Source organism: Variovorax paradoxus, from assembly GCA_016806145.1.
Taxonomy (GTDB): Bacteria; Pseudomonadota; Gammaproteobacteria; order Burkholderiales; family Burkholderiaceae_C; genus Variovorax.
The window spans coordinates 4,006,139-4,119,639 of the sequence record CP063166.1; the positions used below are offsets into that span (position 1 = coordinate 4,006,139).

Sequence of the window (113,501 nt, forward strand, 5' to 3'; positions counted from 1 at the left end):
GCCGCTTCGAAAAAATTTCTTCGGATGCGTGTCGATCCGTCCGGCGCTCGTCCGTCGTGTCAGTGGAGGGCCGTCCTCCGCACCACTTCACCAGGAGAACACACCATGGCTACCCAGACCGTCCGCCTGCACCGCGTACTGCGCGCCCCGCCCGAGCGCCTCTACCGCGCCTTCACCGAACCCGGCGCCTTCGAGCGCTGGCTGCCGCCCTTCGGCTTCACCGGCAAGGTCCACCAGATGGAGCCGGTGGTCGGCGGCAGCTGGCGCATGTCCTTCAGCAATTTCAGCTCGGGGCACGGCCATTCGTTCGGCGGCAAGTACCTCGAGCTGGTGCCGGGCCAGCGCATCGCCTACGACGCGACTTTCGACGACCCCAACCTGCCGGGCACGATGAAGACCACCGTCACGCTGACCGCCGTGTCCTGCGGCACCGACGTGGCGATCGTGCAGGAGGGCATTCCCGAGATGATTCCGGTCGAGATGTGCTACCTGGGCTGGCAGGAGTCGCTGGTGGCGCTGGCGCAGCTGGTGGAGCCCGACATTCCGGGTTGAGGCGACCGGGCTCAGTGCCCCTCCACCGCCTTCCTCGCCACCGCCAGGAACGACTGCACCACCGGGTTGTCGTTGCCGCTCGCATGCGCGAACACCAGGCTGTAGGTCGGCGGCGGCCGCGAGCCGGCGATCTCGAGGAAGGCGACGTCGGCCATCGCGAGCACGCGCATGGCAGCCGGCACCAGCGCGATGCCCAGGCCGCCCGCGACCAGCGTGAGGATCGACTGCATCTGCGCGGCCTCCTGCACCACCTTCGGCAGGAAGCCCGCCGCCTGGCAGGCACCGAGCAGCGCGGCGACGAAGCCCGCGCCTTCCGCGGCCGGGAACGAGATGAAGGATTCGGCCGCCAGCGCCTCGATCTTGACCGAGCGCTGCGCCGCCAGCGCATGGCTGCGCGGCACGGCGATCACGAACTTCTGTGCCTGCAGGTCCACCAGCACCAGCCCGCGCGATTCGTAGACCGGGCCCACCACCAGCGCGAGCTCGACCTCGCCCTTGCGCAGGTCCTCGAGCTGGCGCGCGGTGGTTTCGGCCGTGAGCCGCAGCTGCACGGTCGGATAGTCGTGCTGGAAACGCTTGAAGATCGCGGGCAGCACGTCGAGCGCGGCGCTCGGCACGAACGAGAGCCGCAGCGAACCCTCCAGCCCCTGCGCCGCGCGGCGCGCGCGCTCGCCCGCCGCCTGGGCCTGCTGCAGCAGGCGCTGCGCGTCCTTGTGGAAGACCTGGCCCGCGGGCGTGAGCCGCACGTGATGCCGGCTGCGGTCGAAGAGCACCGCGCCGAGCTGCTCCTCGAGGTTGCGCATCGCCACGCTCAGCGGCGGCTGCGACATGTGGAGCCGGATCGCGGCGCGGCCGAAGTTCAGTTCCTCGGCCAGCACCACGAACTGGCGCAGTTGTCTGAATTCGAACATGGGCGTGGAGATAGCTGCGGCGAATGACGAACCACTTTAAACAGTATTGGATGTATGAGCGCGGGCTTCCTAGCATGGCCTTTCCCCCACCCACGACGGACACCGCCCATGCAAGCCTCGCTGCTCGAAGAGATCCCTTCCGTGCCGAACCCCTATCCCGTGGTCTCGAAGGTCAAATACCCCGAGGTCTGGCGCCTGTGCACCCAGGCGCGCGAACTGGCCTGGGACCCGGTGGCCGACATCGACTACAGCGACCTGCGCGAGGCCGAGCTGCCGCCCGAGGTGCGCCAGGCCGGCGCCGAATGGTGGAGCCTGCGCGCCTGGATGGAGCACGGCGCCACGCCCTATGGCGCCGAGCGGCTGCGCGAGGCGATCTTTGGCCACCAGCCCTTCGAGATCAAGCAGCACATCACGAACTTCATCGCCGAGGAGTTCCGCCACCACGAGGCCAGCTTCCGCATCGCCGAGCACCTCGCGGCCTACGAGCCCACGCCGCGGGCCGACTACTTCCGCGACATCATCCCGCGCTTCCACGACGAAAAGGACGAGAAGGCGATGAGCTTCTTCGCGGGCCTCTCGGTCAACACGCTGTTCGAGCAGCTCTCGGGCGAGCTGCTGCAGGCGCGCTACGAGAACGCGCGCTTCGGCTCGATACGCGAGGCCTGCCGGCTGATCCTGCGCGACGAGGCGCGCCACATCCAGTTCGGCCGCATCATCATGCGGCGCTTCTTCAGCGAGCTGCCGGCCGACGAGAAGCGCACCATCGGCGAGAAGGTCGCGAAGAAGCTGCGCGGCAGCCTGCTCAACGGCGTCTACGCGGTGGTCAACCTGCCCGAGGACGAACGCCGGCGCTCGGGCCGCAACCGCGCGCTGGCGGCCGACCACGGCCTGGGCGCCACCCATCCCGACGAGGAGATGGGCATCATCAAGCGCGGGGTCGACAAGATCCGCGAGGACATCGGTGCCTATGGCGTCGAGATCCCGTTCATTCCCGAACTCGACGGCGCGGTGCATCGATGACGAGCGCCGGCTTCCTCGGCGAGGCGCGTCCGGCCTCGACCTTGCTCGTGGTGCAGGCGCTCGCGCAGCCGGCCTGGCGCATCGAGGTCGAGGCCACGGCCTTCCGTGCCGACTGAAGACGGCATGCGCCCCGACGGACGCTCCGAGGCCATCGACCGGATGCTGCGCGAGACCGGCCCGGCCTGGCAGGCCGACATCCGCGCGGCCGGCGACCGCGTGAAGGCCGCCTACCTGCCACTGCTGCTGGCCGCGCCCGCCGACGGCTGCGAGGTCGTGCGCGACCTGCCCTACGGCGCGCATCCGCGGCAGGTGCTCGATGTCTACCGGCCGCGCGGCGCGCGGGCCGCGCCGGTGATCGTGTTCGTGCATGGCGGCGCCTTCGTGCGCGGCGGCAAGGACATCAACGCCGCGATGTACGGCAACGTGCTGCGCTGGTTCGCGCGCCGGGGCTGCGTGGGCATCAACGTCGAATACCGGCTCGCGCCCGAGGCCATGCATCCGCAGGGCGCGCTCGACGTGGCCGCGGCCTGCGACTGGGTTGCGCGCCATGCGGCCGAGCACGGCGGCGACCCCGGCGCGATCTGCCTGATCGGGCATTCGGCCGGCGGCACGCATGCGGCCAGCTATGCCTGCGATCCTTCGCTCGGCTTCATGGGGCGGCATCTGCGCGCGCTGGTGCTGGTGTCGGCGCGGCTGCGCGCCGACACGCGGCCCGAGAACCCGAACGCGGCCGGCGTGCGCGCCTATTTCGGCGACGACGCCGCGGCCTACGACACGCTGTCGCCGATGGCGCATGCCCACCGGCTGGCGCTGCCCACCTTCGTCGTGCATGCCGAACACGAGAACCCGCTGCTCGACGTCTACGCGACGGAGTTCGCCTGGCGCATGGCAGAGGCCCGGGGCCGCGCGCCGCGCCACCTGAGCGTGCCCGGGCACAACCACGTCTCGGTCATGGCCCACTTCGACAGCGGCGAGCAATGGCTGGGCGAACAGATCCTGGCCTTCCTCGAAGCGGCGCGCGGCTGACTATCTCTTTCGTGGAATCGTTCGACGCGCGCCGGTGCGGTACGCTGCCGGCCTTCGCCGCGCGGGCGCGCGGCTCCCCTCCACCGCATCGACCACGGAAAGACCTCCAGCCATGACCGCGTTCACCCTCGAAGAAGCCAGGGACGTCCTCGCCACCGCCTTGCCGGGCTGCGTGCGCAGCCTCGGCGTCAGCGTCGAATCGCTGGGCGAAGGCAAGGCCACGCTGCGCATGCCGGCCGGCGAGCAGGCCACGCGCGAGGGCAACATCTTCGGCGGCCAGGCGCTCTCGGTGCTGGCCGACAGCGCGATGTGCTTCGCGATCTGGACCGACGGCCGCGGGCGTCGCCCGATCGCCACGGTCGACCTGCACATGACCTTCATGCGCGCGGGCGGCGGCGAGGACGTGCTCGCGCATGCCGAGCTGGTGCGCTCGGGCCGCTCGCTGGCCTTCGCGCGCGTGACCATGGACCTGGCCTCCACCGGCCAGACCCTCGCGACCGCGGTCGCGACATTCGCCCTACCGGCCTGAGCCGGCGCCCACGCGGGCGTCGCGCTCAGAGCTTGTAGGCCTCGACCGGTCCGTGCGAATAGAACAGGAAGTAGCCGGTCGAGGTCCGGAAGCCGTTCTTCTCCCAGCCCGGCGGCACCTTGAACAGCGCGAGCTGCTCGCTCTTCATGCCGACGAAGGCGGTCTGCGCGCCATCGGTGGTGATGCGTTGCCAGTCGTCGCGCGTGGCCGGCGCGAGCTGCATCTTGGGCTCGCTCCATTCGGGCGTGCGCACCTTGTCGCGCAGCACGTAGCGGCCGTCCTTGCGCTCGATCTTGATCAGTTCCTTGAGCGCCCCGCCCTGCTTCACGGCATAGACGCCGACCAGCTCGGCCTCGGGGCCGCCGCGCGCGCCGCAGGCGGCCAGCAGCAGCGCGCAGGCGATGCACGCGAGCGCGCGCAGTGCGTTGTTCCATGTCCTCATCGATGGTCTCCGGTGAAAGATGGGTGGCCCGCCGGGCGCGTCGCCCGGTGGGTTCGGACCGTCAGCGCTTCAGGTTCTCGCGCAGCTTCAGGCTGCCCTGGAAGCGCAGCGCATGCGGGTACTCCTCCTTGGCGCCCGCGTCCACCGCCGCCATCTTCTGCTGGCTCTCCTGCGTCTTGGCCAGCAGCGCGGTCGGCAGGTTCAGCACGCCCTTGATCTGGTCGTACTGCGCCTGCGTGATGCGGCCCACGCCGAGCAGCCGGAAGGCATCGCGCTCGATGTTCAGCAGCAGCGGCTTGTTGTCGGCGAAGTTCTGCGCCTGCGCCAGCAGCGCGCTCCACGAGGCCGCGCTGTAGTTGCTCACGTAGTAGTCCTGCCCGGTCGGCCCGGCCAGCACCGCGGTGCAGCCCGGCAGCTCGAGGTTGGTGCGGTTGTTGTCCATCACGATGGTCTTGCGCTGCGCCATCGCGTCGCCATAGGCCAGCGTGACGGGCACGGTCCAGGTCGAGGCCGGGTACTGGTTCTGGTTCGGGAACGACTCCTGCGTGATCGACACGTAGGTGCGGTCGCCCGCGCACTGCGCATCGACCGTGAGCAGCGGCACGCCGGTCTGGCGGATCAGGCTGTCGCCGATCGCACTCACCTTCTTGTCGGTCGCCTTCTCGAGCGAGCTCCACAGGCGCGAGGGCGTGACGTTGCCATAGGCATAGTCCTTCAGGTAGATCTGCAGGCCCTTCTGCATCGCCTCCTCGCCGATGTAGTTCTGGATCGTCTCGAGCACGTGGCTGCCCTTGTTGTAGACGAAGATCGACGGGCTGATGAAGCCGAACGAACCCGCGTCGTTGAGGTTGCGCTGCACCGGCACCGCCGTGTTCTTGAGGTCGGCCACGATCACGCTGTGCTTGTCGAGCACGTAGTCCGAGAAGCTGTAGTACTCGGGGTGGAACTTGATCGTGGTGCGCCTTTCGAACCAGCGCGCGAACGATTCGTTGAGCCACACGTTGTCCCACCAGTCGAGCGTGACCAGGTCGCCGAACCACTGGTGCGCGACCTCGTGCGTGACCACCGTCACCGAGTAGAGCGTGGGCGTGTCGCCGGGCTTGGTCAGCACCGAGTCGGCGAACTCGAAGATCGAGCCCCAGTTCTCCATGCCGCCGAAGCCGGTGTTGGGCTTGTTGTCGTAGCTGTCGTTGGCGGCCACGGTGTCGAACTTGTCGAAGGGCAGCGGGATGCCGGTGTACTTGTAGTAGTAGTCCATCGCGACCTTGGTCCACTCCATCGCGAAGGTGGCCCAGCTCGAGCGGCCCGGCGGCGTGAACCAGCGCAGCGGCATGGTCTTGCCGTCGAGCGGGCTCTTGAAGGTGTCCTCGAGGATGTCGAACTTGCCGCCGCCGAAGAAGGTCAGGTACATCGGCATCGAGGGCGTCTTCTCGAACGACACCAGCTGGTAGCCGTCGGGCAATCTGGTCTGCGATTTCTGCGCGCCGTTCGACACCGTCTTCCAGTCGCCCGGCACCTCGGCCGAGATCTCGAAGGTGTGGCGGAACGCGGGCTCGTCCCAGCCCGGGAACCACTGTCGCGCGAAGTTGGTTTCGCCCTGGGTCACGATGGCATCGCTGCTCACGCCCTCGGGCGTGGAGAGGCCGACCTTGAACACGCCGGTGGCGGCCGAGCACAGCGGGTTCTTGATCATCTCGGCCGGCGGGCAGTACTCGGCGTCGGAGAACTGGATCTTGCCGTCCCACTCCATGTGCAGCAGGTACTTGCCCTTGGCGATCTGGCCGTCGTTGAGCCGCAGCTGCACGAAGTCGCCGCGCGTCTGCGGCGTGGGGATCAGCGCGATCGCCTCGCCCGGGCTCGAGAGCTTGCGCAGCGTGGTGCGGCCGTTGGCGAACTTGAGGTCGTGCGCGGCGACCACGATCGCATCGACCGGCTTCAGCACCTCGATCTCGACATCGCCGCGGCCCATGAAGGTCTTGAGCGCCGCATCGGGCCGGAACCAGAGCTTGTAGTTCTTCGGCCAGACCGTGTCGGGTAGCTCCATCGGCGGGGCCGAGCGATCGATGTTGTTGCTCGCGGCCGAATCGGGCGCGGCCTGGGGACTGCCATCGTCGGGCGCGTCGGCATTGCCGTTCTGCGCCACCACGTTGTTGGTATCGGGCGCGGCGCCGGTGCCGCCGAACGACGGCGTGCCGCCACCGCCGCCACCGCATGCCACGAGCGCGGCAAGGGTCACTGCACCGATGGCAAAGTACGGGACTGCGGGCTTGAGAAAGTTCTTCATGATCGCCTCTTGTAGGGACATGCGCCGTCCTGCACCTGCCGGCGTGTGGCCGGCTCCTGCATGGAACGCGCGCGGGTTAAGGGGGTGAAAGGCTCGCGCGTCGGCAAGACACCGCCCTCCCGTCGAACCGATCGTTCGACAGGCAAGCAGTGCCAGCCATGAGCAGCGGTTTCAGCGGACGCGGCGAGCGCGTGCCGCGTGCGACCGCACCGGCGATCGGCGCGGCGGCCCGAGGATCCGCGGCATCGGCGGATTCGGTGTGCGCAACAGGATGTGCATACCCGACGATGCGCGGGGCAGCCAGAGGATGAATCGCACCGGGAGCCGGAGCGTTCGATTCAGCGAGGGGCGCGCATGCGATGCACGCGGCGTGCGATGGCCGAGGCCGTGATCGGCACGGACCCATCGGCCGCCTTGCGTCTTCCGGCACCGACCATGAAGCGGTCGGCAGCGAGGACGCAACGGCGGGAGTGTGTGCGCTTGGTGTTCGAGATCTTCACGCGTTCTCCCTCCATCGAGTGCGCACAGTTCTAACTGCCGCTCCCCCTGCGCGTCAACGAAGCGCGGAACTTTTCCCTCTCAAATTGTTCGCGCGTCGTACGACGAATGGAGTCAAGACCGCGCGATGCTTCGTGGGGTACGAAGATGGACTCACGCGATGCGCGGTGCCGCGCTGTCGATGCGATGCATCGAGACAACACGACAACGCTTTTTCGTTGATGCAGCGCAGTTGCATTGATCGCGGCGCACGCGTTCTTTGGTTCGCGTCGCCACCGCTGCTGCGGACTTTGGACCGCGCTACAGCACGTAGCCGCGACCGCGAAAGTGATCGAGCAAGATCTGCCCCACGCGCTGCGCCTGGTCCAGCTCGATCGCATGCCCCGCGTCGGGCACCACCATCAGCTCGACACGCGGCGCATGGACGCGCAGCCTTCGGCTCGCGACATCGATGGCATGCCGCGCATCGTCCTCGCCGAGCAGCACGCGGGTGCCGGCCGGCAGCAGCCGCAGCTCGGCGTCGCCGAGGCCTGCGGCGCGCGGCGGTCCGGCGCCCTGGCTGCGCCAGCGCACGAGCAGGTCCTCGAGCGCCCACTCGGGCAGCGGACAGGCACGCGGCGACGAGCTCAGCGCATGCAGGCGGCGCAGGTTGCCGTCGGTGGGAAACATCCGCGCCAGCAGCGCGAAGACCGCGGGCAGCACGCGCCGCGGGCCGATGCGCGGCGGCGCCAGCAGCGCGAGCTTCGAGACGCGGCGCAGCGAGCGCTGCATGTAGGCGGCGGCGAGCCAGGCACCGAAGGAGACGCCGCACAGCCCCACCTTGGGCCGGCCGATGCCGATCAACACGTCCTCGAGCCAGTCGCAGTAGTCGTCCTCGCTGGCCGGCCGGCGGCCCTCGCTGCGGCCGGCATCGCCCACGATGTCGACCGCGTACACGCGCAGCGCGCCCGCGAGCACGCCGGCCATGTGGACCCAGGTGGTGGCATTGCCGCCCTCGCCATGCAGCAGCAGCACCGGCACGCCATAGGCCGGGCCGCACACCAGCAGGTGGGCGCGGCCGCGCCGCGTGTCGACATGGCGCGACTCCACCGGCACCGGCCAGTGCGCGAGCACGCGGTCGTACGACTGCGAGAGCGCCGCATGGGCCTGGGCCGAGCGGAAATGCGGCAGGAAGGAAGTGGCGTCGAGGGACATCGTCGAAGGGCGAGGAAGGACCAGGGGATGCGATGCCGGCGCACAGGCCGGCCGGTGGAGCAACGCGCGAGCCTGCTGGATCGTGGGCAACGCAGATGAAGATCTGCTGAAGATTCAGCGGCTCGTACGGCCTTGCACCTTTCGGGCCTGGTCGAGAAGCATTAGGAATTTCTTCAGCTTCGACGGTTAGATTGCATTCATGAAGATTCTTGTGGTGGAAGACGATTTCGACCTCGCGACCGGCATCCGCGTGGCGCTGCAGACGCAGGGCATGGAGGTGGTGTGGGTGCGCCGCATCGAGGATGCGCGGCGCATCCTCGATGGCGAGGGCTGCGACCTGCTGCTGCTCGACCTGGGCCTGCCCGACGGCGACGGCCTGGGCCTGCTGCAGCACGTGCGGCGCGCCGAATCGCGGCTGCCGGTGCTGATCCTCAGCGCGCGCGATGCGCTCGACGACCGCCTGCTCGGGCTCGACAACGGTGCCGACGACTACCTGGTGAAGCCTTTCGTTCTCGCCGAGATGCTGTCGCGCGTGCGCGCGCTCGCACGCCGCAGCTACGGCAGCGACGGCGTGACCTTCGAGGTGCGCGGCCTGTGGCTGCACGAACCCACGCAGCGCGTGCAGGTCAACGGCCAGCCGGTCGACCTGTCGCGCAGCGAGTTCAAGCTGCTGAGCCTGCTGATCAAGCGCACCGACCGCGTGATCACGCGGCGCATGCTCGAGCAGCAGGTGCTGCCGGCGTGGCAGACCCATGGCAGCAACGTGCTCGAGGTCCACATCTCGAACCTGCGCCGCAAGATCGGCGACGGCTACATCCGCACCGTGCGCGGCATCGGCTACGTGATCGACCAGGCCGCGCTGAGGCTGCCGGGAACGTCGTCTTGACGGCCTTGGCGGCGGCCTCCGACGCCCCGCGCGGCTGGCGCCGGCTGCTGCGGCCGACGCTGGTGCGCCGGCTGATGCTGGCGCAGGTGGCGATGCTCACGCTGCTGTGGAGCATCGCGGTGGGGCTGGTGCTCGGCACCTCGCTGACCGAGGACATGGGCATGGTCGACACCTCGCACCGCAGCGTGCTGTCGGTGGCGCACAACCTGGCCGACCGGCCCGCCGCGCTGGCCGAGAGCCTCCAGCGCATGGACACCGCGCTGCGCGAGACCATGGGCAGCGACAACGATCCCTCGCTCTCGCCGAGCCTGCTGGTGTGGCAGCACGGCCGGCTGGTCTACCACTCGGACGGCGTGCCCGTCGACATCGCCAACCGCCGCCTCGGCGTGCCCGAGGACGTGACCGCGCAGGGCAAGCAGTGGCGCACGCGCTCGCTCGAGAGCGAGGACGGCGCCACGCGCGTCGCGCTGGTGCTGCCGGCCGGCCCGCAGATGTGGCTGACCTTCCATTCGCGCGGCTACTACATCCTGCCGCTGGTCATCAGCGTGCCCTTCCTGCTGCTGCCGGCCTGGCTGTCGATCCGGCTCGCGCTGCGGCCCTGGCGCAAGGTGGCGCGCGAGATCGCGTCGCGCGACGTGCGCGAGCTCGCGCCGCTCGCCACGCAGACGCGCCACGACGAGCTGCGCCCGCTGGTCGACAACTTCAACGCGCTGATGCAGCGGCTGCGCGCGAGCATGGAACGCGAGCAGAGCTTCATCGCCGATGCCGCGCACGAGCTGCGCACGCCGATCGCGGCGCTGCGCGTGAACGTGGAGGCGCTGCAGGGCCTGCAGGCGCAGCCCGAGGCGGTGCCGCCCGCGCGCCAGCAGGAGCTGATGGCGCGCATGGTCAGCGCCAGCGCGCGCGCCGAACGGCTGGTGAACCAGCTGCTGCACCTGATGCGCAGCGCGGCCCAGGTGTCGGCGCCGCGCCCCGCGCTGCTGCGCCTCGACGACCTGGTGCAGGAACGGCTGGCCGCGCTGTCGGTGCTCGCGCGCACGCGCGGCGTGGAGGTCGAGCTGCTGAGCGACGACCCGGCGCCGGTGGCCGGCGACCGCGACAGCCTGGTGTCGATGATCGACAACCTGATCGACAACGCCACCAAGTACGCGCCGCCGGGATCGACCGTGACCGTGGGCCTGCGGCGCGACGGCGCGCAGGCCGAGCTGAGCGTGGCCGACCAGGGCCCGGGCATTCCGCCCGCGCTGCGCGAGCGCGTGTTCGACCGCTTCTTCCGCGATCCCGACCAGACCCAGACCGGCAGCGGCCTGGGCCTCGCGATCGTGCGCTCGGCCATCGAGGCGCACGGCGGCAGCATCGTGCTCGGCGAGACCCGGCCCGGTCCGGGCCTGCTGGTGACGGTGCGGCTGCCGCTCGCGCGCGAAGGCATCGAGCCGGGCGCCGCCGCCTCGGTGAAGACCCGCGCTGCGCTGACGGCGGATTGACAGCCAAGGCTCCAACGATGGCGGACGCGACATCGACACAGGAGATCCCCCATGACCATCCAGCCCCCTCGCCTCGCGGCCTTCACGCGCCGTGCCCTGCTCGGCGCGGCCCTCGGGCTCGCGCTCGCCGGCTGCGGCAGCCCCGGCGGCACGCCGCCGGCACCGAAGCCCGAGCTCCACGTGATGACCTCGGGCGGCTTCACCGCCGCCTACAACGAACTGCGCCCCGGCTTCGAGCGCGCCAGCGGCCGCGCGGTGAAGACCGCCTACGGCGCCTCGATGGGCAATGCCAGCGACTCCATCCCGAGCCGCCTCGCGCGCAAGGAGCCGGTCGATGTCGTGATCCTGGCCCGGCCCGCGCTCGATGCGCTGGTCGCGCAGGGCCAGGTGCGACCCGGCAGCCAGGTCGACCTGGTGCGTTCGTCGATCGGCTTCGCGGTGCGCAAGGGCGCGCCCAGGCCCGACATCTCGAGCGTCGAGGCGCTCAAGCGCACCCTGCTCGCGGCGCCATCGATCGCTTATTCGGCCAGCGCCAGCGGCACCTACTACGAGACCGAGCTGCTCAGGAAGCTCGGCCTCGAGGCCCAGGTCAAGCCCAAGAGCCGCCGCATCCTCAGCGAGCGCGTGGGCAGCGTGGTGGCGCGCGGCGACGCGGCGCTCGGCCTGCAGCAGGTCAGCGAACTGCTGCCGATCGAGGGCATCGACTACGTCGGCCCGCTGCCGGCCGAGGTGCAGCAGGTGACGGTGTTCTCGGCCGGCATCGCCACCGCGTCGACGCAGCCCGAGGCCGCGCGCGAACTGATCCGCTACCTGAACTCGCCGGCCAGCGCGCCGACGATCGCGAAGACGGGTCTGGAGCCGCTGGCCTCGCGTTGAGGCGCGCGCCGCTTCATGAGCCGCCCGGCACGGCGAGCGGCGCATGCTGGGCCATCAGTTCGTCGACCCAGTCGATGAACACGCGCAGCTTCGCGCTCAGGTGACGGTTCGGCGGGAACACCAGGTACAGCGGCATCGAAGCCACCTCCCAGTCCTCGAACAGCGGCACCAGCTCGCCGCTGGCGAGGTGCGCCGTCGCCATGTAGCGCGGGAGCCAGAGCACGCCCATGCCCGCGACGCCGGCCGCGGCATAGGCGTTGCCGTCGTCGAGCGCGACCACGTGGCGGCCCCGCGGCACGAACTGCTCGCCCGCGCGCGACAGCGCGATCGGCGCCAGCGTGCCGCTGCGCGAGCGCAGGAAGCCGACGATGCGATGGTGCGAGTCCTCGAGCTCGCGCGGATGCACGGGCGTGCCGGCGCGCGCGAGGTAGCCGGGCGACGCATAGACGCCGAGCCGCAGGTCGCCCACGCGGCGCGCCACCAGAGAGGAGTCGGTGAGCTCGCCGCCGCGCAGCACGCAGTCGACGTTGTCGCCGATCACGTCGACCACGCGGTCGCTCACGCCGAGGTCGAGCTGGATCTCGGGATGGCGCGCATGGAAGGCCGGCAGCGCCGGCACCAGGATCAGCCGCGCCAGCGGGGCCGGCACGTCGATGCGCAGCCGCCCCTTGGGCGAAGCCGTGGCGCTGGCCAGGCTGGTGTCGGCGTCCTCGAGGTCGGCCAACAGGCGCACCACGCGCTCGTAGTAGAGCGTGCCCTCGGCCGTGACCTTGACCTGCCGCGTGGTGCGGTGCAGCAGCTTCACGCGCAGCCGCGCCTCGAGCTGCTGGACCAGCTGGGTCACGGTGGTCTTGCTCATGTGCAGGGTCTGCGCCGCCTTGGTGAAGCTGCCGGCTTCCACCACGCGCGCGAAGGCCTGCATCGCATCGAAACGGTCCATCTCGTCGCCTGATTGTTTGGGGTTACCAAACAGTCATTGTGCGTCTTGCCCGTTTATCCGCAAAGGGCGAACACCTAGATTCACTGCATCCGCAACCATCGAAGAAAGTGAATCCCATGTCCTCCGCACGCGATGTCGTCTTCCCCGCCGGCCGCCAGGCGCTCTACGAGCGCCACCGCTATTCGCCGGCCGTGCGCGCCAACGGCCTGCTGTTCGTCTCGGGCCAGGTCGGCAGCCGGCCCGACGGTTCGCCCGAACCCGAGCTCGAGGCCCAGGTCCGGCTGGCCTTTGAGAACCTGAATGCCGTGCTCGCGGCGGCCGGCGCCAGCTTCGCCGACGTGATCGACGTGACCGTCTTCATCGTCGATCCGGCCTCGAAGTTCGAGCGCATCTGGAACCTGGTGCTCGCCGAGTTCTGGGGCGATGCGCCGCATCCCACAGCCACCGCCATCGGCGTGACCTGGCTCTACGGCTTCGACTTCGAGATCAAGGTGGTCGCGAAGCTGCCCGAAGCCGCCGCGGCCTGAGCGCCTATCGGGCCACGATCCGCTGCAGCCCCAGCATGACCAGCATGCCGCCGGCCACGCCATCGACCCAGCGCTCCACGCGCAGGTAGCGTGCGCGGATCGCCTCGGCGCCGAACACCACGGTGATGCCGAAGTGCCACAGCAGCGAGAGCACGGCCACCATCACGATGGTGGCGGGATAGAACCAGCCCGCGGCCTGCGCGGGCACCAGGGTCGCGAACACACTGGTCCAGAAGGCCGCGCCCTTGGGGTTGGTGATGCCGGTCAGCAGGCCCGCGCGGTAGGCGCCGCGCGCATCGCTGCGCGGGCTCGCCGGCACGCGGCGGGCGCTGCCGGTCGCGGTCTTCGCGGGCGGCGACACGGCGCGCCATAGCAGGCTGCCGCCATACCAGACAAGGTAGCTCGCGCCGAGGAAGCGCACGGCCGAGGCCAGCCACGGGTGGTGCGCCATCAGGGTGGACATGCCCGCGAGCGAGAGCACGACCCAGAAGATCGAGCCGGTCGTGAGCCCCAGCACCACGTAGCGCGATTCGCGCTGCCGGCCGTCGAGCGCCATCTGGCTCAGGATGAAGAAGTTGGGGCCCGGGCTCGCGAGCACGGCGAGGTAGACGCCGGCGATGAGCAGCAGGGGCGAGAGTTGGGTCATGGCGCCGAGGAGGATGCGAAGGACCCGCCGATCCTAGCGGCGGGCGAACATCCCTGCCCTCAACGCGACTCGATCAGCGTCTTGACCCGCTTGGCCAGCGCATCCATCTCGAAGGGCTTGGTCATCACGTGCATGCCGGGCGCCAGGTGGCCATGGCTCAGCACCGCGTTCTCGGCATAGCCGGTGATGAACAGCACCTTGAGGCCGGCGCGCAGGGTGCGCGCGGCATCGGCCACCTGGCGGCCGTTCATGCCGCCGGGCAGGCCGACGTCGGTCAGCAGCAGGTCGATGCGCTGGTTCGACTCGAGGATGCGCAGCGCGTCGGCGCCGTCGCCGGCCTCGAGCGTGGCATAGCCCAGCCCCTGCATCACCTCGACGATCAGCATGCGCAGCGAGGCCTCGTCGTCGACCACCAGCACGGTGTCGCCGCGATCGGCGCGCGGCGCGGTCTCGACCTGCTCGGCCTCGTCGGCGCGCTCCTCCTTGCGGTCGTGGCGCGGCAGGTAGATGCTGACCGAGGTGCCCTTGCCGACCTCGGAATAGATGCGCACCTGCCCGCCCGACTGCTTGGCGAAGCCGTAGATCATCGACAGCCCGAGCCCGGTGCCCATGCCGATCGGCTTGGTGGTGAAGAAGGGATCGAAGGCGCGCGCCACCACCTCGGGGCTCATGCCCACGCCGTTGTCGCTGACCGTGAGCGAGACGTACTGGCCCGCCGGCAGGTCGCGGCCCGGCGCGCTGCGCGCATCGACCCAGCGGTTGGCGGTCTCGACCACCAGCGTGCCGCCCTCGGGCATGGCGTCGCGCGCGTTGATGCACAGGTTGAGCAGCGCGTTCTCGAGCTGGCTCGGATCGGCATGCACGTTCCACAGCCCGACCGCGGCCACGGTCTCGAGCGCGATGGCGGGCCCCATGGTCCGGCGCAGCAGGTCCTCCATGCCGCTCACCAGGCGGTTGAGGTTGACCGACTTGGGCTCCAACGTCTGCCGGCGCGAGAAGGCCAGCAGCCGGTGCGTGAGCGCGGCCGCGCGCTTGACGGCGCCGTGCGCCACGCCGATGTAGCGCTCGAGGTCGGCCTGCCGGCCCTCGAGCCCGCGCCGGCGCATCAGTTCCAGGCTGCCGCCGATGGCCGCCAGCAGGTTGTTGAAGTCGTGCGCGAGGCCGCCCGTGAGCTGGCCCACGGCCTCGAGCTTCTGGCTCTGGCGCAGCTGCTCGCGCGCCGTCTCGAGTTCGGCGGCGCGTTCCTTCTGCTCGGTGATGTCGCGCGCGGCCGAGTAGTTGAGGCCGCCGTCGGGCACCGCGGTCCACGACAGCCAGCGGTAGCTGCCGTCCTTGGCGCGATAGCGGTTCTCGAAGCCGCGCGTGCGCTCGCCGCGGGCCAGCCGCGCGAGTTCGGCCTCGGTGGCCTCGAGGTCGTCCGGATGCACCAGCTCGCGGAACGGCATCGCCATCAGCTCCTGGCGGCTCCAGCCGAGCACCGCCTCCCAGGCCGGATTGGCGCTCTCGAAACGGCCCTGGTCATTGGCCACGGCCAGCAGGTCCTGGCTCAGTTCCCAGGTGCGGTCGCGCTCGCGCGTGCGCACCTCGACCTCGCGCGCCAGCGATTCGGCGAAGGCCTGCAGCTCGAGCTGCGCCTCGCGCCGCGCGATCGCCGAGCGGATGCGCTCGCCGACCTCGCCGATGAAATCGAGCTCGTCGCGCGACCAGGGGCGCGCGCTGCCGTGGTTGAGATAGAGCAGCCCCACCAGCCCGCCGCGTTCGGTCAGCGGCATGTTGACCACGGCGCGCGCGCCGATGCCGTCGAGCGCGGCGGCATTGGCGCGCGTGCGCGGGTCCTCGTGGGCATCGGCGAAGACCACGGTCGTGCCGCGGCGCAGGTCGTCGATGTAGCTGCCGTAGTCGCGAAAGCGCAGCGTGCCGGCCAGGCTGCTCACGCCCGGCGCGGTCCAGTCGCGCTCGATCTCGATGGTCTCGGCCGCCGTGTTCACCAGGCCGTAGCCCGCGCGGTCCACCCCCAGTTGCGTGCCGAGCATCTGCGAGGCGGTGTAGGCGATCTCGCAGATGCCGTCCATGTCGCGGATGCGGTCGCTGAGTTCGATCAGCGCCAGCCGGCGCGCCTCGGCGGCGCCGAAGATCTCGTGCGCCACGCGCAGCTTGGCCTCGGCCGCCTGCTTGGCCTCGCGGTCGGCCGCCTCCTTGAGCGCGCGCTCCATCACCACCGGCAGCCGCGCCAGGCGGCCCTTGCTCACGTAGTCGGTGGCGCCGCGCTTGAGCAGCTCGACCGCGTTGTCCTCGCCGATCACGCCCGAGACGAAGATGAAGGGCGTGAGCGGCGCCACCGCGCGCGCGATCTCGAGCGCATGCGCGCCCGAGAAGCCCGGCAGCTCGTAGTCCGACAGGATCAGCTGGTAGCGCGCGCTTTCCAGCGCGCCCGTGAAGCCCTCCTCGTCGCACACCACGGTCACGCGTGCCTCGGGCAGCGCGGCGATCAGGGCTTCGGTCAGCAGCTCGACGTCGAAGCGCGAATCCTCGAGGACGAGGATGTCGGGGGCCGTCGTGGAAGCCGTGCCGCTACTCATGGCGCCGGGTGGCCTTGAGCGACCCCGGCGGCGGTTCGTTGAGCACGGCCCAGAACACCCCGAGGTCGGCGATCGCCGAGACGAACCGGTCGAAAGCCACCGGCTTGACCACATAGGCGTTGACGCCGAGCTCGTAGCTGCGCAGCACGTCCGACTCCTCCTGCGACGAGGTCAGCATCACCACCGGGATGCTGCGCAGCGCGGCGGAGGCGCGCACCTCCTGCAGCACCTCGAGCCCGGTCACCTTCGGCAGCTTGAGGTCGAGCAGGATCACGGCCGGATTGCCCTCGGCGCGGTCCGCATGCTCGCCCTCGCGCTTGAGGTAGTCGAGCGCCTGCGCGCCGTCGCGCAGCACGACCACGTCGTTCGCGAGCTGGCTGCGCTCGAGCGCCACCAGGGTGAGTTCCAGGTCGCGCTTGTCGTCTTCGACCAGCAGGATCGGCTTAAGCATCCTCTTCTCCGTCAGTTCCGTTGATTGTCTTGCCGGCTTCCGTGTCCGGGCCCGGCAGCACGAAGCCGAAGCAGGCGCCCGCGCCGAGTTCGCCGCGCGCCCACACCGTGCCGCCATGCCGCTCCACGATCCGCTTCACGTTGGCCAGGCCGATGCCCGTGCCCTCGAATTCCTCGGCCTGATGCAGCCGCTGGAACACGCCGAACAGCTTGTCGACGTACTTCATCTGGAAGCCCACGCCGTTGTCCTCGACCTCGAGGCCGGTGCCGGCGGCGTTGCGCACCGCGCGCACCGTGATCACGGCGGGCTCGCGGGTGCGCGAGTACTTGACCGCGTTGGCCAGCAGGTTGCGCACCGTGACCTGCAGCAGCAGCGGGTCGGCATGCAGCGGCGGCAGGTCGGGCTCGACGTGCCATTCGATGTGGCGCCCCGGCTCGATGCGCACCAGCTCGCGCACCAGGCCCTCGACCAGCGAGGGCGTGTCGACCGCGCGCTTCTGCAGCGCGGCGCGGCCCATGCGCGAGAAGTCGAGCAGCGCGTCGACCATCTGGCCCGCGAAGGCGGCCGCGTCCTTCACATGCCCCAGGTAGCGGCGCGCGCGGTCGGTCAGCTGCTGGCCCTCGGTCTGCGTCACCAGGTCGACATAGCCCGCGATGTGGCGCATGGGCGCGCGCAGGTCGTGCGACACGGTGTACGAGAAGGCCTCGAGCTCGCGGTTGACGCGGCCCAGCTCGGTCGCCACGGCCGCGAGTTCCTCGGCGCGCCGCAGCACGATGCCGATCAGCGCCTGGCGCAGCTCGACGGCCGCGCCCACCTCGGCCGCCGACCAGGGATTGGAGCGACCGCGGATGTGCTCGACCCAGCTCTGGAAGCTCAGCCGCGGATGCATGCGCTGGCCGCTCGGCACCATCGGCTTGCGCGGATCGCCGGCCCATTGCACCGTCTGCACGATCTCGGGCCGAAACCACAGGATCAGGTGGCGGTGCACCTGCGAGATCGAGATGGCCAGCACGCCGGCCGCGACCGCCTGGCAGTCGGCGAAAGGCTTGAAGTGGGTGGCCAGCGAGTCGCTGTCGTAGACCTCGACGCCGAGCCCGGCGATCCAGTGCGCGAGCTCCTGGATCCGCGCCTCGTCGGGCACGTCGCCCACGGTCCAGACCGCGTCGTCGAGCACCACGGCCGCGCCGGTGGCGCGCGCCACGCGCAGCAGCAGCGAGCCCTCCTCGACCAGCCGGCGCAGGGTGGCATCGCTGTCGGCGAGCTGCGACACGGTCTGCAGCGTGAGCTGGCGCAGCTCGAGCCGCTCGGCCACCTCGCCGTGGGTCTCCTTGGCGTCGATCTGCATCGACAGCAGCTGGCCCATGTGCTCGCAGGCCAGCCGGGTCGCGGTGTCGAGGAAGCGCGGGTCGTGGTCGTGGCAGGAGATCAGGCCCCAGAGCCGGCCGCGCACCACGATCGACACCGACATCGAGGCCAGGGTGCCCATGTTGCGCATGTACTCGAGGTGGATCGGCGACACGCTGCGCAGTTGCGCCTGCGAGAGGTCGATGTCGGCCGGCGCCAGCGCCGCGTCGTTCGAGACCAGCGGCACCGGGCGGTAGTTGGCGTCGGCGATCAGCCGGAAGTGGTTGACCAGGTAGAGCGCGCGCGCCTGCTGCGGGATGTCGGAGGCCGGGAAGTGGTGGCCGACGTAGCTGTCGTAGCCCGCGTCGGCCGCCTCGGCCAGCACCTCGCCGTGGCCCGCGGCATCGAAGCGGTAGACCAGGCAGCGGCCGAAGCCCGTGAGCTGCTTCATCGCGCGCGCCACCAGGCCGGCGAGCTCGTCCACGTCGCGCGCCTGTTGCAGCGCGGGCAGCAGGATACGGCTCAGCGCATAGATCGGCGCCTCGTTGCCCGCGGCCGGCTTCGCGGCCTCGAACTCGGCGATCAGGTGCTGCTCGGTGCGGTGCACCGCCACGTCGAGCGCGCGGCCGGCGATCTCGAGCGCGCCCAGCGACACCGGCGAGGCGCCGGGCTGCAGCGGCGGCAGCACCACGGCGCGCAGGGCCTGCGCCGCGGCGGCGGCTTCGCCCTCGGGCCAGTTGTCGCTCCAGGCCAGCCGATGCAGCCCTTCGGCCGCCAGCACCAGCATCCGGCCATGCGGCTGGATCGAACCGGGCACGCGGATCGGCTCGAGATCGCAGCTCGTCAGGTCGACCGCATCGACGCCGCCGCGAGCAGCGCCTGGGTGGGGGTTCGATGACGTGGGGGGAGCTGGCACTTTCGGGGCGGAAAACGAGGCCGGACGGGCCGGCGCGGTATTGGAGGAAGAACGAATCGAGGTCGAATCGATCATGCCAGCGGCCCCAGGGGGGGTCGCGTCAGCGGATTCCTACGTGGCGTGAAGGCTGGGGTCGCGGCTTGGAGACGGCGCGGTTCCGCCGTCGCGCGCGAGACCGAAGCACGGCATCAGCGCCTCGAAGCCCGCCACCGCGCCGCGCTGCGCCGACCGGACGGCGGCCGCATCGCGCAGTGCCTCGCCGAGCTGGGCGACGAAATGGCGCCAGTGCGCGGGCGTGCCGTCCTCGGCGCCGACCGGCGCGAAGTAGCGCATCGGATGCGGCGCGAGCCGCGGCGCCAGCCGGCGGTGCATGACGCTGCCGCCCAGGCGTGAGCCTTCGACCACATAGGCCAGGCCCCAGGCGAAGCCGGGGTCGGTGGCCTGCGCGGCGAGCGCGCCCGTGTCGGGCGGTGCGGGCAGCGTGGCCGGCCCGGCGGCCTGCGCGTCGCGCAGGTCGAGTTCGAGCGCCTCGAGCCGCAACCCGAGCTGCCGCGCCACCGCCTCGAGCGCCGCCACGCCCGAGCCCGCGAGCGCGGTACGCACCGCGCCCAGCCAGGGCCGCAGCGCGCGCAGGTGCGCGGCATAGTCGGCCAGCGTGGCCTCGTCGCCGCCGATGCGCAGCTGGCTGTCGAGCGCATGGTGCAGGTCGCGCGTGGCCTCGCGCAGCGGCTGCAGCGCGACCGAGGCGGCCGGCCGGGGCGCCGCCATCAGCGGGCGCCCGGGGCCTCGACCCCGAGTCCGGCGCAGAACGAGAAGAAGTCGTCGAGCCCGGCCGACTTGTCGAACACCGCGTCGGCGCCGAGCTCGCGCGCCCAGCCCGCGATGTCGTCGGTGCCGTAGTTGGTCAGCACCACCACGCGCTGGCCGGCGCGGCGCTCGCGGTAGCGCTTGACGATGCCCAGGCCCGAACCCTCCTCGAGGAACAGGTCGACCACCAGCAGCTCCCACGGCGGGTCGCAGGCGTCGAGCCGCTCGATGGCCTCGGCCTCGGTGGCGGCCGTGCCGACCAGCAGGATGTCGGCTTCATCCTCCATGGCGGCGATGAGGTTGTGGCGGATGAGGGGGTTGTCTTCGACGAGAAAGGTGGAGATCGGCACGATGGGCGACAGCCTGGCAGCTATTTTTCTTGGGATACCCGAAGCCTACGCGATGAGGCTGAAAGTCCGGTGAGTGAGAACCTGTAGGCGCAGTAGGAATTTCGGCCGCGCCCGTAAACTCCGGGGGCCACGCCCCGGCGCCCGCGCGCCCTCCCCGACGCACTGCCATGACCCAGATCTCCCCCGCCCTCGTCACCGCCTTCGCGCCCAGCGGCACGCTGCGCGCCTCGATCAACCTCGGCAATCCGATCCTGGCCAACAAGCACCCGGTGAGCTACCAGCCCGTGGGCGTGTCGATCGACCTGGCCCACGAATTCGCGCGCCGCCTCGGCGTGGGCGTGGAGCTGGTGGTGTTCGACAAGGCCGCGGCCTCGGTCGACGCGGTGAAGGCCGAGCGCGCCGACATCGGCTTCTTCGCGATCGATCCGGCGCGCAGCGAGGGCCTGCGCTTCACCGCGCCCTATGTGCTGATCGAGGGCAGCTACCTGGTGCGCGACGGCTCCGAGCTGCAGGACAACGCGCAGGTCGACGAGGCCGGCCACCGCATCGCGGTCGGCGCGGGCAGCGCCTACGACCTGTTCCTCACGCGCGAGATCCACCAGGCCGAACTCGTGCGCGTGCAGGGCGCGCAGGCCGTGCTCTCGGCGCTGCGCGCGGGCCAGGTCGACGTGGCCGCCGGCATCCGCCAGCTGCTCGAGACCGAGGTGCGGCGCTCCTCGGGCGTGCGCCTGCTGCCGGGCCGCTTCATGGTGATCCAGCAGGCCATGGGCACGCCGGCCAGCCGCGGCGCCGAGGCCCAGGCGCTGCTCGCGGCCTTCGTGGAAGAGATGAAGTCCAGCGGCTTCGTGGCCGAGGCGCTGCAGCGCCATGGCATCGAGGGCGCGAGCGTCGCGCCCTGAAGCTGCCGCGCGCTCGATCGACGAGAAACCGTTCGGGCTGAGCCCGTCGAAGCCTTGCGCGGCGCTTCGACAAGCTCGGCGTGAACGGTTCTCTGCGGCTCAGGACACCCGGGAAGAAACCCCGTCCAGTCCTTCCACCGCCCGCGGCATCCGGTCGCGCCGCCACAGCGCCAGCCCGCAGCCGAACACCACCACCTGCGTGCCGATCAAGAGCGCGAAGCCCGCGAAGAAGCCCGCGGCCGATCCGCCGCCCGCGCCATGGCCCGCCGCGCCGGCCGACGAGAGCGCGCCGATCACCCCGCCCATCAGCACCGGCATGAAGCCGGCCACCAGGCTGCCCACGCCGTTGGTCACGCCGAAGGCGCTGGCCGTGTGCTCGGGCCGCGCGCAGTGCTGCACCGTGCTCGGGATCGCCGGGCTCTGCAGGCCCCAGAAGAAGTTCGCCGCCACCAGGCAGCAGGCCGCCACGTAGGGATCGTGCGCGCTGATCGCCAGCAGCACCGACAGCGCCACGCCCGCGCTGGCGCCCATGAAGATGAAGGGCACGCGCGCGCGCCCCAGCCGGTCGACCAGCACGCCGCCGACGAAGACCGCGAGCACGGTCGCGTACTGCGGCAGCGAGGCCAGCCAGCCCATCTCGCGCAGCGAGAAGCCGCGCGCCTCGCGCAGGTAGGTCGGCAGCCAGTTGCTGCTGCCCCAGAGGTAGGCCAGCGCGGCCGAGGTCAGCAGCGTGATCAGGAACAGGTGGCGCGTGTGCAGCGCGCCCTTCACGATGCCGCCCACGCGCGCCATCGCGTCGCCGAAGGACTTCGGCGCTATCGCATCGCCCTGCCCGGCCGGCATGCGCACGAAGGCCAGCACCAGCGGAATGCCCAGCACGATGTTGAGCACGCCCAGCACGTGGAACGAGCTGTCCCAGGCGTACTGCGCGAGCAGCCAGCCCACGAGCGGGAAACCCAGCGCCAGCCCGAGCCCGGTGCCCATGTTGACGATGGCGTTGGGCTTGCCGTTCTCGTCGCCGCGGAAATGCGCCTTGATGTAGGACGAGGCCAGCGAGAACAGCGGCCCTTCCGACACGCCCAGCAGCGCGCGCGAGGCCAGCAGCAGCCCGTAGCTGTGGAACAGCGGCGAGGCCCAGGTCACCACGCCCCATAACACGAGGCCATAGATCAGGCTGCGCCGCACGCCGAACAGCGCCGAGCAGAATGGCGTGAGCACGAAGGCCGAGATGCCGTAGCCCAGCATGAAGGCCGTCGCGAGGAAGCCCTGGCGCACCCGGTCGTCCGGCGCGATGCCCACATGGCGCAGGAAGTCGGCGTCGGTGATCAGCACCGCGATGTTGATGCGGTCCACGTAGGAGATCGCGACGATCAGGAACAGCGTGATCACGCCGTACCAGCGGAGGTTCTTGCTCTGGCTTCGCATGGGATTTCCGGGCGCGCTCGCCCTCTCAGAACATGTGGCGCATGCCGAACTCGGTGCCGCTCGAGGACCGGTTCGGCGCCGTGATCGCGCCCGTGAGGGCCGCGGCCGCGCCGTTGCTGTTGCTGATGCGCGCCACGGTCGCGTAGAGCGCGGTGCGCTTCGACAGGTTGTGCACGTAGCCCAGCGCGAGCTTCGACGAGGTGGGATTGCGCAGCGCACCGAAGGGCTCGAGCCGGTAGCGCGCATACGAGCCCTTGATCTCGCCCGGCCCGATCGGCAGGTGGAAGCCGATCAGCGCGCCCTTGGCATCGGCGGAGCCCTTCGACTCGCTGTAGAGCTCGCCCGTGAGCTTGAAATTCATCAGCGACGGGCCGAAGGTGTAGGAGGCGCCGAGATTGGTCACGCGCAGGTCGCCGCTCGCGTAGCGCGTCTTGCCTGTGGCCAGCGCGATGTTGAAGCCGCCGTCGGCATAGCCCAGGCGCAGGCCCGCATGGTTGCCGTCGCGCTTGTTCGACACCAGCGTCCCCGGCAGCACCGAGGTCGACTCGTTCTCGCCCATCGCGTACATCACCTGGCCATAGAAGCCGCCGAGGCCGCCCGGCAGCAGGTAGCCCACGCTGTTGGAAGCACGCGTGCCGGTCGGCGCGGTGAGGCCGCCCAGCCCCGAGAAGTACAGCTGGTTGGCGCCGATGCCGCCGCCGGTGCCGAAGGGGTCGTAGATCGCGGTGTTCCAGAACGCCGGCACGTAGTCGCGGCCCAGGCGGATCTCGCCGAACGGCCCCGCGAGGCTCACGGTGGCGCGGCGGTTGAAGCTCAGCACGCCCGGCGTGCCGTTGCCGCTGGCCTGGTTGTTCGAGTTCGACGGAAAGCCCAGCGCGCTGTCGTTCTGCAGCCCCATCTCGAGCCAGAAGCTCGCCGACAGCCCGCCGCCGAGGTCCTCGGTGCCGCGAAAGCCGAGCCGGCTGAACATGTTGCCGCTGTTCGTGAGCTGCGTCTTGCTGCCCGCGCCGGGCCCGCTGCCGCGCGTGTAGGTGACGGCGGCGTCGACCACGCCGAAGATCGTGAGGGAGGATTGGGCCAGCGCTCCGCCAGCCGCGCTGATCGAAACCAGCGTGAGCAAGTACTTTTTCATGGAATGTCTCGGGTGGTTCTTCTTTCGGCCGGGGCCTTCGGGGGATCAGATGTCCAGGACCAGACGCGCGCCCTTGCAGCGCGACACGCAGATCATCATGGTCTTGTTGGCCGCGCGTTCGGCCTTGGTGAGGATGCCGTCGTGGTGCTCGACCTCGCCCTCGAGCACGGCCGTCTCGCAGGCGCCGCACACGCCTTCCTTGCAGCTGTGGTCGGGGTCGAGACCGGCATCGATCAGGCTGTCGAGGATCGACTTGCCCGCGGGCACCTCGATCTCGCGCTGGCTCTTCGCGCAGGCCACCACGCAACTCTGCGTGGCGGCCGGTGCCTCCACCTGCACGGCGGCGAAGCGCTCGATGTGCACGTTGGCATAGGCCAGTTGCTCGCAGCTGCGTTCGAAGGCATCGAGCATCGGCGTGGGCCCGCAGCAGTAGTAGTGGCTGTCGTCGCCGCGCCCGGCCAGCAGCTTCGCGAGATCGGGCGGCGCGCCCTGCTCGTCGTCGAAGTGCCAGCTCAGTTCGATGGCCTTCTCGCGCGCCAGCGCCTCGATGGCCTCGACGAAGGCCGCTTCCTTGCGGCTGCGCGCGCAATAGACCAGTTCGACCGGCCGCCCGAGCGACGCGAGCCGCTGCAGCATGCACCAGATGGGCGTGACGCCGATGCCGCCGGCCACCAGCACCGAGCGCCGAGCGTCCTCCTCGAGCGCGAAGTTGTTGCGCGGCGCCGAGATCGGCAGGGTCATGCCCACGCGCAATTGCTGGTGCACGTAGCGCGAGCCACCGCGGCTCTTGCGGTCGTTGAGCACGCCCACCACGTAGCGCTGGCGCTCGCTGGCCGGGTTGCACAGCGAATAGCTGCGCACCAGGCCGTTGGGCAGGTGCAGGTCGATGTGCGAGCCGGCCTCGAAGGCGGGAAACTCCACCGCGGGCGTGGCCGGCCGGAACTCGACGCTCACGATGCCGTCGGCCTCGTAGCGCATCGTGTGCACGAGGGCGTTCAGCGTGGGGGAAGACATGGCGATCGCTTCCTCGCTCAGGCGGCGACCGGCTCTGCCGCTTCCGCGAGCTGCGCCACCGCCAGGTTGCGCATGTGGCGGCGCAGCCGCACGATGCCCAGGTCGTGCTGGTAGAGGTTCTCGTGCTGGTTGGCGTCGGCCTCCATCTCCTCGAGCATCACGCGGTCCTGCTCGAGCACGTGCCAGTGGCGCGCCTCGAGCCGGTTGCGGTAGAGGAAGCGCCAGGTGTCGCGCTGCCAGCCCGGTGCCAGCTTGCGCACGCGCCAGAAGAAGGTGGCGGTCATGCCCTTCACGATCGGCGCGAAGGCGCCGACGATGATGAAGTTGCCGCCCGGGCCGCCGGTCTTCGGATACGGGATTTCCAGCCGCATCCAGTGGATGCCGGTGTCGGCCCACTCGGTCCAGTCGAAGTTGACGTTGCGCTGGCCTTCCTTCTCGAACACGAAACCGATGTCGGTCGGCCGGATGCCGAACTTGGCGCTCGAGTCGCCCTCGGCCATCGAGTGCGACTGCTTGTGCAGGTAGGTGCCGTGCATCGGGTCCATCACGTTGTCGAGCACGTAGCGGTAGTCGCCCTTCCACTCGGTGTAGCAGAGGAAGCTCGAATACTCGGCGTCGTCGGTCAGCTGCTCGGGCAGCACCAGCGGCGGCGGCGTGTCGACCGGCTCCTTCGCGTTGTAGAGGAACACCGCACCGGCTCGCTCCTGCACGTGGAAGTGGCGCGTGGCCTTCGAGCCCTCGAGCTTGCAGCCCGGGCTGCCGGGCACGCGCGTGACCACGCCGTCGTGCCGCACCTCCACGCCGTGGTAGGGGCACGAGAGCCGGTCGCCGAGCACCACGCCCTGCGACAGCGGCGCGCCTCGGTGCGGGCAGCGGTCCTCGAGCGCATGCAGCACGCCCCCGCCGTCGCGCCACAGCGCGAGCTTGCGGCCCAGGCGGCGCAGCGAGACGGGGTTCTCCTGGATGAAGTGCGAGGGGCAGATCGGATACCAGAGGTCCTTGAGGCCGATCTCGAGCAGGTGGTCGACCGGGTCGGCCGGAGCGGGTTGGATGGCGATGCTCATGGGTGTCTCCTCAGCTGGCCAGCGTGGCCATTTCCTTGCGGTACAGCGCCTCGGTCCAGGCCAGGCCGCCGGGCGTGGCCAGGCCGCTGTCGTTGAGCCGCTGCACCAGCCCGGGCAGGTCGTGGATGCCGTCGGCGAAGGCGCGCTCGATCACGTCGCCCAGCAGGTCTTCGTAGGTGGTGGCCGGGCGCTGGCGCGCCTGGTGCGGTTGCAGGTAGCGGTCTTGTGGCATGGGGTCCTCCGTGGGTGAGGTGGAATTCTTCAAACGGTCGCGGCCATCGCGGCCAGCGCTGGCGTGGCCAGCGGCGCGGTCCAGGCGTCGTAGCCGTAGACCCAGTCGGCGTTGCCGCCCTCGCGCAGCCAGTTGTTGCCGCGCGAGCCGAGCTGCACCTGGCTCGCGCGCTCGATGCGGGCGGTCTCGAAGTCGGCCAGCGCGGCGGCGATGCCGTCCATCGCCACGCCCTCGAGATGGCGCGCGAGCACCACCGCATCCTCGATCGCCATGCCCGCGCCCTGCGCCATGAAGGGCAGCATCGGATGCGCGGCATCGCCGATCAGCGCCATGCGCCCCTGCGCCCAGGCGGGCATCGGGTCGCGTTCGTAGAGCGCGGTCTTGAGCACCGTGTCGCAGGCGTCGAGCAGCGCGCGCGCCTCGGGGTGGTAGGCCGTGTACTGCGCGCGCAGCTCGTCCACGTCGCCGGGCGCGGTCCAGGATTCGAGCTGCCAGCTGTCCTGCGGCGTGGTCGCGAAGATGAAGATGTCGCGGCCGCGGTTGAGCGGGAAGGTGACGATCTGGCTCTGCGGATTCGGCCCCCACCACTTGGTGAAGGCGCCGAGGTTCGGCAGGCCGGCCACGCGTTCGGACGGCACCACGGCGCGGTAGGCCACGATGCCGGTGAAGCGCGGGCTCTCGGCGCCGAACATGGCGTTGCGCACGCAGGAGTGGATGCCGTCGGCGCCGATCAGCGCGCCCACGCGGGCCTCGCTGCCGTCGGTGAAGGAGATCGTCACGCCGCCCTCGTCGGCCGCGATGCGCTCGGCGCGTCGGGCCAACGCCACGCGCTCGGCCGGGAACATCTGGGCCAGCGCGGCCAGCAGGTCGGCGCGATGGATCGTGAGCTGCGGTGCGCCGTAGCGTGCCTCGGCCGATTCGGCCATCTCGAGGCGCGAGGTCTCCGCGCCGCTGTCGTAGGTACGGCTGATGCGGTGCGAGGGTCGCGCGGCGGTCACGCGGGCCGCCTCGCCGGCGCCGAGGCCGTCGAGCGCGCGCACCGCGTTGGGCGTGAGGTTGATGTCGGCGCCGACGCGCGCGAACTGCTTCGCCTGCTCGAACACGACCACGTCGTGGCCGGCGCGGCGCAGCGCGATGGCGGCGGCCAGGCCGCCGATGCCGGCGCCGACGATGCCGAGGGTGGATTCGCTGGTGTTCATGGGTGTGTGTCTCTTCTCTCTTGTTCGCGGCTCATTCGGCCACGATGTTTCGCGCCTTGACGATGCGGGCCCAGACGGCCGTCTCGTCGCGGATGTGGGTGGCGAACTCGGCCGGCTTCATCGCGGCGGCGGTCATGCCCTGCGCCTTCAGGCGCTCGCGCACCTCGGGCTGGGCCAGGATCTCGGCCGCGTCCTTCGCGAGCTGGTCGACCACCGCCGCCGGCGTGCCGCGCGGCGCCATCAGGCCGTACCACGAGGTCACGGCCACGCCCTGGATGCCCTGCTCCGCCAAGGTGGGGATGTCGGGCGCGGCGGGGCTGCGCACGGCCTCGGTCACGCCGAGCGCGATCAGCTTGCCGTTGCCGATGAAAGGCAGCGTCGCGGGCAGGTTGCTGAACATCAGCGGCACCGAGCCGCCGAGCACGTCGTTGAGCGCGGGTGGCGTGCCCTTGTAGGGCACGTGCAGCAGGTCGATGCCGGCCTGCTGCTTGAACAGCTCGCCCGCCAGGTGCAGCCCGCTGCCCACGCCGGGCGAGGCATAAGACAGCGTGCCGGGCCTGGCCTTGGCCTGCGCCACCAGCTCCTTCACGCTCTTGATGCCCGAGGCCGGCGATGCCACGAGCACGTTGGGCGCCTTGGCCAGCATGGTGATCGGCACGAAGTCCTTCTGCATGTCGAACGGGAAGTTCGGCATCAGCGCGGGATTGATCGTGACGTTGCCGGCCGGGATCACCATCAGCGTGTGGCCGTCGCCCTTGGCGCGCTTGACCTTCTCCATGCCGATGTTGCCGGCCGCGCCGACCTGGTTGTCGACCACGGCCGCTTGCCCATAGCGCTTGGCGAGGCTGTCGGACAGCATGCGCGCCAGCGTGTCGACCGGCCCGCCCGGCGGGAACGGCGAGACGATGGTGAAGCGCTCGGTGGCCAGTTGCTTGTGCACATCGCTTTGCGCGGCCGCGGGCAAGGCGACGGCGGCGAGCGCCGCGAACAGCAGGGAGAGGGAGAAGCGTCGTTGCATGGTGATCGGACCCCTCATTTCTTCTCGGTGAGGAAGGCGCCCTTCGGCCCTTCCGCGTTCTTCTGCCGCCGCGTGTGGCCGTCGAGGCCGCCATCGACCGCCCATTCGGCGAACACCGTCGGCCCCGGCTCGAACTCGCGCGGCTGCCAGTCGGCCGTGAGCTGGTCCTCGTCGGCGTAGTACTCGATCAGGCCGCCGGCCGGGTTCTTGAAGTACCAGAAGTAGGCCGAGGAGACCGGGTGCCGGCCCGGGCCGAGCTGCGTGTCCCAGCCCTGGCGCGAGAAGTGCAGGCCGCCGCCGAACACCTCGTGGATGTCGCGCACGGTGAAGGCCACGTGGTTGAGCCCGCGCTTGCCCGAGGGGATCTGCAGCAGGAACAGGTCGTGGTGGCCGCCTTCGGGCGCGCAGCGCATGAAGGCGCCGCGGTTCGGATAGCTGTCGGAGCCGACGAAGCCGAAGCGCTCGGCATAGAAGGCGCTCGTGGCCTTCACGTCGCTGACGAAGAACACCACGTGGCCGACCTCGATCGGCGTCGCGCGCTCGTAGATCGGCGCCGGCCGGTTGAGGCGCGGCTTGGCGTTCCAGGTGTTCATCGCGCCGCAGTCGACCTCGACGGCATGCTTGCGGCTGACCTGCAGGCGCACGGCCAGGCCGTTGGGATCGATGCAGCCGATGCGGCGCGCGCCGTCGATGCTGGCGTCGAAGAAGCCCGGATCGTTCGCGATGGCCGCGGCATAGCGCTCGAGGTCGGCCTCGCTCTCCACGCCCCACACCACCTCGCGCAGCGTCGGGCCCTCCTCCATCGCGGGCGGCAGGTTCGCGTCGTCCAACGCCGCAACGACGACCCGGCAGCCGTTGAGGCACTCGAAGACGAGTTCGCCGGGCGCCTCGGACTTCAGCGCGAGGCCCCAGTCCTCGAAGAAGCGGCGGCAGGTGGGCAGGTCGTCCGCCCCGTAAGTGATCTGGTCGATGCCTAGAACGCTCATGGTGTGGCCCTGTTCAGTTCGCCCACGCGAGCGGTTGTTCGTTGGTGCCCCAGTACATGCTCTTCTGCTCCATGTACTGGAAGATGCCTTCGCGGCCCTTCTCGCGGCCCAGGCCGCTGTCGCGCCAGCCGCCGAAGGGCGTGGAGACCGAGAACTGCTTGTAGGTGTTGACCCAGACCGTGCCGGCCTGCACCGCGCGGCCGAGCTTCCAGGCGCGCTTGAAGTCGCGGCTCCACACGCCCGCCGCCAGCGCATAGACGCTGTCGTTGGCCTGCGCGATCAGCGAGGCCTCGTCGTCGAAGGGCATCGCGACCAGCACCGGGCCGAAGATCTCCTCCTGGCTGGTGCGCGCGCGGTTGTCCAGGCCTTCGATGATGGTCGGGCGGTAGAAGTAGCCGCTGTCGCAGCCGGCGCCCTGCGGGCGCACGCCGCCGGTGCGGATGCGGCCGCCCTCGGACACGCCGAGCTCGACGTAGCGCTCGATGCCCTCGCGGTGCTTCGCCGTGATCAGCGGGCCCATCTGCGTGCGCTCCGAGGCCGGGTCGCCCACGCGCAGCGCGTTCGCGCCCTCGGCCAGCCGCGTGAGGAACTCGTCGTAGATGCCGCGCGCCACGAACAGGCGCGAGCCCGCGATGCACGATTCGCCCGACGAGCTGAAGATGCCGTAGAGCACGCCGTTGACCGCATGGTCGAGGTCCGCGTCCTCGAGCACCATGGTCGGCGACTTGCCGCCGAGCTCGAGCGACACCGGCATCATCTTGTCGGCCGCGATGTGGGCGATGTGCTTGCCGGTGATGGTGCCGCCGGTGAAGGACACGCGCTTGACCAGCGGATGCTTCGTGATCGCATCGCCGATCACCGAGCCCCGGCCCGGCAGCACGCTGACGATGCCCCTGGGCACGCCGGCCTGTTCGCAGATGCGCGCGAGCTCGAGCGCCATCAGCGGCGTGACCTCGGCGGGCTTCACCACCACCGCGTTGCCGGCCGCCAGCGCGGGCGCGAGCTTCTGCGCCTCGCTCGCGATCGGCGAGTTCCACGGCGTGATCGCCGCAACCACGCCCATGGGCTCGTGCACGCTCATCGTGACGAAGGCGCCGCGCGACGGGGTGATGCTTTCCTCCAGCGTCTCGAGCGCGGCCGCGAAGAACTGGAAGGTGCCCGCGGCGCTCGCCACGAGGTTGCGCGTCTCGTTGATCGGCTTGCCGTTGTCGAGGCGCTGCTTCTGCGCCAGCGACTCGGCCTCGTCGCGGATCAGCTGCGCCACGCGGTGCAGCACGCTGGCGCGCTCGTGCGGCAGGCGCTGGGCCCAGCCGCTGGTGCGGAAGGCCCGGTCGGCGCCCGCGATGGCCTCCTCGACGTCGGCCAGGCTCGCGGCGCGCAGGCGCGCGATCGGTTCGCCGGTGGCCGGGTACAGGCTCTCGTAGATGTCGCCGCCGCCCAGGCGCCATTCGCCGGCGATGCAGATCGGAAGAAGTTCGGAAGAAATCATGGGATGGCTCAGATGGCGAGCGCCGCGACGCGGTTGCGCAGCGCGCGCACGGCGCTGTAGACGGTCAGCGCGGAGGTCTTGGGATTGGCCGCGAGCGGCTTGTTGCGCATGGTCAGCTCGAAGCTGCCGAAGGCGCCCTCGGCTTCGACGGTGTGCACGTTCTCGGCGGTGGCCGGATCGGCGATCAGCCGCACCTGCGTGCGGTCGAGCCCCAGCCCCGCGAGCGAGACGGTGGCCGCCACGTTGGCGTTCTTCGGATAGAGCAAGGCCGCCTCGCGCGCGCTGCCCTCGAAGATGACGGTGGCCTGCGCCAGCGCATCGAGATCGCGGCCCTGCTCGGCCGGCGTGCCCTTCCAGGCCTTCGGCGGCTTGCGGCCGGTGTAGCGCACGCTGGCCAGGCCGCCGATGCGGGCGGCGGCGAGCGCGTCGATCGCGCCGATGGCGCCCGGAATCAGTTGCACCTGGGTGCGGCCCGCGACGGCCGCGGCCTCGAGCCGTTCGGCGAAGCCTGCCGCCGACAGCGCGCCCACCGAGGCGACCACGCAGGGCGTGCCGCGTTCCAGCGCCGGCAGCACGTGCTGCTCGATGGCCGCATGGCCCGCGGTCTCGACCACGAGGTCGATGCCTTCTGCCGGCACCGCGGCGAGCACCCGCGCGCCGGGCGCGGCCTGGCGCGCGGCCTCGGCGCCGTCGGCCGGCACGACGACGGTCGTCACCTTCAGGGCCGGGTCGTCGCGCAGCAGTTCGAGCACCGCGGTGCCGATGGCGCCGCAGCCGACCAGGGCGATGCGCGTGGGGGCGGTCATGGATCGGGCCTCGCTCGCTGTCACTTTGACTGTCACTTGGCCGTGCCGAGCGCGGGAATCTGCGTGACCGTGTTGGTCGGCGGGCCCGCGAAGCTGGTCTTGAAGCCGCCGATCGACAGCATGTCGATCTCGAGCAGGAAGGGACCGTCGGTGGACAGCGCCTCGTCCAGGCGCGCGGGCAGCTCGGCCAGGTCCTTCACGCGCGCATGCGGCAGCGCGATCGACCGGCACAGCAGTTCGTAGTCGGGCGTGTGCAGCTCGGCATAGCACTGGCGGCCGCCGTACTGCGCGTCCTGGATGTTCTTGATCACGCCGTAGCTCTGGTCGTTCATCAGCACGATGGCCATCGGCGCCTTCTCCTGCACCATGCAGGCCAGCTCGCCGAGGTTGAGGATGAAGCCGCCGTCGCCGGCCAGGCAGAAGGTCTTGCGGCCCGAACCGGTGACCGCGGCACCGATGGCCGCGCCGATCGCCATCGGCATGCCCTGCCCGATACCGCCGCCCGTGGCATGCACGCCGGCGCTCGGTTCGAAGATGCGCAGCTCGCGGTTGCCCCAGGTGCTGTTGGAAACCGTCACGTCGCGCACCCAGTTGAACTCGCGGCCGGCCGCCGACTGCAGGCGGCGCACGAGTTCGGCATAGGGCCCGAGGCCGTCGCGCAGCGTCGCCACCGCCTGGTCGTGCGCGGCGCGCAGGTCGACCAGCAGCTGCGGATCGGCGCGATAGCCGGCCGCCTCGAGGCGATCGGCCAGGCCCTCGAGCGCGAGCGCCGAGTCGCCGCAGACGAAGGCCTCGGAGGCATAGCAGCGGCCTTCGGCGGCCGCGTCGGCATCGATGCGGTAGAGCGGGCGCGGCAGCTTGAGTTCGTACTTGAGCGTCTCGTTGCCGCGCAGCCGCGAGCCGACGACCAGCAGCGCATCGCAGCTCTGGTAGAAGGCCTCGACCGGCTTCTGGATGTTGTAGGCGCCGAGCGAGCCGGCATCGTCCTCGGGCACGGTGCCGCGGCCCTGCGTGGTCGTGACCACGCCGAAGCCCAGCTTCTGCAGCCGCTGGATCGCGGCGCGGGCATGGCGCGCGCCGCCGCCGATCCACAGCAGCGGGCGCTTCGCGGCGGCGAGCCGCGCGGCCAGCGCATCGAGCCCGGCTGCCGAGGGCACGGCGCGCTCGATCGGCAGCGGCGACAGGTCGGCCGGCATGGTGGTCAGCGCCGACTGGATGTCGATCGGGATCTCCACGCTGACCGGGCCGGTGGGCGCCGTCAGCGCGAGCTGCACCGCGCGCTTGAGCGTGCCGAGCACGGTCTCGACGCTGCGCACGCGCAGCGCCGCCTTCGACACCGCCTTGAGCATGGTGAGCTGGTCGGGCGCTTCGTGGATGTACGACATGCCCTTGTCGATGTAGGGCGTCTCGATCTGCCCCGTGATGTGCAGGAGCGGCGCGCCGGCGGTCAGCGCCTCGACCAGGCTGCCCGCGATGTTGCCCGCGGCCGGGCCGGTGCTGGTGATGCACACGCCCAGGCTCGCGGTGGAGCGTGCATAGGCGTCGGCCATGTTGCCCGCGCCGGCCTCGCCGCGCGCCGAGACGAAGCGGATCGTGCCGCGCTGCGCGAAGGCGTCGAGGATCGGCATGTTGTGGATCGAGATCACGCCGAAGGCGGCCTTGACGCCACACTGCTCGAGGAAGGCGGCGACGACCGCGCCCACGGTCACGGGGCTGTTGTTGTTCTGGGGGTTATGCATGGCGGGAGTGGCCTCCGGAGATGTCGATATGGCTGCCCGTCGTGTAGGAAGCGAGGGGGGAAGCGAGGAACAAGATCGCGCGCGCGGCTTCGGTCGGAAGCCCCAGGCGACCCAGCGGGATGTGTTTGGTCTTGGCGAGCTGGCCGCTCCAGGCGCCCCAGTCCTGCGACTTGTCTTCGCGCGCCTCGAAGCGGCGGCGCCACTGGCCCGACTCGACCAGGCCGATCAGGATGCCGTTGACGCGCACGCCCTGCGGCGCGAACTCGGTCGCCATCGAGCGCACCAGGTTCAAGAGGCCCGCGCGCGCGGCCGAGGTCGCGACCATGTGCGGCTCGGGCTGGCGCGCCAGCAGCGAGTTGGCGCAGACGATGGCGGCATCGCCGAGCACGGCGCGCTGCGCCGCGAGCTGCGGCAGGAAGGCGCGCGTGGGATGGATCACGGAGAAGAACTTCAGGTGCAGCTCCTGCGTCCACGCCTCGTCGTCGGTGTCGGCGAAGGTCGAGACCCGGCCCTGCCCCGCGTTGTTGACGAGCATCGAGGCCGGGCCGAGCGCGGCCTCGCTGGCGGCCGCGAAGGCGCGCACCGCGGCGGCATCGAGCACGTCGCAGGGCTGCGCGAACAGCCGCGCCGCGGGAAAGCGCGCGCGCAGGCCGGCCACGGCGCCATCGAGTCGCTCGGCATTGCGGCCGCACAGCGCGACCGCGGCGCCGCAGGCCAGCAGCAGCTCGACCGTGGCCAGGCCGATGCCCGACGACCCGCCCGTGACCACGGCCACGCGGCCGGCCAGCGCATCGGTGGCGAAGAAGAAGGAGGAGGAAGAAGAAGCGGCCATGGATCTCAGGCGCTGCGCAGCGGCACCACCTTGGCGGCGCGCGCGGGCGAATAGTTGAGCAGGCCCGAGATCTCGTCGGCCGTGCCGCGCACGCGCTGCACCATCTCGTCCATGCGGTTCTCGTCGATGTGGCCCGAGGTGATGGTGGCGCCCAGCGCCGCCACGATGTGGCCGCCGTGGTCGCGCACCGGCGCGGCGATGGTCGAGATGTTCGATTCGAAGAAGCCCTCGCCGAGCACGTAGCCGCGCTGGCGGTCGGCCTGCACCATGTCGAACAGCTCGTTGACGGTCTTCGGCGTGCTCGGCGAGAAGGTCTCGAGCTTGTCCTCGGGATAGAGGGCGCGCAGCTGCGGCAGAGTCAGGTCCTCCAGCAGGATGCGGCCCAGCACCGTGGCATGGGCCGGCAGCCGCGTGCCCACGGTGACCGAGCTCGCGAAGGGCGTGGGCGGCGCGACCTTGGCGACGTAGACGATCGAGCGGCCATCGCGCACCACCAGGTTGCAGGGCGTGCGCAGCTCCTCGCAGAGGCGGTTGAGCAGCGGCGTGCCGAGCTGCGTGAGCTCGAGCGAGGCCAGGTATTCGAAGCCCAGGCGCAGCACGGCCAGGCCCAGGCGGTAGTCGCGCCCACCCTCGGCGCGCTCGAGAAAGCCCATGTTCTCGAGCGTGGTGAGCAGGCGGAACACGGTCGAGCGCGGCAGGTCGAAGCGGCGCGCCAGCTCGGGCGCCGAGAGCGTGCGGCTCTCGCGGCTGAACTCGCACAGCACGCGCAGTCCGCGCTCGAGCGCGGGCACGTTGTAGCGGTCCGCGCCCTCTTCCATCGCGTCGTTGTCGTTGGTGGCCATGTCTCTGGGTTCCTTCCTTGGGTATCGGGGTGGTGGGCGCTCAGCGGGCGAGCGATTCGCGCAGCAGCGCGGCGACGGCCCGCGGTTGCTCCACGTAGCCGGCGTGGCCCGCATCGTCCACCAATTCGAGCGCCACGCCGCAGCGCCGCGCCACGTCCTCGCAGGCCGCGGGCGGCGTGACGGCATCGAGCGCGCCGCAGGCCACGCGCACCGGCATCGGCGGCGGCAGCTCGGCCAGCAGGTCGGCGTTGCAGAGCAGCTCGACGGCCTGGCGGTAGCCGCGGTCGTTGAGGCGCGCCATGTTCCAGCGCACCCATTGGCGCGCGGGCTCGCTAGCGTTGTCGGACAGCAACCGGCCCGCGCGCTGCGCGGCCATGCCGGCGATGCCGAGCTGGTCTAGCGTGGCGAGCCGTTCGGCACGCACCTTGGCGCGCGCCTCCGCGCGCTGCGCGGCGCCGTAGCCGATCGCGGGGCTGACCAGCAGCAGCCGGCGGATGCGCGCATCGCGGCGCGCGGCCGCGGCGGCGACGATCGCGCCGAGCGAATGGCCGAGCAGCAGGCAGCTGTCGATCGCCAGCGCATCGAGCAAGGCACTCAGGCGCGCCGCGTAGTCGGCGGCCGTCGGTGCATCGGCCTCGAGCGGCGTCGATGCGCCGTAGCCCGGGGCGTCCCAGGCGATCAGGCGCGCCTCGGGCGCGAGCAGCTCGGCGACCTCGAGCCACGAGGCCGCGCCCGAGCCGATGCCATGCAGGCAGACGATCGCCGGGCCCTGCCCGCGTTCGCGCACCGACACCACGGCACCGCCCGCGACCGCGACCTCGCGGGCCGCGAAGCGCGCGTCGAGCCGCGCCAGCTCGGAAGCGGGCGGCATCGAGGCCTGGATGTCGGTGGTCTGCATGGCCGTCGCGCTCAACGCTTGATCCTGGCCAGCGGGTGGTCGGCCGGATAGGTCGGCGTCACCGGCTTCTTGGCGCCGAGCATCACGCACATCAGCGCGTCCTCGTCGCCGATGTTGATCTCCTCGCGGTAGACGCCGGGCGGCACCGAGATCAGGTCGCGGTCGGTCATGATGGTCTCGAAGCGCTCGCCGTCCTTCTCGATCACCACCTTGAGCTTGCCGCGGATCAGGAAGAACACTTCCTCCACGTCGGTGTGCAGGTGCGGCGGGCCTTCGTGGCCGGCCGGGATCACCATGGTCGAGAAGGTGAAGTGCTCGGCCGGCACGGTGTTGACGTCCTTGGCGACGCCGGTGCCGCCCGTGCCCACGTAGCGCATCTGGGCGCGGCGGTACTTGGGATCGAAGTCGGCCTGGAACTTCAGCGCGTCCCAGTCGTACTTGCGGGTCGAATAGCGCGCGATGCGGCTGTCCATCCATTCGGCGAGGCTGCTGCCTTCGGGCTGCGCCAGGCTGCTGGTGCCGGCATCGTTGATCTTTTGCTGTTCGGACAGATCGCTCATGGTGTGGGACTCCTGGGTCGAAAAGGAAGGGTTTCAGTGCATCGCGAAGCCGCCGTTGACGGCCAGCAGCTGGCCGGTCACGAAGCGCGCGAGGCCGGAGAGCAGGAACACGGTGGCGCCGCAGACGTCGGCCGCCTGCTGTTCGCGCGGGATGGCGCGGCCCTCGAGGTATTTCTGGTGGCGCGCCATCGGCACGTACTCGGTGGCCTCGACCAGCGTGAGGCCGGGCGCCACGGCGTTGACGGTGATGCCGTCGCCGCCCCATTCGCGCGCCAGCGAGCGCGTCATGGAGATCACCGCGCCCTTGCTCGAGGCATAGGCCAGCAGGTTGGGCGCGCCCCACAGCGCGGTGTCGGAGGCGAGGTTGACGACGGCGCCGCGGCCGCTGTCGGCCAGCGCCGCTCGGCAGGCGCGGCCCATGAGCCAGCTGCCGCGCACGTTGACGGCCATCACGCGGTCCCACATGTCGATCTCGAGCTGGTGCGCGTCGCGGCCGCCCGAGTTGGTGATGGCGGCGTTGTTGACCAGGCCGTCGAGCCCGCCGAGCAGCCGGATCGCCTCGGCGGCGCCCGCCTCGATCGAGGCGGGGTTCGCGAGGTCGATGGCCAGCGCATGCGCCTGGCGGCCGGCGTCGCGCAGCGCCTTCGCTTCGCTTTCGGCCTGCTCGCCGAGGATGTCGGCCAGCACCACGCCGGCACCGGCCGCGGCGATGCACTGCGCGAACGCGAGGCCGAGGCCGCGCGCGCCGCCGGTGACGAGCACGCGGCGGCCGGCCAGCAGGTTGGCCGGCAGTTCGGCCAGCAGCGCCTGCAGGCTGGCGGGATCGGCGGTGGTCTTGAGTTCGGTCATGGGGTGTTCAGTCGGCCTGGATGCCGAGCTCCTTGATGACCTTGCCGAAGCGCGCGTAGTCGGCGGCGTTGGTCTTGCCGAGCACCTCGGCCTCGCCGCCCACCGGCGTGGTGCCGAGCACGGCCATGCGCGAGACGATCTCGGGCATGCGAAGGATCTCGTTGAAGTGGCCGTTGAGCGTCTTCACGATCTCGGGCGGCAGGTTGCGCGGGCCCCAGAGGCCGTTCCAGGCCGTCACCTCGACGTCCTTGTAGCCCTGCTCGGCCAGCGTGGGCACGTTGGGCGCGAGCGGCGTGCGCTGGGCCGAGGCCACGGCCAGCGCGCGCAGCTTGCCGTTGGCGAAGTACGGCGCCACCGGGCCCAGCGTGATGAAGGTGACGGGCACGTGGCCGCCGAGCACGTCGTTGACCGCCGGCGCCACGCCCTTGTAGGGCACGTGCGCGAGGCTGGCGCCCGAGGCGCGCGCGAACATCTCGCCGAGGATGTGCATCGGAGAGCCGCTGCCCGGGCTCGCGTAGCCGAGCGGTTTGCCGGGCTTGGCCGCGGCCACCGCGTCCTTCAGGCTCGCGAAGCCGCTGCCGGCGCCGGCCACCAGGAACAGCGGCTGGCTGCCGGTCTGCACGATCGGCGTGAAGCCCGCGAGCACGTCGTAGCCCGAGGTGCCGCCGGTCTTGAGCACCAGTTGCGCGATCGAGAAGGTGCTGGGCGCGAGCAGCAGCGTGTAGCCGTCGGGCGCGGCCTTCGACACGAAGGCGCTGCCGATGATGCCGCTGGCGCCGGGCCGGTTGTCGACCAGCACCGGCTGGCCGACGCGCGTGGCGAGCTTCTCGGCGAACAGCCGCGCGAGCGCGTCGGTGTCGCCGCCGGCCGGGTAGGCGACCACCAGCGTGATCGGCTTGGCCGGATAGGCGTCGGCCCAGGCGAGGCCGGTGGCGCTGGCGGCGGCCGCGCAGACGGCGACGGCGAGAGCAAGGCGGCGAGTGAGGGACATGGGTTCGTGGAGTTCGGTGGATCGCTGTTTGTTTTACTAATGAAACAACGATTTATTAATGGAACGCCACGAAGGATAACGAACGAGACAGCTTGATGACTAGGTAGAAACCCTAGTCGGCTTTGCCCATGCAAAAACAGGGCGGCTCCTTCCGGAACCGCCCTGCCCGTGCGTGGCACCGGTGCCGCTCAGCCGCCGTAGCGCGCGACCGTCAGCCCGTCCATGTCGATCTCGGGTGCGCGGGCGCCGACCAGGTCGGCCATCAGGCGGCCGGTGCCGGCCGCCATGGTCCAGCCCAGCGTGCCGTGGCCCGTGCTCAGCAGCAGGTTCGGCAGGCGGCAGGCGCCGATCATGGGCGTGCCGTCGGGTGTCATCGGGCGCAGGCCGGTCCAGAAGCTGGCCGTGCCCACGTCGCCGCCGCGCGGGAACAGATCGGTCACCACGTGCTCGAGCGTGTCGCGCCGGCCGGCATCGAGGCGCAGGTCGAAGCCCGAGAGCTGGGCCGTGCCGCCGACGCGGATGCGCTCGCCGAGCCGGGTCACGGCGACCTTGAAGGTCTCGTCCATCACGGTGGATTCGGGCGCGCCCGCCGGGTCGGCGATCGGCACCGTGATCGAGAAGCCCTTGACCGGGTACACCGGCAGGTCGATGCCCAGCGGCCTGGCGAGCGCGGGCGAGTAGCTGCCGAGCGCGAGCACGTAGCGGTCGGCCATGAAGCGCCCGGCGTCGGTGCGCACCGCGGTCACGCCGCCGCCGTCGTGCTCGATGGCGTCGATGTTCACGCCGAAGCGGAAGCTGGCGCCATGGCCCTCGGCCAGCACCGCAAGCGCCTGCGTGAACTTGAAGCAATCGCCGGTCTCGTCGCCCGGCAGCCGCAGGCCGCCGACGAACTTCTCGCGCACCGCGGCCAGCGCGGGTTCGTACGCCACGCAGCCGTCGCGGTCGAGCAACTGGTAGGGCACACCCGAGGCCTTGAGCACCTCGACGTCCTTGGCGCTGCCGTCGAGCTGCTGCTGGCTGCGAAACAGCTGCAGCGTGCCCTGCATGCGCTCGTCGTAGGCGATGCCGGTATCGGCGCGCAGCGCCTTCAGGCAGTCGCGGCTGTATTCGGCCAGCCGCACCATGCGCGCCTTGTTGACCTCGTAGCGCGCCTGCGTGCAGTTGCGCAGCATCGCGAGCCCCCAGCGCCACATGGCGGGGTCGAGCATCGGCTTGATGACCAGCGGGCTGTGCTGCATCAGCATCCACTTGACGGCCTTCCGCGGCACGCCGGGCCCGGCCCAGGGCGCCGAATAGCCGGGCGAGACCTCGCCCGCGTTGGCGAAGCTGGTTTCGAGCGCGGGCGCCGGCTGGCGCTCGAGCACCGTCACCTCGTGGCCGTCGCGCGCCAGGTAATAAGCCACCGAGGTGCCGATGACACCGCTGCCCAGGACCAGAACCCGCATCGAAGACCTCCCGCTGCCGAAGCCGGCATGTCGCGAGGGTACAGCGGCCGACTTAGAGCTTCAAAGCGTCCTGCAACTGCCGTGCCGAGAAGCGCTGGCGCGCCTCGGGCCAGGCCTCGAGCAGTTCGACCATGCGCGCATTGCGCGGTGCCTCGAGCCCGCAGGCCTCGGCCAGCCGCACGATCTCGCCGCTGAGCGCATCGATCTCGGTGCGCCGGCCGAGCGCGAGATCGTCGGCCATGCTCGAGCGCGCGTTGGCATCGATGCGCAGCATGCGCGCGGCGACGATGCGAAACAGCCAGTCGGGCAGCCGCAGCAGCCCCGGCAGCCGGCGCGGCGGCACGGCCGTGACCTGGGCTGGCGCGATGCCGGCCTGGCGCAGCACGCGCAGGCCCTCGTCCATCAGCGCCGCGAAGCAGCGCCGGTAGCCGCGCTGCATCAGCTGCTCGCGCAGCGGCAGGCCCGACAGCGCATTGACCGGGTTGTTGAGGTTGATCAGCAGCTTGCCCCACTGGATCGGCCGCAGGTCGGCATGCAGGTCGAGCGGCACGCCCGCGCGCTCGAACACCGGCAGCCAGGGCCGCAGCGCCGCGTCGTCGCGCGCCGCGAGCCGGCCCGGCGTGCCGCGATGGAAGGCGCCGGGGCCGAGCTCGGCGACGTTGTAGGGCACCATCGCCGGCACCACGTTGAGCGTGGGACCGGCCTCGGACGCGACCGCGGCATTCGACACGCCGTTCTGCAGCGAGACCACCAGCGTGCCCGCGGGCAGCGAGAAGGCCAGTTCGGCCGCGGCCTCGGCGGTGGCGCCGCTCTTGACGCAAAGCAGCACCAGCGCGGGCTTGATGCCGCTCGGGACCCGGTCGACCAGGTGCAGGCCGGCGGCCGGCAGATGGTGCTTGCGGCCTTCGAGATCGGTCAGCGCCAGGCCCTGCGCGGCCAGCGCCTGCAGCACGCGCGCACGCCCGACGAAGGTGACCGGCGCGCCGGCCGCCGCGAGGCTGCCGCCGACGAAGCAGCCGATGGTGCCCGCGCCCATCACGAGGACTTCGCCGGGCACCGTGTCGGTCATCGCGACGGTTTCCGCGGGGTCAGAGGCGTTCGGTCACCCAGGCCTGCACCGATTGCAGCGCCGCGGGCAGCGCCGCGGCATCGGTGCCGCCGGCCATCGCCAGGTCGGGCTTGCCGCCGCCCTTGCCACCCACCTGCTGGGCCACGAAGTTGACGAGCTCGCCGGCCTTGACCTTGCCCATCGCGTCGGCCGTGACGCCGGCCGCGAGCTGCACCTTGGCGCCGTCGACCGCGGCCAGCACGATGGCGGCGCTCTTGAGCTTGTCCTTGAGCTTGTCCATGGTGTCGCGCAGCGTCTTGGCATCGGCGCCGTCGAGCTTGGCGGCCAGCACCTTCACGCCCTTGACCTCGATGGCCTGCGCCAGCAGCTCGTCGCCCTTGGACGAGGCGAGCTTGCCCTTGAGCGAACCGACCTCGCGCTCGAGCGCCTTGACCTGCTCGAGCACCTGGGCCAGGCGGCCCTGCAGCTCGGCGGCCGGCGCCTTGAGCGTGGCGGCCGCGCTGTGCACGGTGGATTCGAGGTCCTGCAGATAGGCCAGCGCATTGGCGCCGGTGATGGCTTCCACGCGGCGCACGCCGGCGGCCACGCCGCCTTCGCCCACGATCTTGAACAGGCCGATGTCGCCGGTGCGCGCCACGTGCGTACCGCCGCAAAGCTCGCGGCTCGAGCCGATGTCGAGCACGCGCACGGTCTCGCCGTACTTCTCGCCGAACAGCATCGTCGCGCCGGTCTTCTGGGCCGATTCCATGTCCATCACGCGCGCCTGCGTGGCCGCGTTGGCGAGGATCTCGGCATTCACGCGCTGCTCGATCTCGAGGATCTGCTCGCGCGTGACCGGTGCGTTGTGCGCGAAGTCGAAGCGCGTCTTGTCGGCATCGACCAGCGAGCCCTTCTGCTGCACATGGCCGCCGAGCACCTCGCGCAGCGCCTTGTGCATCAGGTGGGTGACCGAGTGGTTGCGCATGGTGGCGGCACGGCGCGCGCCGTCGACCGCGGCCTTGACGCTGTCGCCGACCTTGAGCGTGCCCTGGGTCTGCGTGCCGTGGTGGCCGTAGACGTCGGCCTTGATCTTGAGCGTGTCCTCGACGCCGAACTGCACGCCTTCGGCCGAGATGAAGCCCTGGTCGCCGACCTGGCCGCCGCTCTCGGCATAGAACGGGGTGGTGTCGAGCACCACGATGCCGCTCTGGCCTTCCTTGAGCTCCTGCACGGCCGAGCCTTCGAGGTACAGGGCCAGCACCTTGGCCGCTTCCTCGAGGTGTTCGTAGCCGGTGAAGACGTTGCCCGCGCCGCTGTATTCGACCGCGCGCTCCATCTTGAACTTGCCGCCCGCGCGGCCGGCTTCCTTCTGGCGCCGCATCGCGTCGTTGAAGCCGGCCTCGTCGACCTGCACGTCGCGCTCGCGGCAGACGTCCTGCGTCAGGTCGAGCGGGAAGCCGTAGGTGTCGTGCAGCTTGAAGGCCACGTCGCCCGGCAGCGTCTTCACGCCGCCGGCCAGCGCCGTGTCGAGGATTTCCATGCCGATCGCCAGCGTCTCGAAGAAGCGCTCTTCCTCGGCCTTGAGCGTGTCGGTGATCTGCTTCTCGTCGGCCACCAGCTTCGGATAGGCCTCGCCCATCAGGCGCGCGAGGTCGGGCACCAGCTTGTGGAAGAAGGGCTTCTTCTGGCCCAGCTTGTAGCCGTGGCGGATCGCGCGGCGGATGATGCGCCGCTGCACGTAGCCGCGGCCCTCGTTCGAGGGGATCACGCCGTCGGCCACCAGGAAGGCGGTGGCGCGGATGTGGTCGGCGATCACCTTGAGCGAGTTGTTGAGCAGGTCCTTCTCGCCGGTCTCGCGCGCGGCGGCCTTGATCAGCGCGTCGAAGATGTCGATCTCGTAGTTGCTGTGCACGTGCTGCAGGATCGCCGCCAGGCGTTCGAGGCCCATGCCGGTGTCGACGCACGGCGCGGGCAGCTTGACGACGCTGCCGTCGGGCTGCATGTCGAACTGCATGAACACGTGGTTCCAGATCTCGATGAAGCGGTCGCCGTCTTCCTCGGGGCTGCCCGGGGGGCCGCCGGGGATGTGCGGGCCGTGGTCGTAGAAGATCTCGGAGCACGGGCCGCAGGGGCCGGTGTCGGCCATCATCCAGAAGTTGTCGGACTTGTACTTGCCGCCCTTGTTGTCGCCGATGCGGATCACGCGCTCGGGCGGCAGACCGATTTCCTTGGTCCAGATGTCGAAGGCCTCGTCGTCCTCGTGGTAGACGGTGGCCAGCAGGCGCTCGGGCGGCAGCTTGAAGACCTGCGTGAGCAGCTCCCAGCCCCAGTGCAGCGATTCGCGCTTGAAGTAGTCGCCGAAGCTCCAGTTGCCCAGCATCTCGAAGAAGGTGTGGTGGCGCGCGGTGTAGCCCACGTTCTCGAGGTCGTTGTGCTTGCCGCCGGCGCGCAGGCAGGCCTGGACCGAGGCGGCACGCACGTAGGGACGCTTGTCTTCGCCGAGGAACACGTCCTTGAACTGCACCATGCCCGAGTTGGTGAACATCAGCGTCGGGTCGTTGCCCGGCACCAGCGGGCTCGAGGCCACCACCGTGTGGCCCTTGGAGGCGAAGAAATCGAGAAAGGTCTTGCGGATGTCCGCGACAGTGAATGTGGGCTGGCTCATCTTTGGATTCGTCTTCTGTCGAGGGCGGCGCGGCGATGGCGACCCTCATGTCGAACCCACTGCGGCGAACCGGCCTAACTGCTTGATTTGCTTGAACAATCGATTATAGGTTTGGCGCCCGCCGGGCGGTCCGCCCCGATGCAATCCCCCGCCCCGGCCCGGGCGCCCCCCGGCGCGGCCCGCGCTGCACGGCCACGGCCACGGGGCTAATATGTGCGCTGACGCGAATCCGGGGACCGACGAGAACCAAAAGCGGCCGGCCTCCTCCTATTCATCTGGACATGAATCAAGGAACACGCATGGCAAGCCACGAGGCGGAAGCGCACTGGACGATCGAAGACCTCGACTTCTCCCGCATCGCACTCGACCGGGTGCGTTCGGACGAAAACCTCTTCTACCTGGTGGCCGCCGCCTCCTTCATCGAAAGCGGATCGGACCTCTACACCCACAACCTGGTCGATTTCTTTCGTGGCGATGAGGAAGTCACCGCCTGGCTCACCACCCAGTGGGAACAGGAAGAACTGCAGCACGGCAAGGCGCTGCGCGCCTACGTCGAGTACGTCTGGCCCGAGTTCCCCTGGGAGCAGGCCTACCGCGGCTTCCTCGAGGAGTACGCCACCTACTGCAAGGTCGAGCTGCTGGCGCCCACGCGCGGCCTCGAGATGAGCGCGCGCTGCGTGGTCGAGACCGGCACCGCCACCTACTACAAGGCCATGGCGCGCAGCACCGACGAGCCCGTGCTGCACGACCTCGCAACCCGCATCGCGACCGACGAGGTCAACCACTACAAGCACTTCTACCGCTTCTTCCGCCGCTACCGCGAGCAGGAGGGGCTGAGCCGTTTCCGCGTGCTCGGCACCATCGGCCGGCGCACGCTGGAACTCAAGAGCGAGGACGCCGACTGCGCGATCCGCCACGTGGTGCGCGCGCGCTCGCCCGAGCGCGCCGACGATGCCGTCTACGTGCGCGGCCTCGGCGCCACCATGAACCGCACCATCCGCACCCACCTGAGCCCGGGCGCCACGCTCAAGATGCTGATGCGTCCGCTCGAGCTGCCCGCGCGCGTGCAGACGGTGGTGCAGTACCCGATCCAGCAGTTCATGCAGCACGTGTTCCTGCGCTGAGGCGCGGTGCATGCGGGCCCGCGCGGCCATCCATTCACGACAGCGAATAAGGGAGAACGAGCATGCCGCCGTCGGCATGAAATTGACGCACGTCAAGAGTTTTTGAGGCGAACGCTCCGACAGTGGAAACCGTTTCGGAAGCCCTCCACGCGAAGGCTCCGAGCACCTTCCATAACTACAGACTCGCCCAGAGACAAAGGACAGGTTCGTCATGACCACACCCTCGCCCGTCGCCGTGGAGAGCAGCAGCACGCTGCGCCCCACCACCACCTCCTCCTCTTCCTCCTCCCCCACCGCCACCACCCGCAATCCCTCCACGCGCTGGATCCAGCTCGCGCTGGGCATCGTCTGCATGGCGATGATCGCCAACGTCCAGTACGGCTGGACCCTGTTCGTCGCGCCGATGGAGGCCAAGCACCACTGGGGCCTGGCCGCGATCCAGATCGCGTTCTCGGTCTTCGTCGTGGTCGAGACCTGGCTGGTGCCGATCGAAGGCTGGCTGGTCGACCGCTTCGGCCCGCGGCCGGTGATCGCCGGCGGCGCGATCCTCGCGGCCAGCGGCTGGATCATCAACGCCTATGCCGACAGCCTGCCGATGCTCTACGTCGCGGCCGTGATCTCGGGCATCGGCGCCGGTTGCGTCTACGGCACCTGCGTGGGCAATGCGCTCAAGTGGTTCCCCGACCGCCGCGGCCTGGCCGCGGGCCTCACGGCCGCGGGCTTCGGCGCCGGCGCGGCGATCACCGTGATCCCGATCGCCAACATGATCCAGTCCTCGGGCTACGAGCACACCTTCCTGTACTTCGGCATCCTGCAAGGCGCCTGCATCTTCGTGATGTCGATGTTCATGGTGAAGCCCTTCGTGCCCAGCGGCGTGATCGCGCAGACCCGCCTGGTGATGACCAAGGTCGACTACACGCCGGCCGGCATGGTGAAGACGCCGGTCTTCTGGCTCACCTACCTGCTGTTCGTGCTGGTGGCCGCGGGCGGCCTGATGGCCACCGCCGAGATCGGCCCGATCGCCAAGGACTACCACATCGACAAGCTGCCGATGCACTTCCTCGGCCTGTCGATGCCGCTCCTCACCATGACCCTGGCCATCGACAACCTCGCCAACGGCTTCACGCGGCCGCTGTGCGGTTTCGTGTCGGACAAGATCGGCCGCGAGAACACCATGCTGATCGTCTTCATCGGCGAGGGCCTGGCCCTGCTGGGCCTGCGCCAGTACGGCCACGAGCCGGTGGCCTTCATGACCTTCGCGGCGCTGGTGTTCCTGTTCTGGGGCGAGATCTACTCGATCTTCCCGGCGCTGGTGGCCGACACCTTCGGCATCAAGAACGCCGCCGGCAACGCCGGCACCATGTACACCGCCAAGGGCACCGCCTCGCTGTTCGTGCCGCTGGGCACCGTGCTGGCCGCGGGCGGCAACTGGGACCGCGTGTTCCTGCTGGTCGCGGTGGTGTCGATCGGCTCGGGCATCGCGGCCAAGCTGGTGCTGGCGCCGATGCGCCGACGCACCATCGAGGCCGCGAACGCGGCGGCGGCCGCGCGCCACTGAAGGCGCTCCCCCCTCCAAAGAAAAACGGCCGCATCAGCGGCCGTTTTGTCATCAACGCGCGGTGTCAGCTCGCCGAGGTCACGCCGGCACGCCGGCCGGCATCGAGCGAGTAGAGCTGCGGCTGCGGACGCTCCTCGGACACCTTCGGTGTCTCTGCGCCACCGGCTTGCTGCGGCCGGTACAGCTCGCTCTCGAGGCGCCGCACCCGCTCGGCGTACATGCGCGCCAGCGCGCTGTGGTGCTCGGCCGCGGCCTGGTGCTCGATGCGCGCCATCTGCGCCTCCTCGAGCAGCGTCGCTGCGCGTTTCAGGTAGGCGGTCGGGCTCGAACGAAGGAAGTCGAACATCATGGGAAGCTCCTTTCGGATGTGATGCGATGGAGCCATCCTTGGCCGCCGGGCGGCGGCGGTCTGTAGTCTCATGCGCCACGCGGGCGTAGACACGAGGGAATCGGTCACGGAATCGTGCCCCGATCCGGGCGCCGCCGCCCGCTGTCGCCCAGGCGGCATGAAGGCAGGGAAAGTACCGACGTTGAACTTTTGTTTTCATCGGAAACTTCACTCGAATCCTCCCTCCCCCTGAGCTACATGCTCACCTCACCCGCTTCGGCGGGTGTTTTTTTTGGGGCCTGCGATCCGTGTCCCAGCGTCCCGCACGCCTCAGGCGCGCCGCAGCCGGCTCGCGACGAACGCGGCGACGGCCGCGCCGATCAGCAGCCCGATCGCGTCCGCCAGCAGGTCCTCGAACTCCGCCGAGCGATCGGGCGTGAAGGACTGCAGCACCTCGATCAAACCGCCATAGGCCAGCAGCGCCGGCAGCACGAAGCGCAGCCGCCCGGGCCACGACCAGCAGCCGAGCCCGCCCAGCGTCGCGAAGGCCAGCAGATGGTTGGACTTGTCCCAGCCGGTGCTCGGCATCGGCACGTTCTGGGGCAGCAGGCTCAGCACGAGCACGACGACCATCGTGAGGGCCAGCAGCCAGCGCCACTTGCGCGGACCGATCAGCGCCGGATGCGAAAAGAACTCGGGTCGGCGCACGCCATCTCCTGGAGCAAAGCCTTCGATTGTGCCGCCCGCGACCGTTGCGGCTTGCCGCCGCGCGCAACGCCCTTGCAGAATGGCGCGTGCCCGCGCCAGCGTGCATTCGCCCCCATAAGAAAACGAGGAGACAACCGATGCTGAAACGGCTTCTGGCCCTGGCCATGCTTGCCACCGCGCTCGTGGGCTGCACCACGGCGCCGCCCATTCCACCCAATGCCGGCAAGCTGCCCAGGGGCGCGAAGGTGGGCCTGCTCGTCAACATGCCGGCGCCCGCGCAGCACATGCACGTGGGCACCACCGTCTTCACCAACTTCGCGACGAACCACCAGTTTCCGTGGAACCCCACCTCGCGCACCTACGAGGTCTTCACGGCCGACCTCGAGCGCGCCGGCTTCCAGGTCGTGCGCCTCACGAGCTACGCTACCACCACCGTCAATGCGCTCGCGGTCTCGCAGAACGACGGCTGGCGCGCCAATCCGGCCCAGGCCTGGGCGACGCAGAAGCTCAAGGACGAGCAGATCGCCGCGGTCGTCGTGATCGAAGGCAAGCGCACCCTGACGCGGATGGAGTGCAGCGGCGGCCCCTGCGCCGAGAGCTACATGGCCAATTCGGGACTCTTCACGCGCAGCATGTTCGGCTCGACGCGCTATTCCGCCGTGCCCGCGATGGAAGCCAAGGTCTTCGCCCTCGCCCCGCCGATCGAGCTCTCGGCCTACGAGCCCTTGAAGACGCTGCAGGCGGGCCGCGTGCGGCAGCTCAAGGACTTCGCGGAACCGAAGGACTTCAACCAGTTGAGCAAGGCCGAGTTCCAGCCGGTGGTGACGGCGATCGATGCGCACATCGCCGCGATCTCGCGCGCGACGGTGCAGACGCTGGTCAGCGGGGCGAAGTAGCGCGGGCTCATGCACGTCCAACCGCTGTTCGCCATGACGGAGCGGCAGGCGCTGCATCGGCTCATGCGCGACTATCCGCTCGCCACCGTCGTCGTCGCCCGGTCGGGAAAGATGGACGCGAACCTGCTGCCCCTGCATCTCGCGGACCGCGGCGCGCATGGCCTGCTGTCGGGCCATGTGGCGCGAAGCCATTCGCTGTGGGCGCAGGACCCGACAGAGACCGAGGTCACCGCCGTCTTCCAGAGCCCCAGCGCCTACATTTCCCCGCGCTGGTACGTCAATGGACAGCGCGGTGGCCGCAATGCGCCGAGCTGGAACTACGTGGCGGTGCAGGCGCAGGGACGGCTGCGATTCATCGACGACGCCGACTGGATGCGCGCCCACCTTGCCGCGCTGACCGCGGCGCAGGAGGCGGGCCGGCCGCATCCCTGGTCGGTGGACGACGCATCGCCCGAATTCCTCGGCGAGACGGCACGGCGGCTCGTGGGTTTCGAGATCGAGATCCAGGCCCTGACCGGCAAGCGCTTTCTTTCCCAGCAGCGGACCGAGGCGGATCGGGAGAGCCTGGTGCGGAACCTCGAGGGGGAGGTGTCGCTGGCGGCGCGGGAGGTGGGTGGGCTCATCGGGGCGGCGACCTCGAGCACGAACGCAACGAAGCCTCCGTCGGACTGACGTTAGAATCCGCCCCCGACGCGGGTGTAGTTCAATGGTAGAACGGCAGCTTCCCAAGCTTCATACGAGGGTTCGATTCCCTTCACCCGCTCCACACACCTGACCCCGGGCCGCGCAATGCGGCCCGTCGTGCTCCTGGCAAGCACTCTTGCGCGCCCTCTCCTCCCCGCCCGACACTGTCGGCCAGCCGCCATCCGAGCGGCACGGCACGAAGAGATGGATGGAGACGAATCCCGCATGGAAAACCCGCCCACGCCCGAGCGCATGAGCCTGCCCGCGATGGAACCGCTGTCGCCCGGGCTGCGCGGACTGGTCCGCGAACTGCGCCGCGACAGCCCGAACCTCTCGACGCACATGCTCGACACGCTGCGCGGCAGCATTCCCGAGTACGGCGCGCTGGGCCAGGCGCTCGCGCACGACGTCTACCGCGTGGGGCTGCGCAACGCGGAGCTCTGGTACGACGCGCTGCTGATCCGCGACAAGCCGCACGAGGACGACCTGCAATGGATCGGCCGCTTCAGCCAGCGCCGCCACGCGCAGGCGCTCTCGCTGTCGGCGCTGCTGCAGGCCTACCGCACCGGCACGCGCGTGTACATGGACGCGCTGCTCGCGCACGTGCGGCCGCATCCCGCGCTGTGCGACGAGGTGCTGTTCCGCGTCTCGCCCTTCCTGCTGTACTACAGCGACCTGCTGAGCCGCACGGTGAGCGATGCTTACCTGGCCGAGCACACGCGCGAGATGCGCTGGAAGGCGCAGATGCAGGCGCGGCTCGCGGCGGCGGTGTTCGATCCGACCTGGGTCGGCGCCTTCGACGACGCGGCGCAGGCGCTGGGCATCCAGGCCGACCAGCCGCACGTGGCGCTGGCGCTGCGGCCGATGCCGCTGGAGCCGACCACGCCCGAGGCCGGCGAGCGGGTGCTCGAGGCGGTGGCGGCGGCGGTGCGCGAAGACCTGGGACCGGTCGCGCTGGCGCTGCATCGCGGCCACTGGGTGGCCTGGCTGCCGGCGCCTCCCGGTGAAGCGGCCGACGCGCGCGAGCGCCGGCTGCTCGCGAGCATCGAGCAGGCCATGCGGCTGCGCCCGAGCATCGAGGCGGCGGGCCTGGGATTGCCTTCGCAGGGCGCCGCGGGCTGGCGCGGCAGTGCCGAGCAGGCGCTGGCCGCAATCGAGATGGGACAGCGCCTGCGCCGCAACGACGCCAGCTTCTGCTATTCCGAATTCGCGCTCGACACGCTGATGCGCCAGTCGACCGAGGTCTCGGCGCTGTGCAACGAGATGATCGCGGCCCTCGCGGCCGAGCCGCCGCTGCTGGAGACGCTCGAGAGCTATTTCGACCACCGGCAGAACCACAAGGCGACCGCGGCCGCGCTCGGCATCCACCGCAACACGCTGCTGCACCGGCTCGCGCACATCGAGTCGCTGCTCGGCGCGCGGCTGGACGACATGGCCTGGCTCTCGCGCATGTACCTCGCGCTGCGCCAGCGCCGCCTGGGCCGCGGCACCCACCCGTCGCTGCACTGAGGACCGGGCACCGCCGCCGCCTTGTGCAGATGCACAGCCCGGCAGGGCACCTTGCCAATGGCGCACGGCGCAACGCCTCCGTAGAGTGCGCGAGCCGCATTCCAACAACACGACGGAGACGAACACCCATGCCGATGCCCGATCGAGCGCAGGCCCCTGCGCGCCCACCCTTCATCCACCCGACGCGCTGGCGCCTGCTCGCCGGCACGGCGCTGCTGGCCACGATGGCGGCGCTGTCCGGCTGCGGCGGCGGCGGTGGAGGCTCCAGCTTCGGCTTCGCCGGCTTCCCGCCCCCGTCGGGCCCCGGCACCGGCAACCCGCCGCCTACCGACCCGCCGATGCTCGCGAGCATCGACAGCCAGTTGCCCGCCGACACGGCCACCACGGCGCAGCGCTGCGACTTCCTCGATCCCGCGCACTGCATGCTGCCGTTTCCCAACGACTACTACACGGTGGCCGATGCCAGCACCGACACCGGCCGCCGGCTGAACCTGCAGACGGCCTCGATGCCGCGCAGCGAGGTGGTGCGCAACAAGCCGATCGACACCACCGAATGGAACCGCAACGACGGCTTCTCGCCGGGCGCGATGATCGTGACGCGCGTGCCGGGCGTGGACCTCGCGCGCACCGGCGCGCCGGGCATCGGCGACCTTTCGGCCTCGCTGAAGGCCGACGCGCCCGTGGTGCTGATCGATGCCGACACGCTCGAGCAGAAGCTGATCTGGGTCGAGCTCGACAAGAACAACGTCAGCGCGCCCGATCGCCAGAGCCTCAACATCCGCGTGGCGAAGAACCTCGAGTGGGGCCATCGCTACATCGTGGCGATGCGCAACATGAAGGATGCCGCCGGCAAGACCATCGAGGCCGGGCCCGCGTTCCGCATCTACCGCGACCGCCACGAGAGCGCGCTGGGCTTCGTGAACGATCGCCGCGCGCACATGGAAAGCCTGTTCGCCACGCTGCAGCGCGCGGGCGTATCGCGAGATCCGCTCTACCTGGCCTGGGACTTCACCGTCGGTTCGCAGCGCAGCATCACGGGCCGCATGCTCGCGATCCGCGATGCCGGCTTCGCGGCGCTCACCGACGGCACGCCCGGCTTCAAGGTGACGACGGTGCAGGACCTGACGCCCGCGCAGGACGCGCGCATCGCGCGCCACATCGAGGGCACGCTCACGGTGCCGAGCTTCGTGGCGGCCCCCACGGCCGGCACGGCCGACATCACGCCGGTGATCGCCGCGGTGGCGCCCTACCTGGGCGGCGGCGCGCTGTCGGTGCCGGCCGTCAAGGCCGCCTTCGACACGCTCGGCGACAAGCCGCTGCCGCTGGAGACCTTCCGCTACGCCTCGGCCACGCCGGGCGTGTACGACACGCCGGTGTGGGACGGCCACTCGACGCTCACCGTGCCCTTCATCTGCAACATCCCGCGCGCGGCGCTCAACCCCGTCGGCAGCATCAACCCCGCGCGCATCTCGCTGTACGGCCACGGCCTGTTCGGCAAGCCGACCGAGGTCAACGCCAGCAACGTGAAGGACATGAGCAACGAGCACAACTTCGTGTTCTGCGCGACCAACTGGTACGGCTTCTCGCAGACCGAGATCGTGCCCTCGGTGTTCGGCTTCTTCGACCTGTCGAACGCGCGCGTGCCCTTCGACACCACGCAGCAGGGCGTGCTCAACATGCTGATGCTGGGCCGCGCGATGCAAAGCGCCAAGGGCTTCGGCAGCAATGCCGCCTTCCAGATGGGCACCACCCCGCGCAGCGTGCTCGACACCAGCGAGCTGTTCTACGACGGCAACAGCCAGGGCGGCATCCTCGGCGGCATGCTGATGAGCGTGGCGCAGGACATCCACCGCGGCGTGCTCGGCGTGCCCGGCATGAACTACTCGCTGCTGCTCGAGCGCAGCGCGGACTTCCCCGAGTTCGCGACCATGGTCTACGCCGCCTACCCCGACAGCCTCGACCAGCAGTTCATCTTCTCGCTGTGGCAGACGCTGTGGGACCGCGCCGAGGCCAACGGCTATGCGCAGGCGATGACCGACAAGCCGCTGCCCGGCACGCCCGCGCACAAGGTGCTGATGCACGTGGCCTTCGGCGACCACCAGGTCACGATGTGGTCGGCCGAGGTCGAGGCGCGCACCATCGGCGCCAGGCTCTATTGCCCGGCCACGGCCAGCGGCCGCCATCCCGACGCGCAGCCCTACTTCCAGCTCTCGTGCATGGACCTGGGCGCCGGCGGCTACGACGGCTCCGCGATGGTGGTGTGGGACAGCGGTCCGGGCCGCCTGCCGCCCCCGCCGCAGGACAACCTCGCGCCCACGGCCGGCAGCGATCCGCACGAGGATCCGCGCGCCACGCCGGCCGCGCGGCAGCAGAAGTCGGAGTTCCTGCGCAGCACCGGCAAGGTGGTCGACGTGTGCGGCGGCGCGCCCTGCCGCTCGGCGGCCTACGCGCCCTGAAGCGGCGGGAGGCGCAGCGAGCCGTCTCCCAGTCTCTTCACGACCGCGCTCCGCGTGTCGTCCCGCGACTGCCCGGCAGTCTCGATGACATGCGGCTCCAGCGCCCCGAGCGCCGCGAACTGCGCATGCAGCTCGCCGATGGGCCCCGGGTCGGTGAGCGTGTCGCCGCCTCGCTCCCGGCAGCGCACGATCGCCTCGTCGAGCACCGGCCGCAGCACCGCGTAGTGAAGCGGCACCTCCAGGCCGCGGAAGGCCGGCAGGAACCACGGCCCGACGATGCCGTCGACGATGACGAAGAAGCCGGCCCGTGCATAGCCTTGCGCCGCCTCCGCGAGCACGCCCACGACGGCTTCGTTCTGCCGTTGCGCGGCGGGCAGATAGGGCGCGATGGCGCCGCTGCGGATGAAGTGCCAGAAGTCGTCGGCATGCAGGTGCACCACGGGTTCGGCGATCGCCGACACGAGGGCGCGCGCGGTGGTGGTCTTCCCCGCGCCGGGCGGTCCGGTGAGAACGAGCACGTGGCCTGGCAGGTCGATCATGCGTGCGCGCCCTCGCGGTACGCGAGCGCGGTCTTCGCGGTCCGCGCCTCGCGCGCGAAGCCGCGCTCCGTCGCCTCGCCGCCTTCGCGGTAGTCCCCCGGCGTGCCGCCGGTCCAGCGCCGGAAGGCGCGGTGGAAGGCGGCCACCGTGGAGAAGCCGAGGTCCGATGCGATCGAGATCAGCGGCTCCGAGCCGCGCGTGAGCCGCTCGATGGCGACGTCGCGGCGCAGCGCGTCCTTGATTTCCTGGAAGGTCGCACCCTCGGCCTGCAGGTGCCGCACCAGCGTGCGCGCCGACAGGCCGAAGGCGCCCGCCACATGGGCGATGTCGCAGTCCTCGCCGAGCCGCGCCTGCAGCCAGCCGCGCACGCGGTGCGCCACGCTGTCGGCGCTCGGCGGCACGAACAGCCAGTCGAGCGGCGCGCGATGCAGCAGCTCGCGCAACTCGAGTCCGGAGCGGCGGCGCACCGGCCGGTCGAGGTACTTGGAGTCGAAGACCATCGCGGTCACGGGCTGCTCGAAGCGCGCGGGGCCGGGGAACATGAACAGATAGTCGGCCGCGTCGTCGGGCCGCGCGAAGCCGAAGTCGATGCGCTGCAGTTCGATGCGCGCGCCGATGATCCACGAGCACAGGCCGTGCACCAGCTTCATGTGCAGCTCCTGCACCAGGCGCGCGCTGCGGGCCTGGCGCGGATAGGCATCGATGCGGATCACGGCCTCGTGCTCGTCGCGATGCAGGGTGAACACCGAGCCGTCGTCGAGCACGCGGTTGAACTGCATCCATCGCTTGATGGCGACCTGCAGGGTCGGTGCATCGAGCATCAGGATGCTCAGCACCTTGAGCGTGCCGCAGCGCAGCGGCCGCGCATAGAGGCCGGGCATCTCGTCGTCCATGTGCAGCGCCACGCTGCGGAACAGCTCGGCGAACTGTTCCTCGGTGACGCGGCCATGCCGCTGCGCGAGCAAGGTGGGCGAGATCGTGGCCAGGTGCAGCATGCCGTGCAGCGTCGGCGCATCGATCGGCAGTCCCTCGAGGAAATCCCTGACGTACGAGATCGGCAAGGTGGGCCGGCCCGCGAAGTTCGATGCAGCGGATCTCGCTGCAAGAGGCATGTGCATGGCGTGATTGGCAAATGAAGTTGGCGCGATCGGAGAACACGGGACCGCATGCGCTGCATAGAGTGAAGCCGACGCCGTGCGGCGAGGGCTCGATCAGGCCGTGCGCGTCGACATCATCCGTCCCACGAAAGAAGAACACCATGAGACAAACGCTCGGTTCGACGCGAACCGCGCCGCCGCTTGCGCGGCCGGCACGCATCCTTTCCCTCGGCATCGCCTGCGCGGCGCTGCTGGCCGCCTGCGGCGGCGATGGCGGTGGCGGCGGCGGGGGCTTCATCCCCGTCGTGCCGGCTTCGCCACCGCCCTCGGCACCGGCGGCGCTCGACAAGGCTTCGATCACGGTGCTGTCTTCGAAGCCGCAGTTCGTGAGCGGTGGCGATGCGCTGGTCGAGGTGAAGGCGCCCGCGGGCGCGACGGCCTCGGGGCTGGAGCTCACGCTGAACGGCAAGCCGGTGACGGCCCAGTTCGCACGCGATGCGAGCGGCAGCCTGCGCGGCATGGTCAAGGGCCTGGCCACGGGCGCCAACACGCTGGCGGTGAAGGCGAGCGCCGAGGGCCGCGCGTCCTCGAATGCCGAACTGGTGCTCACCAACTATCCCGACACCGGCCCGATCCTCGCGGGCGCGCTGCTCACGCCCTACGAATGCCGCACCGTCGAATCGAACATGGGCACGCCGCTCGATGCGAACTGCTCGGCGACGCGGCGCAACGACTACTTCTACCGCACGCCGGCCGGCAGCTTCAAGCCGCTGGCCGATCCGCTCGCGCGTCCGTCCGACCTGGCGCAGACCACGACCATCGAGGGCAAGACGGTGCCCTACATCGTGCGCGTGGACTCGGGCACGGTGGGCCGCACGATCTACCGCATCGCGCTGCTCGACGACCCCACGGCCGAGACCGCGGTACCCACCGGCTACAAGCCCGCCGCGGGCTGGAACGGCCGGCTGGTGGTGAGCTTCGGCGGCGGCGCGGGCACGCAGTACAACCAGGGCGTGAACCAGGCCACCGATGCGCTGAGCGACCTGCACCTGTCGCGCGGCTTCGCCTACATGATCTCGACCGAACTGGTGAACGGCCAGCGCGGCAACGCGGTGCTGCAGGGCGAGACGCTGATGATGCTGAAGGAGCGCTTCATCGAGACCTACGGCGTGCCGCGCTGGACGGCCGGCTCGGGCGGTTCGGGCGGCGCGATCCAGCAGCTGGTGATCACGCAGATCTATCCGGGCCTGCTCGACGGCCTGCAGCCCTCGCTGACCTTCCCCGACGGCAGCCTGCACGTGGCCGACTGCCGCCTGCTGGAGAACGTCTACAAGGCCGACACCGCGACCTGGACCAATGCCAAGCGCACCGCGGTCGACGGCTTCACCAACGGCACCTGCCGCGCCTGGGACCTGAGCTTCGTCAACACCATCGTCGCGACCAACGCGCCCGGCTGCGCGCTCAAGGACGTCTCGAAGGTCTACGACCCGATCAACAACCCGACCGGCGCGCGCTGCACCACCTCCGACATGCGCACCAACATCATGGGCCGCGACCCGATCACCGGCTTCGCGCGCAGCCCGCTCGACAACGTCGGCGTGCAGTACGGGCTCGAAGCCTTCAACAAGCGCGCGATCAGCGCCGAGGAGTTCGTGACGCTCAACGAGAAGGTCGGCGGCTACGACAAGGACGGCAAGCCGGTGCCGCAGCGCACCGTGGGCGATGCGCTCGCGCTCGAGCGCGCCTATGCGAGCGGGCTGGTCAACTCGGGCGGCGGCGGCCTGGCCTTCGTGCCGATCCTGCATTCGCGCACCTACAACGACGCCTCGGGCGACATCCATTCGCACGAGCGCGACCTGGTGGTGCGCGCGCGGCTGCAGCGCGCCAACGGCCGCATCGACAACCAGGTCATCTGGGTCGGCCCGCGCACCGGCTATCCGCTGGCCGCGCTGTCGCTCGACGTGATGACGCAGTGGCTCGACGGCATCGCGGCCGACCCGGCGCCGCTGACCACCGACAAGGTGGTGGCGCACAAGCCCCGGGCCGCGGTGGACGCCTGCTTCGACGGCAGCGGCACCAAGTACGAGGAATCGCCGGCCTACGGCGCCACCGGCACCTGCGCCACGATGTACCCGCTGCATGGCGAGCCGCGCCAGCAGGCCGGCGCGCCGCTCACGAACGACATCAACAAGTGCCAGCTGAAGCCGGTGCTGGCGTCGGACTACGCCCAGACCCTCACGCCCACGCAGCTCGCCCGGCTGCGCACCGTGTTCTCCAGCGGCGTGTGCGACTGGAGCAAGCCGGGTGTCGGGCAGGTGCCGCTGAAGGGCACCTATCAAAGCTACGCGGTCGCGCCGGGCTGATCGGGCAGCCGCGGCGAGGCGGCGCGCAGCACGTGGTCCGACAGCAGCCGCGCGGCCTGCTGCAGCCGCTCGAACTGCGCGTCGCCGAGGCTCTGGCGCACCAGATCGAAATGGCACAGCGTGCCGGCCAGCCGGCCGTCGCCATGGGTCAGCGGCACGCCGTGGTAGGCGATCACCATGCCCTGGTAGGGGCTGCCGTCGAGCAGCCGCTCCTCGCGCGAATCCTCGGTGCACAGGCGGCCGTCGCGCAGCACGAACTGGCAGAAGCTGTTGCCCAGCGGCACCACGGCGAGCTGTTCGGGGCGCGCCTCGCCGAGCTTGTCGACCATGTAGACATTGCGCAGCAGATCGCCGTCGAGCACGAAGACCGCGGTGTAGCGGTGCGGCACCTCGGCGTTGAGGCAGCGCAGCGCCGCCTGCACGCCGTGTTTCCGAAGCACCTCGCCCAGGTCTTCGGACAGGGCTGCGGCGGCGTCTGACGGGGATTTCATCGCCGAACTGTAGCAAAAAGAATTCATTTTTAGTCAACAGCCCGCCTTGGCACCCGGCCCGGCGCGCTTGCGTGGCGTTCGCCGCGGCGCTTCAGGCGCGCCGTGCCGACGCCGCGTCCTCGGCCAGCGCGGGGCCGTCGTAGGACACGCGGTAGTTGCTCAGTCCCGCGAGGTCGAGCACCGTGAGGCCGCGCTTCTCGAGCCGGATCAGCCCCAGCGCCTGCAGCCGCTGCAGCGCGACGTTCACGCGCTGGCGCGAGACGTTGGCGAGCAGGCCGATCTCGGTCTGCCCCACCTGCAGGTGGCGCGGCGCATCGGGATAGAGCTCGGGGTTGAACAGGCTCGCGAGGCAGTTGGCCACGCGCGCGTCGGTGTCGAGCAGGCGCTCGTGCGCGAGCGCGCCGATGAACAGGCTCAGCCGCGCGTTGAGCAGCTCCTGCAGGTAGTGGTTGAAGGGCACGCTGGTCTCGCGCAGCCAGTCGAAGGTGCGGCGCGGCATCAGCGCCACGCGCGTGGGCCGCAGCGCGAACACGTCGTAGCGACGCGCCTCGTGCTTGAACAGCGACCCCTCGCCGAACCAGACGCCCGCCGACACGCCCGTGAGCGTCGACACGCGGCCGTCCTCGGAGGCCACCGACATCTTCGCGAAGCCGTCGATCAGCGCCATCCAGTGCTCGACCAGCTGGCCCGCGCCCGCGATGCAGGCACCGCGCGCGTACTGGCGCTCCTGCATGCCGCCCAGCACGCGCTCGAGATCGGAAGAAGAAAGACCGGCCGCCCACCGGGAGCGCCGCACCATGCCTTCGAGGCAGGCCGCGGGCTGCGGGGTATCAGGGATTACCTGTAGCAATTCACGCCTCATCTGTCGTCGCAACGACCGTGGTGCCGCGTGCCGCTCCTTAATCTTTGTGGAGATCGACACCAACACAGGAGACCTCATGTTCGCCATCCCTCACGCCTCGCGCAAGCGGGTTTCTCCGTGGCCGGCCCTTCGCGCCGGCTCCGTCGCGGCACTGGCCATCGCCGCGGCCGCGCTGCTCGCCAGCTGCGGCGGCAGCTCCGACAGCGGCGCGGTGTTCCTGCCGGTCGCGCCGCCGCCGCCGGCCGCGCCGCCGCCCGCCCCGGCCGCCTTCGACGTGCGCACGCTGTCGTCCAGGCCCGAGATGGTGAGCGGCGGCGACACGCTGCTCGAGGTGCGCGCGCCCGAAGGCGTGACCACCGACAAGGTGCGCGTGAGCCTCAACGGCAAGGACGTGAGCGCGCAACTGAGCACGCGCGATGCCGCCACGCGCACGCTGCGCGGCCTGCTCACGGGCCTCGCCGAGGACCCGACCTCGGCCACCGGCAAGGAGAACCTGATCGTCGTGACCAACGCCGACAAGCCCGAGCAGCGCACCGAACTCAAGCTGGTCAACTACCCGATCACGGGCCCGATCCTCTCGGGCCCGCACATCACGCCGTACGAATGCCGCACGGTGCAGAACGGCCTGGGCGTGGCGCTCGACGCCAACTGCTCGGCCACCACGCAGGTGGTCTGGTACTACCGCAGCAAGGCCGGCAGCTTCAAGCCGCTGGCCGACCCGACCGGCACGCGCCCGGCCGACCTGGCCGACACCACCACCAACGACGGCGTCACCGTGCCCTACATCGTGCGCGTGGAGTCGGGCACCATCAACCGCGGCGTGTACCGCCTCGCGGTGCTCGACAACCCGGCGAAGGACGCGCCCGCCACCTGGAAGCCCGGCAAGGGCTGGAACAAGAAGCTGGTGCCCTACTTCGACTGCTGCGGCTCGGCCCAGTACAACCAGGGCGTGCATCCGATCGAGTCGATCCTCGACCCGATCGCCGACATCTACCTGTCGCGCGGCTTCGCCTTCTTCAACTCGACCGAGCTGTGGAACAACCAGCATGCGAACCCGCACCTGCAGGGCGAGACGCTGATGATGATCAAGGAGCACGTGATCGAGGAATTCGGCGAAGTGCCGAAGTGGACCGCGGGCATCGGCGGCTCGGGCGGCGCGATCCAGCAGTACCTGATCGCGCAGCTCTATCCGGGGCTGCTCGACGGCATCCAGCCGATCGTCTCGTTCCCCGAGACGCTGATGCCCGAGGTGATGGAGTGCCGGCTGCTCAACAACGTCTACGGACTCGACATGGCGACCTGGACGCCGGCCAAGAAGGTCGCGGTCAATGGCTTCAACCAGGGCACCTGTGACAACTGGGATGGGTCTTTCGCAAGCATCATCAAGTCCGACAACGCGGTGGGCTGCGGCTTCCTCGAGCCCGGCAATGCGGCCAACGTGTTCAACCGCGCGACCAACCCGAACGGCGTGCGCTGCGACCTGTTCCAGACCAACGTCAACCTGCTGGGCAAGCGCCCGGGCACGCAGGAGGCGCGTCGCCCGATCGACAACATCGGCGTGCAGTACGGCCTGGCCGCGCTCAACAAGGGCACGATCTCGGTGAAGGAGTTCCTCGACCTCAACGAGAAGGTCGGCGGCTACGACCGCGACGGCAACGTGCAGGCGGCACGCTCGCAGGCCGATGCCGGTGCGCTCGAGGCGACCTATTCGGGCGGCTTCAAGAACAGCTTCTCGGGCCCGGGCCTCGCGAACATCCCGATCATCACGCAGCGCGGCAATGCCGATGCGACCGGCGACATCCACGACACGCTGCAGGACCTGATCATCCGCGCGCGGCTGCAGCGCGCCAACGGCCGCAGCGACAACCAGATCATCTGGACGCTGGGTTCGTCGACCTCGATCCTCAGCTACGTGGGCGATTCGATCGACCTGATGAACAAGTGGCTCGACAACATGGCGGCCGACAGCGCCGCGGCCTCGACCGACAAGGTGGTGCGCAACAAGCCCGCGGGCGCCAACGATGCCTGCTGGGACAAGAGCAACAAGCGCATCGACGAGGTCGCGTCGCAGGACCCGGCCGCGAAGTGCAACGTGGTCTATCCGCGCTTCAGCACGCCGCGCATCGTGGCCGGTTCGCCGCTCGTGAACGACGTGCTCAAGTGCCAGCTCAAGCCGGTCGCGATGGCCGACTACACGGCGACCTTCAGCGGTGCCGAGGAGACGCGGCTCAAGACCATCTTCCCGGCCGGCGTGTGCGACTGGAGCAAGCCGGGCGTGGGGCAGCAGCCGCTGAAGGGCAGCTACCTGCGCCTGCCGCTGAACTGACGGTTTCATGATGGGGATTTCAGGGCTCTTCGGAGCCCCTTTTTCTTGGCGCGGCGCGGGGCCTTCGCGCGATAGGAATTCCCCATCCGCGCGGGCTTCGGAGAAGGACTTTCAACTGTACGTTCATACAGTACTTCTCTAGAATGCCTCGTCTCCAAGAACAACTTCGAGGCGACCGCATGACCACCGCCAATCCGCCCGCAGCCGCTGCGCGCATCCTCTTCTTCTCACGCCCCGCGCAGCCGCAGCCCGCCCCGCGACCCACCCCGCGTCTGCGCGCCACGGGACGCCTCTCGACCTGGCCGTTCCGCGTGCTGCGGCACAACGAACAGGGCGATCCGCACGACATCAGGGCGCAGGCTGCGCGGGTGTTGCGGACGACGGCGCAGCAGTGGTGGCCGAAGGAGGACTGAATCGCTCAGCGTTCGAAAGTGAAAGAACGGCATCCGGCGAGATCCACGCCGTGCGCTCGCCTCACGCCACCGAACCGGCAACCATTGCGCCGTCCCCTCGGACCTCAGACCAGCAGGTCCTGCACGTCCTCATCGAACCCCGCCATCGGCTGCGCCTTCGCGAGCGCGAGCCACACCGCGAACGGAATGCGCTCGAAGCTGCGATGCACCGCCGCACGCGCGACCACGAGGCGTTCGCCCTCGAGCACCATCACGCCGCATTCGGCCGGCACCTCCTCGGGCGTGGCGATGCAGCGGCCGCGCGCGTCGTTGCCCAGCACGTACCAGCACTCGCCGCCGAGGTCGAGGTAGGCCGCGCGCTTGTCGGGCTTGCGCAGGTCGCCCAGCAGGTCGGCGCGGCTCACCTTCACCTCGTGCACGATCGGATGCGCATAGGCCTCGACGCTGGTGTTTCGGATCGAGAAGACATCGGGCCTGGCCATGCACCAGCGCGCCTTGCCGCCCTCTTCCGCCGGCGGCAGCTTCGCGCGCAGGCTCAGGCCGCGCCAGGCGATGCGGCCGCCGCGCGTCATCTCGCGCGCCACGCGTTCGACCAGCGCTTCGTGCGGCGACAGCGCCGCGCGGTTGATCGTGAGCGTGGTGGCGATGCGCGCGAGGCCGGCATCGGTCACGCGCAGGGTCTCGTGGCCCTGCGCCGACCGCACGCGCTCGAGGAAGCCGCCCGCGAGCAATTCGACCTCGACCGCGTCGCAGCAGGGCCAGCCGGCCGAGCGGTACATCTCGCGCAGGCGCCGCGCATGCAGCTTGCCGAAGGGCACGCTGCCCGAAGCCGTGGCAATGGCCAGCGAGGCCGCGAGCGACACCGCGGTCTGCATCGGCGGCTCCTGCACCGGCGGCGGAAAACCGGGATCGGTCACGGGCGGCATCGCGGGCGGCGGATCGCCCTCGGGCGGCGGGCCGGGCGGCATGACGGGCGGTGGCGGCACCACGGGCACGTCGGGCGCGGGGGGCGGCGGACCGATGGGCGTGGCGACGATGGGGTCGAGGGCGAGTGCGGACATGGTGAGGAACAGGTTAGCGAAATCCGGTGGATGAGGCGAGGACTCGAACGAACGGTTGCGATCGGTTGCAGAGACGGACGGAACGTGCGGATGCGGTCATCGCGTCAGTGGAAATCCCGGCTGCTGTTGCTCTGCGCGAGCCGGCCCATCAGCGGCGTCAGGTCCTTGAAGCCAGTGGCGATCAGGTGCTGCACCTTGCCGCCGCTGTCGTCGTCGCGCTGCCAGGTGCCCTGCACCGCGAGCAGGTGCGATTTCAGGAGCGGCTCGCGCCAGGCCTCGATCACGTGGTTCCAGACGATCACGTTGACGTTGCCGGTCTCGTCCTCGAGCGTGACGAAGATGGTGCCGTTGGCGGTCTGCGGCCGCTGCCGGCCCTTGACGATGCCGCAGGCGCGCACCACGTGGCCGCTGGGCATGGCGCGCAGCTGCTCGGCGCTCAGGAGGTTCATGCGCGCCAGCCGCGGTCGCAGCAGCGCGAGCGGATGGCGCCGCAGCGTGAGGCGCATCGACGCATAGTCGCCGACGATCTCCTCGCCCTCGGGCGCCGCGGGCAGCACCAGCGCGTCCTCGTGGATCGGCACGCCCTTGAGCAGCCCCGGCGCGCGCCGTTGTGCCGTCGCATCCCACATCTGCTGGCGCCGATGGCCCGACAGCGAGACCAGCGCATCGGCCGCGGCCAGCGCCGCCATGTCCTTGCCGTCGAGCTCGGCGCGCAGCGCGAGGTCCTCGGTGCTGGTGAAGGCCTGTTGCGCGCGGGCTTTGAGCAGACGCTCGGCACCGCCCTGGCTGAGGCTCGCGACGCGGTTCAGGCCCAGTCGCACCGCGGGCTGGTCGTCGTGGCCCAGGCGCTCGGCATAGCGCATGTCGGTGCCCGACGGCACGCGCGGCGCATCGGCCGCGCGCGGCTCGAGCGTGGTGTCGATCCCGCTGCAGGTCACGTCGACCGGCCGCACCTCCACGCCATGCCGGCGCGCGTCCTGCACCAGCTGCGAGGGGCTGTAGAAGCCCATCGGCTGCGAGTCGAGCAAGGCGGCGAGGAAGCAGGCGGGCTCGTGGCACTTGAGCCAGCTGCTGACCGTGACCAGCAGCGCGAAGCTGGCGGCGTGGCTTTCGGGGAAGCCGTAGTCGCCGAAGCCGAGGATCTGCTTGAAGATGGCTTCGGCGAACTCGGCCTTGTACCCGTTGCCGGTCATGCCCTGCACGAGCTTGTCGTGGAAGCCCTCGAGTCCGCCCTTGCGCTTCCACGCGGCCATGGCACGGCGCAGCTGGTCGGCTTCGTCGGCGGAGAAGCCGGCCGCGATCATCGCGATCTGCATCACCTGTTCCTGGAAGATCGGGATGCCCAGCGTGCGCTCCAGCGCGGGCTTCAGATCGTCCTTCTCGTAGACGATGGGCAGGCCCTTGGCAACGCGTTCGCGCTGCTTGAGGTAGGGATGCACCATGCCGCCCTGGATCGGCCCGGGCCGCACGATCGCGACCTCGATCACCAGGTCCTCGTAGCTGCGCGGCTTCAGGCGCGGCAGCATCGACATCTGGGCGCGGCTCTCGATCTGGAACACGCCCACGGTGTCGGCATCGCAGATCATGTCGAACACCTTGGCATCGTCGCTCGGGATCTGGTGCATCTGCCTGGACCAGCCCCGCCAGCGGTTCATGTGGTCGAGCCCCCGCCTGATCGCGCTGAGCATGCCGAGCGCGAGCACGTCGACCTTGAGCATGCCCATGGCCTCGAGGTCGTCCTTCTCCCACTGGATGACCGAGCGGTCCTTCATCGAGGCCTTCTCCACCGGCACCAGCCGCGTGAGCTTCGTGTGCGTCAGCACGAAGCCGCCGACGTGCTGGCTCAGGTGGCGCGGAAAGCCGCGCAGGCGCCGCGTCATCTCGATCCACTGCACGAGCTTCAACGTGTCTTCCCGCACGCCGACACGCGCGCAGGCCGCATTCAACTGCTCGCCGAGCACGGTCTCGTCGAACCAGTAGTGGTCCTTGGCGAACTCGTCGATCAGCCGCTCGTCGATGCCGATGGCCTTGCCCACGTCGCGCAGCGCGCTGCGCGCGCGATAGCAGATGACGACCGCGGCGATGGCGGCACGCTCGCGGCCGTACTTCTTGTAGATGTACTGGATGACGTCTTCACGCCGCTGGTGTTCGAAATCGACATCGATGTCGGGCGGCTCGTTGCGATGGCGGCTCAGGAAGCGCTCGAACAGCAGCGTGCCCTTGTCGGGGTCGATCGCGGTGATGCCGAGGCAGAAGCACACCGCGGAGTTGGCCGACGAGCCGCGACCCTGGCAGAGGATCTGCTGCGACTGCGCGAACTTCACGATGTCCTCCACCGTGAGGAAGAACATCTCGTACTTCAGCTCGACGATCAGTGCCAGCTCCTTCTCGACCTGCTCGCGCACCTTGTCCGGAACGCCAGCGGGGTAGCGCAGCGCGGCGCCTTCCCAGGTCTTGCGCCTCAGCGTTTGAACGGGGGTTTCGCTGGAACCCAGGGTCTCGAGCGGGTACTTGTAGTTGTCCCTGATCACTCCCGGATCGAAGCGGCATCGATTCGCCACCACCAGCGTGTTCGCCAGCATGTCGCGCAGATAGATCTCCGCCAGCCGCATGCGCTGCCGCAGATGCCGCTCGGCATTCGACTGCAGCGCGAAGCCGCACTCGGCCACGGGACGCCCCACGCGCACGGCCGTCAGCACGTCCTGCAGCGGCTTGCACGAGCGCGCATGCATGTGCACGTCGCCGGCCGCCACCAGCGGCACACCGGCCTGCTCGCTCGCCTGGACCAGTCCGACGAACCACAGGTCGTCGTCGAGCTCGTTGAACAGCTCCAGCGCCAGCCAGAGGTTGTCGCCATGGAGCGCCTTCGCGGCCATCAGGTCTTCGTGCAGCGTGGCGGTGTCCAGGTCCTGGCCCGGATGGCGGTGCGGCACGAACAGGATCTGGCAACGCTGCAGCGATGCCACATCGCTCTCTTCCCAGCTCACGCGGTACTCGCCCTTGGGCAGTTCGGTGGTGCGCGCGGCGGTGATGAATTCGCAGAGGTTGCCCCAGCCCTCGGTGTCGTTCGCGATCACCACGAGCTTGAAGCGCTCGAAGCGGAACTCGCTGCCGTACAGCAAGCGGAAATCGGGGTTGCGCGGGATCGGCGGTTCTTCGGGATGCTTCTTCTCGTAGTCGGCGAGCTTGCGCTCCATGTCGCGCAGGCAGACGAAGGCGCGCACGATGCCGGCCACCGAGCATTCGTCGGTGATGGCCAATGCCGAATAGCCGAGCTGGTAGGCCCGGTCCACCACCTCCTCGGGCGTCGACGCCCCACGCTGGAAGCTGAAGTTCGTGAGGCAGTGCAGCTCGGCGTAGCCCGGCAGCGTCGCTACCGGCGCGGTCCTCGCGGGCGCCGGCAGCGCATGCACCTGTGCCGGCTGGCGGTTGCGCATCTGCCTTTCGCTGAGTTCAGGCATAGAAGCCCTGCAAGTACCAGCGCACCTCACCTGCGGAAAAGCGCGCCAGCGGCCGCTCGCGGAAGATCCACAGCAAGCCGGCCTCGGCGCTTTCGGCCACGTAGTAGTCGCGCATCGCGGGCTGCCCGCCCTCCTCCTCGCCGCCCCACCAGCCTGCCTCGACGCGCTGCGGCCCGATCAGCCTGCTCAGCGGACCGCCATAGCAAGGACGCTCGCCGTCCATCTCGAGCAGCAGGGGCTGGGGCAGCAGCCAGGGCGGATAGATGGCATCGGGCTGGGAGGCCTCGGCCTGCGCTTCCTTGCGGGCCCTGGGCGGCGCGGCGCGGTCCGGCTGCACGCTGCGCAGCGCCGGCTGCCAGGCCTGCGTGTGTCCGGCACGGTGATCCGCCCGCGCCCGCGGCACCAGCACCTGCATCGCCCCCAGCCGCACGCTCAGCCGCTCGACCATCTCGTGCAACCTGTCGCCCTTGCGGTTGTCCTCCGGCAGAAAACTGGTGCTCGCTCCGGCCCACGGATCGGTCTCGAGCGAGCGCAGCTTGAGCCAGCTCGCGGGCGCGGCGAGCGTGGCGAGAGCAAGCTTCTCGGACAGCAGGCGGCGCAGGTGCGCGAGGTCCTGCGTGGGTTCGGCGGTGCGCACCGCGACCTGCTGGGTCGGCGGCAGGTTCACGCCGTTGAAGCGCTTGAGGTCGAGTGTCCATTCCAGCTCGAGCGCGCGCGCGCCGCGCTGGCGCGCACGCAGCCAGATCTGCAGCGCCGACAGCAGCCGGTTGGCCGACCACATGAGTTCGGGCGCGGTCTCGGCCAGCGCGGGCAGCTCGAGCTTCTGCTCGAACACGTCGGGCAGCGTGAGCCAGGCATGGCTTTCGGGGCGCAGGCCCCAGGCGATGTCGAGCGCGGCGCGCAGCTCTGCGCCGAAACGCCGCGAGAGCCCGCCGCGCGGCAGCGCCGCCACCTCGCCCCAGCTGCGGCAACCGAGCCGCGCGAGCGCATCGAGGTGCCCGCGCGCGGCGCTCAGGGTGTCGAGCGGCAGGCCGGCGGGAATCTCGGGCGGCCGCTTCTCATCGCGCACGAACAGCCGCAGCCGCGCCAGCGCCTCGAGGCTGGTGGCGCCCTGCGCGCCGCGCAGCGCGGCGGCGGGCGCGGGGTTCTCGTTGAGCAGCTGGCGCATCAGCGAGGAACGCCCGCCCCACAGGCGCTCGCAGGCCGAGACCTCGAGCATCAGCGCCTCGTCGAGCCAGCAGACGTGCGGCGTGTAGCGCAGCGCCCACCAGCCCAGCGCCTCGGGGGTGGGCATGGCATCGGCCGCGGCGGCACCGGCCTCGGCCTGCGCCTCAAGCGACCACTGCAAGGCGATCCAGTGCATTGGCGCCTCCTGCCTTCCATGCGTCGATGCGCACCACGTTCGCGGCCGGCGGTGCGTCGACGACCGCCTCCACCGCAACCACGCCCTGCTGCTGCGCGCGCAGCTTGCGCCGCAGCCGCGCGGCCGCGAGCAGCGCCGCCATGCGTTCGCCGCGCGCCGGCAGCAGCACCGGCGCGGCCAGCGGCGGACCGCGGCGCTTGAGGATGTGCAGCTCGATCTGCGCCGGGTCGGCCTCGCAGCGCGCGATGCGCAGCCGCAGCCGCGCGGGCGAGGCCGACTGCGCCACCGACTCGGGCCGGCAGACGAACAGCAGCGCCTCGTGCTGCGCGGCCGCGAGCTGCAGCCGCCGCAGCTCGCCCACGCGCGCCTGCGGCAGCCAGGCCAGCACGGCGCCCACCTCGGCGCAGCGCAGCGCCTGCTCGCACGCCCACAGCCGCGCGGCCGCGGCCTCGCTGCGCACCCACATCAGCGCCTCGGGCCGCAGGCCATGGGCCGCGAGCGAGGCGCCGAAGGGTTCGCGCGGCGGACCGATCAGCACCACGGGGCCGCCGCGCGCCGCCACCGACTGCACCAGCGCGGGCAGCAGCAGCCGCCAGACATGGTCCTCGGGCGCGGCCTGCAGCAGCTCGCTCATGGCGCCGACCGGCCAGCCTCCGCCCGGCAGCTGCGCGTCGAGCGCGGCATGGCCGGTGCCGATGACCTGCGCGTCGGCGCTGCCGAGCTCGTCGGCATGCCAGACGCCGCGGCCGGCGGCGGGAGAGAGGGAGGCGAGGGAAGGAAGGCCCATGATGGAACTGTTAACTGTATTTTTATCCAGTATTTCCAGGGTTCGCAATCGGGGCGGCAAATTTCTTTGCGGGGCCCGCTCTCCCATTCCAACCACTCATGCAATGGCGCCAAGATCTCGTTTGAAGCCCCGCGCCGAAGCCGCTTCAATGAGGCCACGAAGAATGGTCCTCGAGGCCGCGGCGGATGGGCCGCCGCGGCCGCCAGCGGGCCATGTCCCAGGAGCCCCAGGAATGCACGCCACCCTTTCCCATTCCCCACCCGCCGGCTCGGCCATCGCCGCGGCGGCGCTGCCCGCCAGCGGCGACATCGAGGCCGGCCTCAACTACCTGCGGCCGACCGCGCTGCGGCCCTACAGCTACGCCTTCACGCCGCCGCCCGGCCTGCCCTGGGAAAGCGGCGAGTACGAGCGAATCGCGATGCCGATCGCCGATGCCCGCGGCCGGCCGACCCATATCGAGCGCGAGGGCTTCGAGCTGCGCGAGGCGCCCACGGCGGTCGCCGACTTCCTCGACGATGCCGAGGTCCGGGCCGTCTACTACCCCGAGCTGGCCGCGCTCGCGCTCGCGGTCACCGGCGGCGCGCGCGCCCATGTGTTCGACCACCTGGTGCGACAGCGCGAGCCCGAGCGCACCGCGCTGAACTTCGGCCGCGGCAAGACCGACGGCAAGGCCGCTGCCAACGGCCGCATCCACAACGACTACACCGAGGAATCGGGACGGCGCCGGCTCGCGCTGGTGCTCGCGAGCGCGGCCGAGGCCGCGGCCGTGCGGCGCTACTGCATCGTCAACATCTGGCGCTCGATCGCCGGGCCGGTGCTCGACACCCCGCTGGCCGTCTGCGATGCGCGCACGGTGATGGCGCGCGACCTGGTGAATGCCGAGGTGCGCTATCCGAAGCGCACCGGCGAGATCTACCTCGCCACCCATGCCGCCACCCACCGCTGGTCGTATTTCTCGCGCATGGACCGGCACGAGGCGCTGGTGTTCAAGCAGTACGACGCGCAGCTCGGCGGCGTCGCGCGCTTCACGCCGCACGCGGCCTTCGACCATCCGCTGGCGTCGGCCGATGCCCCGCTGCGCGAGAGCATCGAGGCGCGCTGCCTGGTGGTGTTCGAGTGAGAAAGGCCATCGCCATGAACGCACCCACGCTCGACTTCTGGTTCGACTTCGGCAGCAACTACAGCTACCTCAGCGCGATGCGCATCGAGCAGGCCGCCGCCGCGCATGGCGTCGCGCTGCGCTGGCAGCCCTTCCTGCTCGGGCCGGTGTTCCGCGCGCTGGGCTGGGAGACCTCGCCCTTCGTGCTGCAGAAGGAAAAGGGCGACTACGTCTGGAAGGACATGGTGCGCCAGTGCCGCAAGTACGGCCTGCCCTGGCAGCGGCCCAGCAATTTCCCGCGTGCCGCCGTGCTGCCGCTGCGCATCGCGCTGGCCGGCGCCGGCCAGCCGTGGATCGGCGAGTTCTGCCGCCGCACGATGCGGCTGAACTTCGCCGAGGACCGCGACATCGACGCGCCCGAGACCATGGCCCGGCTGCTCGCCGAGATGGACCTGCCCGCGCACCGCGTGATCGACGAGGCGCTGTCGGACGCCAACAAGCTGCGCCTGCGCCGCCAGACCGAAACCGCGATGGAGAAAGGCATCTTCGGCGCGCCCACCTTCTTCGTGGGCGAGGAGATGTTCTGGGGCAACGACCGGCTCGACGATGCGCTGGCATTCGCCCGCGCGCAGGCCGGCGCCTGAACCCCACGGGCTCAGCGCGGCGCGAAACCCTTCGCTTCGGCCACCAGCCACTCGGCCACGTGCCGCACTTCCTCGCGCGGCTGCGGCTCGGCCTGAATCAGCCAGTAGGCATGGCCCGAGGGCTGGGCCGGCAGCGCGGCTTCCACGCGCACCAGCCGCCGGTCGTCGAGCAGCGGCTGGATCAGCTCGAGCCGCCCGAGCGCCACGCCCTGCCCCGCCATCGCGGCCTGGATCAGCTGGTCGTACTGGTTGAAGCGCAGCATGCCGCGCGGCCTGGCGTCGGCCCAGCCGGCCGCGGCCAGCCAGTCGCGCCACTGCAGCCAGGGCCGCTGCGCATCGTCGAACTCGAGCAGGTTCAGCGCCGCGATCGACTCGGCCGAGGCCAGCGGCGGCAGCGCCAGCGAGGGATGCGCCACCGGCGCCACCGTTTCGCCGAACAGCCGCACCGCGCCCGCCGGCGCCAGCGCGGGCGTGGTGTAGCGGATCGCGAGGTCGATGCCTTCGTTGCGCAGGTCGGCCACGCGGTTGTTGGCCGACACGCGCACGTCCACGCCCGGATGGATGTCCTGCACCCGGCTCAGCCGCGGCAGCAGCCACAGCCCCGTGACGCCGATGCTGGCGCTCAGCGTCACCGGCCGCTGCGCGCCGGTGCGGCCGATCTCGCCCATCACCTCCTGCAGCTGCTGCACCACCGCGTCGGCGCTGCGGAACAGCCGCTCGCCCTCGGGCGTGAACGAGATCGAGCGATGGCCGCGCACCAGCAGCTTCACGCCGAGCTGCGCCTCGAGCGCATGCACCTGCTTGCTGACCGCCGACTGGGTCACGCACAGGTCCTGCGCCGCCAGCGAGATGCTCATGCGCCGCCCCACCGCGACGAAGCCGCGCACGAGGTCGAGCGAGGACAGGCGAACGAGCGGAAGCGGCAGGCCCATGGCGAGTGCGGCGAGTGCGGCGAGTGCGGCTGAATGGCGAGGGTGGGATGGGATTGGAGCACAGCCACCCCCTTCGTGTCTTCGGGTCGGGGCGCCCGGCTACCGCCCGAGCGCCGCCACCCCGTCCGCCACCGCCTTCAGCGACTGCGAGAAGGCCCGCGCCGCCGGCGTGAGCGCCGCGGGGTCGCGCATCAGCAACGACACCCGCACCTGGGGCAGCCTGTCGGCGACCTGCAGCGCGACCAGCCCGCGCGCCGCCGCCGCATGTTTGAACAGCGAGGTCGCGGCCAGGGTCAGCGCGCCGGATTTCTTCACCAGCGTGATGCCGAGCTGCCACGAATGGCAGATCACGATGTCGCGCGGCGGCGGCAGGCCGGCCGCGGCGAAATGGCGGCGCAGCAGCTCGACGCCGTACCAGGGCACCACCCACATGGCCTCGTGCAGCTTCGCCATCGAGCGCACGCGCGCCAGCGGATGCCTGGCGCCGGCGACCACGGCCAGCGGGAATTCGAGCAGCAGCTCGCGGTGCACGCCGTCATCGGCATCGGGCGCGAGTTCGCCGAGGATGGCGAAGTCGAAGTCGCCGCGGCTCCAGAGGCCTTTCACGTCGGCGCCGCTGAGTTCCTGCAGCTCGAGCGCGACGCCCGGCCACTTGCGGCGGAAGTCCTGCAGCGCGTCGGGCAGCAGCCGCTCGACCGCGAAGGAACTGAAGGCGACTCGCAGCAGGCCGCCGGCACCGTCGCGCAGCTGGGCGATCTCGTCCTCGGCGCGGCGCACCTCGTTGGCCAGCAGCCGCGCGCGCTGGAGCAGGGCCTCGCCGATCACGGTGAGCGACACGCCCTGGGCGCTGCGCACCAGCAGCTGCGCGCCCACGCTCTGCTCGAGCTCGCGCATCGCATAGGTCATGGCGGGCTGCGTGAGGCCGGCCACGCGCGCCGCGGCGCGGATGCTGCCGGCCTCGGCGATCGCTTCGAAGATCTTCAGATGGCGCAGGTTCATGGGAGGACGAGGAAATGGGGGTGATCAGGGATTTTGATCGCCCTGGAGTTTTTCGAGTCTTTTCCGATGCGCCGGCTTTCGCTAAGGTCGGCCGCCTCGACACCTCCCTTCATCCTCCTTTCGCATCCACCCATGAAACTCCGCTCACGCTTCGCCCTGCTGATGCTCTCCGGCAGCCTCCTCCACGTCGCGGCCTCGGCCCAGACGGCGCCGGCGCCCGATGCCGGCAACGCGCTGACGGCACGCGCGCTGGCGCTCGCCGATGCCTCCGAGGCGCAGGTGATCGAATGGCGCCGCCATGTGCACCAGCATCCGGAGCTGTCGTACCAGGAATTGCAGACGGCCGCCTACATCGCGGCGGCGCTCGCGAAGATGCCCGGCATCGAGGTCCAGACCGGCGTCGCCAAGACCGGCATCAAGGCGGTGCTGCGCGGCGGCAAGCCGGGCCCGGTGGTGGCGCTGCGCGCCGACATGGACGCGTTGCCCGTAGCCGAGCGCAACGAACTGCCGTTCCGCTCGACCGTGAAGGCGCCCTGGCTCAACAGCGACGTGCCGGTCTCGCACGCCTGCGGCCACGACACCCACGTGGCGATGCTGCTGGGCGCGGCGCAGGCGCTGTCGAAGGTGCGCGACGAGCTGCCGGGCACGGTGGTGTTCCTGTTCCAGCCCGCCGAGGAACAGGGCCCGGGGCCGGTGGCCAGCGGCGCGCCCGCGATGGTCAAGGCCGGCGTGCTCGAGAACCCGAAGGTCGACGTGGTGATGGGCCAGCACATCAGTGCGCGCGCGCCCTCGGGCACCATCAGCTACCGGCGCGGCAGCCTCATGGCCAGCGGCGACGTGTTCAAGATCGCGCTCAAGGGCAAGGGCGGCCACGGCTCCTCGCCCTGGACCGCGAAGGACCCCACGCTGGCCGCGGCCGAGATCGCGCTGGCGCTGCAGAACATCGTGAGCCACCAGATCGATCCGCTCGACGGCCCGACCGTGGTGACCGTGGGCCTCCTGCAGAGCGGCAATCGCGTCAACATCCTGCCCGACACGGCCGAGATCGCCGGCACCGTGCGCTCGCTGTCGCAGAAGAACCAGAAGACCGCGCACGACGCCATCCGGCTCAAGGCGCAGAAGATCGCCGAGAGCCACGGCCTCACGGCCGAGGTCACGATCGACACCGGCTACGAGGTGCTGGTCAGCGATCCGGCCGCCACGCAGGCGGTGACGCAGGCGCTCGAGACCGCGGCCGGCCCGGGCAAGGCGCGCGAGTCGCAGCCGAGCATGGGCTCGGAGGACTTCGGCTCCTTCGGCAAGAACATCCCGATCGTGTTCTGGCACCTCAATGCCTCGCCCTTCGCCGACCGCAACGGCGCGCCCAACCATTCGTCGGAGTTCGTGATCGACGAGTCGGCGCTGCGCGTGGGCGTGCGCGCGCTGGTGGGCAGCACGCTGGCGTACATGAACCGGCCGGCCGGCGGGGCCGCGGGGGTCAAGGTCTCGCAGGCGCAGTGAAGACCGCGCCGCGCCTCAGTTGTCCTTGACGATCTTCCAGCTCTTGCCCTCGTCCGCGGAACGCAGGATCAGGTTGTCGGGCAGGAAGGCGATCAGCGAGCCGTCGGAGCGGTCCACCATCATCTGGCGCACGGCGTGCGGCCCCGTGACGCTCGGCGAGCTGCCGGTGTGCGTCCAGCTCCTGCCGCCGTCGCGGGTCGTCATCAGGCCCATCGCGCCGGGCATGAACCCGGGCGCGATCGGCGCCACCGCATAGGCGGTCTGGCGGTCCTTGAAGGCGATGGTCACGACGAAGCGGCTGGTGTTGAGATCGGTCCAGGTCTGCCCCCAGTCGGGCGACAGCATGGTGGACTTGGTGAAGATCGCCGTCTGCGACACCAGGGTGCCGTCGGGCAGCGCGTTCACGTCGAGGGTGGACTGGCCATTGCTCGAGCGCGTCAGCGTGCGGCCGTCGGTGGCGTGGAGGTCGCCGTTGGGCATCATCACGCCGGCCCGCTCGGGCGTGCCGAAGGCCATGCTGCGCATCCACGGGATGTTGATCGAGCGTGTGTCGGAGAACTCGCCGAGCTTGCGCCACCCGGCGGCCGGGTCGACGGACGCGTAGACCTTCCACTGGCTGTCGCTGCGCGAGATCACCACCAGGCTGCCGTCGCGCATCGGCTGCGCCAGCTGGATCAGGCCATCGTCGGGCGGCAGCAGGTCCTTCCAGGTATCGCCCTCGTCGGTCGACAGCCGCAGCAGGCCCTCCTCGCCGGCCACCAGCAGGCCGCCGCGGTACGGCCGCACCGACAGCACCTCGCGCCAGGTCTTCGCGTCGATCTCGCGCCAGCGGCTCTCGCCGCTCTTGCGCCACAGCACCTTGCCGAGCTTGGCGCCGGCCATGAACTCGCCGTCGGCGGTCTGTGCCAGGCCATGCCAGGCGGACGCGAGCCGCTTGAGCTGCGGCGCCAGCGCGGCGCGGCGCTGCAGGTCGGGCGTGAAGATGAAGCCGTGCTGCGGACGATCGCGCGTCTGCGCCGCGAGCGCGGGATAGAGGGTCTCGAAGGTCTTCTGCAGCTCCTCCTCCGGCCGCACGTAGGCGACAACGAAGCGCGTGCCCCCGCGCGGCTGGATCAGCAGGGTGCCGAGCAGCGTGACCTCGTTGCGCACCACGTCGAAGCTGCCGAACTTCGCATCGATGGGGAAGGTGTAGCTCATGTTGCCCGAGCCGCCGGCGGCGTGCTTGATGATGTAGCGGCCCGGCGCGACCATGCCGCTGAACACGGCCGTGGTGTAGGTGGAATGGCGCGTGCGCTGCAGCACCACCATGTCCTGACCGGTCTGTTTCTCGCCGGGCTCCAGCACGCGCTGCAGATGCAGGGTCCACAGGGTTTCGGCCGGGTCGTTCTCGCCGGGGCTGTTGGTGATCAGCTTCATCACCACGGCACCTTCGTGGCCGGTCAGGGTCTGCTGGGGGGCGATCGGCGGCGCGACGCAGGCGGCCAGCAGGGCCGCGGCGAGCAGCAGCACGCATCCGCGCAGCAGGCGGACGATGGTTCGGGGGAGCGGGTTCACGTCGTGTCTCTCTTGTTGGAATGGTCTTGCGGGATGGCGCCGGCGGATCGATCGATCGATGGCCGGGCGGCAGGCCCTCCACCTGCGGACGCGCACGATACATTCGGGAACATCCGCGGGCAATCCACCGGACGAAGGTGTTGCATCGGCGCCAACCGGCGGGCTCGCGGCGCGATCCGGGGGGCGGTGCTATCGTCGATGTCACCCTCCCCCCATGAAGTCCCCCGGTCCGACGCCTACCTCGCGGTCCGCGTTCGCGGCGCCGATGCATCGCGCGCGCTTCCTGCGCCTCGCCGCGGCCCTGCCCGCGAGCGCCGCGCTGGCCGCCTTCGCGCAGCGGCCCACCGGGCCCACGCCCCCGCCGACCATGCACACCCGCCCCATTCCCTCCACCCAGGAAGCGCTGCCCGTGATCGGCTGCGGCACCTGGATCGGTTTCGACCAGCGTCCCGGCAGCGAGGAGTACCAGCGCCTCGCGGGCGTGCTCGAGGCGCTGTTCGCCGCGGGCGGCACGGCGATCGACAGCTCGCCGATGTACGGCCGCTCCGAGGAGAGCACCGGCGAGCTGCTGGCCGCCACGGCGGCGGCTCGCGGCGCGCGCCGCCCCTTCCTCGCGACCAAGGTCTGGACCTCGGGCCGCGAGGCCGGCATCGCGCAGATGGAGCAGTCCTTCGCGCGGCTGCGCACCGAGCGCATGGACCTGATGCAGATCCACAACCTGGTCGACTGGCGCACCCAGCTCGCGACCCTGCGCGAGTGGAAGACGCAGGGCCGCGTGCGCTACCTGGGCATCACGCACTACACGGCCTCGGCCTACGACGAGGTCGAGGCGGTGCTGCGCGCGCAGCGGCTCGACTTCCTGCAGATCAACTATTCGCTCGACGCACGCGCCGCCGCCGAACGGCTGCTGCCGCTGGCGGCCGAGCGCGGGGTGGCGGTGATCGTCAACATGCCCTTCGGCGGCGGCGGCCTGCTGCGCCGGCTGCGCGATCGCGCGCTGCCCGGCTGGGCCGCGGAGATCGGCTGCGCGAGCTGGGCCCAGGTGCTGCTGAAGTTCGTGCTGAGCCATCCGGCCGTGACCTGCACCATCCCCGGCACCAGCCGCGCGGCCCACATGGCCGAGAACGCCGCGGCCGGCGCGGGGCCGGTGCCCGACGCGGCGTTCTGGAAGCGGCACGCGGCGGAAGTGCTGGGCTGAAGCAGACAGCCGGAAAGCGGACAGCCGAACGCAGAAGGAAGACCAAGACGCGCAGAAGTCGCAGAAAAAACCTTTTTGGATTTCTCTTCTGCGACTTCTGCGAAACCTTCGCGACTTCTGCGTCCGGCTGTCCGCCTTTCAATCCAGAAACGCCACCACGCGCCGGTTGAATTCCTCGGCCCGCTCGTACTGCACCCAATGCCCCGCGCCGTCGACCACGGCGCCTTCGCGCTGCGGGCCCTCGGCCACGAGCCGCGCGACCAGCGCGCGCGAATCGGCGGTCACGTCGAACTCGCCCCAGAGGAACAGCTTGGGCCCGGGAATCTCGGCCAGCGCTGCCTGCAGGCCGCCGCGGCGCGACACCTCCTTGCTGCGAAAGCGCGTGCCGTGGCAGGCGATGTCGTGGATCTCGAAGGCCAGCGGATCGGCGCGCGACATGTCGTGCAGCATCAGCGCGCCGAGGTTGTGCAGCAGCGCGGCACGCTCCGCCTCGCGGTCCTGCGCGAGGCGCCAGTTGATCATCTCCACCGCCATGCGCCGCATCGTGCCGTGGCCGCCGCTGCCCACCAGCAGCATGCGGCGCACCGCGCGCCGGTGCAGCGCGAACTGCGAGGCCACCACGCCGCCGAAGGAGAAACCGCCGAGGTCGATCGGCGTGCCGGCGCCGATCAACGCATCGAGCGAGCCGGCCAGCGCCGCGAGCGAGGGCGCGAGCGGATGTTCGTCGGGCGCCGGCGGCGGCGGCGTGCCCGAATCGTTGAAGCCCGGCATGTCGGGCAGCCACAGCGCGCGCTCGGCCGACAGGGCCTCGGCATTGCGCAGCCAGTGCATCCAGCTGCCGTGGCCGCCATGGAGCAGCACCAGCGGCGGATGGGCGCCGCCGTCGGCGGGACCGAAGCGGCGCCAGCGGACGCGCACGCCGGCCTGCTCGATGTCGTGGTGGGTCGACAGCGCATCGACGCGCGCGATGACGGCGCGGGCTTCGTCCTCGGTCGCGGCCGAGAGTCCGGACAGGCCCGCGCTCATGGCAGCATCCTCTGGAGTTCGGCCTCGCCATCGAGAAACTGGTGCTTGAGCGCACCGATCAGGTGCAGCGCGAACAGCCCATAGAGCACATAGCCGGCCCAGGTGTGGACGCCGCCCAGCACGGTGTGGAGGTTCTCCTTGGCGGCGGCCTCGATGTCCATGATCCAGCCGATGCGCGGCCATTCGAACAGGCCGAACAGCTGCATCGGATGCGTGGCCGCATCCTTCCAGGCCGAGTCGTGCATCCAGCCCGACAGCGGCAGCGCGATCATCACGAGGTACAGCGCGCCATGGGCCGCGTGCGCGCCGATGCGTTCGAGCCGGCCATAGCTGCCGGGCATGGCCGGCGGACGGTGGGTGGCGCGCCACAGGATGCGCAGGATCACCAGCCCCAGCACGGTGATGCCGATCGACTTGTGGGTGTCGATGGCCGGGCGCACCCAGTCGTCGGGAAAGCGGTCGACCGAGAGGATCAGCGCGATGTTGACGATCATCAGCAGTGCGATGATCCAGTGCAGCGCGATGGCGGTGCGTGTGTAGCGATGGTGAGGGGGCATGCGGGAATTTTCGGCGGGAGTGCGACTCAGCCTGTCAGGCGCGCGATTGTCCGGTCTTCGGCCTCGGACATTCGAAACCGCCGGCCCGTTCCGTGCGTACACATTCCCATCGCCCTGGCGCCCCCCTGTCTTGAACGACCTGCTCCGCTCCGCCTTCGTCGCCGCGTCACCGCGACTCTCGCCCCCCGCCACGCCGCTGCGAAGCTGGCTCATCCATGGCGGCGTGCTGCTGCTGTGGGGCCTGCTGTTCGCCATGGCCTTCCGCCTGGGCAACGTGCAGGCCTGGTCGGTGGGCGTGGCCTACGTGCTCTACGACACGGTGCTGCTGCTGTTCGTCGGCTGGCAGACGCTCGCGATCCTGCGCCCGCGCGGCATCGCGCTGACCTCGGCGCCGCTGCCGCATCCCGCCGTGGCACCGCACCGCGCCACGCTCGGCGTGATCGTCGCCGCGCACGACGAGGCCGCGGTGCTGCCCGTGACCCTGGCCGCGCTGCTGGGCCAGACCGATGCGCCCGACCGCATCGTGATCGCCGACGACGGCTCGACCGACGGCACGGCCGAGTTGCTCACCACGCGCTACGGGCTCGAGGCGCCCGAGCCGGGGCAGCTCAGCGCCGCGAGCACCCTGCATCCCAACCTGCACTGGCTGCGGCTGCCGCACGGCGGCAAGGCGGTGGCGCTGAACGTCGCGGTGCTGTGCATCGACACCGAAACCGTGCTCACCGTCGACGGCGACACCCTGCTCGACGCGCATGCCATCGCCGCGGTACGCCGCGCCTTCTCGGACGAACCCGCGCTGGTGGCGGCCACCGGCGTCATCACGCCGGTGTGCAGCCGCACGCTGGGCGGTCGGCTGCTGCAGTGGTTCCAGACCTACGAGTACATCCGCAACTTCCTCTCGCGCTATGCCTGGATGCGCGTCGACGGCCTGCTGCTGATCTCGGGCGCCTTCGCGGGCTTCCGGCGCGACGCGGTGCGCGCGGTGGGCGGCTTCGACACCGACTGCCTGGTCGAGGACTACGAACTCATCCACCGGCTGCACCGCCATGCCCAGGCGCACGGCCTCGACTGGCGCGTGCGCGTGCTCGGCGACGCGCAGGCGCGCACCGACGCGCCCAGCAGCGTGGGCGCCTTCCTGCGCCAGCGCCGGCGCTGGTTCGGCGGCTTCCTGCAGACCCAGTACTGGTACCGCGCGATGGTGGGCGACCGCCGCTACGGCTGGCTTGGCATCGCGATGCTGCCGGTCAAGGCCATCGACACCCTGCAGCCGCTGTACGGCCTCGCGGCCTTCGGCCTGCTCGTGATGTACCTGGTGCGCGGCGACTTCGGCGTGCTGCTGCCCGCGGCCGGCGTGATCGCCGCCAAGATCGTGCTCGACCTCTTCTTCCACCTGTGGTCGGTGCACCTGTACCGGCGCTGGGTCGGCCACGGCGGCGAGGCCGGCATGCTGCAGGCCTTCGCGGCCGCGCTGATCGAGCCCTTCACCTTCCAGCTGCTGCGCCACACGGGCGCGGCCTGGGGCTGGTGGACCTTCCTGACCGGTCGCGGCACCTGGGGCCGGCAGCAGCGCGTCGGGCTGGTCGATGCCGACGGCGCCGAGCGCCGCGGCGATCAGAAGTAGCCGGCGCCGCCGAAGCGGTAGCTCGACACCACGAGGCCGCCCATGAAGGCCTCCTCGTGATAGACGCGCTCGCCCGCCTCCTGCTCGGCCGCGCCCACCGCCACCATCAGCGGAATCAGGTGCTCCTCGCGCGGATGCGCCATGCGCGCCGAGGGTGCGGCGGCCCAGTCCCGCAGGCGCTGCACGCGCTGCGCCGGCGCGGCCTCGACCGAGGTGGCATCGAGCCAGTCGCCGAAGGCCTTCGACACGCCATGCGCCTGGGGCCCGAAGTTGCGCAGGTTGTGATAGCTCAGGCCGCTGCCGACGATCAGCACGTCCTCGTCGCGCAGCGGCGCGAGCGCGCGGCCCAGCGCGATGTGTTCGGCCGGATCGAGCCCGCGGCGCAGCGACAGCTGGACCACCGGCACCTCGGCCTGCGGATAGATCGCGGCCATCGGCGAGAACATGCCGTGGTCGTAGCCGCGCTCGGGATCGACGGCCGCCGGCAGGCCGGCCGCGGCGATCAGCGCCTGCACGCGCTGCGCGAGCTCGGGCGAGCCGGGCGCGTCGTAGTGCACCTCGTAGGTGTGGGCCGGGAAGCCGCCGTAGTCGTAGATCATCGGCGGGCGCGGATTGCCCTGCACCGTGAACACCGGCGCCTCCCAGTGGGCCGACACCATGAGGATGGCCTTGGGCGTGCGGCCGAGCTGGCGCGGCATGTCGGCCAGCGCGGCGGCGAGCCGGTCGTAGGTGGCGCCCATCTCGCGCTTCATCCAGGGCCAGGGGCCGCCGCCGTGCGAGATGAAGTAGGTGGGCAGGCGATTGGGGTTGTCGTGGGTCATGTCGTTGCTTCCTTGAAGGCGTTGCGTCGACTGTAGATATTTCCTGCGAGGAAATCGACAGGCTACGATTCATCGAATCGTTTCTCCAGAGGAAATCATCGATGGACCGCATGACCAGCCTGCGCGTGTTCCGCGAGGTCGTCGAATCGGGCAGCTTCGTGGCCGCCGCCGAGCGGCTCGGGCTGTCGGCGCCGATGGCCAGCAAGCACGTGGCGCAGCTCGAGAAGTCGCTGGGCGCGCGCCTGCTGCACCGCTCGAGCCGCCACCTGAGCCTGACCGAGGCCGGCACCGCCTGGTACGAGCAGAGCCGGCGCGCGCTCGACCTGCTCGACGCCGCCGAGGCCGCGATCGGCCAGACCCGCGAGGCGCCGCGCGGCCAGCTCAAGCTCAGCGCGCCCGTGTGGTGCGCCACCGCGCGCTTCGCGCGGGTGCTGGCCGACTACCGCGAGCGCTATCCCGAGGTGCTGCTCGACATCCACCTCGAGAACCGCAAGGTCGACCTCGCGGCCGACGGCTACGACCTCGCGCTGCGCGCCACGCAGGAGCCCTCGCTCGCGCTGATCGCGCGGCCGCTGTGCCGCGTGCCCTTCTTCCTCGCGGGCACGCCCGAGTACCTCGCGCGCATGGGCGGCGTGCCGGCACTGCCAGCCGAGGTGGCGCGGCTCGGCGCGATCGTGCCGAGCTACGTGGCGCTCGACCATCTCGCGCTGCAGGGGCCGGGCGGGCGCATGTTCCCGCTGCGGCTCACGCCGGTCATGCGCTCGGACGACACCACGCTCACGCTGCATGCGGTGCGCGCGGGCATGGGCGTGGCGTTCATGCCGGGCTGGCTGCTCGAGGACGACCTCGCGCAGGGCCGGCTGGTGCGCCTGTTGCCCGACCACGAACCGCACCCGGTGACGCTGTTCGCGGTCTACACCAGCCGCCAGTACATGGCGCCCAAGCTGCGTACTTTCATAGACTTCCTCGGCGAGCGGCTCGCGGCGCTCGAACCAAAGACCGCGCCCGTTCCCGCCGGTTCGTCGCGCAAACCACGCAGAAGCTGAAGAAACGCACCTTTTCAGGGCAAGGTCATGCGCTCGCGGCTACAGTCTTCGGCTCTTCGGGAGAGTCAGTCCTTGTTCCGTTTCTTCGAAAAACTTCTACACCCCTACCCCGCCGCCGAACCTCCGCTGCCGCCGCAAGGCTTCTTCGCCTTCCTCTGGGCCTGCACGCAGGGCGTGCGCGGCAAGATCCTCGCGATGGCGGTGCTCACCGCCGTGATGTCGACCTTCGAGGCGCTGCTGTTCGCGCTGCTCGGACGCGTGGTCGACTGGCTCGGCGGGCAAGTGCCCTCGCGCCTGTGGGAAGACCGCGGCACCACGCTCGCCTGGATGGCCGGGCTGCTGGTCGCCAGCATCGCGGTGGTCGCGCTGCAGACCATCGTCAAGCACCAGACGCTCGCGATCAACCTGCCGATGCGGCTGCGCTGGAACTTCCACCGGCTGATGCTGGGCCAGAGCATGGCCTTCTACCAGGACGAGTTCGCGGGCCGCATCACGGCCAAGGTGATGCAGACCGCGCTCGCGGTGCGCGAGACCGTGTTCGTGCTGGCCGACGTGCTGGTGGCGATGGGCGTGTACGTCGCCACCATGATCGTGCTGGTCGGCGTGCTCGACGCGCAGCTGATCTGGCCGTTCGTGATCTGGCTGGCCTTGTACATCGGCGCGCTGATCTACTTCGTGCCGCGCCTGGGCGCGGTCGGCAAGGCGCAGGCCGATGCGCGCGCGCTGATGACCGGCCGCGTGACCGATGCCTACACCAACATCGCGACGGTGAAGCTGTTCTCGCACACGCAGCGCGAGGCCGGCTTCGCGCGCGACGCGATGCGCGAGTTCATGCACACCGGCTACGGCCAGATGCGGCTGGTGAGCGCCTTCGAGATCGTCAACCACACGCTGAGCATGGGCCTGACCGCCGGCATGGCGGGCACGGCGCTGTGGCTGTGGTCCACCGGCGCGGTCGGCGTGGGCGCGGTGGCCGCGGCCACCGCCATGGCGCTGCGGCTGCAGGGCATGTCGCACTGGATCATGTGGGAGATGACCAGCCTGTTCGAGAACATCGGCACGGTGCAGGACGGCATGAAGACGCTGTCGCGCCCGCGCGCCGTGCTCGATGCACCGGACGCGAAGGCGCTCGAGGTGCCGCGCGGCGAAGTGCGCTTCGAGCATGCGAGCTTCCGCTACGGCGCGGCCGGCGGCCGGCGCGTGATCGAGGACCTCACGCTGACCGTGGCACCCGGCGAGAAGATCGGCCTGGTGGGCCGCTCGGGCGCGGGCAAGTCGACGCTGGTGAACCTGCTGCTGCGCTTCCATGACCTGGAGAGCGGCCGCATCCTGATCGACGGCCAGGACATCGCGCTGGCCACGCAGGACTCGCTGCGCAGCCACATCGGCATGGTGACGCAGGACACCTCGCTGATGCACCGCTCGGTGGCCGACAACATCGCCTACGGCCGCCCCGACGCGACGCCGGCGCAGGTCGAGGCCGCCGCGCGCCGCGCCGAGGCGCACGACTTCATCGGCACGCTGGGCGACGCCAGCGGGCGCCACGGCTACGAGGCCCACGTGGGCGAGCGCGGCGTGAAGCTCTCGGGCGGCCAGCGCCAGCGCATCGCGATCGCGCGCGTGATGCTCAAGGACGCGCCGATCCTGCTGCTCGACGAGGCCACGAGCGCGCTCGACTCCGAGGTCGAGGCCGCGATCCAGCAGAGCCTCTACACGCTGATGGAAGGCAAGACCGTGATCGCGATCGCGCACCGGCTGTCGACCATCGCGGCGATGGACCGGCTGATCGTGCTCGACGAGGGCCGCGTGGTGGAGGAAGGCGACCACCGCACGCTGATGGCCAAGGGCGGGCTCTATGCGCGGCTGTGGGCGCACCAGAGCGGCGGCTTCCTGGGCGACGCGCTCGACGAGGAAGAGGCGGCGTTGGCCTGAGCCTCGCAACCGCCTGGCCTGACCGATCAGGTCGGCAGCGCCCCAGCCTCGTACTGCGCCACGAACTCCCCGCTCGGCGGGATCGGCTTGATGATGTCGATCAGCACCCCGTTCGGGTCGCTGGTGATGAAGTGGCGCTGGCCGAAGGCCTCGTCGCGCAGCGGCAGCAGCACCGGCAGGCCGGCCGCGGCCAGACGGTCGTGCACCGCGTCGGGATCGTCCACCTCGAAGTTCAACAGCAGCCCGCCCGCTACCTTGCCGCGGCCCGCGGCGGGAATGGTCTCGTGCCGGCCGTCGAGCACCGCGAGGTTGACCGAGGGCTCGCCCTCCAGTTGCAGGTGCACGTACCAGTCGCTCGTGAACAGCGGCGCGAAGCCGAAGTGGCGCTGGTAGAAGTCCGCCGTGCCGGCGACGTCGTGGGTCATGATGACCGGGTAGTAGCTCGTGACTTTCATGAGGGCTCCTTGAAGGGCTGGAACGGAAGGCTGGAACTGACATACATTCTGTATGTTTGATTGAATATACATACATACAGACTGCATGTAAATGACCTCCAAGATCATCCGGACCAACAAGGAGCGCACCGAGACCACGCGGCAGGCGCTGACCGAGGCGGCGCGCGCCCTCTTCGTCGACCAGGGCTATGGCCAGACCTCGACGCCCGACATCGTGGCCGCGGCCGGCATCACGCGCGGCGCGCTCTACCACCACTACGCCGACAAGCGCGACCTGTTCCGCCATGTGCTCGAACAGGAATCGCGCGCGGTGGCCGCCGAGATCGCGGCCGCCACGCCCGGGGCGCTGGCGCCGCGCGAGGCGCTGCTGGCCGGCAGCGACGCCTACCTGCGCGCGATGACGGTGCCGGGCCGCACCCGGCTGCTGCTGATCGACGGGCCGGCCGTGCTCGGCATGGCGGAGATCATGGCGATGGACGACGCGAACGCCGCCCATTCGCTGCGCCAGGGACTGGCCGAGGCCAACATGGGCCGCGGCGAGGTCTCGCTCGATGCGCTCTCGCAGCTGCTGTCGGCCGCCTTCGACCGCGCCGCGCTCGAGATCGACGCGGGCGCCGACGCCACCGAGGTGCGCGACGCGATGCGCTGGCTGCTGCAACAAGCGCTCGGCGTGGAAGCGCCTGCAAAACCCACGCCGAGGCGCAAAAGCTAAAGCTAGAGCTAGACGATCCCGCGCCCGCCCATGCGCACCGGCCAGCGCGCGACCGTGCCGCGCTGCATCGATTCGAGCGTGGTCTGCGTGAAGACGTTGATGCTCACGTGGCGCGCGAGGTAGCGCTCGAGCACGAGCCCGAACAGGTAGGGGCTGGCGCCCGAGAAGCCCTGCTCGTCCACGCTCAGCGTGCAGGCCACGCCACGGCCGTAGACCAGCGGCCCGTGGCCCGGCAGCCGGCGCGTGACCGGCGCGATGCGCGAGCCCACGAGCGCGTCGACCTGCCGCCGCATGGCCTCGTCGTCGGCCGCGACGAACAGCCGCAGCATGTCGCGCAGCGCCTGCGCGCCCTCGTGCCGCGGCATGCCGGCCAGCGGCAGGTGGTTGAAGCCCAGTTGCCGGATCAGCCGCCAGGCGATCTCGCGCTGCGCGAACGGCGGCCGGGGCGTGCTCGGCGGGCGCACCAGACCCACCGCCGACACCGGCATCGACTCGGCCGCCGCGAGATCGGCACGGCCGTTGCGCGGCACCAGGCACGGCAGGTCGCGGTTGGTGAGCCAGGCCTGCGCCCACAGGCTGCGCAGGCCTTCGGGGTACGGCGCCTCGTGCTGGTCGACCAGCGACACGAACACCTCGGTGCCCACGTACGGCGTGCGCGTGCCGTGGCGCCGCGCGGTGTCCGACACCAGCCGCGGCTCGCGCCGCAGCGAGAAGTAGCGCCCGTGGTTGCCCTCGTCCTCGTTGAGCGTCTGGTAGAGCGGGCGGAACGGCGTCGGGGCCGTGCGGCCCGCCTGCTGGCCCGTCAGCTGCTCGACCGCGTAGACCTCGAAGTCGAGCGGGCGCGAGCGGTCGGGCACGAGGTGGAACTCGGTGCGCGCGGCATCGAGTTCGATGCGGTCGGTATGGCGCGGGAACAGGTTGACCACCGGCGTGGCGAACAGCGCGAACTGCGCCGCGTCGACCAGGCCCTGCGCGATGGCCGGGCCCTGGGGAGCCCGCGCGAGCAGCACCACGATCTCGGCCTCGCGCCCCTCGATGCGCGCGAGGCCCGGCGCGAGCTGCGTCAGCGTGAAGAAGAGGAAGCGCTCGGGACAGGCGAAGTACTCGTGCAGCAGGTTGTGGCCATGGAGGCCGTTCCATGTCGGCGGCAGCAGGCCTTCGCCGGGCTCGAGCCCCTCGTGCACCAGCGCCTCGTGCACGACCACGTGCGGGCGCTCGCCGAGCCGCCCGGGCGCGCCCGTGACCGTGGCGACGGCCGCGGTGTGCAGCAGCTCGAACAGGTGCGAGGCCAGGCGCGCATCGCCGACCAGGCAGACCGGCAGCCGGTCGAGCCCGGCCAGCGCCGAGAAGCCCAGCGGTCCGATCGTGCGCAGGCGCAGCCGCAGCGCGCCGCCGACCTGCACCTGCGGCGGCAGATGGCGCTCGAGCGCCGGCAGGTCGGGCGGCGCGCCCGTGAGGCTGGCCTGCGCGATCTCGAGCGGCCACAGCGTCACGGCCTGGCTCGAGCGGAACTCGCACGGCGTCTGCTCGCCCGGCGCCACCTTCGCATGGAAGGCCGTGCCGCGCGGCACGACGAAGCCGCGCCGCAGGTCGCCCTCGGTCGCGCTCGGATGCAGCTGCGCCACCGCCATCGAGGGCGTGGGACTCAGGTAGTGGGGATGCATCACCTCGAGCAGCCGCTGCGTGAAGCGCGGGAACTCGGCATCGAGCTTGATGCGCATGCGCGCCGACAGGAAGCTGAAGGCCTCGATCAGCCGCTCGACATGGGGATCGGCCACCTCGATGCCCTGCATGCCGAGCCGGTGCGCGATCTTCGGATGGGCGGCGGCGAACTCGGCCGCGGCCTCGCGCATGTAGGCCAGTTCCTGGTTGTAGGCCTCGAGCATTCGGGGGTCCATGGCGGGCGCTCCCGGGGTCTCAACGTTCGACAGGGGTCATGCGCACGCGGCGCGACTCGAGGTCCACCGTGCCGTGCACCATGAACTCGAGCGGACAGGGCCGATGGTCGATCAGCGCATGGATCTCGAAGCGCAGTTCGTTGCCCGGGTCGTCCGCGCCGGCCAGCGGCACGATGCGCAGCGAGTCGGCAACCAGGCGCGGTTCGTAGTCGCGGATCGCGCGCCGCAGCATGCGTTCGAGTTCGCTCCAGCGCCGCTGCGGGGCATGGCCGCCCGCGAACGCGGGCACGCCGAAGTTCAGCGTGGAGGCCGCGGCCAGCGCGTGGCGCGCGCGGTCGATGCGGTCCTCGGCGCTGGTGGTGTTGAGCAGGAAGGAGAGGTCGCGCCGCACGATCTCGCGCAGGCGCGCGGGGCTCGCCGCCGCGTCGGACATGGTGTCTCGCCGCTGGCCCGGCGCCTCGTCGCGCAGGCGGTCGAACAGCGTGGGCAGGAGCCACGCATGCGGGCGCCGCGCAGGCGCATGGCCCGCTCGCGCCACGCGCGCGCCGGGATGCATGGGGTCGATGAAATCGTCGGACATGGTCGCTACCTCCGCAAAGGCCGCCGAGTGTGGCGGCCCGCGCGATGCGGCAGTGCAAACAATGGTCACGCCGCCGCGCGCCGGCGCAGACAGGCCGCGGAAGCGGGAGATATGTCATGCGCGGCCCCGCGAGTCCTACAGAACCCGCCGCCCCCCGCCGACACCTCCCCCACCCCTCGCGCAGTGATGCTGGGACCATCGTCAACAACGTGGAGTGCTCGCGGTGAATTCCATCATTTACATCGTCGGTCTGGTCGTCGTGGTCGTGGCCGTGCTTTCGTTCTTCGGCCTGCGCTGAAAGACCTCAGTCCCCCTCGAACCATCCACACGTCAGAAAAAACGGGGCCGCCACGCGGCCCCGTTTTGCTGTTGGGGCGCCGGGCATAATCCGCGCGCTGAGCCGCCCTCGGCCGAGGGCTCATTCGTCGGCTTTCCGCCGGCCCCGCCTCTGTTCGCGAAGGGACGCTGTTGACCACCACCGCACTGCGCGAGGACCCCGACTTTTCCGATGCGGTGATCACCGAGGCGATCCGATGGGCCGAGCAGAACGGCCCGCTCGACGACGCGCAGGCCATGCGCATCGCCGCGCAGGCGCCGCACACCGCGGCGCGCATCGCCGAACGCGCGCGCCAGCTCGGCGAGCGGCTCGGACTGCAGGCCGAACTGCATCGCGCGCGCCAATGGTCGCCCTGGGTGCTGCTCGGGCTCGTGGCCCTCATCGTCATCGCCGGCCTCGCGCTCGCGGGCAACGTCGTGGGCAGCGGCGAGCGCCACATCAACGTGATCGTCGCACTGGTCAGCCTGCTCGGCGTGCACCTGCTGACGCTGCTGCTGTGGCTGCTCGGCCTGTGGCTGCCGCTCTCGTCGTTCGGCTCGGCCTCGCTGGGCTGGATCTGGCTCTCGCTGACCGCGCGCGTGGCCGGCGGCCGGCATGGGCAGGCGCCGCTGCTCGTGCGCGCCACCACCGACCTGCTGGGCCGCGCGAAGCTGCTGCCCTGGGCCTTCGGCATCGTGAGCCACGGCATCTGGTCGCTGTCCTTCGCGGTGGTGCTGGCGGCGATGCTGTTCGCGCTGGCCTTCCGCAGCTACACGCTGAGCTGGGAGACCACCATCCTCGACCCCGCCTTCTTCGTGCGCGCGGTCGACGCGCTGGGCTGGGCGCCGTCGAAGCTGGGCTTCCCGGTGCCCGATGCCGCCACCGTGCTGGCCGCCGCGCCGCCGGCCTCGGGCCAGCGCATCTGGGCGCTGTGGCTCACCGGCTGCATCCTCACCTACGGGCTGCTGCCGCGCCTCGTGCTGCTGGGCTGGAGCGCCGCCGTGTGGCGCCTGCGCCGCCAGGCGCTGCGGCCCGCTCTCGAGGCGCCCTACTACCGCCAGCTCGCGGCCCGCTTCGCGGCGCTCGCGCCCAGCGCCATCGTCGATGCCGATCCGGGCCGCCGCGCGCGCGAGGCGCCCGTGGGCCTCGCGCCTTCGGACCTGCGCGACCTGCGCGTGCTGGTCGGCTTCGAACTGCCGCCCGACATCGCCTGGCCGCCCGAAGGCTTGCCCGCCGACCTGCGGCTCGAGCGCATCGACGGCAGCGCCCCCGAGCGCCGCGCGCTGCTCGACCGGCTCGCTCGCTCGCGCGGCCGCGCAGCGTGGTGCTGGCCTGCCGCGCGGCCGCGAGCCCCGATCGCGGCACCGAGCGCTTCGTGCGCGACCTGCTCGCGCACAGCGGCGAGTGCCGCCTGTGGCTGATCGCCGAGGGCGGCAACGACGGCCCGGCGATCGCGCGCTGGCTCGCGTGGCTGCGCGACGCCGGCCTCGAGCGCGTGGCCGCGGGCACCTCGCTCGCCGAGCTGCTGGGCGCCACCGACAGCGTTGCATCATGAGCGCCGCGCCGGGCCGCCCCAAGCAAGCTCGCACCGCAGTGCGAAGCACGAAGGTACTTCGATGAGCGACCCGATCCGCATCGCCGTCGTCGGCCACACCAACGCCGGCAAGACCTCGCTGCTGCGCACGCTCACGCGGCGCATCGATTTCGGCGCGGTGTCCGACCGCCCCGGCACCACGCGCCATGTCGAGTCGGTCGACCTCGAGATCGACGGCCGCCCCGCCGTGCGCTTCTACGACACGCCGGGCCTCGAGGACGCGGTGGCCCTGCGCGAGCATCTCTCGCGCATCGATCCCGCGGGCCAGGCCACGCCGCCCGAGCGCATCCGCCGCTTCCTGCAGGGCCCCGAGGCGCACGGCACCTTCGAGCAGGAGGCCAAGGTGCTGCGCGCCATGCTCGACATCGACGCCGCCTTCCTCGTGATCGATGTGCGCGAACCGGTGCTGCCCAAGTTCCGCGACGAGATCGAGCTGCTCAATGCCTGCGCGCGGCCGGTGCTGCCGGTGCTCAACTTCGTGCGCGACGCGGCCAGCCGCGAGGCCGCCTGGAAGGAACTGCTCTCGGCCTATGGCCTGCACGTGCAGGTGCGCTTCGACGCGGCCGCGCCCTTCGTCGGCGCCGAGCGCGATCTCTACGGCGACCTCGCGACCCTGCTGCGCGACCGGCGCGAACTGCTGCGCGGCGTGGCCGACGCGCTTGAGGCCGAAGCCGCGGCGCGCCGCCGCGCGGCCGCCACGCGCGTGGCCGAGCTGCTGGTCGACGCCACCGCGCTGCGGCGCAGCGTGCCGGCCGCCGAGTTCGCCGATCCCGCGCGCCGCGACGCGCTGGTCGCCGCGTTGCGCAAGACCGTGTTCGACAAGGCGCAGCGCTGCGCCGACGACCTGCTCGCGCTCTACGGCTTTCGCCACGGCGACGCGGCCGAGGCGCCGCTGCCGATGATCGAGGGCCGCTGGGCGCTCGACTTCTTCAACCCCGAGGCGATGAAGGACGCCGGTCTGCGCCTGGGCAAGGGCGCGGCCATCGGCGCCGCGGTCGGCGCGGTGGCCGATCTCGCGGTGGCCGGCCTCTCGCTCGGCGCCGGCGTGGCGCTGGGCGGCGCCATCGGCAGCGCGGTGTCGCAGGGCTGGGGCCCGCTGGGCCGCAAGCTCGCCAACAAGCTGCGCGACGTGCACGAGCTCACCGTGGAAGACGGCGTGCTGTTCACGCTCGCGGCCTGGCAACTGCAGCTCGCGCGCGCGCTCGAGCGCCGCGGCCATGCGGCCACGCAGCGCATCGAGGCGGTGGACGGCCGCGTCGATACGGCCGGCGAAGCCATCGCCGCCACGCTGCGTGCCGCGCAGCCGGCGCGCAGCCATCCCGAGTGGGAGAGCGGCCAGGGCGCGGCCGGTGCCTTGCAATCGATGCGCGCGCTGTGGCGGCCCGCGCCGCAGCGCGAGGCGCTGGTGGGCACGCTCGCCGGGCTGCTGCAGGGCGGTTTCGACGTCTGAGGCGTCGTTGTGGCTCGATAGGGGATCGGGATCGGGCAGCCGTACGCAGAGGACGCGAAGGTTTCGCGAAGGACGCAAAAGAACAGCCTTTGAAGGTGGGCTGCGCCCTCTCAAGGGTCGTGCTTCTTCGCGGGGACTGCGAAGCCCGCAGCCCATGCGCAATGGCAGCCCACCTTTCTCTGGTCTTCCTTTCGCGTCCTTCGCGAAACCTTCGCGTCCTCTGCGTCCGGTTCCCGATTTCAGTCGAGCAGATCCTCCAGCCGCAGCGGCAGCCGCCGCAGCCGCTTGCCCGTGGCATGGAACACCGCGTTCACGATCGCGGGCGCCACGCCCACCATCGCGACCTCGCCGAGCCCCTTCACGCCGAGCGCGTTGAAGCGCGTGTCGGGCTTGCCGACGAAGCCGACCTCGATGCGGCCGATGTCGGCCGCCACCGGCAGCACGTACTCGGCCAGGTCGGCATTGAGGAAGCCGCCATGGCGCGGATCGACCTCGCTGGCCTCGCGCAGCGCGGCGCCGATGCCCCAGACCACGCCGCCCTCGACCTGGCTGCGCGCGGTGCGCGGACTCGCGACCGCGCCGCAGTCGGCCACGCTCACCACGCGCGGCACGCGGATGCGCCGCGTGGTCGGCTCGATGCGCACCTCGACGAAATGCGCGATGAAGCTGAAGCCCACGTAGTCGGGATAGACCGGCCCGGCCGCGGCCGGCAGCCCGCCCGTGAGCCGGCCGTACACCTGCTCGGGCTGGCCGGGCGCGCGACGCCGGCTCTCGGCCTCGGCCTGCGCGCGGCCCGAGGCGCGCAGCAGCTCGAGCGCGGTGGCGTTCGCGCCCGCGCCGGGCGCACGGGTGCGCAGGTCCTCCATCAATCGCTGCGCCGCCTCCTGCACCGGCGGCAGCACGGTCGCGGTGCCCCAGGAGCCGGCGGTCAGGTGCTGCGGCGCGGCGCCGGTGTCGCCGAGCGCGATCTCCACCGCGGCCACCGGCGCGCCCAGCACGCGCGACACCGTGAGCGCGATCGCGGTGCGCATGCCCTGCCCCATCTCGTGCCCGCCCACGGCCACGCGCACGCGGCCGTCGCCGGCCAGTCGCACGGTGGCGAAGGCCGGCGCCATCCCGGCCTTGTAGGCGCCCACGGCCACGCCCCAGCCGATGCGGCTGCCGTCGGCGGCGCGCATCGAACCCGGCGCCATGTCGCGGCGCGCCCAGCCGAAGGCCTCGCTGCCCTGCACCAGGCATTCGGCCAGGTGGCGCGAGGAGAAGGGCTTGCCGCTCAGCGGATCGACCGCGGTGTCGTTGGCGAGCCGGAAGGCCACCGGGTCGCGGCCCAGCAGGTAGGCCATCTCGTCGACCGCGCTCTCGAAGGCGAAGGCCGCCGGATGCTCGAAGGGCGCGCGCATGTAGCCCGGCGTCTGCACGTCGGTGCGCACCAGCCGGTCGCGGCCGAGGAAGTGCTTCACGCCGTACAGCCGCGAGGTGATCTCGCTGCCGCTCGAGGGAAAGAGGTCGTGGCGCGAGGTCTGCTGGTCGATGTCGTGCACCGCCGCGACCAGCCGGCCCTCGCGGTCCGCGCCCAGGCGCACGTGGTGGCGGCTCGCGGGCCGGAAGCTGGCGTTGTGGAACAGCTGCGCGCGCGTCAGCACCAGCTTGACCGGCCGGCCGAGCTCGCGCGCGGCGATCGCCACCGCCGCGGTGTGCGACTGCAGCGAGTTCTTCTGGCCGAAGCCGCCGCCCAGCGTGGGCGAGAGCACACGCACGCGCGCCGGCTCGATGCCGAGCTGCTTCGCGAGGCCGTGGCGCACGCCCTCGGCGTTCTGCGTCGGCTCGCGCACGGTCAGCACGCCCTCGTTCCATTCGGCCACGGTCGCGATGATTTCCATCGGGTTCTGGTGCTGGATCGGCAGCTCGTAGCGCGCCTCCACCGTGAAGGCCGCCGCGGCCAGCGCAGCCTCGGCATCCCCCACGCGGCGGTCGGCGAACATCGGCTGCGGCAGCAGCGCGGACTGGGACTGCGGCTGCGCGTCGGGCGCGTCGATGCCCGCGACGAAGGGTTGGGCCTCGTAGCGCACCTCCACCAGCGCCGCCGCCTCGCGCGCGGCCTCTAGCGTGTCGGCGACCGCCATCGCGACCGTCTGGCCGCGGTAGGCGATCTGCGCCGAGCGCAGCGGATAGAAGCTCTGGAAGCCGAAGCCACCGCCCATCAGGAAGCCGCCCGATTCGAAGGCGCCGATGTTCTGGTGCGTGTAGACCTTGCGCACGCCGCGCACGCGCTCGGCGGCGCCGGTGTCGATGCGCGCCACGCTGCCGCGCGCGATGCGCGACGGCACCAGCGCGGCATGCAGCAGGCCGGCGCGCGCATCGTCGGCCGCATAGCGGGTGGCGCCGCGCACCTTGTCGTGCGCATCGACGCGCTCGGCGCCGGGTCGCGCGCCGCGTGGGGGATTGCTTGTCGTGGTTGCCATGGTTCAGCTCCTGTCCCGGGCCAGCATCAGCGCGTCGGTCACCGTCTCGATGCCGAGCACCACCTTGAAGCCGTTGTGTTCGAGCGGCTTCGCCTGCGCGAACGCGATCTCGGCCGCGCGCCGCGCCGCCGCCTGCGTGAAGGGCCGCCCGACCAGGCTGCGCTCGGCCTCGAGCGCGCGCCACGGGTGCGTGGCCACGCCGCCGAGCGCGATGCGCGCATCGACCACGCGGTTGGCGCGCAGGTGCAGGCCCACGGCGGCCGAGGCCAGCGCGAAGGCATAGGACTCGCGGTCGCGGATCTTGTGGTACGTGGAGGCCCTGCCCACCGGCGTGCGCGGCACGCGGATGCGCACGATCAGCTCGTCGGCCGCGAGCACGGTCTCGAGGTGCGGCGTGGCGCCGGGCGCGCGGTGCAGTTCGCGCACGGCCACCGTGCGTTCGCCGCGCGGGCTCAGCGTGTCGACCTGCGCATCGAAGGCCGCGAGCGCCACCGCCCAGTCGCCCGGGTAGACGGCCACGCAGGCCTCGCTGCCGCCGAGCACCGCATGGCCCCGGTTCACGCCGGCCAGCGCCGCGCAGCCGCTGCCGGGCACGCGCTTGTTGCAGGCGAACTCGGGGCCGCCGCGGAAATAGGCGCAGCGCGTGCGCTGCAGCAGGTTGCCGCCCACGCTCGCCATGTTGCGCAGCTGCTGCGAGGCGGCCTTCCACAGCGATTCCGACAGCGCGGTGAACTCGCGCCGCACGACCGGATGCTCGGCCACGTCGCTCATCGCGGCGAGCGCGCCGATGCGCAGCTCGGCCCGGTCGCCGGCGTCGATCTCGCGCAGGCCCTCGATGCGGCCGATGTCGATGACGGTGGCCGGCGCTTCCACGCCGAGCTTCATCAGGTCGAACAGGGTGGTGCCGCCCGCGAAGTAGCGCGCGCCGGGCTGGCTGCGCGCGAGCAGCTGCACGGCCTCGGCGCTGCTGCGCGGCCGGTGGTAGGCGAAGTCATGCATGGCGACGGCCCTCCATGGCTTCGGTCTCGGCGCGCATGCGCGGGGCGGCATCGCGGATCGCCTCGAGGATGCCAGCGTAGGCGCCACAGCGGCAGAGGTTGCCGCTCATGTATTCGCGGATCTGCGCCTCGCTGGTGGCATGGCCCTCGCGCACGCAGGCGATCGCGGCCATCACCTGGCCCGGCGTGCAGTAGCCGCACTGCAGCGCGTCGTGGTCGACGAAGGCCTGCTGCATCGGATGCAGCGTGCCGTCGGGCGCGGCGATGCCCTCGATGGTGGTGACGGCACAGCCGTCGGTCTTCACGCCCAGCGTGAGGCAGGAGGCGACGCGCCGGCCGTCGAGGTGCACGGTGCAGGCGCCGCACTGGCCGTGGTCGCAACCCTTCTTGGCGCCGGTGAGGCCGAGCTGCTCGCGCAGCACGTCGAGCAGCGAGGCGCGCGGCTCGAGCTGCAGCGCATGCGGCTGGCCGTTGATGACGACGCGGGTGTCGATGCGCGGCGGCGCGGGCGGGGCCGTGGCCTCCTGCGCGCTCGCCAGACCGGTGCCCGCGGCACCGGCCGCACCGGCGGCGCCGGCCGCGGTGCTCATCATGAAGGTGCGCCGGTTCAGCGCGGGCGCGCCGGTGCCGGAGGATGCGGTGGGATTCATCGTGGCTTCCTTTCTTTCTTCTTCCGTTCAGACTTCGCGCCCGATGCGCGCATCGAGCGACAGCCGGCCGCCGCCGCGCGCCAGCAGGCACAGCGCGATGAAGAACAGCATCAACGGGTATTCGAAGCCGCGGTCGATCCACGGGAAGGTCGGGCCCATCACGTAGCAGATGACCAGCATCTGCGCCGCGACCATCGCGGCGACCACGCGCGTGAGCAGCCCGGCCGCCAGCATCAGCCCGCCCACGCCCTCGAGGATGGCGACGAACCAGCCCAGCAGCTCGGCGCCCGGCAGGTGCAGCACGTTGGCGATCAGGTTGACCGAGCCCTTCATCGGGTCGGCCATGCTGCCGTGGCTGCGGCCCAGCAGCTTGGGCAGGCCGTGGGTCACGAGCATCAGGCCGAAAGCCAGGCGCAGCAGGGCGTAGCTCAGCGGCTCGAAGCGGTCATAGGTGCCGCGCAGGCGCGGAAAGATCAACGGCATGGGGGTCGCTCCTCGGAAGGAAAAAGGTGACGAGGCACGGCGGGATGGCCGCGCGCTGGCAGTCTCTCTGTTCTGAACTGGCGAATAAATACGCGAATCTCGCCAATACAATTCAATGGCAGCCAACAATCCACCGAGCCCATTCCATGGACCGCTTCGACGCCATGTGCCTGTTCACCCGCATCGTGGAGCTCGGCAGCTTCACGCAGGCCGCGGCCGCGCTCGAGCTGCCGCGCGCCACCGCCACCCATGCGATCAAGGAGCTCGAGGCCCGGCTGCAGGTGCGCCTGCTCGAGCGCACCACGCGCCAGGTGCGCACCACGGTCGACGGCCAGGCCTACTACGAGCGCTGCCGCCACCTGCTGCTCGAACTCGAGGACGCCGAGTCCTCGCTCGCGCAGCTCGCGGTCAATCCGCGCGGGCGGCTGCGCATCGACATCCACGGCGCGGCCGCCAACGACATCGTGCTGCCGCGCATCGGCGACTTCCATGCGCGCTATCCGAACATCGTGCTCGCCGTGGGCAGCGGCGACCGGCTCGTGGAGCTGGTGCGCGAGGGCGTCGATTGCGTGGTGCGCGCGGGCGAGCCCAAGGACTCCTCGCTGGTCACGCGCCGGCTCGCGCTGCTGCCGCAGGTGACCTGCGCGAGCCCGGCCTACCTGGCCGAACGCGGCACGCCGCTGACGCCGGCCGACCTGCTGGGCCAGCAGCACCTGGCGGTGAACTTCTTCTCGTCCTCGCGGCCCGACCACTTCCCCTACCTGTTCGAGGTGAACGGGCGCATCGAGCAGGTCGTGCTGCCCGACTGGATCAGCGTGAACAACGCCGACAGCTACAAGACCTGCGCCGAGCAGGGCTGCGGGATCATCCAGGTGCCGCGCTATCACATCGAGCGCCAGCTGCGCGCCGGCACGCTGGTCGAGATCCTCGCCGACACGCCCTGCCCGCCGATGGTCTATTCGGTGCTCTACCCGCAGCACCGGCTGCTGTCGCCGCGCGTGCGGGTGTTCGTGGACTGGGTGACGGCGCTCTATGCGGAGCGCTTCGGGGCGCTGAAGTAGCGCCATGCCGTGGGACCGTGCCGCGCCGGCAGGCATGGCCGCGGCATCCGGGCCGGCCGCTCATTCATCGTCCGACAGCTGCGCCAGCTTGACGCGCAAGGTCTCGCGCTCGCTATCGAACAGCAGCGGAAGCGCCAGCCATTGCTCGTAGAGCGTGGCGATCCAGCAGCAATAGCCGCTGTCGGGCCGATGCGCCTCCAGGCGCTCGAAGCACTGATGGATGTCGAGCATGTGGGCCGGTTCATGGCGGCCGATCCACGCGAGCGCACGGATCGCCGCACAGGTCGACCAATCGGCGGGACCGAGCATCGCGGAGAGCAGCAGCTCGCGCCGCCGCGAACCCTGCCAGCCCTCGTCAACCTGCGCCAGGACCTGCGCCGCGACCATCTGCACGCGCGGTACCCAGGCCAGCGCCTCGGTGCCCGCCGGCAGCGCGGGTGGATGCACCATGCAAGCCAGCACCTCGAGCGAACGGTCTTGCCCCGACGCGGGACCGAGGGCCAGCGCCGCGTGGCTGGCGGCGGCCCAGTTGGCGTCCGGTTCATAGGGCATCCGGGCCAGCCCGGCGATGCGTTCGAGCACCTCCGGCGCAGGAGCCGGCAATGCCGGGCTCGCATCGGTGCCGTCGTAGCGCCACAGCGAATGTGCCACCGGACCGGCCGGCTCCCGCGGATCGGGATGCGGGATGCCGCCGACCCGCACCGCCAGAGTCACGGGCTGATCCAGTGCCGCCAGCGCCAGCGTGAAAGCCAGGGCATTGGAAGGCGCCTCGATCGAGGACAGGCTCGTCGACAAGCGATTCGGCCGAGACGGCTCGGTGCTGTTGCCGGCCGGCGGGGCGGCCCGAAGCGACGCCAGCAGCTGGCGCAGCGTATTGGCGCTCGCGTCCTCCGGCTCGGGCAGCCTGTCGAACGCGGCATGCCAGAGCCGCTGCGCCCGCGCATTGCCTGCCTGGGCGGCTTCGAGGACGCGGTCGATCCACTGCGCGTCTCCCGTCAGCTTCCATTGGCAATACCACTGCGAGGCCTGCGCCCAGTCATGATGGGCCTCCTGCGCAAGCACATGGTCGTACCCCTGCAGCGCCTGTGCCCAGTCATGGTTCTCGAGCCAGCCATCCGCCATCTCGAGAAAAGTGCTGAGCTCTTGCGGTTCGAACGCGATCGCACGGCGAAAGGCCTGCTTGGCCTCGGGCATGCGCCGCTGCTGGCGCAGCACCAGGCCGATCGCCGTCGCCGCATGCCAGTCGGAAGCTTCGGCCAGTGGCCCGGCCAGCCGCAGCGCATCGTCGAACAGGCCGGCGCGCCGCAGGAAGCCGATCCGCAGCATCCACCACTGCGCCTGGAACTCGTCCGGCGGCGCGATGCGCGCCAGCACCCGTGCCCAGCGCTGCATCGACAAGAGTCGGGGGGCGCTGCTGAGTCGGGCTTCGGAGGACTGCGTCAGCATCGTCTTGGCCAGGCGCATCTGCAGCCCGACGGAGAGCGACTCGATCGCTCCCGCGGGCTCGAGCCACTCGAGCAGCCAGGCACTCAGCCTGCCAGCGCCGTCGGGTTCCGACTGCACGATCTCCACCACGAGTTCGGTGGCCTCCTCCAGCCGGCCATCGCGCCGCCAGAGCCATGCCCGCAACGCCTCGGGGCCCGCGTACCTTTGCTGTTCAGGAGGCAGCAGCGTCTCGGCGGCACCGCTGCCCGCCTTGTGCGCATAGCGCCCGGCCAAGGCCAGCGAGTCCGCATCGGTCGGCGCCATCAGCAGCAGATTGCCCAGGTGCTGCGCGCCATGCGCGAGTTCGCCGACCATCTCGAGTGAGTTGCGCGCGATCCATCGCTCGAACTCGAAGGTGCCGGCGCGAAGTTCCACCGCGCCGCTTTCCTTCGGCGCCGCGTCCACCGCGTTCTGCGGCGCGACGCGACCGCCGATCCAGCGTTTCCACCATGACATCGCCTTGTTCTCCCTCGATTGCACATCGCGCACATCGCGCAGGACATTGCCTGGCCTCGCCCATCGAGCGCGAATGTACCGGACGCAAACCCTTCTTTGATGGACGCCGCCTCATGGCCACGCATCCGCGTTGAAAGCGGCACGCAGGCCGGTGCTCGGCCAGCGGGTCGGAGGCTTCATGACGCCACGATGTCGCTGCCGCGGGCCGTTGCGCCAGTCATGGTTCCGTCATGGGTCAAACCTAGCATCCGGCGGCCTTCTGGCCATATCCAACACGCAAAAAACAACCATGACCTCAAAGCTTCCCGCGCCCGCACCCCGTCCCCTGCGTGCCGCCTTCGTCGCGCTCGGCGGCAGCCTCGTCATCGCCGCCTGCGGCGGTGGTGGTGGCGGCAGCGCCTTCGTCCCGGTCCTGCCGCCCGCCCCCGCGCCGGCACCGGCGCCCACCCCGACCCCGCTGGGCACGCTCGACGGCTCGGTGCCCCTGGTGATCGGCCACCGCGGCCTGCCCGGCCTGTTCCCGGAGGAAACCCAGAAGGCCTACGAAGCGGCCGCCGATGCCGGCGCCGATTCGCTCGAGACCGACCTGCACCTGACCAAGGACTGCGTGCTGGTCGCGCGCCACAACCCCTGGCTCAGCGACAACACCGACATCGCCGACGTCGCGAAGACCAACGCCACCGTGGCCGCGCGCAAGCGCACCGTGCCCGGCGTGCGCGTCGACGTGACCTACCCGGCGATTCCCGCCAACGGCCCGGCGAAGTACCTGAGCGACCTGACCGATCCCAAGGATCCGAAGTCGGTGCTCAAGTCGCTGGTCGTCGACGGCGAGGACCACACCAACGACTGGTCGATCACCGACTTCACGCTGGCCGAGCTCAAGCAGTGGATCCACGGCACCACCTACGACGCGAAGGACGAGCGCCCGACCGACCTGAACGGCAAGCTGCCGATCCTGAGCTTCCAGGAAGTGATCGACATCATGCGTGCCAAGGCCAAGGCCACCGGCCGCACGATCACCGTGTATCCGGAAACCAAGAACCCGATCTGGAACAACGCCCAGGCGATCGCCAACGGCTGCGGCCCGGCCGGCAGCCATCCGCTGGAAGACGCGCTGCTCAAGGCGATGAACGCCAACGACCTGAACCGCAAGGACGCACCGATCTTCGTGCAGAGCTTCGACCCGGTGAGCCTGAAGTACCTGCGCTCGGCCGGCCTGAAGGCGCGCGCGGTGCAACTGGTCGACGGCAACGACATCGACTTCAAGACCGGCGAGATGATCTACGTCACCACCGACGACTACACCTTCGTCGACGGCCGTCCCTACAGCTGGACGCTCGCGGGCGACCCGCGCTGGTTCGGCGCGATGCTCACGCCGGCCGGCCTGGCCGAGGTCAAGACCTATGCCGACGGCATCGGCCCGTGGAAACCGCAGGTGATGGCGCACACGATCGTTCCGTTCAAGACGCCCAACAAGGGCATGGTCGAAGCCAACACGATCAAGCCCACCAGCCTGATCGCCGATGCCCACAAGGCCGGCCTGTTCGTGCACAGCTACACCTTCCGCAACGAGTCGCGCTACCTGGCCGCCGTCTACAAGGGCGACCCGAAGGCCGAGTACCTCGCGTACTTCCGCGCCGGCATCGACGGCGTGTTCTCGGACTTCGCGAACACGGCCTTCGCCGCGCGCCAGGACTACCTGAAGGAAACCGGCCGCTGAGCCGGCACGCGGCGGACCGACCGAAGCAGGCAGGCGGCACACCATGTACCCGGGCGAACGACTCAACGGGTACAGCCACCTGCTCGGCCTGCTGCTCGCCCTGCCGGCGGCCGTGCTGCTGCTGGCCAAGACCCTGCCCACGGGCGACCCGGCGAAGATCGCCGGCTCGCTCGTGTTCTCCCTTTCGGCGGTCGCGCTCTACGCGGCCTCCACCCTGTTCCACAGCACGCGCGGCCGGCGCAAGCGCCTGTGGGAATGCGCCGACCATTGCGCGATCTACCTGCTGATCGCCGGCACCTACACGCCGTTCGCACTCGTGATGCTCGAAGGCGCCTGGGCCTGGGTGCCGCTGCTGGCGATGTGGGGCGCGGCCGCGGTCGGCATCCGGCGCGAGCTGCTGGCCGCGCGCGGCGCGCCCGTGAAGCCCTCGCTGCCGCTGTACATCGGCATGGGCTGGCTCGCGATCGCGGCGGCCGTGCCGCTGGCGATGCAGCTCGAGGGCGGCGGCCTCGCATGGCTGCTGATCGGCGCCGTGCTCTACACCGCGGGCACGGTCTTCTACCGCAACCGCCGCGGCTTCCGGCATGCGCATGCGGTGTGGCACCTGTTCGTGCTCGCGGGCACGGTGAGCCATTACGTGGCGGTGGGCTGGTTTGTGCTGTAGCGCGGTCACGAAGCGCGCGCGGCTTCGTCAATGACCGCGGCGGTCATCGCGCCGCGCGAGCTCGCGGCGACACACTGGTCGCCCGCCGTTGCGCTTCACGAGCCCCGCATGACCTCCACCACCCCTTCCTCGGCGACCGAGGATCTCCGCGCCAGCTTCCTCGCATTCCGCCACGCGGTGTTCGAACGCCACGAATTCGACGCGATCGCCCGCTTCCTGCATCCCGACTTCAGCAGCAGCTCGCCGCTGCTGCGCGGTCGCGGCCCGGCCATGTACGCCGACTTCGCGCGCCTGCTCCTCGCGGGCCTGCCCGACCTGCGGCCGCTCGAGCAGGTGGTGCTGGTCGAGGGCACGCAACTGATGGCGATGACCCAATGGGCCGGCACCCACACCGGCAACTTCCTCGGCGCGCCGCCCACCGGCCGCGCGCTGCGCTTCGCGACCGCGGACCGCTACGAGACGCAGGACGGGCTGCTGCTGCGCCACTGGGACGTGGTGGACCGGCTCGAGGCCTCCATCGAGGCCGGGCTGCTGCGGCGCGCGGCGCCGTGAAACACGGCGGCCGGAACGCTCACAAGGTGTGAAGAAACCGTAGCGAGCGCCCCGAGGTCGCGCCGAGGACCGTAGCCGTACTCTGTACGGTGAGGACCGCAGGTGCGAGATCGGGGCGCGCAGTAGGTTTATTCACACCTTGTCACTCCTCGCTGGTCCACTCCACCTGCACGCCCAGGCTGCGCAGGTTCTCGACGAAGCGCGGATGCGCGCGGCGGATCGGCGTGGCGTTGCGGATCTCGGAGCGGCCCTCGATGCTCGAGGCCACCATGAACAGCGCGATCGCCACGCGGATGATGTAGGGGCTCTCGACCACCGCGGGCACCAGCGGGGAACCGCCGAAGGTGATGAGCCGGTGCGGGTCGGACGAGAACACGTGGGCGCCGAACTTCGAGAGCTCGCCGGTCCAGCCGAGCGCGCCGTCGTAGACCTTGTTCCAGAACATCGCGTTGCCCTGCGCGCGCACGCCCAGCGCGATGAAGATCGGCAGCAGGTCGACCGGGAAGTACGGCCACGGAGCGGCCTCGACCTTGGTCAGTACGTTGGCGGTGAAGGGCGTCTGCACCTTCAGCGGCCCCGAGCGCACGGCGCGCGACCAGCCGTCCTCGTGCACGATCTGCACGCCGAACTTGGCGAAGGTGCGGTCGATCAGCGGGAAGTTGCCCGGCGCGCTGTTGCGCACCACCACGTCGCCGCCGGTGATGGCACCGAGCGCGAGGAAGGTGGTGATCTCGTGGAAGTCCTCGTCGAAGCGGAACTCGCCGCCGCCCAGCGCATGGCCGCCATGCACCGTGAGGCGCGAGGTGCCGATGCCGTCGATGCGCGCGCCGATCATGGCCATGAAGCGGCAGAACTCCTGCACGTGCGGCTCGGAGGCGGCGTTGGTCAGGGTCGAGGTGCCCTCGGCGCCGACCGCGCACAGCACGAAGTTCTCGGTGGTGGTGACCGAGGCGTAGTCGAGCCAGTGGTCGGTGGGCACCAGGCGCCCGGCGGTGCGCACCAGCAGCGAGCCCTCGGCGCGCTCGACCTGGCCGCCGAAGCTGCGGAACACCTCGACGTGCGGATCGATCTCGCGCACGCCCAGGGTGCAGCCCTTGACGTTGTCCTCGAGCCGCGCCACGCCGAAGCGCGCCAGCAGCGGCGGCACCAGCATGATCGAGGAGCGCATCTCCTCGGGCAGCCGGTGGGCGGCGGCGTCGAACACGGTGTCGCGGTGGTGCAGCGCGAGCGTGCCGGTGGCGTGGTCGAGCTGCACCTCGCTGCCGAGCGTGCGGAAGATGTCGAGGATCTTGCGCACGTCGGTGATGTCGGGCACGCCGTGAAGGCGCAGCGGCTCGCGCGTGAGCAGGGTGGCGCAGAGGATCGGCAGCACCGCGTTCTTGTTGGCCGACGGCGTGATGCGGCCGCGCAGCGGCGTGCCGCCGTGGACGATGAGATTGGACATGTGTGTGGACCCCTGTGTGGGGTGGATGATAGGCCGCGACAAGCCGCGACAGGATGCGACAGGCTTCGCTAGGACTCGTGGCCCGGCGTGCGGCGCGGAATCCAGTGCGCCAGCACGCCGGCCGCGGCGAAGGCGAGCCCGCCCGTGACCGCGATGCCCGCGGCCAGCGACAGGCTGCCCGCGAGGAAGGACAGCAGCGCCGGCCCGCAGGAGGCGCCGATGTCGGACATCAGCCGCCACACGCCGAGGAAGTGCGCGCGGCCGTGGCGCGGCGAATGGTCGGCGCCCAGGGTCATGATCATTCCCGAGCCGATGCCGTTGCCGAAACCGATGGCCAGCGCCGCGACCAGCAGCGTGGCGGCGCCCGTGGTCAGCGGCATCAGCAGCATCGCGAGTCCCATGATCAGCATCGAGGGCACCGCCACCCAGCGCCGGCCCTTCTGGTCCATCACCTTGCCGGCCGGATAGAACACCAGCATGTCGATGCCGCCGGCCATGCCGTAGATCAGCGAAGCCACCGAGGGCGCCAGCGCGAGATGGTCGGCCCACAGCGGGATCACCGCCTGGCGCGAGGCGCGCACCGCGCTGACCAGCGTCACGGCGAAGCCCAGCGTGAGGAACACGCGGCGATGGTCGCGCAGGGTCGAGACGATGGTGGGCTTCGCGGGCGCGGCCTGGCCCGGCGGCGCGGGCGGCAGCTCGAGGTCGGGAATGCGCGCGCCGAGGATGGCCGCGCCGGCCACCGCCACGATGCCGAGCACATAGGCCGCCATCAGGCCGAAGAAATGCACCGCGCCGGCCGCCAGGAAGGGGCCGATGAACATGCCGATGCGCATCACGCCGCCCAGCGTGGACAGCGCCCGCGCGCGGTACTCGACCGGCACCGCCTCGCTCATGTAGCTCTGGCGCGCGAGGTTGTAGACCGCCTGCGACATGCCGACCATGAAGCAGCCGAGCGCGAACAGGCCCAGGTGCGAGGTCCACACGCACAGCGCCATGCCGAGCGCGCTCCAGGCGCCGGCCGCGACGATGGCCCAGCGCTCGCCCCAGCGCATGGTGATCATCGAGGCCGGGATGTTGTTGAGCAGCGAGCCGATGCCGATCAGCGCCATCACCAGCGCCGCCATCGGCACCGAGGCGCCGAGCTCGCGCGCCGTGAGCGGCACGATGGGCAGGATCGCGCCCTCCCCGATGCCGAACAGCAGCGAGGGCCCGAAGGCCGGCACCGCGATGCGCCACAGCGAGAACGAGGGCTGGGAGGAGGACGAAGGGGTGGAGACGGCGGGCGGGGACGACATGCGGCGGGGGCTCTGGCTGGATGCCCTGGCCGCGCGGGGCGCGCAAGGCGCGGCCATTGTCCCGCCGATGGCGCGCCGGCGCAGGCGCACCGCGCAGTGCCCGATGGGGCGGGTACGGCATTGCGGCCCCGAGGCAGCGCGGGCGCTCAGCCCCGCATCGCGTTCGCCACGATGCGCACCGCCGAGGCCACCACGTCGTTGCGCGTCTTCGCGCCCTTGTCGCCCGGGAAGGTCAGGTAGACCGCGAGCACCAGCGGCGCGCCCGAAGCCGGCCACAGCACGCCGACGTCGTTGTTGGTGCCGTAGTCGCCCGCGCCGGTCTTGTCGCCCACGGTCCAGCCGGGCGGCACGCCGGCCACGAAGCGCTCCTTGCTGGTGGTGTTGCCGCGCAGCCAGGCCTCGAGCCGCGCGCGCTGCGGCGCGGCCAGCGCATCGCCGAGCACCAGCCGCTGCACGCTGGCGGCCATCGCGGCCGGGCTGGTGGTGTCGCGCGGATCGCCGGGGATGGCGCTGTTGAGCTCGGTTTCCCAACGGTCGAGGCGGAACACCGTGTCGCCGATGGAGCGTGCATAGGCCGTGACGCCGGCCGGCCCGCCGAGCTGGTGCATCAGCATGTTGGCCGCGGCGTTGTCGCTGTACTGCAGCGTGGCGGCGCACAGGTCGGCCACGGTCATGCCGTCGGCCAGGTGCTTCTCGGTGATCGGCGAATTGGGCAGCAGCTGGGCGCGGGTGTAGCTCAGGCGGCGCTCGAGCAGCGCCGGCTCCTGCGCGGTGGCGCGCTGCAGGATCGCGGCCGCGAGCATCAGCTTGAAGGTGCTGCACATCGGAAACAGCTCGTTGCCGCGGTGCGCGATGCGCGCGCCGCTGCCGGTGTCGAGCGCGTGCACGCCCAGGCGGCCGCCGCAGTCGCGCTCGAGCGCCGCGAGCCGGGCCTCGGCGTCCGGGCCGGAGGCGGCGGACCAGGCCGTGCAGGCGCTCGCGAGCGGCACCGCGCTGGCGGCGGCGAGGAGCGTACGGCGTCGGATCGATGTGTTCATGGGTATCTTGGTGCGAAGGGAGTGGTTGGACGAGACCGCATCGTAGGAACGGGTGCCCCGCGCCGCCAGCGCGAGCGGGGCGGCGGGCGTCCCGGCTGTATCGGGTGTAACGGCGCCTTCCTCGTTCCTCTGTCGACCGGCGCTGTCGCGGCGCTGTCATGCGCGTCGCGCAGCATCCGTGGCATTGGTTGTATTTGTGGACTTTGTTGTAAATCACATTCATCTGCCCAAGTGCACATGAATGCATCGATCGACGGCAGGCCACGCGCGACCGCGAATGCCTTCGTGCCGGGGCGGCCTTGAGCCCGCACCGGCGTTCTTGACCTGCCGGAGTTCCCCGATGACAACGCCGAGAGGCCGCCTCGCGCGCGCCGCCCTGTGCCTGACCCCCGTGCTACTGCTGGCCGCCTGCGGCGGCGGCGGCGGTGGTTCGACCCCCTTCCTTCCCGTTGCGCCGCCCGCGCCCGCGCCGGCTCCCGCACCCGCGCCCTCCCCGGCGCCGGCACCGCGCCCCAAGGCGCTGGTCATCGGCGTCGACGGTGTGCAGTACGCGGCCCTGCAGCAGGCGCTCGGCGATGCGCGCATGCCCGCGCTGCAAGGCCTGGGCACCTTGCTGCCCTCCTACACCGGCGGCGTGCTCGGCCGGCGCACGCAGCAGCAGGCCACCGACGGACCGTCGTGGGCCACGCTGCTGACCGGCGGCTGGGCCGACCGGCACGAGATCCGCTCCAACTACGAAGGCCAGGCCTTCGGCGCCGACACGGTCTTCAAGCTGCTCAAGCAGCGCCGCGCCGACACCCGCAGCGCGGTGGTCGCGAGCTGGAGCGGCCTGCCGCAACTGCTGCGCACCGACAAGGCCGCGGGCTACCTCGAGCTCGCGAAGGACTGCGACGGCAGCGACGACTGCGTCTCGACCGAGGCCGCGGGCGCGCTCGAGCGCGACGGCTACGACCTCGTGGTGGCCGACTACCAGGGCCCGGCGCAGGTCGCCGACGTGGCGGGCTACGGCACCGACTACCAGAACGCGCTCGCGCGGGTCGACAAGCAGATCGCCACGCTGCGCTCCGCGCTGGCGCGGCGCCGCGCGGCCCAGCCGCAGGAGGACTGGCTGGTGGTCGTCGCCACCACCCACGGCCTGGGCGCCACCGGCGTGGCCGACGGCATTCCGGTGCCGTCGAACCTCGCGACCGCGCTGGTGCTCGACCGCCGCGCCAACCTCGACGCAGCAGCGCCCGCCGGGCTGCCCGCGAACATCGCCGACTGGTACGGCTACGCTTCAACGGCCGACATCGCGCCCACCCTGCTGACCCACCTGTCGGCCCTGCCCGCGGCCGACAAGTACGCGATCGACGGCGCGCCGCTGCTGGGCGCGCCCGGCGTGCGCCAGCTCGCTGCGGTGGCCAACGACAAGCGCAACGGCATCCGCCTGAGCTGGACGCTGCCGGCCCCGGTCGCCTCCATCACGGTGCTGCGTGACGGCGCGGCCGTGGCCACGCTGCCCGGCACGGCCCTCGGCTTCGAGGACACCACCATGCCCTTCGACGCCAGCGGCACCTATGCCTACGGCTACACCGTGGTGGCCGACAAGACGCCGGTCTCGCTGCGCGCTTCGCTCGACTACGTGAAGCCGATCGTGCTGCTGCCCAGCGTGGCCAACGGCCTCACGCACCTGTTCCCGCTGAACGGCGCGCTCGAGGACCGCATCGCCGGTGGCCAGGTCTTCGCGCCCTGGGTCAAGGGCGCCACCGCGGTCTATGCGGCGGCCGGCGACGGACCGCTGGGCAGCGGCACCCGCGCGCTGCTGTCGACCGACTACACCGGCGCCAAGGTCTGCACCGCCTGCGACGGCGGCTACTCGATCCCGACCGCCAGCGTGACCAGCACCAGCGCGCCCTTCAGCTTCGGCTTCTGGTTCCGCTCCGACGCCACCCGCTCGGGCATGCCGGTGATCTCGAACAAGGACTGGGGCAGCGGCTCCAACCCGGGCATCGCGATCGGCCAGTACGGCAGCGCGCTGCGCTTCAACATCGGCCGCGGCGGCGAGCGCGTGGGCGACAAGGACCTGGGCTTCAGCGCCAACACCTGGGCCTATGTGGTGATGACGGTGGACGTGCAGGCGCTGAAGGCGAACTACTACGTGTTCGACCCCTCGCTGGGCCTGCAGAGCAGTTCCGTGACGCTCACCAGCGCCTTCGCGGCCGCGCTCAACGGTCTCAACAAGGGCTTCTCGCTCAACGAGGACGGCGATGGCGGCTACGGCCCGAACTACCGCAACGGCAATGCGAGCAACACCATCGCCGGGCGCTTCGACTTCGCCGAGTTCGCGACCTGGAACCGCGTGCTGAGCGCGGCCGAGATCGAGTCGATCGCGCGTTCGCGCGGTTCGCTGACCACGCTGGTGCCCTGAGGAGAGACACGCATGCGCAACCCAACGATGCAACGCGCGGCCTGCGTTCTGGCGCTGCTCGCCGCCACCGTGCTCACGGCCTGCGGCGGCGGCGGCGGGGGTGGCGGCGCCATCGCCCTGCCCCCGGCCACGGGCCTCGTGCCCAACGACCCGGCCACCGCCGGTCCGCCGATCGAGGCGCTGACCCCGCCGGGCGGCACGCCCGATTCCCAACTGCCGCCGCGCCGTCCCGAGTCGGTGCGCTGCGCGCCCTGAGCCCGAACACCATGAGCGACAAGCAAGCATCCCCTTCCCGCCGCGGCTTCCTGCGCGGCGCCGCCACCACCGCGGGCGCGGCCGCCGCGCTCGGCCTGCTGCCGCCCGGCATCCGCCGCGCGCTGGCGATTCCCGCCACGCAGGAGACCGGCACCATCAGCGACGTCAAGCACGTCGTGATCTTCATGCAGGAGAACCGCTCCTTCGACCACTACTTCGGCACCCTGCGCGGCGTGCGCGGCTTCGGCGACCGCTTCCCGGTGCCGCTGTCCAACGGCAAGCCGGTGTGGCAACAGCCGCCGGCCTCGGGCAGCGGCACCTGCGTGCCCTTCCGCTACGACACCACCGCCACCAGCGCGCAGCGCACCACCGGCATGGCCCACAGCTGGTCCGACGGCCAGCAGGCCTGGAACGGCGGGCGCATGAACCAGTGGGTGGCGGCCAAGACGGCGCGCGCGCTCGGCTACTACACGCAGAGCGACATCGCCTACCAGTTCGCGCTGGCCGACGCCTTCACGCTGTGCGACGCCTACCACTGCAGCGAGCTCACCGGCACCAACTCCAACCGCCTGTTCCTCTGGAGCGGCACCAACGACCCGCTGGGGCAGGGCGGCGGTCCCGCGATCGACAACTCGAACGACGACCTCGCGAACGCGCCCGGCTACGACTGGACCACCTACCCCGAGCGCCTGGAACAGGCCGGCGTGAGCTGGCAGATCTACCAGGACATGGCCGACAACTACACCGACAACCCGCTCGAGGGCTTCACCAGCTTTCGCCAGGCCTACTACGCGCCCGAGCCGACCGAGGCGCAGCGCTCGCTCAAGGCGCGCGGCCTGTCGACGCGCTCGCTCGACGCCCTGGCCGACGACGTGAAGGCCGGCCGCCTGCCGCAGGTGAGCTGGATCGTCGCGCCCGAGAAGTACTCGGAGCATCCCGGCCCCTCGTCGCCGCTGTGGGGCGCCGAATACACCGAGCGCGTGCTCAACGCCCTCACGGCCGATCCCGCGGTCTGGAGCCAGACCGTGCTGTTCATCATGTTCGACGAGAACGACGGCTACTTCGACCACATGCCGCCGCCCTCGATCCCCTCGCTGAACGCCGACGGCAGCGAGGCCGGCATGAGCACGGTGTCGACGCTGGGCGAGCGCAACGACCTCAAGGCGCCCTACCGAGGCTCGCCCTTCGGCATGGGCTGGCGCGTGCCGATGTACGTGGTGTCGCCCTGGAGCCGCGGCGGCTGGGTCAACTCGCAGGTGGCCGACCACACCTCGGTGGTGCGCTTCCTCGAGACGCGTTTCGGCGTGATGGAGCCCAACATCAGCCCCTGGCGGCGCGCGGTCGCGGGCGACCTAGGCACCTGCTTCGACTTCGCCACGCCCAACGCGGCGCTGCCCGCGCTGCCGCACATCGACGGCAAGGCGGCCGACGATGCCATCGCGAAGCAGCTGCTGCTGCCCACCCCGGTCGCGCCCGCGCCCGGCACCGGCACCCTGCCGCAGCAGGCCACCGGCGTGCGCTACTCGCGCGCCCTGCCCTACGAGCTGCACACCAGCGGCCGGCCCGACGTGGCGCAGCAGAAGTTCTGGCTGGTGTTCGGCAACACCGGCGGCGCCGGTGCGGTGTTCCATGTCTACGACCATCTTGCGCTCGACAAGGTGCCGCGCCGCTACACGGTGGAGCCCGGCAAGCTGCTCAACGACGCCTGGGCGGTGGCGGCCGGCGGGCGCTACGACCTCTCGGTGTTCGGCCCCAACGGCTACTTCCGGCGCTTCGGCGGCAAGCTGCCGGCCGCGCTCGCGGGCGGCACGGCGCTGCCCGAGGTGCGCGTCTGCTACGACGCCGCCAACGGCGACGTGCACCTGGAGATGCACAACCTCGGCAACATCAGCTGCACCGTCACGGTGGCGCCGAATGCCTACCGCACCGACGGTCCGTGGACCTTCGCGCTCGCGCCGGGCCAGGTGGTGGTGCAGAAGTGGGACCTGGCACCCGCGAAGCACTGGTACGACTTCAGCGTGACGGCCAACGTGGACGACGGCACCAGCTACCTGCGCCGCTTCGCGGGCCGCGTGGAGAACGGCAGCCACGGCATCAGCGATCCGGCGATGGGCCAGGCGGCCTGAGCGTCACGCGCCTCCTCCACAATGGCGCCGGTCCGCTACCGGCGCCATCGCTCCCTCTCCCATCGGCATCCCATGCTCCAAGAAGAACGATTCCTGCGCATCCGCAGCCTGCTGGCCACCTTCTCGCGCCTGAGCGTCGAGCGGATCATGCAGGACCTCGCGGTCTCGCGCGAAACCGTGCGCCGCGACCTGCTCGAGCTCGAGGGCCTTGGCGAGCTGCGGCGGGTGCATGGCGGCGCCGTCGCCACGGGCGCGGAACCCGAGCCGCCGCTGGCGGTGCGGCTGGTGGCGCGGCAGCGCGAGAAGCGCGCCATCGCCCGGGCCGCGATCGCGCTGCTCGAGCCGGGGCAGACGGTGTTCCTCGACACCGGCAGCACCACCGCGCTGCTGGCCGAGGCACTGGCCACGCTCAGCGGCATGACGGTCATCACCAACTCGCTGAGCATCGCGCTCAAGCTCGCGGGCGCGGCCGAGGGCCGCGACACCGGCGGGCGCACCGTGCTGCTCGGCGGCGAGATCGACGTCAAAACCCAGGCCACCTGCGGCGCCGGCACGGTCGAGGAGATCCGCCGCTACCGCGCCGACGTGGCGCTGCTGTCGCCGGTGGCGATGCATCCGAAGCACGGCGCGATGAGCTTCGAGCACCACGAGGCCGCGATCGCGCGCGCCATGGCCGAGCAGGCACAGCAGCTGGTGATCCTGGCCGACCACGCCAAGATCGGCCAGGCCAGCCGCGTCACCTATGCGCGCAGCGCCGACATCGACGTGGTCGTCACCGATGCCGCCTCGCGCGACATGCCGGCGCTGCCGGCGCTGCGCCGCGCCTGCGAGCGCGTGGTGCTCGCCTGAGGCTTTGGCATCATCGGGGAATGGATACCGCGCACCCTCTCCCCCTGGTCATCGTCAAGCTCGGCGACACCTTCGACGCCCTGCGCGAGACGCACGGCGACTTCGAGCACTGGATCGCCGACGGCCTGGCGAACGACACGCTGCCGATCGCCGTGATCGACCCGCGCCGCGGCGACACGCTGCCCGACCCCGCCACCATCGCGGGCGCGGTGCTGACCGGCTCGCATGCGATGGTGTCGCACCGCGAGGACTGGAGCGAACGCACCGCCGGCTGGCTCGCGCACGCGGTCGCGCAGGGCACGCCGGTGCTCGGCATCTGCTACGGCCACCAGCTGCTCGCGCATGCGCTCGGCGGCGAGGCCGGCGACCATCCGCGCGGGCTGGAGATCGGCACCGTGACCGTGGCGCTCGAAGCCGCCGCGGCCGACGACGCGCTGCTGCGCGAGCTGCCGCCGCGCTTCGAGGCCCACGTGGTGCACCGCCAGAGCGCGCTGCGCCTGCCCGAGGGCGCGGTGCGGCTGGCGGGCAATGCGCACGAGCCGGTGCAGGCCTTCCGCGTCGGCGAACGGGCCTGGGGCCTGCAGTTCCATCCCGAGTTCGGCGCGCCGATGATGCGCGGCTACGTCGAGCAGCTGGCCGGCGACCTGCGCGCCGACGGTGCCGATCCCGCGGCGCTGCGCGAGGGTGTCGGCGCCACGCCGGCCGCGGCCTCGCTGCTGGCGCGCTTCGCGCGTATCGCGCAGGCGCACGACGAGGCCCGCGGCCGCGTGCCGGTCGACGCCTGACCACCCCCGTTTTTTTTGCCTTGAACCCGCGCGCGGCTTCGCGTCGGCGTCGGACCGCGACTACAGATCGCGCCCGGCGCTTCGGTTAAGGTGGCCCGCACTTCCCTCCACCGAGGCCCCCACGCCATGCCCCGCCCCGACTCCCCTCCCGTGCGCAAGCACTTCTCGATGATCCGCGGCTTCCACCTCGCCGACGTGTTCACGCTCGGCAACGCGGCCTGCGGCGTGGGCGGCGTGTTCCTCGCGATGGCCTACATGGCGAGCCAGTCGCTGACCCACTTCTACTGGGCCGCCGCGCTCGCGCCCGCGGCCTTCGTGTTCGACGTGTTCGACGGCCGCATCGCGCGCTGGCGCCAGACCCATTCGGCGCTCGGGCGCGAGCTCGATTCGCTGGCCGACATCATCTCCTTCGGCGTGGCGCCGGCCGCGCTGGGCGTCGCGGCCGGCCTCGACGGCGGCTGGGACTGCGTGGCGCTGGTCTACTTCGTCTGCTGCGGCGTGAGCCGGCTCGCGCGCTTCAACGTCACGGCCGAATCGCTCTCGGCCGGCGGCGACAAGGTCAAGTACTTCGAGGGCACGCCGATCCCGACCAGCGTGGTGCTGGTGGGCGTGCTCGCCTGGGCCGCCTCGCAGGGCCGGCTGGGCGACGCGCTGTGGGGCGGCGCCTGGAGCGTGGGCCCGTGGCAGCTGCATCCGATGGCGCTGCTGTTCGCGCTCTCGGGCACGCTGATGATCAGCAAGACGCTGCGCATCCCGAAGTTCTGAGCCAGCGCAAACCCAAGGAAGACACCCTCATGACCATGAAGCTGTATTTCGACCCGCACAGCCGCGCGCAGGTCGCCAAGTGGATGCTCGACGAGGCCGGCGTGGACTACGAGATCGTGCCCACGCTGCTGCGCGAGAAGGCGCACAAGACACGCGAGTTCCGCAAGATCAACCCGGCCGGCAAGCTGCCCGCGCTGGTCGACGGCCGCACGCGGCTGTTCGAGAACGCGGCCATCTGCCTCTACATCGCCGAGAAGTACCCCGCGAAGAAGCTGGCCCCGCCCGTGGGCACGCCCGAGCGCGGCCGCTTCCTGTCGCTGATGGTCTATTCGACCGCGCAGCTCGAGCCCGCGATGGGCGACAGCATGCTCAGGCTGCGCAGCAACAACAGCGCGCGCGGCTGGACCGACTTCGAGGAGGCCAAGGACGCGGTCGAGCGCGAGCTCGGCGACGGCCCCTACCTGTTCGGCGCGCAGTTCACCGCGGCCGACGTGATGATCGGCTCGATGTTCATCTACCTGCGCGCCTTCGGCGGCCGCTCGAACCGCCCCCGGATCGACGCCTACGTCGAGCGGCTGCAGGCGCGCCCGAAGGGCATGCGCTTCGGCTGAAGCGAGACGTTCCGGCGCCGGCTGCCGCGCCGGCGACAGGTGGCGCGGCAGAGGCGGGCCTACGCTCGGTCCCCCGCTGTTTTCCAACGAAGGCTTCGCGCCGCACCACCATGCACAACACCAAGAGACAGGCAGCCACCCTTCCCCTTTCCCTGCTCGCCACAGCGCTGCTGCTCGCGGGCTGCGCCAGCGCCCCGCCGCCCTCGGGGCGCGCGGTCACGATCGAGCGCACCACCTACGGCATCGCCCACGTCACCGCGCCCGACTACGAAGGCCTGGCCTTCGGCGCCGCCTACGCGCATGCGCAGGACAACGTCTGCCAGACCGCCGAGCACATGGTGACGATGCGCGGCGAGCGCTCGCGCTTCTTCGGCGCGCAGGAACGCGGCGCCTTCGGCCTGGGCCTGATGCCCAACGCGCAGATCGACCTGTTCGTGCGCTACCACATGGACGACACCGCGCTCGCGCGCGCCGGCGCCACCGCCAGCACCGAGGTGCAGGCCATGCTGCGCGGCTATGTGGCCGGCTACAACCGCTACCTGCAGGACGCCGGGCCCAACGGCCTGCCCGCGGCCTGCCGCGGCAAGCCCTGGGTACGGCCGATGACGGCGGCCGACCTGGCGCGCGCCACCGAGCAATCGATGATCCAGGGCGGCCTGGGCGCGCTCGCGGGCGCGGTGCTCGAGGCGGCGCCGCCCGCGCCGGGCGCGCGCACCGGCGCGGCGCCGGTGCCGCTCGAGCAGGCGGTGGCCGAGATCGGCCGCCACAGCTTCAACGCCAACCCCGAGGGCGGCGAGCTCGGCTCCAACGGCTGGGCCTTCGGGCGCAACGCCACGCCCGACGGCCGCGGCCTGCTGCTGGGCAACCCGCACTTCCCGTGGACCGGCACCAACCGCTTCTGGCAACTGCACCTGACGATCCCCGGCCGCGTCGACGTGATGGGCGCCACCGGCGGCCTGAGCCCGGTGGTGGCGATCGGCTTCAACAAGGACGTGGCCTGGACCCACACCGTGTCGACCGGCAAGCGATTCACGCTCTACGAGCTGCAGCTCGATCCGGCCGACCCGACCGTCTACATCGTCGACGGCCAGCGCCGCCGCATGACGGCGCGCACCGTGACCCTGCCGGCGAGCGAGGGCGCGCCCGCGCTGCAGCACACCTTCTACGAGAGCGAATGGGGCCCGCTGATCGCGCTGCCCAAGGCCGGCCTGGGCTGGACCGCGCAGCGCGCCTATGCGATCCGCGACGCCAACACGCTCAACGTGCGCTCGGCCGAGGCCTGGATGCGCATGGCGCAGGCGCGCAACGTGGCCGAGCTGCGCGCCGCGATGGGCAACCAGGGCATGCCGTGGATCAACACCATCGCGGCCGACCGCGACGGCAACGCGATGTACGCCGACCTCTCGGCGGTGCCCGACGTCTCGGCCGAGCAGCTGCGCGCCTGCGCGCCCTCCCCGGGCGCCGCGGCGCTGCTCAACGCGGCCGGCCTCGCGGTGCTCGACGGCTCGCGCGCCGCCTGCGCCTGGCAGCGCGATGCCACGGCCGCGTCGCCGGGCCTCATCGCGCCGGTGCGCATGCCGGTCGTGGTCACGCCCGACTGGGTGCAGAACAGCAACGACAGCTACTGGCTCAGCAACCCGCGCATCGCGCCGATGGCGGGCGTGTCGCCGCTGGTCGGGCCGGTGGGCGTGCCGCAGCGGCTGCGAACGCGCAGCGGCATCCTCGAGATCGAGGGCCGGCTCGCGGGCGCCGACGGCCTGCCCGGCAACCGCATGGGCGCGGCCGAGCTGCGCAGCGTGATCTTCCGCGACCGCAACCTCGCGGGCCTGCTGGTGATGGACGACCTGCAGGCGGCCTGCGCGGCCGCCGGCGGCGCGCTCGACGTCGACCAGGCGCTGGGCTGCCGCGTGCTCGCGGCCTGGGACCGCACCAGCAACGCCGACGCAAAGGGCGCGGCGCTGTTCCGCGAGTTCTGGCGCAAGGCCAAGGACATCCCGAAGGTCTGGCGCCTGCCCTTCGATCCGGCGCAGCCCGTCAC

97 protein-coding genes, 1 tRNA gene and 1 pseudogene (1 of these 99 cut by a window edge) are annotated in these 113,501 nt (G+C 70.9%); 41 read left to right on the forward strand and 58 right to left on the reverse strand.

All coding sequences use genetic code 11. The annotated features are described in order from the left end of the window. The first annotated feature begins 105 nt into the window (after positions 1-105). Entirely contained in the window at positions 106-552 is a 447-nt protein-coding gene (locus INQ48_18845) for an SRPBCC family protein (GenBank protein QRF55455.1), read from the forward strand. Between the two features lie 11 nt (positions 553-563). On the opposite strand, the gene INQ48_18850 is transcribed toward INQ48_18845, so the two are convergent. Next, complete coding sequence (locus tag INQ48_18850) at positions 564-1,463, reverse strand: LysR family transcriptional regulator (protein ID QRF55456.1); 900 nt, start codon at positions 1,461-1,463, stop codon at positions 564-566. Positions 1,464-1,571: 108 nt separating this feature from the next. Here INQ48_18850 and INQ48_18855 point away from each other — a divergent pair, with 108 nt between their 5' ends. The 3 genes from INQ48_18855 to INQ48_18865 all read left to right on the forward strand — a co-directional run bounded on the left by INQ48_18855 (position 1,572) and on the right by INQ48_18865 (position 4,038). Further along, positions 1,572-2,483, forward strand: a complete 912-nt coding sequence (locus tag INQ48_18855; protein QRF55457.1) for a hypothetical protein — start codon at positions 1,572-1,574, stop codon at positions 2,481-2,483. Positions 2,484-2,606: 123 nt separating this feature from the next. Continuing rightward, a complete protein-coding gene (locus INQ48_18860) occupies positions 2,607-3,509 on the forward strand; it encodes an alpha/beta hydrolase (protein QRF60796.1) in 903 nt (300 codons plus the stop codon). Positions 3,510-3,621: 112 nt separating this feature from the next. Continuing rightward, the gene (locus INQ48_18865; protein ID QRF55458.1) at positions 3,622-4,038 is read left to right on the forward strand and encodes a PaaI family thioesterase; all 417 of its coding nucleotides are present in this window, start codon (positions 3,622-3,624) and stop codon (positions 4,036-4,038) included. Between the two features lie 25 nt (positions 4,039-4,063). Here the strand turns inward: INQ48_18865 and INQ48_18870 are convergent, their stop codons facing one another. The 3 genes from INQ48_18870 to INQ48_18880 all read right to left on the reverse strand — a co-directional run bounded on the left by INQ48_18870 (position 4,064) and on the right by INQ48_18880 (position 8,456). Then, entirely contained in the window at positions 4,064-4,480 is a 417-nt protein-coding gene (locus INQ48_18870; GenBank protein ID QRF55459.1) for a hypothetical protein, read from the reverse strand. 61 nt (positions 4,481-4,541) lie between these two features. Continuing rightward, positions 4,542-6,764, reverse strand: coding sequence for a peptidase M1 (locus INQ48_18875; protein QRF55460.1), 2,223 nt, complete (start codon positions 6,762-6,764; stop codon positions 4,542-4,544). A gap of 798 nt (positions 6,765-7,562) precedes the next feature. Next, positions 7,563-8,456: an alpha/beta fold hydrolase gene (locus INQ48_18880; GenBank protein ID QRF55461.1), complete on the reverse strand. Its 894-nt coding sequence runs from the start codon at positions 8,454-8,456 to the stop codon at positions 7,563-7,565. A 199-nt stretch (positions 8,457-8,655) separates the two neighbouring features. Here INQ48_18880 and INQ48_18885 point away from each other — a divergent pair, with 199 nt between their 5' ends. The 3 genes from INQ48_18885 (at position 8,656) to INQ48_18895 (ending at position 11,702) form a co-directional block, all read left to right on the forward strand. Further along, positions 8,656-9,342, forward strand: a complete 687-nt coding sequence (locus INQ48_18885; protein ID QRF55462.1) for a response regulator — start codon at positions 8,656-8,658, stop codon at positions 9,340-9,342. Positions 9,343-9,416: 74 nt separating this feature from the next. Further along, on the forward strand, positions 9,417-10,826 hold the full coding sequence (locus tag INQ48_18890; GenBank protein QRF60797.1) for a HAMP domain-containing histidine kinase: 1,410 nt from the start codon (positions 9,417-9,419) through the stop codon (positions 10,824-10,826). Between the two features lie 51 nt (positions 10,827-10,877). After that, positions 10,878-11,702, forward strand: coding sequence for a substrate-binding domain-containing protein (locus INQ48_18895; GenBank protein ID QRF55463.1), 825 nt, complete (start codon positions 10,878-10,880; stop codon positions 11,700-11,702). Positions 11,703-11,715: 13 nt separating this feature from the next. Here the strand turns inward: INQ48_18895 and INQ48_18900 are convergent, their stop codons facing one another. Beyond that, positions 11,716-12,642 (reverse strand): LysR family transcriptional regulator, encoded by a 927-nt coding sequence (locus INQ48_18900; GenBank protein QRF55464.1) that lies wholly within the window; start codon positions 12,640-12,642, stop codon positions 11,716-11,718. Between the two features lie 116 nt (positions 12,643-12,758). Between INQ48_18900 and INQ48_18905 the strand changes: the two genes are divergently transcribed. After that, complete coding sequence (locus tag INQ48_18905; GenBank protein ID QRF55465.1) at positions 12,759-13,169, forward strand: RidA family protein; 411 nt, start codon at positions 12,759-12,761, stop codon at positions 13,167-13,169. A 4-nt stretch (positions 13,170-13,173) separates the two neighbouring features. Here the strand turns inward: INQ48_18905 and INQ48_18910 are convergent, their stop codons facing one another. From INQ48_18910 to INQ48_18935, 6 genes are read right to left on the reverse strand one after another with little or no spacing between them, the layout of a single operon-like run. Then, positions 13,174-13,815 carry a LysE family transporter gene (locus INQ48_18910; GenBank protein QRF55466.1) on the reverse strand — a complete coding sequence of 214 codons (642 nt, stop codon included), beginning with the start codon at positions 13,813-13,815 and terminating at the stop codon, positions 13,174-13,176. A 59-nt stretch (positions 13,816-13,874) separates the two neighbouring features. After that, positions 13,875-16,394 carry a response regulator gene (locus INQ48_18915; protein QRF55467.1) on the reverse strand — a complete coding sequence of 840 codons (2,520 nt, stop codon included), beginning with the start codon at positions 16,392-16,394 and terminating at the stop codon, positions 13,875-13,877. Further along, on the reverse strand, positions 16,387-16,845 hold the full coding sequence (locus tag INQ48_18920; GenBank protein QRF55468.1) for a response regulator: 459 nt from the start codon (positions 16,843-16,845) through the stop codon (positions 16,387-16,389). The genes INQ48_18915 and INQ48_18920 overlap by 8 nt, the downstream gene beginning before the upstream one ends. Next, on the reverse strand, positions 16,838-19,180 hold the full coding sequence (locus tag INQ48_18925; protein QRF55469.1) for a GAF domain-containing protein: 2,343 nt from the start codon (positions 19,178-19,180) through the stop codon (positions 16,838-16,840). The genes INQ48_18920 and INQ48_18925 overlap by 8 nt, the downstream gene beginning before the upstream one ends. Before the next feature lie 36 nt (positions 19,181-19,216). Next, a complete protein-coding gene (locus INQ48_18930) occupies positions 19,217-19,876 on the reverse strand; it encodes a biliverdin-producing heme oxygenase (GenBank protein ID QRF60798.1) in 660 nt (219 codons plus the stop codon). Then, positions 19,873-20,262, reverse strand: coding sequence for a response regulator transcription factor (locus INQ48_18935; GenBank protein QRF55470.1), 390 nt, complete (start codon positions 20,260-20,262; stop codon positions 19,873-19,875). The genes INQ48_18930 and INQ48_18935 overlap by 4 nt, the downstream gene beginning before the upstream one ends. Before the next feature lie 167 nt (positions 20,263-20,429). On the opposite strand from INQ48_18935, the gene INQ48_18940 reads away from it, so the two are divergent. Continuing rightward, a complete protein-coding gene (locus tag INQ48_18940; protein ID QRF55471.1) occupies positions 20,430-21,161 on the forward strand; it encodes an ABC transporter substrate-binding protein in 732 nt (243 codons plus the stop codon). 99 nt (positions 21,162-21,260) lie between these two features. Here the strand turns inward: INQ48_18940 and INQ48_18945 are convergent, their stop codons facing one another. The 20 genes from INQ48_18945 to alaS all read right to left on the reverse strand — a co-directional run bounded on the left by INQ48_18945 (position 21,261) and on the right by alaS (position 43,395). After that, positions 21,261-22,586 carry an MFS transporter gene (locus INQ48_18945; protein QRF55472.1) on the reverse strand — a complete coding sequence of 442 codons (1,326 nt, stop codon included), beginning with the start codon at positions 22,584-22,586 and terminating at the stop codon, positions 21,261-21,263. Between the two features lie 25 nt (positions 22,587-22,611). Beyond that, entirely contained in the window at positions 22,612-23,718 is a 1,107-nt protein-coding gene (locus INQ48_18950) for a porin (GenBank protein QRF55473.1), read from the reverse strand. 45 nt (positions 23,719-23,763) lie between these two features. Beyond that, positions 23,764-24,732: an oxidoreductase gene (locus INQ48_18955; GenBank protein ID QRF55474.1), complete on the reverse strand. Its 969-nt coding sequence runs from the start codon at positions 24,730-24,732 to the stop codon at positions 23,764-23,766. Between the two features lie 17 nt (positions 24,733-24,749). Next, on the reverse strand, positions 24,750-25,796 hold the full coding sequence (locus INQ48_18960; GenBank protein ID QRF55475.1) for an aromatic ring-hydroxylating dioxygenase subunit alpha: 1,047 nt from the start codon (positions 25,794-25,796) through the stop codon (positions 24,750-24,752). A 10-nt stretch (positions 25,797-25,806) separates the two neighbouring features. Further along, on the reverse strand, positions 25,807-26,028 hold the full coding sequence (locus INQ48_18965; GenBank protein ID QRF55476.1) for a hypothetical protein: 222 nt from the start codon (positions 26,026-26,028) through the stop codon (positions 25,807-25,809). A 29-nt stretch (positions 26,029-26,057) separates the two neighbouring features. Further along, positions 26,058-27,227 (reverse strand): FAD-dependent monooxygenase, encoded by a 1,170-nt coding sequence (locus INQ48_18970; GenBank protein QRF55477.1) that lies wholly within the window; start codon positions 27,225-27,227, stop codon positions 26,058-26,060. Between the two features lie 31 nt (positions 27,228-27,258). Then, entirely contained in the window at positions 27,259-28,245 is a 987-nt protein-coding gene (locus tag INQ48_18975; GenBank protein QRF55478.1) for a tripartite tricarboxylate transporter substrate binding protein, read from the reverse strand. A gap of 14 nt (positions 28,246-28,259) precedes the next feature. Beyond that, positions 28,260-29,231, reverse strand: coding sequence for a VOC family protein (locus INQ48_18980; GenBank protein ID QRF55479.1), 972 nt, complete (start codon positions 29,229-29,231; stop codon positions 28,260-28,262). A gap of 13 nt (positions 29,232-29,244) precedes the next feature. Then, positions 29,245-30,720 (reverse strand): aldehyde dehydrogenase, encoded by a 1,476-nt coding sequence (locus tag INQ48_18985; protein ID QRF55480.1) that lies wholly within the window; start codon positions 30,718-30,720, stop codon positions 29,245-29,247. An 8-nt stretch (positions 30,721-30,728) separates the two neighbouring features. Next, positions 30,729-31,526, reverse strand: a complete 798-nt coding sequence (locus tag INQ48_18990) for an aspartate dehydrogenase (GenBank protein QRF55481.1) — start codon at positions 31,524-31,526, stop codon at positions 30,729-30,731. Between the two features lie 32 nt (positions 31,527-31,558). After that, on the reverse strand, positions 31,559-33,265 hold the full coding sequence (locus INQ48_18995) for a thiamine pyrophosphate-binding protein (protein ID QRF55482.1): 1,707 nt from the start codon (positions 33,263-33,265) through the stop codon (positions 31,559-31,561). Next, positions 33,258-34,097, reverse strand: a complete 840-nt coding sequence (locus tag INQ48_19000) for an SDR family oxidoreductase (GenBank protein ID QRF55483.1) — start codon at positions 34,095-34,097, stop codon at positions 33,258-33,260. The genes INQ48_18995 and INQ48_19000 overlap by 8 nt, the downstream gene beginning before the upstream one ends. 5 nt (positions 34,098-34,102) lie before the next feature. Next, a complete protein-coding gene (locus INQ48_19005) occupies positions 34,103-34,939 on the reverse strand; it encodes an IclR family transcriptional regulator (GenBank protein QRF55484.1) in 837 nt (278 codons plus the stop codon). Positions 34,940-34,979: 40 nt separating this feature from the next. Next, the gene (locus INQ48_19010) at positions 34,980-35,837 is read right to left on the reverse strand and encodes an alpha/beta fold hydrolase (GenBank protein ID QRF60799.1); all 858 of its coding nucleotides are present in this window, start codon (positions 35,835-35,837) and stop codon (positions 34,980-34,982) included. Between the two features lie 11 nt (positions 35,838-35,848). Beyond that, the gene (locus INQ48_19015; protein QRF55485.1) at positions 35,849-36,397 is read right to left on the reverse strand and encodes a cupin domain-containing protein; all 549 of its coding nucleotides are present in this window, start codon (positions 36,395-36,397) and stop codon (positions 35,849-35,851) included. 33 nt (positions 36,398-36,430) lie between these two features. Further along, the gene (locus tag INQ48_19020) at positions 36,431-37,246 is read right to left on the reverse strand and encodes an SDR family oxidoreductase (GenBank protein QRF55486.1); all 816 of its coding nucleotides are present in this window, start codon (positions 37,244-37,246) and stop codon (positions 36,431-36,433) included. Positions 37,247-37,253: 7 nt separating this feature from the next. Next, a complete protein-coding gene (locus INQ48_19025; protein QRF55487.1) occupies positions 37,254-38,237 on the reverse strand; it encodes a tripartite tricarboxylate transporter substrate binding protein in 984 nt (327 codons plus the stop codon). Positions 38,238-38,425: 188 nt separating this feature from the next. After that, a complete protein-coding gene (locus INQ48_19030) occupies positions 38,426-39,682 on the reverse strand; it encodes a D-amino acid dehydrogenase (protein QRF55488.1) in 1,257 nt (418 codons plus the stop codon). 52 nt (positions 39,683-39,734) lie between these two features. Next, entirely contained in the window at positions 39,735-40,751 is a 1,017-nt protein-coding gene (locus INQ48_19035) for a 2-dehydropantoate 2-reductase (GenBank protein QRF55489.1), read from the reverse strand. A gap of 19 nt (positions 40,752-40,770) precedes the next feature. Beyond that, positions 40,771-43,395, reverse strand: a complete 2,625-nt coding sequence (alaS, locus tag INQ48_19040) for an alanine--tRNA ligase (protein QRF55490.1) — start codon at positions 43,393-43,395, stop codon at positions 40,771-40,773. Positions 43,396-43,694: 299 nt separating this feature from the next. Here alaS and INQ48_19045 point away from each other — a divergent pair, with 299 nt between their 5' ends. After that, positions 43,695-44,519, forward strand: coding sequence for a ferritin-like domain-containing protein (locus INQ48_19045; protein QRF55491.1), 825 nt, complete (start codon positions 43,695-43,697; stop codon positions 44,517-44,519). 211 nt (positions 44,520-44,730) lie between these two features. Continuing rightward, entirely contained in the window at positions 44,731-46,077 is a 1,347-nt protein-coding gene (gene oxlT, locus INQ48_19050) for an oxalate/formate MFS antiporter (protein ID QRF55492.1), read from the forward strand. Positions 46,078-46,141: 64 nt separating this feature from the next. Here the strand turns inward: oxlT and INQ48_19055 are convergent, their stop codons facing one another. Continuing rightward, a complete protein-coding gene (locus tag INQ48_19055; protein ID QRF55493.1) occupies positions 46,142-46,426 on the reverse strand; it encodes a hypothetical protein in 285 nt (94 codons plus the stop codon). Between the two features lie 309 nt (positions 46,427-46,735). Continuing rightward, positions 46,736-47,038 carry a VanZ family protein gene (locus INQ48_19060; GenBank protein QRF60800.1) on the reverse strand — a complete coding sequence of 101 codons (303 nt, stop codon included), beginning with the start codon at positions 47,036-47,038 and terminating at the stop codon, positions 46,736-46,738. 212 nt (positions 47,039-47,250) lie between these two features. Between INQ48_19060 and INQ48_19065 the strand changes: the two genes are divergently transcribed. The 5 genes from INQ48_19065 to INQ48_19085 all read left to right on the forward strand — a co-directional run bounded on the left by INQ48_19065 (position 47,251) and on the right by INQ48_19085 (position 52,658). Next, the gene (locus tag INQ48_19065; protein QRF55494.1) at positions 47,251-48,009 is read left to right on the forward strand and encodes a hypothetical protein; all 759 of its coding nucleotides are present in this window, start codon (positions 47,251-47,253) and stop codon (positions 48,007-48,009) included. 9 nt (positions 48,010-48,018) lie between these two features. Next, complete coding sequence (locus tag INQ48_19070) at positions 48,019-48,681, forward strand: FMN-binding negative transcriptional regulator (protein QRF55495.1); 663 nt, start codon at positions 48,019-48,021, stop codon at positions 48,679-48,681. A gap of 20 nt (positions 48,682-48,701) precedes the next feature. Beyond that, positions 48,702-48,775: transfer RNA gene (locus INQ48_19075), tRNA-Gly, on the forward strand. 143 nt (positions 48,776-48,918) lie between these two features. After that, on the forward strand, positions 48,919-50,202 hold the full coding sequence (locus INQ48_19080) for a helix-turn-helix domain-containing protein (GenBank protein QRF55496.1): 1,284 nt from the start codon (positions 48,919-48,921) through the stop codon (positions 50,200-50,202). 128 nt (positions 50,203-50,330) lie between these two features. Next, positions 50,331-52,658, forward strand: coding sequence for a hypothetical protein (locus INQ48_19085; protein QRF55497.1), 2,328 nt, complete (start codon positions 50,331-50,333; stop codon positions 52,656-52,658). Here INQ48_19085 and INQ48_19090 read toward each other — a convergent pair. Together INQ48_19090 and INQ48_19095 are read right to left on the reverse strand one after the other, a co-directional pair. After that, the gene (locus tag INQ48_19090; protein ID QRF60801.1) at positions 52,646-53,194 is read right to left on the reverse strand and encodes an AAA family ATPase; all 549 of its coding nucleotides are present in this window, start codon (positions 53,192-53,194) and stop codon (positions 52,646-52,648) included. The genes INQ48_19085 and INQ48_19090 overlap by 13 nt on opposite strands. Further along, positions 53,194-54,315, reverse strand: coding sequence for an AraC family transcriptional regulator (locus tag INQ48_19095; GenBank protein QRF55498.1), 1,122 nt, complete (start codon positions 54,313-54,315; stop codon positions 53,194-53,196). Before INQ48_19095 ends, INQ48_19090 begins: the two co-directional genes overlap by 1 nt. Before the next feature lie 140 nt (positions 54,316-54,455). Between INQ48_19095 and INQ48_19100 the strand changes: the two genes are divergently transcribed. Beyond that, on the forward strand, positions 54,456-56,657 hold the full coding sequence (locus INQ48_19100) for a hypothetical protein (protein ID QRF55499.1): 2,202 nt from the start codon (positions 54,456-54,458) through the stop codon (positions 56,655-56,657). On the opposite strand, the gene INQ48_19105 is transcribed toward INQ48_19100, so the two are convergent. Together INQ48_19105 and INQ48_19110 are read right to left on the reverse strand one after the other, a co-directional pair. Further along, complete coding sequence (locus tag INQ48_19105; protein ID QRF55500.1) at positions 56,636-57,148, reverse strand: GAF domain-containing protein; 513 nt, start codon at positions 57,146-57,148, stop codon at positions 56,636-56,638. The genes INQ48_19100 and INQ48_19105 overlap by 22 nt on opposite strands. Before the next feature lie 91 nt (positions 57,149-57,239). Further along, a complete protein-coding gene (locus tag INQ48_19110) occupies positions 57,240-58,010 on the reverse strand; it encodes a Crp/Fnr family transcriptional regulator (GenBank protein ID QRF55501.1) in 771 nt (256 codons plus the stop codon). Between the two features lie 76 nt (positions 58,011-58,086). Here INQ48_19110 and INQ48_19115 point away from each other — a divergent pair, with 76 nt between their 5' ends. Together INQ48_19115 and INQ48_19120 are read left to right on the forward strand one after the other, a co-directional pair. Next, positions 58,087-60,336 carry a hypothetical protein gene (locus INQ48_19115; GenBank protein ID QRF55502.1) on the forward strand — a complete coding sequence of 750 codons (2,250 nt, stop codon included), beginning with the start codon at positions 58,087-58,089 and terminating at the stop codon, positions 60,334-60,336. 179 nt (positions 60,337-60,515) lie between these two features. After that, the gene (locus INQ48_19120) at positions 60,516-60,749 is read left to right on the forward strand and encodes a hypothetical protein (GenBank protein ID QRF55503.1); all 234 of its coding nucleotides are present in this window, start codon (positions 60,516-60,518) and stop codon (positions 60,747-60,749) included. 104 nt (positions 60,750-60,853) lie between these two features. Here INQ48_19120 and INQ48_19125 read toward each other — a convergent pair whose 3' ends face one another. The 4 genes from INQ48_19125 to imuA all read right to left on the reverse strand — a co-directional run bounded on the left by INQ48_19125 (position 60,854) and on the right by imuA (position 67,421). Then, positions 60,854-61,810, reverse strand: a complete 957-nt coding sequence (locus INQ48_19125; GenBank protein ID QRF55504.1) for a hypothetical protein — start codon at positions 61,808-61,810, stop codon at positions 60,854-60,856. Positions 61,811-61,914: 104 nt separating this feature from the next. Continuing rightward, positions 61,915-65,271 (reverse strand): error-prone DNA polymerase, encoded by a 3,357-nt coding sequence (locus INQ48_19130; protein ID QRF55505.1) that lies wholly within the window; start codon positions 65,269-65,271, stop codon positions 61,915-61,917. Then, on the reverse strand, positions 65,264-66,634 hold the full coding sequence (locus INQ48_19135) for a DNA polymerase Y family protein (protein QRF55506.1): 1,371 nt from the start codon (positions 66,632-66,634) through the stop codon (positions 65,264-65,266). The genes INQ48_19130 and INQ48_19135 overlap by 8 nt, the downstream gene beginning before the upstream one ends. Beyond that, positions 66,603-67,421: a translesion DNA synthesis-associated protein ImuA gene (gene imuA, locus INQ48_19140; GenBank protein QRF55507.1), complete on the reverse strand. Its 819-nt coding sequence runs from the start codon at positions 67,419-67,421 to the stop codon at positions 66,603-66,605. The genes INQ48_19135 and imuA overlap by 32 nt, the downstream gene beginning before the upstream one ends. Positions 67,422-67,728: 307 nt before the next feature. On the opposite strand from imuA, the gene INQ48_19145 reads away from it, so the two are divergent. Both INQ48_19145 and INQ48_19150 read left to right on the forward strand, forming a co-directional pair. After that, entirely contained in the window at positions 67,729-68,541 is an 813-nt protein-coding gene (locus INQ48_19145) for a methyltransferase (GenBank protein ID QRF60802.1), read from the forward strand. 14 nt (positions 68,542-68,555) lie between these two features. After that, a complete protein-coding gene (locus INQ48_19150) occupies positions 68,556-69,164 on the forward strand; it encodes a 2-hydroxychromene-2-carboxylate isomerase (protein QRF55508.1) in 609 nt (202 codons plus the stop codon). A gap of 11 nt (positions 69,165-69,175) precedes the next feature. On the opposite strand, the gene INQ48_19155 is transcribed toward INQ48_19150, so the two are convergent. Both INQ48_19155 and INQ48_19160 read right to left on the reverse strand, forming a co-directional pair. Next, positions 69,176-70,090 (reverse strand): LysR family transcriptional regulator, encoded by a 915-nt coding sequence (locus INQ48_19155; GenBank protein ID QRF60803.1) that lies wholly within the window; start codon positions 70,088-70,090, stop codon positions 69,176-69,178. Positions 70,091-70,195: 105 nt separating this feature from the next. Next, positions 70,196-71,095, reverse strand: a complete 900-nt coding sequence (locus INQ48_19160; GenBank protein QRF55509.1) for a LysR family transcriptional regulator — start codon at positions 71,093-71,095, stop codon at positions 70,196-70,198. A 132-nt stretch (positions 71,096-71,227) separates the two neighbouring features. Between INQ48_19160 and INQ48_19165 the strand changes: the two genes are divergently transcribed. After that, positions 71,228-72,595, forward strand: coding sequence for an amidohydrolase (locus INQ48_19165; GenBank protein ID QRF55510.1), 1,368 nt, complete (start codon positions 71,228-71,230; stop codon positions 72,593-72,595). Between the two features lie 15 nt (positions 72,596-72,610). On the opposite strand, the gene INQ48_19170 is transcribed toward INQ48_19165, so the two are convergent. Continuing rightward, positions 72,611-74,149, reverse strand: coding sequence for a hypothetical protein (locus INQ48_19170; GenBank protein ID QRF55511.1), 1,539 nt, complete (start codon positions 74,147-74,149; stop codon positions 72,611-72,613). Positions 74,150-74,414: 265 nt separating this feature from the next. Here INQ48_19170 and INQ48_19175 point away from each other — a divergent pair, with 265 nt between their 5' ends. Next, entirely contained in the window at positions 74,415-75,347 is a 933-nt protein-coding gene (locus INQ48_19175; GenBank protein QRF60804.1) for an aldo/keto reductase, read from the forward strand. A gap of 138 nt (positions 75,348-75,485) precedes the next feature. On the opposite strand, the gene INQ48_19180 is transcribed toward INQ48_19175, so the two are convergent. Both INQ48_19180 and INQ48_19185 read right to left on the reverse strand, forming a co-directional pair. Then, positions 75,486-76,373, reverse strand: a complete 888-nt coding sequence (locus INQ48_19180; protein QRF55512.1) for an alpha/beta fold hydrolase — start codon at positions 76,371-76,373, stop codon at positions 75,486-75,488. Beyond that, positions 76,370-76,930: a cytochrome b gene (locus INQ48_19185; protein ID QRF55513.1), complete on the reverse strand. Its 561-nt coding sequence runs from the start codon at positions 76,928-76,930 to the stop codon at positions 76,370-76,372. The genes INQ48_19180 and INQ48_19185 overlap by 4 nt, the downstream gene beginning before the upstream one ends. A gap of 130 nt (positions 76,931-77,060) precedes the next feature. On the opposite strand from INQ48_19185, the gene INQ48_19190 reads away from it, so the two are divergent. Then, entirely contained in the window at positions 77,061-78,551 is a 1,491-nt protein-coding gene (locus INQ48_19190; GenBank protein QRF55514.1) for a glycosyltransferase, read from the forward strand. Here INQ48_19190 and INQ48_19195 read toward each other — a convergent pair. Beyond that, complete coding sequence (locus tag INQ48_19195) at positions 78,542-79,372, reverse strand: dioxygenase (GenBank protein QRF55515.1); 831 nt, start codon at positions 79,370-79,372, stop codon at positions 78,542-78,544. The genes INQ48_19190 and INQ48_19195 overlap by 10 nt on opposite strands. A 101-nt stretch (positions 79,373-79,473) precedes the next feature. Here INQ48_19195 and INQ48_19200 point away from each other — a divergent pair, with 101 nt between their 5' ends. Both INQ48_19200 and INQ48_19205 read left to right on the forward strand, forming a co-directional pair. Continuing rightward, positions 79,474-80,418, forward strand: coding sequence for a LysR family transcriptional regulator (locus tag INQ48_19200; protein ID QRF55516.1), 945 nt, complete (start codon positions 79,474-79,476; stop codon positions 80,416-80,418). 72 nt (positions 80,419-80,490) lie between these two features. Continuing rightward, a complete protein-coding gene (locus INQ48_19205; GenBank protein QRF55517.1) occupies positions 80,491-82,350 on the forward strand; it encodes an ABC transporter ATP-binding protein in 1,860 nt (619 codons plus the stop codon). 26 nt (positions 82,351-82,376) lie between these two features. Here INQ48_19205 and INQ48_19210 read toward each other — a convergent pair whose 3' ends face one another. Then, positions 82,377-82,805, reverse strand: a complete 429-nt coding sequence (locus tag INQ48_19210) for a VOC family protein (GenBank protein ID QRF55518.1) — start codon at positions 82,803-82,805, stop codon at positions 82,377-82,379. A gap of 91 nt (positions 82,806-82,896) precedes the next feature. Here INQ48_19210 and INQ48_19215 point away from each other — a divergent pair, with 91 nt between their 5' ends. Further along, entirely contained in the window at positions 82,897-83,517 is a 621-nt protein-coding gene (locus INQ48_19215) for a TetR/AcrR family transcriptional regulator (GenBank protein ID QRF55519.1), read from the forward strand. Between the two features lie 8 nt (positions 83,518-83,525). Here the strand turns inward: INQ48_19215 and tssF are convergent, their stop codons facing one another. Beyond that, complete coding sequence (tssF, locus tag INQ48_19220; GenBank protein ID QRF55520.1) at positions 83,526-85,415, reverse strand: type VI secretion system baseplate subunit TssF; 1,890 nt, start codon at positions 85,413-85,415, stop codon at positions 83,526-83,528. Positions 85,416-85,434: 19 nt separating this feature from the next. Next, positions 85,435-85,971 (reverse strand): type VI secretion system baseplate subunit TssE, encoded by a 537-nt coding sequence (tssE, locus tag INQ48_19225; GenBank protein QRF60805.1) that lies wholly within the window; start codon positions 85,969-85,971, stop codon positions 85,435-85,437. A gap of 492 nt (positions 85,972-86,463) precedes the next feature. Here tssE and INQ48_19230 point away from each other — a divergent pair. Both INQ48_19230 and INQ48_19235 read left to right on the forward strand, forming a co-directional pair. Then, positions 86,464-87,866 (forward strand): annotated as a pseudogene (locus INQ48_19230) (DUF2868 domain-containing protein). Positions 87,867-87,927: 61 nt separating this feature from the next. Continuing rightward, a complete protein-coding gene (locus INQ48_19235; GenBank protein QRF55521.1) occupies positions 87,928-89,355 on the forward strand; it encodes a GTPase/DUF3482 domain-containing protein in 1,428 nt (475 codons plus the stop codon). Positions 89,356-89,594: 239 nt separating this feature from the next. Here the strand turns inward: INQ48_19235 and INQ48_19240 are convergent, their stop codons facing one another. The 4 genes from INQ48_19240 to INQ48_19255 form a co-directional block, all read right to left on the reverse strand. Further along, positions 89,595-91,817 (reverse strand): xanthine dehydrogenase family protein molybdopterin-binding subunit, encoded by a 2,223-nt coding sequence (locus INQ48_19240; protein QRF55522.1) that lies wholly within the window; start codon positions 91,815-91,817, stop codon positions 89,595-89,597. A gap of 3 nt (positions 91,818-91,820) precedes the next feature. Beyond that, on the reverse strand, positions 91,821-92,816 hold the full coding sequence (locus INQ48_19245; protein QRF55523.1) for a xanthine dehydrogenase family protein subunit M: 996 nt from the start codon (positions 92,814-92,816) through the stop codon (positions 91,821-91,823). Then, complete coding sequence (locus tag INQ48_19250) at positions 92,809-93,405, reverse strand: (2Fe-2S)-binding protein (GenBank protein ID QRF60806.1); 597 nt, start codon at positions 93,403-93,405, stop codon at positions 92,809-92,811. Before INQ48_19250 ends, INQ48_19245 begins: the two co-directional genes overlap by 8 nt. Positions 93,406-93,492: 87 nt before the next feature. Further along, positions 93,493-93,948 (reverse strand): DoxX family protein, encoded by a 456-nt coding sequence (locus INQ48_19255; GenBank protein ID QRF55524.1) that lies wholly within the window; start codon positions 93,946-93,948, stop codon positions 93,493-93,495. 146 nt (positions 93,949-94,094) lie between these two features. On the opposite strand from INQ48_19255, the gene INQ48_19260 reads away from it, so the two are divergent. Then, positions 94,095-95,009, forward strand: coding sequence for a LysR family transcriptional regulator (locus INQ48_19260; protein QRF55525.1), 915 nt, complete (start codon positions 94,095-94,097; stop codon positions 95,007-95,009). Between the two features lie 60 nt (positions 95,010-95,069). Here the strand turns inward: INQ48_19260 and INQ48_19265 are convergent, their stop codons facing one another. Continuing rightward, a complete protein-coding gene (locus INQ48_19265) occupies positions 95,070-96,950 on the reverse strand; it encodes a hypothetical protein (GenBank protein ID QRF55526.1) in 1,881 nt (626 codons plus the stop codon). Between the two features lie 289 nt (positions 96,951-97,239). On the opposite strand from INQ48_19265, the gene INQ48_19270 reads away from it, so the two are divergent. The 3 genes from INQ48_19270 (at position 97,240) to INQ48_19280 (ending at position 99,886) form a co-directional block, all read left to right on the forward strand. Continuing rightward, positions 97,240-98,670, forward strand: coding sequence for a glycerophosphodiester phosphodiesterase (locus INQ48_19270; protein QRF55527.1), 1,431 nt, complete (start codon positions 97,240-97,242; stop codon positions 98,668-98,670). A 43-nt stretch (positions 98,671-98,713) separates the two neighbouring features. Next, a complete protein-coding gene (locus INQ48_19275; protein ID QRF55528.1) occupies positions 98,714-99,334 on the forward strand; it encodes a hemolysin III family protein in 621 nt (206 codons plus the stop codon). 108 nt (positions 99,335-99,442) lie between these two features. Then, a complete protein-coding gene (locus INQ48_19280; protein QRF55529.1) occupies positions 99,443-99,886 on the forward strand; it encodes an ester cyclase in 444 nt (147 codons plus the stop codon). A gap of 142 nt (positions 99,887-100,028) precedes the next feature. On the opposite strand, the gene INQ48_19285 is transcribed toward INQ48_19280, so the two are convergent. The 3 genes from INQ48_19285 to bla form a co-directional block, all read right to left on the reverse strand. Further along, positions 100,029-101,330: a UDP-N-acetylglucosamine 1-carboxyvinyltransferase gene (locus tag INQ48_19285; protein QRF55530.1), complete on the reverse strand. Its 1,302-nt coding sequence runs from the start codon at positions 101,328-101,330 to the stop codon at positions 100,029-100,031. 68 nt (positions 101,331-101,398) lie between these two features. After that, positions 101,399-102,628, reverse strand: coding sequence for an MFS transporter (locus INQ48_19290; protein QRF55531.1), 1,230 nt, complete (start codon positions 102,626-102,628; stop codon positions 101,399-101,401). Positions 102,629-102,774: 146 nt separating this feature from the next. Next, on the reverse strand, positions 102,775-103,665 hold the full coding sequence (gene bla / locus INQ48_19295; GenBank protein QRF55532.1) for a class A beta-lactamase: 891 nt from the start codon (positions 103,663-103,665) through the stop codon (positions 102,775-102,777). Between the two features lie 340 nt (positions 103,666-104,005). On the opposite strand from bla, the gene INQ48_19300 reads away from it, so the two are divergent. From INQ48_19300 to INQ48_19335, 8 genes are all read left to right on the forward strand, one after another. Then, complete coding sequence (locus INQ48_19300) at positions 104,006-106,072, forward strand: hypothetical protein (GenBank protein QRF55533.1); 2,067 nt, start codon at positions 104,006-104,008, stop codon at positions 106,070-106,072. A 12-nt stretch (positions 106,073-106,084) separates the two neighbouring features. Continuing rightward, positions 106,085-106,327, forward strand: coding sequence for a hypothetical protein (locus INQ48_19305; GenBank protein ID QRF55534.1), 243 nt, complete (start codon positions 106,085-106,087; stop codon positions 106,325-106,327). Between the two features lie 11 nt (positions 106,328-106,338). Next, positions 106,339-108,453, forward strand: coding sequence for a phospholipase C, phosphocholine-specific (locus INQ48_19310; protein ID QRF55535.1), 2,115 nt, complete (start codon positions 106,339-106,341; stop codon positions 108,451-108,453). Positions 108,454-108,525: 72 nt separating this feature from the next. Beyond that, complete coding sequence (locus tag INQ48_19315) at positions 108,526-109,302, forward strand: DeoR/GlpR transcriptional regulator (GenBank protein ID QRF55536.1); 777 nt, start codon at positions 108,526-108,528, stop codon at positions 109,300-109,302. Between the two features lie 20 nt (positions 109,303-109,322). Continuing rightward, positions 109,323-110,087, forward strand: a complete 765-nt coding sequence (locus INQ48_19320) for a glutamine amidotransferase (GenBank protein QRF55537.1) — start codon at positions 109,323-109,325, stop codon at positions 110,085-110,087. A 126-nt stretch (positions 110,088-110,213) separates the two neighbouring features. Next, a complete protein-coding gene (locus INQ48_19325) occupies positions 110,214-110,852 on the forward strand; it encodes a CDP-alcohol phosphatidyltransferase family protein (GenBank protein ID QRF55538.1) in 639 nt (212 codons plus the stop codon). A gap of 29 nt (positions 110,853-110,881) precedes the next feature. Further along, entirely contained in the window at positions 110,882-111,463 is a 582-nt protein-coding gene (locus tag INQ48_19330; protein ID QRF55539.1) for a glutathione S-transferase family protein, read from the forward strand. Between the two features lie 110 nt (positions 111,464-111,573). Next, positions 111,574-113,501 carry the 5' portion of a penicillin acylase family protein gene (locus tag INQ48_19335; GenBank protein QRF55540.1) on the forward strand. The gene runs 460 nt beyond the window's last position, so only the first 1,928 of its 2,388 coding nucleotides appear in the window; its start codon is at positions 111,574-111,576; the stop codon falls past the right edge of the window.

Excerpts from the sequence above, each read along its gene's own strand:
- INQ48_18845 (QRF55455.1), top strand. The coding sequence starts at position 106 with ATGGCTACCCAGACCGTCCGCCTGCACCGCGTACTGCGCGCCCCGCCC.
- INQ48_18850 (QRF55456.1), bottom strand. The coding sequence starts at position 1,463 with ATGTTCGAATTCAGACAACTGCGCCAGTTCGTGGTGCTGGCCGAGGAA.
- INQ48_18855 (QRF55457.1), top strand. The coding sequence starts at position 1,572 with ATGCAAGCCTCGCTGCTCGAAGAGATCCCTTCCGTGCCGAACCCCTAT.
- INQ48_18860 (QRF60796.1), top strand. The coding sequence starts at position 2,607 with ATGCGCCCCGACGGACGCTCCGAGGCCATCGACCGGATGCTGCGCGAG.
- INQ48_18865 (QRF55458.1), top strand. The coding sequence starts at position 3,622 with ATGACCGCGTTCACCCTCGAAGAAGCCAGGGACGTCCTCGCCACCGCC.
- INQ48_18870 (QRF55459.1), bottom strand. The coding sequence starts at position 4,480 with ATGAGGACATGGAACAACGCACTGCGCGCGCTCGCGTGCATCGCCTGC.
- INQ48_18875 (QRF55460.1), bottom strand. The coding sequence starts at position 6,764 with ATGAAGAACTTTCTCAAGCCCGCAGTCCCGTACTTTGCCATCGGTGCA.
- INQ48_18880 (QRF55461.1), bottom strand. The coding sequence starts at position 8,456 with ATGTCCCTCGACGCCACTTCCTTCCTGCCGCATTTCCGCTCGGCCCAG.
- INQ48_18885 (QRF55462.1), top strand. The coding sequence starts at position 8,656 with ATGAAGATTCTTGTGGTGGAAGACGATTTCGACCTCGCGACCGGCATC.
- INQ48_18890 (QRF60797.1), top strand. The coding sequence starts at position 9,417 with ATGCTGGCGCAGGTGGCGATGCTCACGCTGCTGTGGAGCATCGCGGTG.
- INQ48_18895 (QRF55463.1), top strand. The coding sequence starts at position 10,878 with ATGACCATCCAGCCCCCTCGCCTCGCGGCCTTCACGCGCCGTGCCCTG.
- INQ48_18900 (QRF55464.1), bottom strand. The coding sequence starts at position 12,642 with ATGGACCGTTTCGATGCGATGCAGGCCTTCGCGCGCGTGGTGGAAGCC.
- INQ48_18905 (QRF55465.1), top strand. The coding sequence starts at position 12,759 with ATGTCCTCCGCACGCGATGTCGTCTTCCCCGCCGGCCGCCAGGCGCTC.
- INQ48_18910 (QRF55466.1), bottom strand. The coding sequence starts at position 13,815 with ATGACCCAACTCTCGCCCCTGCTGCTCATCGCCGGCGTCTACCTCGCC.
- INQ48_18915 (QRF55467.1), bottom strand. The coding sequence starts at position 16,394 with ATGAGTAGCGGCACGGCTTCCACGACGGCCCCCGACATCCTCGTCCTC.
- INQ48_18920 (QRF55468.1), bottom strand. The coding sequence starts at position 16,845 with ATGCTTAAGCCGATCCTGCTGGTCGAAGACGACAAGCGCGACCTGGAA.
- INQ48_18925 (QRF55469.1), bottom strand. The coding sequence starts at position 19,180 with ATGATCGATTCGACCTCGATTCGTTCTTCCTCCAATACCGCGCCGGCC.
- INQ48_18940 (QRF55471.1), top strand. The coding sequence starts at position 20,430 with ATGACCCAGATCTCCCCCGCCCTCGTCACCGCCTTCGCGCCCAGCGGC.
- INQ48_18945 (QRF55472.1), bottom strand. The coding sequence starts at position 22,586 with ATGCGAAGCCAGAGCAAGAACCTCCGCTGGTACGGCGTGATCACGCTG.
- INQ48_18950 (QRF55473.1), bottom strand. The coding sequence starts at position 23,718 with ATGAAAAAGTACTTGCTCACGCTGGTTTCGATCAGCGCGGCTGGCGGA.
- INQ48_18955 (QRF55474.1), bottom strand. The coding sequence starts at position 24,732 with ATGTCTTCCCCCACGCTGAACGCCCTCGTGCACACGATGCGCTACGAG.
- INQ48_18960 (QRF55475.1), bottom strand. The coding sequence starts at position 25,796 with ATGAGCATCGCCATCCAACCCGCTCCGGCCGACCCGGTCGACCACCTG.
- INQ48_18965 (QRF55476.1), bottom strand. The coding sequence starts at position 26,028 with ATGCCACAAGACCGCTACCTGCAACCGCACCAGGCGCGCCAGCGCCCG.
- INQ48_18970 (QRF55477.1), bottom strand. The coding sequence starts at position 27,227 with ATGAACACCAGCGAATCCACCCTCGGCATCGTCGGCGCCGGCATCGGC.
- INQ48_18975 (QRF55478.1), bottom strand. The coding sequence starts at position 28,245 with ATGCAACGACGCTTCTCCCTCTCCCTGCTGTTCGCGGCGCTCGCCGCC.
- INQ48_18980 (QRF55479.1), bottom strand. The coding sequence starts at position 29,231 with ATGAGCGTTCTAGGCATCGACCAGATCACTTACGGGGCGGACGACCTG.
- INQ48_18985 (QRF55480.1), bottom strand. The coding sequence starts at position 30,720 with ATGATTTCTTCCGAACTTCTTCCGATCTGCATCGCCGGCGAATGGCGC.
- INQ48_18990 (QRF55481.1), bottom strand. The coding sequence starts at position 31,526 with ATGACCGCCCCCACGCGCATCGCCCTGGTCGGCTGCGGCGCCATCGGC.
- INQ48_18995 (QRF55482.1), bottom strand. The coding sequence starts at position 33,265 with ATGCATAACCCCCAGAACAACAACAGCCCCGTGACCGTGGGCGCGGTC.
- INQ48_19000 (QRF55483.1), bottom strand. The coding sequence starts at position 34,097 with ATGGCCGCTTCTTCTTCCTCCTCCTTCTTCTTCGCCACCGATGCGCTG.
- INQ48_19005 (QRF55484.1), bottom strand. The coding sequence starts at position 34,939 with ATGGCCACCAACGACAACGACGCGATGGAAGAGGGCGCGGACCGCTAC.
- INQ48_19010 (QRF60799.1), bottom strand. The coding sequence starts at position 35,837 with ATGCAGACCACCGACATCCAGGCCTCGATGCCGCCCGCTTCCGAGCTG.
- INQ48_19015 (QRF55485.1), bottom strand. The coding sequence starts at position 36,397 with ATGAGCGATCTGTCCGAACAGCAAAAGATCAACGATGCCGGCACCAGC.
- INQ48_19020 (QRF55486.1), bottom strand. The coding sequence starts at position 37,246 with ATGACCGAACTCAAGACCACCGCCGATCCCGCCAGCCTGCAGGCGCTG.
- INQ48_19025 (QRF55487.1), bottom strand. The coding sequence starts at position 38,237 with ATGTCCCTCACTCGCCGCCTTGCTCTCGCCGTCGCCGTCTGCGCGGCC.
- INQ48_19030 (QRF55488.1), bottom strand. The coding sequence starts at position 39,682 with ATGCGGGTTCTGGTCCTGGGCAGCGGTGTCATCGGCACCTCGGTGGCT.
- INQ48_19035 (QRF55489.1), bottom strand. The coding sequence starts at position 40,751 with ATGACCGACACGGTGCCCGGCGAAGTCCTCGTGATGGGCGCGGGCACC.
- alaS (QRF55490.1), bottom strand. The coding sequence starts at position 43,395 with ATGAGCCAGCCCACATTCACTGTCGCGGACATCCGCAAGACCTTTCTC.
- INQ48_19045 (QRF55491.1), top strand. The coding sequence starts at position 43,695 with ATGGCAAGCCACGAGGCGGAAGCGCACTGGACGATCGAAGACCTCGAC.
- oxlT (QRF55492.1), top strand. The coding sequence starts at position 44,731 with ATGACCACACCCTCGCCCGTCGCCGTGGAGAGCAGCAGCACGCTGCGC.
- INQ48_19055 (QRF55493.1), bottom strand. The coding sequence starts at position 46,426 with ATGATGTTCGACTTCCTTCGTTCGAGCCCGACCGCCTACCTGAAACGC.
- INQ48_19060 (QRF60800.1), bottom strand. The coding sequence starts at position 47,038 with ATGGTCGTCGTGCTCGTGCTGAGCCTGCTGCCCCAGAACGTGCCGATG.
- INQ48_19065 (QRF55494.1), top strand. The coding sequence starts at position 47,251 with ATGCTGAAACGGCTTCTGGCCCTGGCCATGCTTGCCACCGCGCTCGTG.
- INQ48_19070 (QRF55495.1), top strand. The coding sequence starts at position 48,019 with ATGCACGTCCAACCGCTGTTCGCCATGACGGAGCGGCAGGCGCTGCAT.
- INQ48_19080 (QRF55496.1), top strand. The coding sequence starts at position 48,919 with ATGGAAAACCCGCCCACGCCCGAGCGCATGAGCCTGCCCGCGATGGAA.
- INQ48_19085 (QRF55497.1), top strand. The coding sequence starts at position 50,331 with ATGCCGATGCCCGATCGAGCGCAGGCCCCTGCGCGCCCACCCTTCATC.
- INQ48_19095 (QRF55498.1), bottom strand. The coding sequence starts at position 54,315 with ATGCACATGCCTCTTGCAGCGAGATCCGCTGCATCGAACTTCGCGGGC.
- INQ48_19100 (QRF55499.1), top strand. The coding sequence starts at position 54,456 with ATGAGACAAACGCTCGGTTCGACGCGAACCGCGCCGCCGCTTGCGCGG.
- INQ48_19105 (QRF55500.1), bottom strand. The coding sequence starts at position 57,148 with ATGAAATCCCCGTCAGACGCCGCCGCAGCCCTGTCCGAAGACCTGGGC.
- INQ48_19110 (QRF55501.1), bottom strand. The coding sequence starts at position 58,010 with ATGAGGCGTGAATTGCTACAGGTAATCCCTGATACCCCGCAGCCCGCG.
- INQ48_19115 (QRF55502.1), top strand. The coding sequence starts at position 58,087 with ATGTTCGCCATCCCTCACGCCTCGCGCAAGCGGGTTTCTCCGTGGCCG.
- INQ48_19120 (QRF55503.1), top strand. The coding sequence starts at position 60,516 with ATGACCACCGCCAATCCGCCCGCAGCCGCTGCGCGCATCCTCTTCTTC.
- INQ48_19125 (QRF55504.1), bottom strand. The coding sequence starts at position 61,810 with ATGTCCGCACTCGCCCTCGACCCCATCGTCGCCACGCCCATCGGTCCG.
- INQ48_19130 (QRF55505.1), bottom strand. The coding sequence starts at position 65,271 with ATGCCTGAACTCAGCGAAAGGCAGATGCGCAACCGCCAGCCGGCACAG.
- INQ48_19135 (QRF55506.1), bottom strand. The coding sequence starts at position 66,634 with ATGCACTGGATCGCCTTGCAGTGGTCGCTTGAGGCGCAGGCCGAGGCC.
- imuA (QRF55507.1), bottom strand. The coding sequence starts at position 67,421 with ATGGGCCTTCCTTCCCTCGCCTCCCTCTCTCCCGCCGCCGGCCGCGGC.
- INQ48_19150 (QRF55508.1), top strand. The coding sequence starts at position 68,556 with ATGAACGCACCCACGCTCGACTTCTGGTTCGACTTCGGCAGCAACTAC.
- INQ48_19160 (QRF55509.1), bottom strand. The coding sequence starts at position 71,095 with ATGAACCTGCGCCATCTGAAGATCTTCGAAGCGATCGCCGAGGCCGGC.
- INQ48_19165 (QRF55510.1), top strand. The coding sequence starts at position 71,228 with ATGAAACTCCGCTCACGCTTCGCCCTGCTGATGCTCTCCGGCAGCCTC.
- INQ48_19175 (QRF60804.1), top strand. The coding sequence starts at position 74,415 with ATGCATCGCGCGCGCTTCCTGCGCCTCGCCGCGGCCCTGCCCGCGAGC.
- INQ48_19180 (QRF55512.1), bottom strand. The coding sequence starts at position 76,373 with ATGAGCGCGGGCCTGTCCGGACTCTCGGCCGCGACCGAGGACGAAGCC.
- INQ48_19185 (QRF55513.1), bottom strand. The coding sequence starts at position 76,930 with ATGCCCCCTCACCATCGCTACACACGCACCGCCATCGCGCTGCACTGG.
- INQ48_19195 (QRF55515.1), bottom strand. The coding sequence starts at position 79,372 with ATGACCCACGACAACCCCAATCGCCTGCCCACCTACTTCATCTCGCAC.
- INQ48_19200 (QRF55516.1), top strand. The coding sequence starts at position 79,474 with ATGGACCGCATGACCAGCCTGCGCGTGTTCCGCGAGGTCGTCGAATCG.
- INQ48_19210 (QRF55518.1), bottom strand. The coding sequence starts at position 82,805 with ATGAAAGTCACGAGCTACTACCCGGTCATCATGACCCACGACGTCGCC.
- INQ48_19215 (QRF55519.1), top strand. The coding sequence starts at position 82,897 with ATGACCTCCAAGATCATCCGGACCAACAAGGAGCGCACCGAGACCACG.
- tssF (QRF55520.1), bottom strand. The coding sequence starts at position 85,415 with ATGGACCCCCGAATGCTCGAGGCCTACAACCAGGAACTGGCCTACATG.
- tssE (QRF60805.1), bottom strand. The coding sequence starts at position 85,971 with ATGCATCCCGGCGCGCGCGTGGCGCGAGCGGGCCATGCGCCTGCGCGG.
- INQ48_19235 (QRF55521.1), top strand. The coding sequence starts at position 87,928 with ATGAGCGACCCGATCCGCATCGCCGTCGTCGGCCACACCAACGCCGGC.
- INQ48_19240 (QRF55522.1), bottom strand. The coding sequence starts at position 91,817 with ATGGCAACCACGACAAGCAATCCCCCACGCGGCGCGCGACCCGGCGCC.
- INQ48_19245 (QRF55523.1), bottom strand. The coding sequence starts at position 92,816 with ATGCATGACTTCGCCTACCACCGGCCGCGCAGCAGCGCCGAGGCCGTG.
- INQ48_19250 (QRF60806.1), bottom strand. The coding sequence starts at position 93,405 with ATGAGCACCGCGGCCGGCGCCGCCGGTGCGGCCGGTGCCGCGGGCACC.
- INQ48_19255 (QRF55524.1), bottom strand. The coding sequence starts at position 93,948 with ATGCCGTTGATCTTTCCGCGCCTGCGCGGCACCTATGACCGCTTCGAG.
- INQ48_19260 (QRF55525.1), top strand. The coding sequence starts at position 94,095 with ATGGACCGCTTCGACGCCATGTGCCTGTTCACCCGCATCGTGGAGCTC.
- INQ48_19265 (QRF55526.1), bottom strand. The coding sequence starts at position 96,950 with ATGTCATGGTGGAAACGCTGGATCGGCGGTCGCGTCGCGCCGCAGAAC.
- INQ48_19270 (QRF55527.1), top strand. The coding sequence starts at position 97,240 with ATGACCTCAAAGCTTCCCGCGCCCGCACCCCGTCCCCTGCGTGCCGCC.
- INQ48_19275 (QRF55528.1), top strand. The coding sequence starts at position 98,714 with ATGTACCCGGGCGAACGACTCAACGGGTACAGCCACCTGCTCGGCCTG.
- INQ48_19280 (QRF55529.1), top strand. The coding sequence starts at position 99,443 with ATGACCTCCACCACCCCTTCCTCGGCGACCGAGGATCTCCGCGCCAGC.
- INQ48_19285 (QRF55530.1), bottom strand. The coding sequence starts at position 101,330 with ATGTCCAATCTCATCGTCCACGGCGGCACGCCGCTGCGCGGCCGCATC.
- INQ48_19290 (QRF55531.1), bottom strand. The coding sequence starts at position 102,628 with ATGTCGTCCCCGCCCGCCGTCTCCACCCCTTCGTCCTCCTCCCAGCCC.
- bla (QRF55532.1), bottom strand. The coding sequence starts at position 103,665 with ATGAACACATCGATCCGACGCCGTACGCTCCTCGCCGCCGCCAGCGCG.
- INQ48_19300 (QRF55533.1), top strand. The coding sequence starts at position 104,006 with ATGACAACGCCGAGAGGCCGCCTCGCGCGCGCCGCCCTGTGCCTGACC.
- INQ48_19305 (QRF55534.1), top strand. The coding sequence starts at position 106,085 with ATGCGCAACCCAACGATGCAACGCGCGGCCTGCGTTCTGGCGCTGCTC.
- INQ48_19310 (QRF55535.1), top strand. The coding sequence starts at position 106,339 with ATGAGCGACAAGCAAGCATCCCCTTCCCGCCGCGGCTTCCTGCGCGGC.
- INQ48_19315 (QRF55536.1), top strand. The coding sequence starts at position 108,526 with ATGCTCCAAGAAGAACGATTCCTGCGCATCCGCAGCCTGCTGGCCACC.
- INQ48_19320 (QRF55537.1), top strand. The coding sequence starts at position 109,323 with ATGGATACCGCGCACCCTCTCCCCCTGGTCATCGTCAAGCTCGGCGAC.
- INQ48_19325 (QRF55538.1), top strand. The coding sequence starts at position 110,214 with ATGCCCCGCCCCGACTCCCCTCCCGTGCGCAAGCACTTCTCGATGATC.
- INQ48_19330 (QRF55539.1), top strand. The coding sequence starts at position 110,882 with ATGACCATGAAGCTGTATTTCGACCCGCACAGCCGCGCGCAGGTCGCC.